At 40.7% G+C, this 115,343-nt stretch carries 104 protein-coding genes, 7 tRNA genes, 1 other RNA gene and 1 pseudogene (2 of these 113 cut by a window edge); 56 read left to right on the top strand and 57 right to left on the bottom strand.

The genetic code is table 11. From position 1 onward, the window contains the following. The 4 genes from FTV13_RS02060 to hemE form a co-directional block, all read right to left on the bottom strand. Window positions 1-1,493 carry the 5' portion of a DUF4105 domain-containing protein gene (locus tag FTV13_RS02060; protein WP_180010809.1) on the bottom strand. The gene continues 394 nt to the left of window position 1, outside the view, so 1,493 of the gene's 1,887 nt are visible here — the first part of the coding sequence; its start codon is at window positions 1,491-1,493; the stop codon falls past the left edge of the window. Window positions 1,494-1,566: 73 nt separating this feature from the next. After that, window positions 1,567-2,037, bottom strand: coding sequence for a DUF3015 family protein (locus FTV13_RS02055; RefSeq protein WP_004782788.1), 471 nt, complete (start codon window positions 2,035-2,037; stop codon window positions 1,567-1,569). 143 nt (window positions 2,038-2,180) lie between these two features. Then, window positions 2,181-2,984: a DUF817 family protein gene (locus FTV13_RS02050; protein ID WP_179992058.1), complete on the bottom strand. Its 804-nt coding sequence runs from the start codon at window positions 2,982-2,984 to the stop codon at window positions 2,181-2,183. 10 nt (window positions 2,985-2,994) lie between these two features. Further along, window positions 2,995-4,065, bottom strand: a complete 1,071-nt coding sequence (hemE, locus tag FTV13_RS02045) for a uroporphyrinogen decarboxylase (protein ID WP_179992059.1) — start codon at window positions 4,063-4,065, stop codon at window positions 2,995-2,997. A 206-nt stretch (window positions 4,066-4,271) separates the two neighbouring features. Here hemE and FTV13_RS02040 point away from each other — a divergent pair, with 206 nt between their 5' ends. From FTV13_RS02040 to FTV13_RS15675, 6 genes and pseudogenes are all read left to right on the top strand, one after another. Further along, window positions 4,272-5,489 (top strand): L,D-transpeptidase family protein, encoded by a 1,218-nt coding sequence (locus FTV13_RS02040; protein WP_179992060.1) that lies wholly within the window; start codon window positions 4,272-4,274, stop codon window positions 5,487-5,489. Window positions 5,490-5,652: 163 nt separating this feature from the next. Next, a complete protein-coding gene (locus FTV13_RS02035) occupies window positions 5,653-6,351 on the top strand; it encodes a pirin-like bicupin family protein (protein WP_180010807.1) in 699 nt (232 codons plus the stop codon). Window positions 6,352-6,657: 306 nt separating this feature from the next. Further along, entirely contained in the window at window positions 6,658-7,638 is a 981-nt protein-coding gene (locus tag FTV13_RS02030; protein WP_180010805.1) for a class I SAM-dependent methyltransferase, read from the top strand. A gap of 251 nt (window positions 7,639-7,889) precedes the next feature. Then, window positions 7,890-8,648 (top strand): hypothetical protein, encoded by a 759-nt coding sequence (locus tag FTV13_RS15685; RefSeq protein ID WP_257218395.1) that lies wholly within the window; start codon window positions 7,890-7,892, stop codon window positions 8,646-8,648. 17 nt (window positions 8,649-8,665) lie between these two features. Then, a pseudogene (locus FTV13_RS15680) lies at window positions 8,666-10,108 on the top strand (ImpA family metalloprotease); the annotation flags it as partial. Continuing rightward, window positions 10,039-10,797 (top strand): hypothetical protein, encoded by a 759-nt coding sequence (locus tag FTV13_RS15675; RefSeq protein WP_257218394.1) that lies wholly within the window; start codon window positions 10,039-10,041, stop codon window positions 10,795-10,797. The pseudogene FTV13_RS15680 and the gene FTV13_RS15675, both read left to right, overlap by 70 nt. A 104-nt stretch (window positions 10,798-10,901) precedes the next feature. On the opposite strand, the gene FTV13_RS02020 is transcribed toward FTV13_RS15675, so the two are convergent. The 8 genes from FTV13_RS02020 to FTV13_RS01985 all read right to left on the bottom strand — a co-directional run bounded on the left by FTV13_RS02020 (window position 10,902) and on the right by FTV13_RS01985 (window position 17,946). Next, complete coding sequence (locus FTV13_RS02020; protein WP_034706081.1) at window positions 10,902-11,387, bottom strand: CinA family protein; 486 nt, start codon at window positions 11,385-11,387, stop codon at window positions 10,902-10,904. Between the two features lie 476 nt (window positions 11,388-11,863). Further along, complete coding sequence (locus FTV13_RS02015; RefSeq protein ID WP_034706083.1) at window positions 11,864-12,061, bottom strand: hypothetical protein; 198 nt, start codon at window positions 12,059-12,061, stop codon at window positions 11,864-11,866. A 70-nt stretch (window positions 12,062-12,131) separates the two neighbouring features. Further along, window positions 12,132-12,359, bottom strand: coding sequence for a hypothetical protein (locus FTV13_RS02010; protein WP_004782813.1), 228 nt, complete (start codon window positions 12,357-12,359; stop codon window positions 12,132-12,134). A gap of 102 nt (window positions 12,360-12,461) precedes the next feature. Then, complete coding sequence (locus tag FTV13_RS02005) at window positions 12,462-12,677, bottom strand: cold-shock protein (protein WP_004782814.1); 216 nt, start codon at window positions 12,675-12,677, stop codon at window positions 12,462-12,464. Window positions 12,678-13,104: 427 nt separating this feature from the next. Continuing rightward, window positions 13,105-14,805 (bottom strand): NAD-dependent malic enzyme, encoded by a 1,701-nt coding sequence (locus tag FTV13_RS02000; RefSeq protein ID WP_159124414.1) that lies wholly within the window; start codon window positions 14,803-14,805, stop codon window positions 13,105-13,107. A gap of 425 nt (window positions 14,806-15,230) precedes the next feature. Continuing rightward, a tRNA-Ser gene (locus FTV13_RS01995) sits at window positions 15,231-15,321 on the bottom strand. Window positions 15,322-15,408: 87 nt separating this feature from the next. Then, complete coding sequence (locus FTV13_RS01990) at window positions 15,409-17,445, bottom strand: NADPH-dependent 2,4-dienoyl-CoA reductase (RefSeq protein WP_180010803.1); 2,037 nt, start codon at window positions 17,443-17,445, stop codon at window positions 15,409-15,411. A 147-nt stretch (window positions 17,446-17,592) separates the two neighbouring features. Further along, entirely contained in the window at window positions 17,593-17,946 is a 354-nt protein-coding gene (locus FTV13_RS01985; RefSeq protein ID WP_125278928.1) for a hypothetical protein, read from the bottom strand. A 245-nt stretch (window positions 17,947-18,191) separates the two neighbouring features. Here FTV13_RS01985 and argG point away from each other — a divergent pair, with 245 nt between their 5' ends. After that, the gene (gene argG, locus FTV13_RS01980) at window positions 18,192-19,535 is read left to right on the top strand and encodes an argininosuccinate synthase (protein ID WP_005234795.1); all 1,344 of its coding nucleotides are present in this window, start codon (window positions 18,192-18,194) and stop codon (window positions 19,533-19,535) included. Window positions 19,536-19,589: 54 nt separating this feature from the next. Here the strand turns inward: argG and FTV13_RS01975 are convergent, their stop codons facing one another. After that, the gene (locus FTV13_RS01975) at window positions 19,590-20,861 is read right to left on the bottom strand and encodes a diguanylate cyclase (protein WP_180010801.1); all 1,272 of its coding nucleotides are present in this window, start codon (window positions 20,859-20,861) and stop codon (window positions 19,590-19,592) included. A gap of 152 nt (window positions 20,862-21,013) precedes the next feature. Here FTV13_RS01975 and pyrC point away from each other — a divergent pair, with 152 nt between their 5' ends. The 12 genes from pyrC (at window position 21,014) to FTV13_RS01915 (ending at window position 30,653) form a co-directional block, all read left to right on the top strand. Continuing rightward, window positions 21,014-22,048 carry a dihydroorotase gene (gene pyrC, locus FTV13_RS01970; protein WP_180010799.1) on the top strand — a complete coding sequence of 345 codons (1,035 nt, stop codon included), beginning with the start codon at window positions 21,014-21,016 and terminating at the stop codon, window positions 22,046-22,048. After that, a complete protein-coding gene (gene rnt, locus FTV13_RS01965) occupies window positions 22,033-22,692 on the top strand; it encodes a ribonuclease T (protein WP_034704922.1) in 660 nt (219 codons plus the stop codon). The genes pyrC and rnt overlap by 16 nt, the downstream gene beginning before the upstream one ends. A 20-nt stretch (window positions 22,693-22,712) precedes the next feature. After that, window positions 22,713-22,788 (top strand) — tRNA-Glu (locus FTV13_RS01960). Between the two features lie 159 nt (window positions 22,789-22,947). Continuing rightward, window positions 22,948-23,103: a hypothetical protein gene (locus FTV13_RS01955; protein ID WP_004782839.1), complete on the top strand. Its 156-nt coding sequence runs from the start codon at window positions 22,948-22,950 to the stop codon at window positions 23,101-23,103. Window positions 23,104-23,235: 132 nt separating this feature from the next. Continuing rightward, window positions 23,236-24,666: an amino acid permease gene (locus tag FTV13_RS01950; protein ID WP_180010797.1), complete on the top strand. Its 1,431-nt coding sequence runs from the start codon at window positions 23,236-23,238 to the stop codon at window positions 24,664-24,666. A gap of 210 nt (window positions 24,667-24,876) precedes the next feature. Continuing rightward, window positions 24,877-24,952 (top strand) — tRNA-Glu (locus FTV13_RS01945). 110 nt (window positions 24,953-25,062) lie between these two features. Further along, window positions 25,063-26,475, top strand: a complete 1,413-nt coding sequence (locus FTV13_RS01940) for an amino acid permease (protein WP_163171691.1) — start codon at window positions 25,063-25,065, stop codon at window positions 26,473-26,475. Between the two features lie 84 nt (window positions 26,476-26,559). Continuing rightward, window positions 26,560-27,450, top strand: coding sequence for an alpha/beta fold hydrolase (locus FTV13_RS01935; RefSeq protein WP_159123357.1), 891 nt, complete (start codon window positions 26,560-26,562; stop codon window positions 27,448-27,450). A gap of 248 nt (window positions 27,451-27,698) precedes the next feature. Continuing rightward, a complete protein-coding gene (locus FTV13_RS01930) occupies window positions 27,699-28,610 on the top strand; it encodes an alpha/beta hydrolase (protein ID WP_180010795.1) in 912 nt (303 codons plus the stop codon). A 131-nt stretch (window positions 28,611-28,741) separates the two neighbouring features. Then, window positions 28,742-28,817 (top strand) — tRNA-Glu (locus FTV13_RS01925). 24 nt (window positions 28,818-28,841) lie between these two features. Continuing rightward, a tRNA-Glu gene (locus FTV13_RS01920) sits at window positions 28,842-28,917 on the top strand. A gap of 314 nt (window positions 28,918-29,231) precedes the next feature. Further along, window positions 29,232-30,653 carry an iron-containing redox enzyme family protein gene (locus tag FTV13_RS01915; protein ID WP_180010793.1) on the top strand — a complete coding sequence of 474 codons (1,422 nt, stop codon included), beginning with the start codon at window positions 29,232-29,234 and terminating at the stop codon, window positions 30,651-30,653. 66 nt (window positions 30,654-30,719) lie between these two features. Here FTV13_RS01915 and FTV13_RS01910 read toward each other — a convergent pair whose 3' ends face one another. The 5 genes from FTV13_RS01910 to FTV13_RS01890 all read right to left on the bottom strand — a co-directional run bounded on the left by FTV13_RS01910 (window position 30,720) and on the right by FTV13_RS01890 (window position 39,319). Beyond that, window positions 30,720-31,964, bottom strand: a complete 1,245-nt coding sequence (locus tag FTV13_RS01910) for an NADH:flavin oxidoreductase/NADH oxidase family protein (protein WP_004782846.1) — start codon at window positions 31,962-31,964, stop codon at window positions 30,720-30,722. A gap of 127 nt (window positions 31,965-32,091) precedes the next feature. Continuing rightward, window positions 32,092-33,102, bottom strand: coding sequence for an ABC transporter permease (locus tag FTV13_RS01905; RefSeq protein WP_166138250.1), 1,011 nt, complete (start codon window positions 33,100-33,102; stop codon window positions 32,092-32,094). Next, window positions 33,102-34,145, bottom strand: coding sequence for an ABC transporter permease subunit (locus FTV13_RS01900; protein ID WP_179992073.1), 1,044 nt, complete (start codon window positions 34,143-34,145; stop codon window positions 33,102-33,104). Before FTV13_RS01900 ends, FTV13_RS01905 begins: the two co-directional genes overlap by 1 nt. Before the next feature lie 22 nt (window positions 34,146-34,167). After that, window positions 34,168-36,000 (bottom strand): extracellular solute-binding protein, encoded by a 1,833-nt coding sequence (locus FTV13_RS01895; RefSeq protein WP_180010792.1) that lies wholly within the window; start codon window positions 35,998-36,000, stop codon window positions 34,168-34,170. 16 nt (window positions 36,001-36,016) lie between these two features. Continuing rightward, window positions 36,017-39,319 carry a LysM peptidoglycan-binding domain-containing protein gene (locus FTV13_RS01890; RefSeq protein WP_179992075.1) on the bottom strand — a complete coding sequence of 1,101 codons (3,303 nt, stop codon included), beginning with the start codon at window positions 39,317-39,319 and terminating at the stop codon, window positions 36,017-36,019. Window positions 39,320-39,527: 208 nt separating this feature from the next. Between FTV13_RS01890 and dnaQ the strand changes: the two genes are divergently transcribed. The 3 genes from dnaQ to nudC all read left to right on the top strand — a co-directional run bounded on the left by dnaQ (window position 39,528) and on the right by nudC (window position 43,450). After that, complete coding sequence (dnaQ, locus tag FTV13_RS01885; protein ID WP_180010790.1) at window positions 39,528-40,901, top strand: DNA polymerase III subunit epsilon; 1,374 nt, start codon at window positions 39,528-39,530, stop codon at window positions 40,899-40,901. A 126-nt stretch (window positions 40,902-41,027) separates the two neighbouring features. Beyond that, on the top strand, window positions 41,028-42,671 hold the full coding sequence (locus tag FTV13_RS01880) for a chemotaxis protein (RefSeq protein ID WP_179992077.1): 1,644 nt from the start codon (window positions 41,028-41,030) through the stop codon (window positions 42,669-42,671). Beyond that, the gene (gene nudC / locus FTV13_RS01875; RefSeq protein WP_180010788.1) at window positions 42,671-43,450 is read left to right on the top strand and encodes an NAD(+) diphosphatase; all 780 of its coding nucleotides are present in this window, start codon (window positions 42,671-42,673) and stop codon (window positions 43,448-43,450) included. Before FTV13_RS01880 ends, nudC begins: the two co-directional genes overlap by 1 nt. Before the next feature lie 69 nt (window positions 43,451-43,519). Here nudC and FTV13_RS01870 read toward each other — a convergent pair whose 3' ends face one another. The 4 genes from FTV13_RS01870 to FTV13_RS01855 form a co-directional block, all read right to left on the bottom strand. Next, window positions 43,520-44,398, bottom strand: coding sequence for an alpha/beta hydrolase (locus FTV13_RS01870; protein ID WP_179992078.1), 879 nt, complete (start codon window positions 44,396-44,398; stop codon window positions 43,520-43,522). Beyond that, a complete protein-coding gene (locus FTV13_RS01865) occupies window positions 44,388-45,080 on the bottom strand; it encodes a BON domain-containing protein (protein ID WP_159123345.1) in 693 nt (230 codons plus the stop codon). The genes FTV13_RS01870 and FTV13_RS01865 overlap by 11 nt, the downstream gene beginning before the upstream one ends. Before the next feature lie 136 nt (window positions 45,081-45,216). Next, window positions 45,217-45,630, bottom strand: a complete 414-nt coding sequence (locus tag FTV13_RS01860) for a YraN family protein (protein ID WP_159123344.1) — start codon at window positions 45,628-45,630, stop codon at window positions 45,217-45,219. 9 nt (window positions 45,631-45,639) lie between these two features. Continuing rightward, on the bottom strand, window positions 45,640-46,599 hold the full coding sequence (locus FTV13_RS01855) for a penicillin-binding protein activator (protein ID WP_166138268.1): 960 nt from the start codon (window positions 46,597-46,599) through the stop codon (window positions 45,640-45,642). A gap of 10 nt (window positions 46,600-46,609) precedes the next feature. Here FTV13_RS01855 and rsmI point away from each other — a divergent pair, with 10 nt between their 5' ends. Further along, window positions 46,610-47,452 carry a 16S rRNA (cytidine(1402)-2'-O)-methyltransferase gene (gene rsmI / locus FTV13_RS01850; RefSeq protein ID WP_179992079.1) on the top strand — a complete coding sequence of 281 codons (843 nt, stop codon included), beginning with the start codon at window positions 46,610-46,612 and terminating at the stop codon, window positions 47,450-47,452. A 68-nt stretch (window positions 47,453-47,520) separates the two neighbouring features. Here rsmI and FTV13_RS01845 read toward each other — a convergent pair whose 3' ends face one another. From FTV13_RS01845 to FTV13_RS01830, 4 genes are all read right to left on the bottom strand, one after another. Continuing rightward, window positions 47,521-47,772, bottom strand: a complete 252-nt coding sequence (locus FTV13_RS01845) for a hypothetical protein (RefSeq protein ID WP_004782870.1) — start codon at window positions 47,770-47,772, stop codon at window positions 47,521-47,523. Between the two features lie 174 nt (window positions 47,773-47,946). Continuing rightward, window positions 47,947-49,194 carry an FAD-dependent monooxygenase gene (locus FTV13_RS01840; RefSeq protein WP_179992080.1) on the bottom strand — a complete coding sequence of 416 codons (1,248 nt, stop codon included), beginning with the start codon at window positions 49,192-49,194 and terminating at the stop codon, window positions 47,947-47,949. After that, on the bottom strand, window positions 49,191-50,399 hold the full coding sequence (gene ubiH / locus FTV13_RS01835; protein WP_034703738.1) for a 2-octaprenyl-6-methoxyphenyl hydroxylase: 1,209 nt from the start codon (window positions 50,397-50,399) through the stop codon (window positions 49,191-49,193). The genes FTV13_RS01840 and ubiH overlap by 4 nt, the downstream gene beginning before the upstream one ends. 410 nt (window positions 50,400-50,809) lie before the next feature. After that, a complete protein-coding gene (locus tag FTV13_RS01830) occupies window positions 50,810-51,250 on the bottom strand; it encodes a BLUF domain-containing protein (RefSeq protein WP_004782875.1) in 441 nt (146 codons plus the stop codon). A 1,200-nt stretch (window positions 51,251-52,450) separates the two neighbouring features. On the opposite strand from FTV13_RS01830, the gene FTV13_RS01825 reads away from it, so the two are divergent. Further along, window positions 52,451-53,494, top strand: coding sequence for an acyltransferase (locus tag FTV13_RS01825; protein ID WP_257218392.1), 1,044 nt, complete (start codon window positions 52,451-52,453; stop codon window positions 53,492-53,494). 190 nt (window positions 53,495-53,684) lie between these two features. Here FTV13_RS01825 and FTV13_RS01820 read toward each other — a convergent pair whose 3' ends face one another. From FTV13_RS01820 to FTV13_RS01810, 3 genes are all read right to left on the bottom strand, one after another. Next, window positions 53,685-53,924, bottom strand: a complete 240-nt coding sequence (locus FTV13_RS01820) for a DUF378 domain-containing protein (protein ID WP_034703714.1) — start codon at window positions 53,922-53,924, stop codon at window positions 53,685-53,687. 393 nt (window positions 53,925-54,317) lie between these two features. After that, the gene (gene pepP / locus FTV13_RS01815) at window positions 54,318-55,652 is read right to left on the bottom strand and encodes a Xaa-Pro aminopeptidase (protein ID WP_180010786.1); all 1,335 of its coding nucleotides are present in this window, start codon (window positions 55,650-55,652) and stop codon (window positions 54,318-54,320) included. Window positions 55,653-55,802: 150 nt separating this feature from the next. Next, window positions 55,803-56,435 (bottom strand): UPF0149 family protein, encoded by a 633-nt coding sequence (locus FTV13_RS01810; RefSeq protein ID WP_034170482.1) that lies wholly within the window; start codon window positions 56,433-56,435, stop codon window positions 55,803-55,805. Window positions 56,436-56,500: 65 nt separating this feature from the next. Between FTV13_RS01810 and FTV13_RS01805 the strand changes: the two genes are divergently transcribed. From FTV13_RS01805 to lon, 5 genes are all read left to right on the top strand, one after another. Then, window positions 56,501-57,058 carry a hypothetical protein gene (locus FTV13_RS01805; RefSeq protein WP_004782884.1) on the top strand — a complete coding sequence of 186 codons (558 nt, stop codon included), beginning with the start codon at window positions 56,501-56,503 and terminating at the stop codon, window positions 57,056-57,058. Continuing rightward, window positions 57,055-57,342, top strand: coding sequence for a cell division protein ZapA (locus FTV13_RS01800; RefSeq protein ID WP_180010784.1), 288 nt, complete (start codon window positions 57,055-57,057; stop codon window positions 57,340-57,342). Before FTV13_RS01805 ends, FTV13_RS01800 begins: the two co-directional genes overlap by 4 nt. Before the next feature lie 97 nt (window positions 57,343-57,439). Further along, window positions 57,440-57,624: non-coding RNA, 6S RNA (gene ssrS / locus FTV13_RS01795), on the top strand. A gap of 288 nt (window positions 57,625-57,912) precedes the next feature. After that, on the top strand, window positions 57,913-58,494 hold the full coding sequence (locus FTV13_RS01790; RefSeq protein WP_180010850.1) for a 5-formyltetrahydrofolate cyclo-ligase: 582 nt from the start codon (window positions 57,913-57,915) through the stop codon (window positions 58,492-58,494). Window positions 58,495-58,641: 147 nt separating this feature from the next. Then, window positions 58,642-61,068, top strand: a complete 2,427-nt coding sequence (lon, locus tag FTV13_RS01785) for an endopeptidase La (RefSeq protein WP_034703702.1) — start codon at window positions 58,642-58,644, stop codon at window positions 61,066-61,068. Between the two features lie 65 nt (window positions 61,069-61,133). On the opposite strand, the gene FTV13_RS01780 is transcribed toward lon, so the two are convergent. Next, complete coding sequence (locus tag FTV13_RS01780; protein WP_179992084.1) at window positions 61,134-62,093, bottom strand: M28 family peptidase; 960 nt, start codon at window positions 62,091-62,093, stop codon at window positions 61,134-61,136. A 155-nt stretch (window positions 62,094-62,248) separates the two neighbouring features. On the opposite strand from FTV13_RS01780, the gene rlmH reads away from it, so the two are divergent. The 3 genes from rlmH (at window position 62,249) to FTV13_RS01765 (ending at window position 64,536) form a co-directional block, all read left to right on the top strand. After that, on the top strand, window positions 62,249-62,731 hold the full coding sequence (gene rlmH, locus FTV13_RS01775; protein WP_179992085.1) for a 23S rRNA (pseudouridine(1915)-N(3))-methyltransferase RlmH: 483 nt from the start codon (window positions 62,249-62,251) through the stop codon (window positions 62,729-62,731). A 106-nt stretch (window positions 62,732-62,837) separates the two neighbouring features. After that, entirely contained in the window at window positions 62,838-63,614 is a 777-nt protein-coding gene (locus FTV13_RS01770) for a class III extradiol ring-cleavage dioxygenase (protein ID WP_180010782.1), read from the top strand. A 139-nt stretch (window positions 63,615-63,753) separates the two neighbouring features. Continuing rightward, window positions 63,754-64,536 (top strand): META and DUF4377 domain-containing protein, encoded by a 783-nt coding sequence (locus tag FTV13_RS01765; RefSeq protein ID WP_179992086.1) that lies wholly within the window; start codon window positions 63,754-63,756, stop codon window positions 64,534-64,536. Between the two features lie 69 nt (window positions 64,537-64,605). Here the strand turns inward: FTV13_RS01765 and gdhA are convergent, their stop codons facing one another. Beyond that, window positions 64,606-65,949 carry an NADP-specific glutamate dehydrogenase gene (gene gdhA / locus FTV13_RS01760; RefSeq protein ID WP_179992087.1) on the bottom strand — a complete coding sequence of 448 codons (1,344 nt, stop codon included), beginning with the start codon at window positions 65,947-65,949 and terminating at the stop codon, window positions 64,606-64,608. A gap of 347 nt (window positions 65,950-66,296) precedes the next feature. On the opposite strand from gdhA, the gene FTV13_RS01755 reads away from it, so the two are divergent. Together FTV13_RS01755 and nth are read left to right on the top strand one after the other, a co-directional pair. Next, window positions 66,297-67,088, top strand: a complete 792-nt coding sequence (locus FTV13_RS01755) for an RnfABCDGE type electron transport complex subunit B (protein ID WP_179992088.1) — start codon at window positions 66,297-66,299, stop codon at window positions 67,086-67,088. A gap of 4 nt (window positions 67,089-67,092) precedes the next feature. Next, window positions 67,093-67,806 (top strand): endonuclease III, encoded by a 714-nt coding sequence (gene nth, locus FTV13_RS01750; protein ID WP_034703692.1) that lies wholly within the window; start codon window positions 67,093-67,095, stop codon window positions 67,804-67,806. A gap of 35 nt (window positions 67,807-67,841) precedes the next feature. Here nth and FTV13_RS01745 read toward each other — a convergent pair whose 3' ends face one another. The 4 genes from FTV13_RS01745 to FTV13_RS01730 form a co-directional block, all read right to left on the bottom strand. Continuing rightward, complete coding sequence (locus FTV13_RS01745) at window positions 67,842-68,051, bottom strand: hypothetical protein (protein WP_004782905.1); 210 nt, start codon at window positions 68,049-68,051, stop codon at window positions 67,842-67,844. An 82-nt stretch (window positions 68,052-68,133) separates the two neighbouring features. Beyond that, window positions 68,134-68,793: an adenylate kinase gene (gene adk / locus FTV13_RS01740; protein ID WP_004782907.1), complete on the bottom strand. Its 660-nt coding sequence runs from the start codon at window positions 68,791-68,793 to the stop codon at window positions 68,134-68,136. Between the two features lie 82 nt (window positions 68,794-68,875). Beyond that, a complete protein-coding gene (locus tag FTV13_RS01735) occupies window positions 68,876-70,192 on the bottom strand; it encodes a membrane protein (protein WP_034170491.1) in 1,317 nt (438 codons plus the stop codon). A gap of 65 nt (window positions 70,193-70,257) precedes the next feature. Next, window positions 70,258-70,776, bottom strand: a complete 519-nt coding sequence (locus FTV13_RS01730; RefSeq protein WP_034170492.1) for a hypothetical protein — start codon at window positions 70,774-70,776, stop codon at window positions 70,258-70,260. 234 nt (window positions 70,777-71,010) lie between these two features. On the opposite strand from FTV13_RS01730, the gene mrdA reads away from it, so the two are divergent. Continuing rightward, complete coding sequence (gene mrdA, locus FTV13_RS01725) at window positions 71,011-73,053, top strand: penicillin-binding protein 2 (protein ID WP_179992089.1); 2,043 nt, start codon at window positions 71,011-71,013, stop codon at window positions 73,051-73,053. A gap of 3 nt (window positions 73,054-73,056) precedes the next feature. Then, complete coding sequence (rsmD, locus tag FTV13_RS01720) at window positions 73,057-73,614, top strand: 16S rRNA (guanine(966)-N(2))-methyltransferase RsmD (RefSeq protein ID WP_179992090.1); 558 nt, start codon at window positions 73,057-73,059, stop codon at window positions 73,612-73,614. A 75-nt stretch (window positions 73,615-73,689) separates the two neighbouring features. Here rsmD and FTV13_RS01715 read toward each other — a convergent pair whose 3' ends face one another. Further along, the gene (locus tag FTV13_RS01715) at window positions 73,690-73,896 is read right to left on the bottom strand and encodes a hypothetical protein (protein WP_004782913.1); all 207 of its coding nucleotides are present in this window, start codon (window positions 73,894-73,896) and stop codon (window positions 73,690-73,692) included. 244 nt (window positions 73,897-74,140) lie between these two features. On the opposite strand from FTV13_RS01715, the gene FTV13_RS01710 reads away from it, so the two are divergent. From FTV13_RS01710 to FTV13_RS01700, 3 genes are all read left to right on the top strand, one after another. Beyond that, on the top strand, window positions 74,141-74,890 hold the full coding sequence (locus tag FTV13_RS01710; RefSeq protein ID WP_166136933.1) for a sulfite exporter TauE/SafE family protein: 750 nt from the start codon (window positions 74,141-74,143) through the stop codon (window positions 74,888-74,890). Between the two features lie 84 nt (window positions 74,891-74,974). Further along, window positions 74,975-75,736 (top strand): 3-oxoacyl-ACP reductase, encoded by a 762-nt coding sequence (locus tag FTV13_RS01705; protein WP_179992091.1) that lies wholly within the window; start codon window positions 74,975-74,977, stop codon window positions 75,734-75,736. A gap of 132 nt (window positions 75,737-75,868) precedes the next feature. Then, window positions 75,869-76,192 (top strand): hypothetical protein, encoded by a 324-nt coding sequence (locus FTV13_RS01700; RefSeq protein WP_125278719.1) that lies wholly within the window; start codon window positions 75,869-75,871, stop codon window positions 76,190-76,192. A gap of 64 nt (window positions 76,193-76,256) precedes the next feature. On the opposite strand, the gene FTV13_RS01695 is transcribed toward FTV13_RS01700, so the two are convergent. Further along, window positions 76,257-76,835, bottom strand: a complete 579-nt coding sequence (locus FTV13_RS01695) for a 1-acyl-sn-glycerol-3-phosphate acyltransferase (protein ID WP_125278720.1) — start codon at window positions 76,833-76,835, stop codon at window positions 76,257-76,259. Between the two features lie 308 nt (window positions 76,836-77,143). On the opposite strand from FTV13_RS01695, the gene FTV13_RS01690 reads away from it, so the two are divergent. Next, a complete protein-coding gene (locus tag FTV13_RS01690) occupies window positions 77,144-78,328 on the top strand; it encodes a hypothetical protein (protein WP_179992092.1) in 1,185 nt (394 codons plus the stop codon). A gap of 38 nt (window positions 78,329-78,366) precedes the next feature. Here the strand turns inward: FTV13_RS01690 and FTV13_RS01685 are convergent, their stop codons facing one another. After that, a complete protein-coding gene (locus FTV13_RS01685; protein WP_179992093.1) occupies window positions 78,367-79,521 on the bottom strand; it encodes a helix-turn-helix transcriptional regulator in 1,155 nt (384 codons plus the stop codon). 230 nt (window positions 79,522-79,751) lie between these two features. Here FTV13_RS01685 and FTV13_RS01680 point away from each other — a divergent pair, with 230 nt between their 5' ends. Further along, window positions 79,752-80,258 (top strand): copper resistance protein NlpE, encoded by a 507-nt coding sequence (locus FTV13_RS01680; RefSeq protein ID WP_179992094.1) that lies wholly within the window; start codon window positions 79,752-79,754, stop codon window positions 80,256-80,258. A gap of 70 nt (window positions 80,259-80,328) precedes the next feature. Here the strand turns inward: FTV13_RS01680 and FTV13_RS01675 are convergent, their stop codons facing one another. After that, window positions 80,329-82,005, bottom strand: a complete 1,677-nt coding sequence (locus FTV13_RS01675; protein ID WP_179992095.1) for a YadA C-terminal domain-containing protein — start codon at window positions 82,003-82,005, stop codon at window positions 80,329-80,331. A gap of 510 nt (window positions 82,006-82,515) precedes the next feature. Here FTV13_RS01675 and FTV13_RS01670 point away from each other — a divergent pair. Then, window positions 82,516-82,893, top strand: a complete 378-nt coding sequence (locus FTV13_RS01670) for a hypothetical protein (RefSeq protein ID WP_179992096.1) — start codon at window positions 82,516-82,518, stop codon at window positions 82,891-82,893. Window positions 82,894-83,506: 613 nt separating this feature from the next. After that, window positions 83,507-84,724 carry an integrase arm-type DNA-binding domain-containing protein gene (locus FTV13_RS01665; protein ID WP_005025080.1) on the top strand — a complete coding sequence of 406 codons (1,218 nt, stop codon included), beginning with the start codon at window positions 83,507-83,509 and terminating at the stop codon, window positions 84,722-84,724. A 17-nt stretch (window positions 84,725-84,741) separates the two neighbouring features. Here FTV13_RS01665 and FTV13_RS01660 read toward each other — a convergent pair whose 3' ends face one another. From FTV13_RS01660 to FTV13_RS01650, 3 genes are all read right to left on the bottom strand, one after another. Further along, complete coding sequence (locus tag FTV13_RS01660; RefSeq protein WP_010700110.1) at window positions 84,742-85,344, bottom strand: HAD family hydrolase; 603 nt, start codon at window positions 85,342-85,344, stop codon at window positions 84,742-84,744. A gap of 459 nt (window positions 85,345-85,803) precedes the next feature. After that, window positions 85,804-90,549 (bottom strand): AAA domain-containing protein, encoded by a 4,746-nt coding sequence (locus FTV13_RS01655; RefSeq protein ID WP_180010780.1) that lies wholly within the window; start codon window positions 90,547-90,549, stop codon window positions 85,804-85,806. A 166-nt stretch (window positions 90,550-90,715) separates the two neighbouring features. Continuing rightward, window positions 90,716-90,922 carry a helix-turn-helix transcriptional regulator gene (locus FTV13_RS01650; RefSeq protein ID WP_005025075.1) on the bottom strand — a complete coding sequence of 69 codons (207 nt, stop codon included), beginning with the start codon at window positions 90,920-90,922 and terminating at the stop codon, window positions 90,716-90,718. A 341-nt stretch (window positions 90,923-91,263) separates the two neighbouring features. Between FTV13_RS01650 and FTV13_RS01645 the strand changes: the two genes are divergently transcribed. The 4 genes from FTV13_RS01645 to FTV13_RS01630 all read left to right on the top strand — a co-directional run bounded on the left by FTV13_RS01645 (window position 91,264) and on the right by FTV13_RS01630 (window position 93,610). Beyond that, a complete protein-coding gene (locus FTV13_RS01645) occupies window positions 91,264-91,533 on the top strand; it encodes a hypothetical protein (protein ID WP_180010778.1) in 270 nt (89 codons plus the stop codon). A gap of 49 nt (window positions 91,534-91,582) precedes the next feature. After that, window positions 91,583-92,143, top strand: coding sequence for a DUF1376 domain-containing protein (locus FTV13_RS01640; RefSeq protein ID WP_180010776.1), 561 nt, complete (start codon window positions 91,583-91,585; stop codon window positions 92,141-92,143). A 9-nt stretch (window positions 92,144-92,152) separates the two neighbouring features. After that, window positions 92,153-92,896 carry an ATP-binding protein gene (locus FTV13_RS01635; protein ID WP_180010774.1) on the top strand — a complete coding sequence of 248 codons (744 nt, stop codon included), beginning with the start codon at window positions 92,153-92,155 and terminating at the stop codon, window positions 92,894-92,896. Window positions 92,897-92,995: 99 nt separating this feature from the next. Next, a complete protein-coding gene (locus tag FTV13_RS01630) occupies window positions 92,996-93,610 on the top strand; it encodes a DUF6088 family protein (RefSeq protein WP_180010772.1) in 615 nt (204 codons plus the stop codon). A 138-nt stretch (window positions 93,611-93,748) separates the two neighbouring features. On the opposite strand, the gene FTV13_RS01625 is transcribed toward FTV13_RS01630, so the two are convergent. The 3 genes from FTV13_RS01625 to FTV13_RS01615 all read right to left on the bottom strand — a co-directional run bounded on the left by FTV13_RS01625 (window position 93,749) and on the right by FTV13_RS01615 (window position 98,590). Further along, a complete protein-coding gene (locus tag FTV13_RS01625) occupies window positions 93,749-96,124 on the bottom strand; it encodes a hypothetical protein (RefSeq protein ID WP_180010770.1) in 2,376 nt (791 codons plus the stop codon). Window positions 96,125-96,130: 6 nt separating this feature from the next. Further along, window positions 96,131-96,643 carry a MobC family plasmid mobilization relaxosome protein gene (locus tag FTV13_RS01620; RefSeq protein WP_180010768.1) on the bottom strand — a complete coding sequence of 171 codons (513 nt, stop codon included), beginning with the start codon at window positions 96,641-96,643 and terminating at the stop codon, window positions 96,131-96,133. A gap of 804 nt (window positions 96,644-97,447) precedes the next feature. Further along, a complete protein-coding gene (locus FTV13_RS01615) occupies window positions 97,448-98,590 on the bottom strand; it encodes a hypothetical protein (RefSeq protein ID WP_180010766.1) in 1,143 nt (380 codons plus the stop codon). A 622-nt stretch (window positions 98,591-99,212) separates the two neighbouring features. On the opposite strand from FTV13_RS01615, the gene FTV13_RS01610 reads away from it, so the two are divergent. Further along, window positions 99,213-99,425, top strand: a complete 213-nt coding sequence (locus FTV13_RS01610) for a hypothetical protein (RefSeq protein ID WP_180010764.1) — start codon at window positions 99,213-99,215, stop codon at window positions 99,423-99,425. Window positions 99,426-99,564: 139 nt separating this feature from the next. On the opposite strand, the gene groL is transcribed toward FTV13_RS01610, so the two are convergent. The 4 genes from groL to FTV13_RS01590 form a co-directional block, all read right to left on the bottom strand. Beyond that, on the bottom strand, window positions 99,565-101,199 hold the full coding sequence (gene groL, locus FTV13_RS01605) for a chaperonin GroEL (protein ID WP_005234685.1): 1,635 nt from the start codon (window positions 101,197-101,199) through the stop codon (window positions 99,565-99,567). Between the two features lie 69 nt (window positions 101,200-101,268). Then, entirely contained in the window at window positions 101,269-101,559 is a 291-nt protein-coding gene (gene groES, locus FTV13_RS01600; protein WP_004646315.1) for a co-chaperone GroES, read from the bottom strand. Window positions 101,560-101,737: 178 nt separating this feature from the next. Then, the gene (locus FTV13_RS01595; protein ID WP_179992097.1) at window positions 101,738-102,514 is read right to left on the bottom strand and encodes a metallophosphoesterase; all 777 of its coding nucleotides are present in this window, start codon (window positions 102,512-102,514) and stop codon (window positions 101,738-101,740) included. Next, window positions 102,495-103,433, bottom strand: coding sequence for a diacylglycerol kinase family protein (locus tag FTV13_RS01590; protein WP_179992098.1), 939 nt, complete (start codon window positions 103,431-103,433; stop codon window positions 102,495-102,497). Before FTV13_RS01590 ends, FTV13_RS01595 begins: the two co-directional genes overlap by 20 nt. A gap of 414 nt (window positions 103,434-103,847) precedes the next feature. Here FTV13_RS01590 and FTV13_RS01585 point away from each other — a divergent pair, with 414 nt between their 5' ends. The 3 genes from FTV13_RS01585 to FTV13_RS01575 all read left to right on the top strand — a co-directional run bounded on the left by FTV13_RS01585 (window position 103,848) and on the right by FTV13_RS01575 (window position 107,944). Beyond that, on the top strand, window positions 103,848-105,677 hold the full coding sequence (locus tag FTV13_RS01585; protein ID WP_034706283.1) for a phosphoenolpyruvate carboxykinase (GTP): 1,830 nt from the start codon (window positions 103,848-103,850) through the stop codon (window positions 105,675-105,677). Window positions 105,678-106,032: 355 nt separating this feature from the next. Beyond that, window positions 106,033-107,385 carry an MFS transporter gene (locus tag FTV13_RS01580; protein WP_171523054.1) on the top strand — a complete coding sequence of 451 codons (1,353 nt, stop codon included), beginning with the start codon at window positions 106,033-106,035 and terminating at the stop codon, window positions 107,383-107,385. Window positions 107,386-107,521: 136 nt separating this feature from the next. Next, entirely contained in the window at window positions 107,522-107,944 is a 423-nt protein-coding gene (locus FTV13_RS01575) for a hypothetical protein (protein WP_034590028.1), read from the top strand. Window positions 107,945-107,999: 55 nt separating this feature from the next. On the opposite strand, the gene FTV13_RS01570 is transcribed toward FTV13_RS01575, so the two are convergent. Next, a complete protein-coding gene (locus FTV13_RS01570) occupies window positions 108,000-108,668 on the bottom strand; it encodes a methyltransferase (RefSeq protein WP_179992099.1) in 669 nt (222 codons plus the stop codon). 263 nt (window positions 108,669-108,931) lie between these two features. Then, window positions 108,932-109,780 (bottom strand): bifunctional methylenetetrahydrofolate dehydrogenase/methenyltetrahydrofolate cyclohydrolase FolD, encoded by an 849-nt coding sequence (gene folD / locus FTV13_RS01565; protein ID WP_004782941.1) that lies wholly within the window; start codon window positions 109,778-109,780, stop codon window positions 108,932-108,934. A 153-nt stretch (window positions 109,781-109,933) separates the two neighbouring features. Between folD and FTV13_RS01560 the strand changes: the two genes are divergently transcribed. Beyond that, window positions 109,934-110,007, top strand: a tRNA-Cys gene (locus FTV13_RS01560). Between the two features lie 11 nt (window positions 110,008-110,018). After that, a tRNA-Leu gene (locus tag FTV13_RS01555) sits at window positions 110,019-110,104 on the top strand. A 131-nt stretch (window positions 110,105-110,235) separates the two neighbouring features. Here FTV13_RS01555 and FTV13_RS01550 read toward each other — a convergent pair. The 3 genes from FTV13_RS01550 to FTV13_RS01540 all read right to left on the bottom strand — a co-directional run bounded on the left by FTV13_RS01550 (window position 110,236) and on the right by FTV13_RS01540 (window position 112,711). Continuing rightward, a complete protein-coding gene (locus FTV13_RS01550; protein WP_179992100.1) occupies window positions 110,236-111,141 on the bottom strand; it encodes a YafY family protein in 906 nt (301 codons plus the stop codon). 139 nt (window positions 111,142-111,280) lie between these two features. Further along, window positions 111,281-111,481 (bottom strand): hypothetical protein, encoded by a 201-nt coding sequence (locus FTV13_RS01545; protein WP_179992101.1) that lies wholly within the window; start codon window positions 111,479-111,481, stop codon window positions 111,281-111,283. A gap of 237 nt (window positions 111,482-111,718) precedes the next feature. Next, the gene (locus FTV13_RS01540) at window positions 111,719-112,711 is read right to left on the bottom strand and encodes an NAD(P)H-quinone oxidoreductase (RefSeq protein WP_179992102.1); all 993 of its coding nucleotides are present in this window, start codon (window positions 112,709-112,711) and stop codon (window positions 111,719-111,721) included. A 129-nt stretch (window positions 112,712-112,840) separates the two neighbouring features. Between FTV13_RS01540 and FTV13_RS01535 the strand changes: the two genes are divergently transcribed. Beyond that, a complete protein-coding gene (locus FTV13_RS01535; protein ID WP_179992103.1) occupies window positions 112,841-113,281 on the top strand; it encodes an N-acetyltransferase in 441 nt (146 codons plus the stop codon). 24 nt (window positions 113,282-113,305) lie between these two features. Then, window positions 113,306-113,656 carry a co-chaperone YbbN gene (locus FTV13_RS01530; protein ID WP_180010762.1) on the top strand — a complete coding sequence of 117 codons (351 nt, stop codon included), beginning with the start codon at window positions 113,306-113,308 and terminating at the stop codon, window positions 113,654-113,656. A 17-nt stretch (window positions 113,657-113,673) separates the two neighbouring features. On the opposite strand, the gene FTV13_RS01525 is transcribed toward FTV13_RS01530, so the two are convergent. From FTV13_RS01525 to FTV13_RS01515, 3 genes are read right to left on the bottom strand one after another with little or no spacing between them, the layout of a single operon-like run. Next, a complete protein-coding gene (locus FTV13_RS01525; RefSeq protein ID WP_179992105.1) occupies window positions 113,674-113,934 on the bottom strand; it encodes a DUF2798 domain-containing protein in 261 nt (86 codons plus the stop codon). 18 nt (window positions 113,935-113,952) lie between these two features. Further along, window positions 113,953-114,264 (bottom strand): DUF3861 domain-containing protein, encoded by a 312-nt coding sequence (locus tag FTV13_RS01520; RefSeq protein ID WP_179992106.1) that lies wholly within the window; start codon window positions 114,262-114,264, stop codon window positions 113,953-113,955. Window positions 114,265-114,273: 9 nt separating this feature from the next. After that, complete coding sequence (locus FTV13_RS01515; RefSeq protein ID WP_179992107.1) at window positions 114,274-114,789, bottom strand: PadR family transcriptional regulator; 516 nt, start codon at window positions 114,787-114,789, stop codon at window positions 114,274-114,276. Between the two features lie 162 nt (window positions 114,790-114,951). Here FTV13_RS01515 and FTV13_RS01510 point away from each other — a divergent pair, with 162 nt between their 5' ends. Then, window positions 114,952-115,343, top strand: partial view of a hypothetical protein gene (locus FTV13_RS01510; protein ID WP_179992108.1) — the 5' portion only. Its footprint extends 223 nt past the window's final position; 392 of the gene's 615 nt are visible here — the first part of the coding sequence; it begins with the start codon at window positions 114,952-114,954; the stop codon falls past the right edge of the window.

Genomic DNA, 115,343 nt, shown 5'->3' with positions numbered 1-115,343 from the left:
AGTGCTTCCTGTTTCCAGCCCAAACTAAAACCCCAAGATAACGGCGCTTTAAATGCATTGATCGGGTTATAGGAATTCACTGTAAGTAGATCCAGGTGCTCCAGCTTCACGCGGTCATCACGGTATTGCAATGCACCATCCAGGAATAATAATTGGGTTCCTGTACGCAGCCCGCCTTGCGGATCCATGAGGTCGTGATAAGCCTGACGATGACCGAGCTGCACAAAAGTCTCACCCTGTACTTGCCCAGTTTCAAGAACGATATTTCGGGCATGATGGCTTTGAACCGGATCTATTTTTGGATGCTCTGGCTGCTGACGCTGTTTGTCTATCGCCAACTGACTTCTTAGGCCCAATAATTTGCGAAAGCGCGGCTGGGCAAAAGATTCATCAACTTCTTGACGAAGAAAATCCAGATATAAATGGTCGTAGGCCATTTCCAGAATCTTGGCCTGATCTTCAGCCGGATAATTTTGCAGTATGGTTTCCATTTCAGAGGTTTCTGCATACGCTACCTGATGCGCAGTTTTTGCCAAGGATTTGCCATGTTGCCGGGCTTGAGCCAGTAATTGAGTTTCCAGTGCCGGACGGTAAATCTTTTTCCTGATCAGTCCCTGCTGTTCCACAACTTTTAAAGTTTCGACCGGAATCGCGGCGGTATCGAATTGCTGCTGCAAGTTCAGTTCAGGACGCACCAGATCAAAAAGCCCTAGTAGACGATAAGCACAGTTATCATTAATGAAATAATAAGGGAAACTTACCTGCTGCATTTCCCAGAGATGCTTCACCAGAAAACCGGTTTCTTCAGGTGTTAAATTAAGTTCATATTCCCATAAATCACGGCTTTCAAAGTCACCATATTCCTTGACTTTGCGGTAATACGGCATCAAGGAATATTCCCCCGGATATTGTCCGGTCAGCCCTTTCCAGGCAAAGGACCAGTTATCATTACTGTCAACTGTGGCAGCATAATTGACCGCATAAGAAACCAGATTCAGTTGCTGCTGGTCTTTGGGATCCAGACGCAGCAAAGTATGACCAAACATGGAGCTGGGATTACCCATATAATCGGTGGCATAAATCAGGGTCGCTTGATAAGGCTTGACTTCATTCATCCAGCGCTCAAAATCCGGGCAACTCGCTTCAGGCAATTGCTGTTCAGAAATATTCAGCTGTTGCATTAACCACTGACTACGCGCCGGAAATTCACATCGTACAGACTGATTGGGTTCTGCTGGCTCAAACAATGCCTGTATATTTTGCTCCAATTCAAGTTGCAGGTCTGTCTTGCTCTGCTTTGCCAGAAAATAGCCAGCATAGCTGACTTCACTTTTTCCTTCAGCATTGACATACATCAAACGCTGCCAGGTCGCGGTCTGGTGCAATTTTTTTTGTGTGGCTTGTTCTAGATAAGCTTGAATATCTGGAGAAATTTCGGATGCAAAACTTAGGGGACTCCACAGCAAGGCTGGGAGCAAAAAAGCATATTTCATTCAGTCAACGGTTCTTTTCAGTTTTTATTTATAAGAAAACCCTGCCAGGACAGCAGGGTTTTTACAGCGATACTTAGATATAAGCTTTTAATACTTCATCTTTAGCCATGACTGTTTGTAGAGTACTTAACACTTGTAAAGTATTCTGGTTTTCTTCTGAATAGATTTCAGAGAAATTCTGCTTAGATACAGTGAAGAAACGTGCTTTGTCTTCTGCCTTGATATTTAGCAGTTCAGCCAGTACATTCAGGCTTTCACCTTCACCTACGGCCATATCACGTGCCAATGCCTCAGCATTTTCATTGGTAAAAGTCACGACTTGAGCCGTTACTGTACCGCCCTGGCTACATCCTAAAGTACCGAAAGTAATACCCAGCCACTGGTTAGTAAACAGGACGTTTGTTGTACCTGCAAGCAGCTTAGGAATAATGCCTGACTGGCCTGCCCATACCTGGCTACCAATACCACAACCTACATCTCTATCCGCCATCGCCATACCAGAACCCGTTGCCAATACCACAGCGAGCATAATCTTTTTTAACATACTTATTCTCCGGTTATTCTCATGCATCTTTTGTTATTACGCTAATGATGTAATCTTCATTACACATTCAGGAGAGTAGCGGGAAGTCTAATTTGGCGCAATGAAAAAACTGTCTGATTTACATAAAGATAAACAGAATAGTTTTACCGGGTTTTTAGACTCCAGTTACCTTGAGAATTACGCTGTCCTAGAATCTTTAATACCAGCACCAGACTGAGCAATAAAAGTAAATACCAGGAACCGAGCTTACCCCAACCGACCATGTGCCATTTTTCTACCTGGCTTGGATATAGCCAGATCTGATAAAAGGTACTGATGTTCTCAGCCACCCAGATAATGAAAGCCAAAATCAACAGGACAGGTAACATCGGCAGCTGAAAAGCATGCTGATTCAACTGAAATCGAATTCTGGTTTTCCAGAACATCACTACACTCCAGACAAATAACAGCAAACGATAGTCGGGAATGAAGAATTTACTCATAAAGTTGATGTAGGACAGTACTGCCAAAGCCAGCATATGGCTAAAGCGCGGCAATTTTTCAAATGAAACTTGGTATAAGCGTAAGGAACGTGCAAAAAAACTGCCGACAGCCGAATACATAAAGCCGGCAAATAAAGGCACCGTCAGTATTTTAAAAATCGCAGGTTGTGGATATTGCCAGGATGCAATCGCCGGATGGGTCAGGAAAATTTCCATGACCATCGCCATGATATGGAACAAGGCAATTACTTTGGCTTCGGCCCAGGATTCCAGTTTGGTATAGAGTAATACCACCTGAATCAGTAAAGCGAAAAATAATAGATAGTCATAGCGGTAGAAACCGTAAAATAGTTCACTACCCATTGATGCGGTTTGTGCAAAAGCAAGCAGGAGCAGAATCCCAAATAAGGCAGCCGAAGCTGCCTTATAGATAAATTCAAACCCTGATTTAAAAAAGTCGATCAAGGTTTACATCCTAAAGATATTTAGCGCTGTACTCATGTACGGTATCAATAAATACTTTAGGATTGGCTGGATCCACCCACTGGGTAATGCCATGACCTAAGTTGGCTACATAACCGGTTTTTTCACCGTTGGCATAGGCATCATCCAGCATCAACTTGGTTGCTTTAGCAATCGCGTCTGGAGTGCCATATAAAGTTGCCGGATCCAGGTTGCCTTGTAGTGCGGCACGGCCTGCAACAGTCTGACGCGCAACATTGAGCGGTGTAGTCCAGTCCAGACCAAAAGCATCTGCACCGGTCGCAACCATAGGCTCCAGCCATTGACCGCCACCTTTGGTAAACAGAATCACTGGAATCTTGCGGCCATCTTTTTCACGTTGCAAACCTGCCACAATTTTCTGCATATAATTGAGTGAAAATTCAATATATTCACGATGAGCAAGTGCCCCGCCCCAGCTATCAAAGATCTGTACTGCCTGAGCACCGGCATCAATCTGGGCATTCAGATATTCAGTCACAGCATCTGCTAAACGTTCTAATAAAGCATGCAGAACCTCTGGCTGTGCATACATCATGTTTTTAGTGAAGCGGAAGTCTTTGCTCGAACCCCCTTCAACCATATATGTCGCCAAGGTCCACGGACTGCCAGAGAAGCCGATCAATGGTACTTGCCCACCCAAAGCGGAACGAATGGTCGATACTGCATTCATTACATAATCAAGGTCAGACTTGGCATTGAATTTGGGTAAATTAGCCACATCCTGTTCAGTCCGCACAGTTTTGTGGAATTTCGGACCTTCACCTGCTTCAAAATACAGACCCAGACCTAAAGCATCTGGTACAGTCAGAATGTCCGAAAATAAAATGGCCGCATCCAGCTCATAACGGCGTAAAGGCTGCAAAGTCACTTCACAGGCAAATTCAGTATTTTTGCAAAGAGAAAGGAAATCCCCTGCTTTGGCACGTGTTTCTCGATATTCTGGTAAATAACGGCCTGCCTGACGCATCATCCATACAGGGGTAGTATCTACAGGTTCACGTAACAATGCGCGCAGAAAACGATCATTTTTTAAGGTCGTCATTCACTTTCCTATCTATCTTTGATATTGCCCACATCATAACAAAATGGCTGCATTTTGAATAACTTCTCATGACTTTAAAAACCGATCATGTTAAGTGATCAAATGTGAGGAACTACACAAAAGAACTACTGCATCTCCACATTTTTTCTGTAATACTTATAGTGTTTTTTCACATAGTTAACGAAATATTTTTAAGGTTGAGTTACATGTTCGTTCGCACAATGCTCGCTGTGAGTCTAGGTTGCATTTTCGCAGGTACTGTTTTCGCTGCGTCTAATGCTGAACAACCATTAAACCCCCAAGTTGTCACTGATGTTGCGGTTCAGGATCCGATTGATCCTTTAGCGACTGAAGCTTCGGCAGCACAAGCAGAAACTCGAATTAGTGCTCAAGAACAACAAGATCTGAAGAAAGCTTCTGAAGCATTAGATGTATTACAAGATACTGAAGACCAGACTGCCAATATCGGTGCTGCTCTAACCACGACTAAAGCACCGACAAATTCTGCTGCTGCGAAAGCATCTTGGACTTTAGACGGCCTTAATAATGCAAGCTGGTATGAAGATATTGGTAAAGGCCAATTTCCGGTATATGCACGTGCGCATGTCATGTTGAATAATGCCCATGCTTCTCCAGGTGCGATTGACGGTACTAGCGGTAAAAATACCTTGAAAGCGATCGCATCTTTCCAGCAAATGAATGGCATTAAACCAACAGGTACGTTGACTCAGGAAACTTGGGATGCCCTATTGGCTAAACAGGGTTCTAAGCCTGCTTTTGTTGAATACACCATCACTGAAGAAGACCTGAAAGGTCCTTATGCCGAGTCTATTCCTTCTGACTATGCCTTACAGGCAAAAATGAAAGGTCTGTATTACACTCGCGTAACTGAAATGCTGGGTGAAAAATTCCATATGGATGAAGACTTTTTGAAAAAGTTAAATCCAAAAGCTACCTTTAAGAAAGCTGGGGAAAAGCTGATTGTTGCCAATATCCGCAATGAAGTGCCTGAAGATATTCATTTAATTGTGGCGCATAAAGGTGCTAAGCAGCTTTATCTGTTCAATAGCCGTAACCAGATGATCGCTTCTTTCCCTGCAACGATTGGCAGTTCGAGTACTCCATCGCCAACAGGAACTTATAAAGTGACTGGCGTAGCGAAAAACCCATGGTATAGCTACTCACCATCTAACTTTGTTCAAGGCAACAACAAGAAACCACTTTCTTTACCACCTGGTCCAAACGGTCCTGTAGGTAATATCTGGATCGGTTTAAGCAAAAAATCATTTGGTATTCATGGTACGCCAAATCCATCTGCAATCTCTAAAACTGCGTCACATGGTTGTATCCGTCTGACTAACTGGGATGCGAATGATTTAGGCCGTAAAGTGAAATCAGGCGTAACTGTCCGTTTCCTTGAATAATCTTTATTTAAATACCTAAGCCCGCTTACGAGTGGGCTTTTTTATACCTGCTTTCTCTTATATCGTTGCAAAAATGCAATGATCTGTCGCCTGTTTATAATTTTTTAAGAATTAAAACAACGTTATGATGATCTCAAGTTAAAAATTAAAGTGAGATAAATTCATGAAAGCTTTTCTACATCCAAGTGAAAATCGTGGTCATGTAAAAATGGGCTGGCTGGAGTCTAAACACAGCTTCTCATTTGGCAACTGGTACAATCCGAACTATATGGGCGTGAGTGCATTACGCGTTATTAATGATGATCTGATTGATGCACATCAGGGCTTTGGTACCCATCCGCATGACAATATGGAAATCCTGACCTGTGTATTGAAAGGCACGATTACTCATCAGGACAGTATGGGCAATCATGGCGGTATTGCAGCAGGTGAATGGCAACTGATGAGTGCTGGAACCGGTGTACGTCATAGTGAAATGAACCAGGGCGATGAACAGGTGCATCTCCTGCAAATCTGGATCATTCCGAATGAACATGATGCTCAGCCAAATTATCAGCAAATTCGTCTGGACGCAAAAGAACAACCAAATCAATGGCATTTAATTTGTGGACCAAATGACAATGCACCCATGCACATTCGTCAAAATGCTGAAGTCAAAACAGCCGTGATCCAGCAAGGTCAAAGTCTAGATATTAAGGCTACCCAGCATATCAATTATGTACATGTGATTTCTGGCTCAGTACAAATTGCAGAATATACAGTTGAAGCTGGTGGTGCGATTGCCTTTATGGATGACGCAGAGATTAAAGCAATTGAAGATGCACAAGTGATCTGGTTTGATTTGCCAGAAGCTGCTAATTAAAACTTCTATTTATATTCAGTCTATGCCGACCCATCATTTTGATCAGTCGGCATTTTTTATAGAAAACATATAAAAATAAAAGTGATTCATTCTTTATAAGGATTTGAACTTCAATATCCCACTATACAAATTAAACCAATTCACATCAGTTTTTTACCGAACAACAGTAAATTTTGGGCGAAGATTGAGCTGATCCATTTTGATTGAATCAATATAGCGAATGGCTGTTCTGGTCATTATCTTGTATAGATTAAACAGGTGTATGCACCTTTTCATTTATTCTGAATAAACCGAAGAGCACATCTAATGAACCAGATTTTAGAAATCCAAAGCAGCCAGCAACAAGCTCTGCACTTTTTATTAGACTTTTTAAAACAGCAGCAATATCAGTTTACGGCCATTACCCCACTTTCCCATCAACGGATTCTGGATCGTAAAAGAAGCGAAAAAAATAAATATAAAACCCTACAGGATATCTTTGGCTGGAATCTGGAATTTACAATTACCGATCTTGATCCTGTTCTTTTTTCATTATTATTAGAGCATCAGCTTTTGGAAGTTCAGGATAATACATATAAAAGTCTGATCAGAGTCGCTTCACTCGAAGACGAATTATTTATTCACTCAGCCTTTCCCACCACCCAACAGGACGCTGTTTTTTTTGGTCCTGATACTTACCGTTTTGCCTATCATTTAAAGCAGTATTTATCTTGCCAGGCCAATTCTTTTAAACGGGCGGCTGAAATATGCTGTGGCACTTCTGCTGCTGCAATTCATATAGCTAAACATTTTCCAGATCATGAGGAAATCTTTGTCGCAGATCTGAATCCGAAAGCCCTTCTCTATAGCCAGATTAATATTGATTTTTCAGATTTTGATACGATTTATCCTGTGCAGAGTAATTTATTTTCTGGTCTTGAAGGCCAGTTCGATCTGATTTTTGCCAATCCTCCTTATTTAATTGATCCAGATCAACGACAATACCGTCATGGAGGCAATGAACTGAATGGCAATGAATTGTCTTTTAAGATTATCAAACAGGGTTTACAGCGACTCAGTCCAGATGGACGTCTATTTTTATATACTGGCGTCACTATTTGTCAGGACGGCAATCGCTTCTTACAGCATCTGGAGGATTTAGTGAAACAGCATCAAAATATTGACTGGTCTTATGAGGAAATTGATCCGGATATTTTTGGTGAAGAATTAGAGCAACCTGCTTATCAACATGTAGAAAGAATTGCGCTGGCCCTACTCAAGTTCGAAGTCAAAACTGATAGAACATGAATTTTCAGCTGGGATTGAGGCAATTTTTAAACTGCGGCCTAATTAAAACAAATAAAAATTAACTCAACCCGCATCACATTTAAAATTATTTTTAATAATTATTTATCATTAAAAAACATATACTTAAATTAAATATTGGTTCTATTTTATCGCCACTTACTTCTATAATTCTCATCTGATATTTACGACAACTTTAAAAATAATGTCGTCTTTTTGGTTATACCTTGGGGAAAATTGTGGAAAGAAATTATTTGAGGTTGAGAACAACCTTACTAGCCTTATCGCTATCGATGAGTCTGATTGCCTGTGGTGGAGGTGGCAGTAGCGGAACATCTTCTCCTGCAGAAACACCAGATTCTGCTGTTAATCCACCATCAACAACTAATCCATCTGATAACGAGGAATCATCCCCCTCACCTGTAGAAACACCTGATGGCAGTACACCACCTTTAAATCCACAAACGCCAACGACCACCCGGATTAATAAGGCATTGAGTACAGGTGATGCCCGACCTTTGATTCAGCAAGATTCCGCTACATTGTTAGACTGGGCCTTGCAGCTCGCCAAGCAACAACAAACATGGCAAAAGGGTTTAATTACCTCACTCTATACCAGTTCGAATGGCAAAGTTTTGCAACCTCAACTGCAATTTACGCCAACTGCTTCGATTAATCTTTATCCTTATGATTTAAGCGCAGCTTTGCCAATTGCAGTTTCAGATCAAGCCTGCGGCTGGAATTTAAGTCAGCAGGCAAATAAAGGCTGTGGTCTGGGAGTCGCATCACAAATCGGTAAAGGCCGTGCGCTGACTTTTGGCCAGAATATGCTTGGGGGAATCTCAGCGAATAGTCCTGACGTGGTAGATTTTGCACCCGTGCTCAACAATGGTTTTCGCTGGCTATTGACGGGGAAAACACAAGCACAGCCTAAACAAGAACTAAAACTTACCGTGAATGGTCTGGCACAAACCAACCTGAGCATGATAGAAAATATTTTGCCCACCATTTAGGGGTTAAAGTTACCTTTCTACAATGTAATGTACTGGATCAAACCAATACCTGCTGGAAAGATGCTGACCTGATGATTTTAGGCAGTAATATTGGCGCCAATAATTTTGAATCCAGCTTGATTCAGGAATATCTGGAGGCAGGTAAGCCAATATATTTCCAGGCAATGGGTTATAACGTCACTACACCGATGGAAAAAATCTTTTCGGCATTGAAGATTGAAACCAATAATAATTACTGGCGTGGCCAAGATACTTTACTCATGTCTTCAGGACGTTCTATCACAGATCAATGGAATAAAGTGAATGACATTGATAGTACGATCCAAATGCTGGAATATTTCAAGTCACCAAGTGCGGCACGTCTAGGTGATTTAAATGCCAATAATCCGTTGATTCAAACCATCAATAAAGCTTCTACCAATCTACAAAATTTAAATGCACAAGGCATTACTGCATTTAGCGCAAAAAATAATAATCAGATTCTAAAAGCTTTGGTGTTATTGGCAGATCTCTGGCGTCCAGGCGTGAATTACAGCGGACTGTCGAAAAATGGCGATGCTCTGACTTTTATGCGTACCTATGCCAGCGACTCCTGGACGGACTATAAACGCAAAACCACATTGGTGAATCCAAATGGTGCCGGCGATTATATGCCAGCCTCTGCACAAAACATGGCTGTCAGTGCTCAAGCCGAAACCATTACCGTGACCATTCCACAAGGCAGTGGAATTACCACAATTGGTCGTGCCAGCATTCCGGGCAAACCTGTCAGTATTGAGATTGTTGATGCTCAGGGTGCGCAGCTTTCAGTCCAGACCAGCTATTTACGTGCCTGGGGCAATCCCTTTGATGATGGCGGCTATAAACGTCCTCGCCGTCCCAATAGTTTCACCGTAAAATTAGACGCCACTCAAAGCAATGACTTTATTAGCCCGTTCGGTGGACCATTGATGTTGAATTACAGCAATGCCAAAGCAGGCTCGGTGGTGACCTTAAAAATCAAAGGCGCAGCAAAATATGCGCATTATGATTTTACTCAAACGATCACTGAAGCGGATATTAGCGAAGCCACCAGCATCCTGCAAAGTAGAAACTTCGGCTGGAACACTTTTAAATTTGTTGGTGGTGAAATTCAACAGACCAATGACTATGCTTTAAAAGCCATTGGTGATCGATCGGCACGTACCTATGTGGATCAGATTAAGGGCGTAATCTTTGACAGTAACCACATTGCTAACGGTTATAACAACATGCCGCTGGATAGCAGTACGGCACAGCGTTGTAATGAATTAGGCTGGGATTGTACCGGCACAGTTCATCGTGCCCCGTGTTCAACATTTTGTGGGCTGGATTGCGACCTGTGGCTTCCTGTGCTCAGGAAATCCATCAGATGGGTCAACTTGATACCGGTTGGGGCTGGGTGCATGAACTGGGACATAATACTGTTCAGGATGTCTTAACCATGGTATTCCCTTCTACTGAAACCGGAATAACTATTGGTTGCGTAGTGGAATGTAATAACAACATTCTGGCAGGCCTAAGCATGATGCGTAAATATCATCTATATGCTCAGGACAGTAATGGCAGCAACTTCCGCCACCCAACCTTATATGCCAATATCAAGGATACACGGAGTCTTGGTCTGTCAGGTGAGGTACAACGTGCCGCCATGGAAAAACGCTTATGGCAAGATGGCTATCATGTATCGATGCAAGCCTTCCATATCCAGATGGCCATGAACTATACCCGTTTACATCAAGGTAAATCGCGACCTGATCTTCAGGGTGTATTTGAGTTCATACGCCTACTGAATACGGCACAACGTTTATATAACCAGATCGATTTAAGTAAAGCTTCTCAAGCAGATAAGAATAAACTGGGACTAGGTGCATTTAATGCGAAAAACATGAGCCGCCCTGACCTGATTTATGTACTCAGTTCAAAAATCATGGGCTATGATCTTAAAGATTTCTATGCACTTTATGGCTTGCCTTTAACTGCAACCGCACATGCTTCAGTCGCCATGCTTAATCTGCCTACCGCACCTTTGTATTTCTATGCGCAACCAGATGGCGGTTCAAATCGCCTGGCAACAGGACAATGGCTCACCATTCCAGCAAACGGCCCTCTCCCTAACTATCCTTACTAATTGACCAATTTAATATAAAAAAATCCCGGCTTCGGCTGGGATTTTTTATAGCAGAACATTTTCATGATCCGTGTATTAGCGATCAGTGAGAACTAAATAAATAGCTATTTATTTTTCTTGTCTCGACTGCCTTCAAGGATTTCAATTAAGCTCAGATTAATATTTCTCGCCAGTTTTTTTAATTTCTCTCTCGGTTTTCCTCTGCAAAGAAAGCGGAAACTATAGAGCTCATCTTTATAAGAAATCACATAGAAAAAAGTTCCTACTGGCTTTTCTTTAGTTTCTGTCCCGCCTCTTTTTAATAGTCCTGTACAGGCAATATAAATATCAGAATAAAACATTTTCTTGGCTTTTCTGACCATTTCCTGCGTGACTTCCATAGATTCTGGAGTATATTTTTTAATAAATTCAGGTTTGATTTTTAAAATATTCTCTTTGACACCCATGTCATAACAGACCAGTCCGCCATATAAAATATCACCCGAATATTTATTTTGGGAAAATCGGTAAGCCAGGTAACCTGCTGATGCACTCTCTAGAAAAGTAATACTTAATTTTTTTTTGGCGAGTAATTTTATACATTTATTCATAGAGTAAACTCCTGACTTTATGATCATCTATAGAGTATTAAATATTCAAAAATAAAAGATTAAATACTTAGCTTCTGAATGTCCTAGCAAAACTAAAACTGAACTGCCCTTGCTCACCACCTTAAACCAGCTGTATATCCTCAGTCATTTATATGACTTAAGTTCATACCAACGAAACTCATAATAACCTTGACGGGTTTTAACTCTGATTGGCTTTCTGATTTGATGTGTATTAGATTTTTTATAGATTCATGATAGTTTTATGCCTAAAAGCATAAGTAGTAGAAGATATAAAATATAGATCACTGAAATGATGGCTAAGTCGATTTAAGTGTGAACTAAAATGTGCTTATTAATTCAGGGTTTATTTATAAGACGATGAATAGGTTTAATTAAGAAGTGAATAATTTCAAAGACAAAATCCTGGCAAGATACCAGGATTTTTTATATTCACTTTTGGTCATGTCATATGACCACTAAATAATTTTGAAAATTTTGCCGCTGATGGTGCTTTGAAAAAACATTTCAAAACTTGGGCGAATATTTTCACCTTCAACCGTAATATGCTTAACGTTAGAATCCGATTGGGTATGAACAAAATCAGGGTCAACAGTAGCCTGAATCACGTATTGAACACCGAATTGATCTTTCACATTAATATTTTGCTTAAGCATAAATAAACCTTTAGTAATGATTATAAGAGAGATCGGCTAGAAATTGGTTAGCCAATATATAATTTAAATATTAAATAACTTTATGATTTAATTTAAATAATTGATTTAAAGATGTATAAAATGTACGACCGTCTAGATTCAGGTCAACTTCGATTCCTGATTGAAGCAGTACTCTTTTACCTACTTCAATTTCCTTAAAACCTTGACGTGTATTTTGCATTTTATTCAAGGGAATCAAAGAAACAATAATTTCTGTACCATTTTTAGATTTTGCAATTAATTCATTAATTTTTAACAACTTGTATCCTATTTTTATACTTCTTCCAATCTAGAAAAAGCTTTTTAACTTTTATTTAAAACAATAAAAAAGCACTGATGCGTGCTTTTTTATTCTACAGACTTATAGCGCAGTAATATTTACAGCATTTGGGCCTTTTTGACCTTGAACTACGCTGAATTCAACTTGCTGACCTTCCATTAAGGTTTTAAAACCTGAACTAGCAATTTCACTGAAATGAGCAAAAACATCTGGACCAGATTCTTGTTGAATAAAACCGAAACCTTTAGTTTCGTTGAACCACTTTACAGTACCTTTAACAATATTTGAGTTTGACATAATAAAACCTACTAATTTTTAATAATTTTTAGTCATCTGAATGACCAGTTGTAACTTTGAAAATAATAAAGAATGGAACTTAAAATCTGGATAAAACGAAGGATTATGAATAAAACGACGATACTTAAGGAAGATTTTTTGCAACAAGACTTTTTTCTAGTTAAGGCCAGTATACAGGAAGATTTAAAATAATCAAGTTTTCTTATATATATATTTAATTACTTTATAAATATTATTTTATTATTTACAGAATTTTCATTATATTTTATTTAATTTCAACGACTTGATAAAATAAATCCATATTGCTTGAGTGAGTTAAACTTTTACATTTTAGTGTACTTTCGTTTCCTGCAAACAAAGAAGCAGAGAAATAACAATGTCATCGCTCTGCTTTACTTAATTTTAAACTGCCCTTTCCCTAATAATATTAAAAGGTCACACGCTTATATTCCCGGTATTCCGGTATCCAGAAATTCGCATCTATGGCTTTCTGCAGCACCTCAGAACCAACTTTTGGAGCGACGCCATCCTCAACCGCAGCTTGTGCAACCCTTAGAGCAATAATCTTGGAAATATGCTGAATCTGATCCAGATCTGGCAACAAATTGGCGGTTGGGTCTTGAAGTTTTGGAGAGCATTCTGCTAAGGCATTACTTGATGCCATCAGCATATTATCCGTGACTCGTGTAGCGCCTGAAGCAATCACGCCTAGTCCAATTCCCGGGAAAATATAAGAGTTATTACATTGAGAAATAGTATAAATGTGTTCCTGATAATTAACGGGTGCAAATGGGCTACCTGTAGCAATCAGGGCTTTTCCATTGGTCCATTGAATAATATCGGCTGGAACAGCTTCTACGCGAGAAGTAGGATTCGATAAAGGAAAGATGATCGGATGTTCACAATTTTCAGCCATGGTCGTGATTACTTCTTTACTAAATAATCCCGGCTGTCCAGATACCCCAATCAGTACTGTGGGTTTTGCATATTTGATGACATCCAATAGAGAAATAATCTCTTCGGCATTTCCCCATTCAGCAATATTTTCTGGTTCTTGAGCCAGTTTTCTCTGGAAATTTAATAGGTTTGGCTGGTTTTGAGTAATAAGGCCGAAGCGATCCACCATAAAAACCCGCTTACGCGCTTCAGCATCAGTCAGGCCTTCTGCCACCATTTTTGCCACAATCTGTTCAGCGATCCCACAACCGGCTGAACCTGCTCCCAAGAAAGCAATGGTCTGATCTTTTAATTGTTTGTTTGACGCATAGGAAGCCGCAATCAAACTGCCTACTGCCACAGCTGCCGTACCCTGAATATCGTCATTGAAGCAACATATTCGATCTCGATATTTTTCCAGTAAAGGCATGGCATTGTGCTGGGCAAAATCTTCAAATTGAATCAGCGCATCGGGCCATCTTTGCTGAATTGCCTGTATCACCATTTCGACAAATTCATAATATTCATCACCGGTGATACGAGGCTGACGCCATCCCATATAAATCGGATCATTCAACAACTGCTCGTTGTTCGTGCCTACATCTAAGGTAATTGGTAAGGTATAGGCCGGACTAATGCCTCCGCAGGCCGTATATAAAGCCAGCTTTCCAATCGGAATACCCATTCCGCCAATGCCTTGATCACCTAAACCAAGAATGCGCTCTCCATCCGTAATCACAATCACTTTGACATTTCTTCGATTCACGTTATGCAGGATGTGCTCAATATGATCCCGATCTGGATAGGAAATAAAAACCCCGCGATGACGGCGATAAATCTCGGAAAAATGCTGACATGCTTCTCCTACCGTTGGCGTATAGATGATCGGCATCATTTCGCTTAAGTGATTTTCAATCAAATGATAGAAAAGCGTCTCGTTGGTGTCCTGGATGTTACGTAGGTAAATATGCTTATTGATTGCATCATTGAATGAGCAGTATTGCTGATACGAACGCTGACTTTGTTCCTCAATCGATTCGATCACTTGGGGCAAAAGTCCATGTAAATTAAAATGAATACGTTCTTCTACAGAGAAAGCTGAGCCTTTATTCAGCAATGGGAGTTCAAGTAATGCAGTGCCTGCGTAGGGAATATAAAGTGGACGTTTAGGATTCAGAGGTTCAGTTGCCATTTTTAACTCGCACTTTAAAATTCGACATAAATGAAAGCCGAAAAGAACAAAAAATTATCCTACTATCGTAGTCGACTTTCAGCTGTTTCAGTCATTCAGCGAATTAATAATGAAAAATGTTCTATTTAATAAACTAATAACGGCAATAAAATAAGCTCTAAATTTTTATATCCTCTTTTTCAGATAAAAATTTAGATCATACTTTTTTAATTGAGACTTAAGCTCAATGACTGGGATTAAATTTTAGAAATTAGAGCCATATATGCATTCGTTTTTATTCATTCATTTTTTAATAAGAAAATATCTTAGAAATTAGATCAATTAGCTTGTTATCTATCTGCTTTATCTAAAAAATCAGACAATTTCCCACTCAATAAAACTTAGGCAATAAAAAACCCCGATCAATGATCGGGGTTTTCCGTATCTGGCGGAAGCGGTGAGATTCGAACTCACGGAGGGGTATAAGCCCTCGTCGGTTTTCAAGACCGGTGCATTAAACCGCTCTGCCACGCTTCCATGTGCGCAATAATACGGAGCTTTTAGGTGACTGACAAGTGAAAATTACAGTGAATCTCATCAACTGCATATAGTTTCATCAAATCCTTACAATTTTGCTGCCAATTCAGCCCCTTCACGAATTGCGCGCTTGGCATCCAGCTCAGCAGCCAGCTTTGCTCCACCAATAATATGGTAATTCGCTAAAGTCTTTTGATCCTCTGAAGGCATGACATCTTTGACTGACTCCTGACCAGCACAAACCACGACCGTATCTACACGCAGCAACTGATCATGTCCATCCACTTCAATCCACAAACCTTCGTCCGTGATCGATTTATAGTGCACACCGCGTAACATGCGTACGCCATGTTTTTTTAATTGGGCACGATGAACCCAGCCCGTGGTTTTACCTAAGCCTGCTCCTAAAGCAGTAGTTTTACGCTGTAATAGATAAATTTCACGTACAGGTGGCTCGACTTCTGCTGGCTGCAGTCCGCCTTCACTTACATAATTTGCATGCAGATCTACACCCCATTCCCGTTTCCATTCATCTACTGGTTGCGGTTGTGGCTGATGCGGTGGCTTTAATAAAAATTCTGATACATCAAAACCAATTCCTCCGGCACCAATGACAGCGACACGATCTCCTACTGGTGCGCCGCGCAATACTTCAGCATAAGACAGGACTTGAGGTGCATCACTACCGGTAATTTTCAATTCACGCGGAACAACGCCCGTAGCCACAATGACTTCATCAAAACCTTCGCGTTCCAGTTGCTCCCGATTCACTCGAGTATTTAAACGGACATCTACCCCGGTTTTTTCCAGTTGTACTTTGAAATAGCGAATGGTTTCATGGAATTCTTCTTTACCTGGAATTACTTTGGCCAGATTAAATTGCCCACCCACTTCATTAGTGGCTTCAAACAAAGTCACATCATGACCGCGGCTAGCTGCGACTGTAGCTGCGGATAAACCTGCCACTCCACCACCTACCACGGCGATGCCTTTAGGTTTTTTGGTTTTGACATAAACCAGTTCGGTTTCATAGCCGGCACGTGGATTCACCAGACAGGTAGCACGTTTATTTTTAAAGGTATGATCCAGGCAGGCCTGATTACAGGCGATACAGGTATTAATTTCATCAACTCGATTGGTTGCTGTCTTATTCACCCAAAATGCATCTGCCAATAACGGGCGTGCCATTTGCACCATATCTGCCTGACCCGATGCCAAAATTGCTTCAGCAGTTTCTGGCATATTGATCCGGTTCGATGCAATGACTGGAACAGCAACATGCTTTTTGACTTCTGCGGTGTAATCTACGAATGCAGCACGAGGAACAGAAGTGACAATCGTCGGAATACGCGCTTCATGCCAGCCAATACCAGTATTGAGTAAAGTTATTCCAGCCTTCTCTAATGCTTTAGCGACGGTAATCACTTCCTGCATAGTATTGCCATCATGCACCAGATCTAGCAAGGACAAACGGAAACAGATAATAAATCTTTCACCAATTTCAGCACGAATCGCTTTAACAATTTCCACTGCAAAACGCATGCGGTTTTCAATTTCTCCGCCCCAGCGATCAGTACGCTGATTGACATGACGGCTTAAAAACTGGTTAATCAAATACCCTTCAGAGCCCATGATTTCCACGCCGTCATAACCCGCTTTTTTAGCCAGTTTTGCAGTTTTAACATAGTCCTGAATCGTATCCAGAATCTGGTTTTCAGACATCTGACGTGGTTTAAAAGGTGAAATTGGCGATTTGATCGGACTGGCAGATACCACAAAAGGCTGATAGCCATAACGTCCGGCATGCAAAATCTGCAACAGAATCTTGGCCCCATGCTTATGCACGGCATGCGTAACCAGTCGGTGCGGTGCAATATCGCCCAAGGTATTCATGGTTCCACCAGCAGGCAATAACCAGCCTTGACGATTCGGTGAAATCCCGCCAGTAATCAGGAGACCCACACCACCTTTGGCACGTTCACCAAAATAAGCGGCCAGTTTAGGATAATTATAAAAACGATCTTCCAAGCCCGTATGCATTGATCCCATCACCACACGGTTTTTAATCGTGGTGAAACCCAGATGTAATGGTTTTAAAATATTTGCATAGCGCGTCGTTGTCATAAAATATCCCTGATTCTTATTTGGCTAAAAGCTTAAATCTTATAAATGTACTTTAACTGATTTTCAGGGGCTTTTTATGACTATCAGGTCCGCTTTCTCAGGCACAAATACCAATTGTGATATTCATGCCGTACCTGAGTGATGGATTTATTGCTGCCATTGATTTTTACTGGATTTCCATAACGCAATTACTCCGAGTACTGTACCAATAGGAAAACTGAGCAGCATAAGGATCGCCATAATTCTGGACAAGGTGCGTCCTGAACCATTGCCCTGTTTGACCTTGAGACAGGTCTGAATATTCAAAACAATCAGCACAGCTAAAAGTAGCAACACAATACCCAGACTCAGCATGGAAATCGTCGACTGCTGATATTCCAGATATAAAAATGCAACCGTACTAAAAACCAGCAAACCGGCATAGATTCCATGCACAATCGACAGGGTTTCATTTTTGGCAGCCGGTTGCAGATTAGGTAAAGGAGGAATATTCGGGCTCATGAGGGCTATCCTAAAGATGTTTTTTCTTAATGATGTTATTGAATCTTCCCAGATTTTCCTATTTTTTAAGCGTTTGTCAAAAATACGGTAATTTTATGATTATCTAAGCCTATTGAATCAAGATTTTGAAACGAGTTTTTCTTTTCTAAAGCAAACCTAAATAAAATAATGATACAATTGATGCAATATGTGTTTTTTCAGGCCACCACTTCTGGCGTGCCTATTTCATATCATTAGGATGAACAATGTCTGATAATGCAACTATCTTGCAGAATGTCCCAGTAGGCAAAAAAGTTGGTATTGCCTTTTCTGGCGGTCTAGATACTTCTGCAGCTCTTTTGTGGATGAAACAAAAAGGCGCTGAACCTTATGCTTATACAGCAAACTTGGGTCAGCCAGACGAAGACGATTACGATGCGATTCCAAAAAAAGCTGAGGCTTATGGCGCAGTAAAAGCACGTTTGATCGACTGCCGTTTACAGCTTGCATTAGAAGGTATTGCTGCAATTCAATGTGGCGCGTTCCACATTTCTACAGGTGGCGTTCCATACTTCAACACGACTCCTCTTGGCCGTGCAGTAACAGGTACCATGCTGGTAACTGCAATGAAAGAAGATGACGTGAACATCTGGGGTGACGGTTCTACTTATAAAGGTAACGACATCGAGCGTTTCTACCGCTACGGTCTGTTGACTAACCCTAACCTGAAAATCTACAAACCTTGGTTAGACCAGACTTTCATTGACGAACTAGGCGGCCGTGCAGAAATGTCACAGTTCCTGATCGACAATGGCTTTGACTACAAAATGTCAAAAGAGAAAGCTTACTCAACTGACTCAAACATGTTGGGAGCGACTCACGAAGCCAAAGATCTTGAATACCTGAATGCCGGTATCAAAATCGTTGATCCAATCATGGGCGTTGCATTCTGGAAAGAAGAAGTTGAAATCAAACCTGAAGAAGTATCGATTACTTTTGAAGAAGGTTTCCCTGTTGCAATCAATGGTCAACGTATCGAAGATCCAGTTGAGTTCATTCTTGAAGCGAACCGTATTGGTGGCCGTCATGGTCTAGGTATGTCGGATCAGATCGAAAACCGTATCATCGAAGCGAAATCTCGTGGTATCTACGAAGCTCCGGGTATGGCCCTTCTTCACATCGCTTATGAACGTCTGGTCACTGGTATTCATAACGAAGATACCATCGAACAATACCGTATCAACGGTCTTCGTTTGGGTCGTCTTCTGTACCAAGGTCGCTGGTTCGATTCTCAAGCATTGATGCTTCGTGAAACTGCACAGCGTTGGGTAGCTAAAGCTATCACTGGTACTGTGACTTTAGAACTGCGTCGTGGTAATGACTACACCATCATGAACACTGAATCTCCTAACCTCACTTATGAAGCTGAGCGTTTGACTATGGAGAAAGGTGATTCTATGTTCTCTCCAGCGGATCGTATCGGTCAGTTGACTATGCGTAACCTGGATATCACAGATACACGTGCGAAACTGGGTATCTATACAGATTCTGGCTTACTCGCAGTAGGTACAGGTTCTGCAGTACCTCAATTAAAAGACAAAAACAAATAAGTTTGTTAAAGTCAAAAAAACCGCTCATCTGAGCGGTTTTTTTATAGATTCGATTTAGACATTCACACTGTTTGGATTTGCAGTGCGGATCGACTGATAATAAATCTGATTCCGTCCTAGCTGTTTGGCCCGATACAACGCCTGATCGGCAATTCCCAACAAAGCATCCTTATCAATGAAGTATTCACCACGATAAACGGTAATGCCCAAACTGATGGTGATATGGTTAGCTACACCAGATTTCTCATGTGGAATTTCCAGACGCTCAATTGCATTAAAGATATTGGAAGCCACTGCATAGGCGCCATGCGCATCGGTTTCCGGAAGCAGCACGACAAACTCTTCACCACCATAACGGGCCACAAAGTCCATATGCCGGATCGCATTTTTAATGGTAAAGGCAATACTGGAAATGACATCGTCCCCTTTTTGATGTCCATAAAAATCGTTATAGTTTTTAAAGTGATCGACATCGATAAACAAAATCGCCAAGGCATGCTGATTACGACGGGAACGTTCAAAAAAGATATCCAGTGTTTCATCGAAAGTTCGTCGATTAGAGATTTTGGTCAGTTCATCATGCTGGCTTAAATGCAGTAATTCTGTGGTATGAATCCGCTGAATTTTCTCACTGATTCTGGCCCGCATAGTATAGAGAAAAATCATTCGCTCACGGGCAAAAAGCATATAACTAATCACACATCCCAATAGGCTACTGCCGATCAGAATCCGCCCCAAGACCAGTGCATTAAAATCGATCGATAACATGGATAACAGCCAGACCGTACAAAGTGCGGCAAACAACCCCGTGATTAACATCTGTAAAGGTTTTACTCCGGTCAGAATATACCCCAGGATGTAGATAATGGTGATGATCGCCATCGACTGATGTTGCAAGCTTACTGTTTGAATGGACATGGTCAGATAGGAGGTCGAGACTATCATCCAGAACATCAGCAGCATGGAAGCCTGCGGAAAAAAGCGTTTGATTTTAGGTAGACAGGAGAAGAAATAAAAAGCAAGTAAAGCGAGACTACCATTGATCAGCCCCAACATACAGCGCACAAAATCTTGTACGAAATATTGTGAATCGATAATCCAGTAGTCGGTCGGAACCATGACCAGCAGAAAAATAAAATAGGTCAGTACACCTGCCCAGACATATTTTTCGACATGTTTACGTGCTCGCTCCAGGTTTTTGCTCCAGAACTCCTGTTCCAGATTCTGAGGGAAAACCGAGCCTACACGCTGACTTTGCCGTGTGATTAATTCTTCTATTTTTTCTTTTTCATCTTGCAATTTTGCTAGATTGTACTTGTATTCCATTGCCAAGTATTTATGTAATTTTTTTATTAATTTTAAAATATCATACTTTTATAAATTAATTTATAGATATCCCTTATTTTGTATATATTTCTCGTTACCATTTTGGGCATAGATGCATTATCATTTGTTTTATTTCTCCGATTGAATTCGCCTTGAATACGATTACCCTTCTCCAGCCAGACGACTGGCATGCCCACCTGCGTGATGGTCTCGCTCTGCAACGCACCGTTCCTGATCTAGCCAAACAGTTTTCCCGCGCAATCTGTATGCCGAACCTTGTTCCACCGGTTAAAACTGTGGAAGAAGCATTAAGCTACCGTGAACGTATTATGGCGCATGTTCCTGAAGGTAGCGATTTTGATCCACGCATGGTGCTGTATTTCACAGATAATACCTCTCCAAGTGAAGTCAAAAAGATTAAAGATTCTGAGCATGTCAATGCTATTAAACTTTACCCTGCTGGCGCAACCACCAACTCGGATAGCGGTGTAAGCGACATTCGTAAAGTATATTCAGTCATTGAACAGCTTGAAGAGCATCAGGTGCCTTTATTGCTGCACGGTGAAGTGACGCATAATCATGTCGATATTTTTGACCGTGAAAAACGTTTCCTTGATGAAGTCTTAGCACCATTACTAAAACAGTTCCCGAAACTGAAACTGGTTCTGGAACACATTACTACCAGCGAGGCAGCTAATTTCGTACTGGAACAGGATCGTAATGTGGCTGCGACTATTACCCCCCAGCATTTACTGTTTAACCGTAATGATATGCTGGTTGGTGGGATCAAGCCGCACTTCTATTGTCTGCCAATTTTAAAACGTCAGACGCATCAGCAAACGTTGCTTGAAGTGGCAACGAGCGGTAATCCTAAATTTTTCTTAGGCACCGACAGTGCACCGCACTCAAAAAATGCCAAAGAAAATGCGTGTGGCTGCGCAGGATGCTATAGTGCTCCGACTGCAATTGAGTTATATGCTCAGGCCTTTGATCAAGTAGGTAAAATCGACCGCCTAGAAGGTTTTGCCAGCCACTTTGGTGCAGATTTCTACGGCCTCCCACGTAATACCAAAACCATTACGCTGGTCAAAGAAGATCAAGTTATTCCTGAAAGTCTAGACTACTTGGATGGTGAACAAATCGTTCCGCTATATGCAGGAAAAACCATTCAATGGAGAAAAATGTGACAAATGAAACTCTTCCAGTCATTGGTCAGCGTTTCCGTGGATTTTTGCCTGTTGTTGTCGATGTTGAAACAGCAGGCTTTAATGCACAGACTGATGCCTTGTTAGAAATTGCGGCCATTCCTATTGTTTATAATGAAGATGGCCAGTTTGTGCCCGGTGAAGCTTACCACGCACATATCAATCCTTTCGAAGGTGCCAACCTGGATCGCCGCTCTTTGGAATTTATCGGGATTGACCCGTCAAATCCGATGCGGATCGCAATGGCTGAAGATGAAAAAACCGCGTTAAAACGTATTTTTAAATCGGTCAATGAAGTGCGTCGTCAGCAAAATTGTACGCATGCCGTTTTGGTCGGTCACAATGCGCATTTTGATTTGGGCTTTGTACAGGCAGCAATTGCCCGTACCGGAACCAAAAACCAGAATCCGTTTCACAGTTTTTCTGTGTTTGATACCGTGACTTTAAGTGCGGTGATGTTTGGTCAAACGGTTCTGGCTAAATCTTGTATTCAGGCCGGTATTGAGTTTGATGGCAAAGAAGCACACTCTGCGTTATACGATACGCAAAAGACTGCGGAACTGTTTTGCTATATTTTAAACAAACTCGCACCTCACCTGCTTGACACTTTGGTGGCGGATCAATAAGATACCGCCATCTTCTAAACGTCCCTATCGTCTAGAGGCCTAGGACATCGCCCTTTCACGGCGGTAACCGGGGTTCGAATCCCCGTAGGGACGCCATCTTATTTATCCTTCTCTTCTTTCATTTTTTCAAGAAAACTCTTTTTCTTATTATTGCTTTCAATACTATTTTATAAATTCCGATTGACTGAGTTTAGTGCCCTTTCTCGTTTGCTTAGGCTATAATCAAGTTGATGTTAGGTTTTGATCAATTTTCCCATGCTAAAGAAAATCCTGCTTGTTTTACTTATTCTGGCACCTTCAGCGCTTTATATTTATGTGATCAGTCGCGATGATAAAACTGCTGAGAACCGAGCAGAAACTACGCCTGCTGAAAAAACACCGACTGAGCAATACCAGACTCCCGATCACTAGTTTTTAAGAGGCTTTGCAAATATTTATTTTTTAAATTAAAAGAAGAACTTTATGAGGAAATTCCAATTTATGTGATATTTCACATAATTAAAACTAAAATACTTTTTTTAAATCTCTCCTTTTAATTGAGCTATGCAATCTCCCTCTCCACCTTCACAGCATTCGTCTGTTGAGGGTCAAACTCCGTCGTTAAAACGTGCCATGGGCACACGTCATCTGATCATGCTTTCCCTTGGTGGCGCTATTGGTACCGGCCTGTTTATGGGTTCCGGTGAAGTGATTTCACAAGCTGGACCTTTAGGCGCAGTACTGGCCTATATTATTGGTGGCTTGATCGCCTATATGGTAATGCTCTGCCTCGGTGAACTGGCCGTACATTTACCCGTGTCTGGTTCTTTTGGTGCCTTTGCAACCCATTATATTGGGCCGGGTACAGGCTATATGGTGTCCTGGATGTACTGGCTCGGCTGGTCAGCCACCTTGGGTACCGAATTTACTGCCGCTGCGATTCTGATGCAGGAATGGTTTCCCCAAACTTCGATCTGGTTATGGACATTGATCTTTGCTGCAGGTGTACTGCTCTCCAATTTAAGCTCAACCCATACCTTTGCTGAATCAGAATTCTGGCTGTCACTGGTTAAAGTTGCGACTGTACTGATTTTCATTATTCTGGGCTTTGGCTGTATCTTTGGCTTTATTCCATTCCAAGGTTATGAATCCGCACCGCTGTTCAGCAATCTGACTGAACATGGCTGGCTGCCAAATGGTTTAATTCCGTTATTCACCACATTACTAATCGTGAACTTTGCCTTTAATGGTACCGAGATGATCGGGATCGCTGCCGGTGAAACCGAAAATCCTGAGAAAAATGTACCGAAAGCAATTCATGCAGCGGTATGGCGTCTGATGATTTTCTTTGTCGGTACCATCATCGTCATCAGTTCCTTGCTAACTTATACCGATGCCGGTCTACAGGTCGGTGGTCATGGTGGCTTAAGCAGCAGTCCGTTTGTATCCGTGTTTACCCAGATGGGTATTCCATATGCGGAAGACTTTATCCGTTTTGTGATTATTACGGCGCTGCTCTCTACTGCAAACTCTGGTCTTTATGCGGCTTCACGTATAATGTGGGCATTGTCTTCACAAAATCAGTTACCGCGACTGTTTGCTAAAGTCAGTAAATCCGGCGTACCTTATGTAGCAGTCTGGGTCACCATGATTGGCGGTTTGCCTGGTCTGCTCTCTGAACAATTTGGTGCAGATGTCATCTTTAAAAACCTGATGGGCGTGGCCGCTTTTACCATGGTGATTGTCTGGATGAGTATCTGCTGGAGCCAGTTTAATTTCCGTCGCCAATGGCTGAAGTCTGGTCATAGCGTCTCTGAACTAAAATTCCGTACACCTTGGTTCCCCTTAGTTCCCACTCTAGGTTTTGTAACTTGTACTGCAACCGGTCTGAGTATGGCAGCTGACCCTGAAATGCTCTCTGGTTTTATTGGCTGTTTATTGTTTATGGCAGCATGTTATGCAAGTTATTACTGGCTTTATCATCAAAAAGCTTAAGTTCTAAACTTTTGAACTGAAATAATTTCTTTAATAAACCCAATTCCGATTGGGTTTATTTTTTCATATCAGGTAAATCCGTTCAGAAAATAATATCTTAATAAAATAAAGTTTTTGTTTTGCCTAATGTTTAAACTGTTAAATACATTTTAGTAAAAACTCTTTTGACAAAGTCCGGCTTAGTCCTTAATATAGCCATCACCTCGCAACGTCCCTATCGTCTAGAGGCCTAGGACATCGCCCTTTCACGGCGGTAACCGGGGTTCGAATCCCCGTAGGGACGCCATTATCTGATCGCTCACGATCAAGTCTTATACATAATCCATATTAATACGTTGCAGATTTGTAGTTTTTCACTACAATAACCCGCTTCATTCTTTTATTTTTTTGACTCCTATGCACTCATCTCCGAATGATGCTACGCATCAGGGCAATTCTGCGCCTTTAAAACGCGCTATGAGTACTCGACATCTGGTCATGATTTCGCTTGGCGGCGCAATCGGAACAGGCCTATTTTTAGGTTCGGGTGAAGTCATTGCACAAACGGGGCCTGTAGGTGCCATTCTTGCTTATCTCCTTGGCGGGATCATCGCTTACATGGTTATGCTATGTCTGGGTGAACTTGCCGTTCATATGCCCGAATCTGGCTCATTTGGCGCCTATGCCAAACGCTATATTGGACCAGGGACTGGCTACACCATTACCTGGCTATACTGGCTGACCTGGTCAGTGACCTTGGGAACTGAATTTACCGCTGCAGCTTTATTAATGCAGGAATGGTTCCCGGATAGCTCCATGTGGATGTGGACACTGATTTTTGGTGCTTTCGTATTCGCACTGAATATGATTTCCACTCGCTGGTTTGCTGAATCTGAATTCTGGCTGGCACTGGTTAAAGTTGTTACTGTCGTGACCTTTATCCTGCTTGGCCTACTCGCTATCTTTGGTGTAGTAAGCTATCAAGGACAGGAAGCTGCCCCGCTATTCAGTAACCTGACAGCTCAAGGCTGGTTCCCCGAAGGTCTGTTCCCAATCTTCACCACCATGCTGATTGTAAACTTTGCTTTCTCTGGCACAGAACTGATTGGTGTGGCTGCGGGTGAAACAAAAGATCCGGCCAAAAATGTACCGAAAGCGATTAATACTGCAATTTTCCGCTTACTGATTTTCTTTGTAGGTACGATTATTGTGGTGACCTCCCTTCTTCCGCATCAGGAAGCAGGTCTGGCAGCTGAAGGTGTCAGTAGCAGCCCATTCGTGACAGTATTCCAGCATATCGGTATTCCTTATGCCGAAGATATTATCCGCTTTGTGATTATCACAGCATTGCTATCTGCTGCTAACTCAGGTCTATTTGCTGCATCCCGTATGATGTGGTCATTGTCTTACAGTAAACAGTTACCAGCGGTATTTTCACGCCTAAATGCGCGTGGTGTACCTTATATTGCAGTCATTGTCACCATGATTGGCGGTATGCCTGGTTTGCTGTCTGAACAGTTCGCACCGGAAACTATCTTCACTAACTTGCTAGGTATTGCAGCATTTACCATGGTAGTGGTCTGGATGAGCATCTGTCTCAGCATGTTCAACTTCCGCCGTGAATGGTACAAACAGGGTAAAACAGCGAAGGATCTTGATTTTGCTGCGCCATTATTCCCGATCGTACCGATTCTGGGTTTTCTGTTCTGTCTGATTACCTGTATCAGTATGGTGTTTGATCCGAGCATGCGTATCAGTTTCTTTGGCTGTCTGGTATTTATTGCACTGTGCTATGCCAGCTACTACAAGTTCTATCACAAAAATGCTTAAACATTAAAATGACCAAAAGAGCAGCTTCGGCTGCTCTTTTTTATTTATACTGAAAATGTTCTAGGCAGCCAGCGTGGTGTGTCGATGAAAATTATTTATATTCATGGCATGAACAAGCAGAAATTCAGCTCTGCCTCCCTGCGTCAACGCTGGCTCAGTCTGCTAAAACGCGGTCTGGAACAGTCACATCAACAGGCACATTTTGCTTATCTGAAACGGCATATCCGTATTCCTTTTTATGGTGACTTGCTGTCCCGTCATCATTTACATAATGTGCTAAATGCCAGCACCTTGATGCCACAAGACTGGCCTCGCTTTCCCTTCCATCAGCCAGTTAAATCCCAGCCACCCCCCCATCTCAATCAATATTCACCTGAAATTTGTGAAATTCCCGAGCTAAGGGTTGAGGATGCCATGACCTTTAACCAGAAGCTGAAGTTTATTAGCACATTAAGCCGGAATACTCTATTACGGGATTTTGTGATCTTACTGAATCATTTCCCTCGCCTGCATGATACGCTGATCAAAAAATTTCTGATTGAAACCTATTCTTATCTGGCAAATTCCACATTCATGCAGCAGGTGCATCAGCGAATTGGCCAGCAACTGCATGGCGATAAACCCTGTATCCTAATGGCTCATTCTTTAGGAAGTGTGATTGCCTATCATTATCTGCTTTTGCACCCGGAACTGAATGTACAGCGTTTTATCAGCATGGGATCACCAATGGCTTTCCGGGTCATTCAGGAACATTTGCCCCAGCCTGTTCATCGGCCAGAAGCTATTAAAGGTGACTGGATTAATTTTTATTGCAGTGATGACTTTTTAACTGCCTTTCCATTATCAGAACCGCCTTTTCAGTTTCAGCCGGCAATTATCAATCGGGAGATTCGTACTTCAATTTATCATCCGCATGATATTGATGGCTATGTCCAGCATCCGGAAGTCATCGAAGCCCTGCTAGAATTACTCTAAAAAGCATCTTAATTTACAGATTTAATTTTACTATTTCCTTTGCATTATTTTTCTGCTGAGTAAAATTCTTTATTCATACCTACTCATTTTGTGGTTTATTTATGACTCTTTTATAAATATACATATGTCTGTTAATTATTGTTTTATCAAAGATAATTTACACATTAACACCACAAAAAGCGCTGCTTTTGCTACGTTAATATTTTCTATACTGTAAATATAATTCTATCGAACTCAGTGGGGTGTCGATGAAAGTTATTTTTATTCATGGAATGAATCAGCAACATCATAGCGCTGCCTCCATCCGCCAGCGCTGGCTCCATATACTTCAAAAAGGGATGCGCAAACATCAACAAGATGCCAGATTTAGTTATTTAAAACGCCACATTCGTATTCCATTTTATGGCGATCTGCTTTCACGTTATAACGTCCGTAATATTCTAGAAGCTGGCACCCTGATGCCCCAGGAATGGCCTAGCTTTCCTTTTCGCAAGCCTGCTCAACCTCAGCTTCCCGCCCCTGTTCCACGTCCTGGTTGGCGTAGGCCCACAATTACCGATTTCGCCCAACCCAGCCCAAGTGATACCATGGATTTCAGACAGAAATTCAATTATTTTACCGCCCTCGGCAGGAATGTGGCGCTTCGGGATTTTGCCTTATTGCTCAATTATTTTCCCACTCTGCATCGCAATCTGTTGCAGAGATTTCTGATTGAAACTTATCTTTATCTCGATAATCCTGATTTCATGAGGGAAGTACATGAAAGAATTGCCCGACAACTGAGTGGTCGCAAACCTTGCATTGTCATTGCTCATTCTTTAGGAAGTGTGATTGCCTATAATCATCTCATCCAGCACCCTGAACTGAATGTACAGCGTTTTATTACTTTAGGTTCACCATTAGCTTTTCAGGTGATTCAATCCAGCTTGGCACAGCCGGTGGTACGACCTAAGGCAATTAAAGGCGACTGGATCAATTTCTACTCAACGGATGATTATCTCACCGCCATTCCGCTTACCCAACCGCCATTCAAGTTTGAACCTGAAATCATCAATCATGGCATTCGTACGCATATTCACCGTCCACATGATATTACTGGCTATTTACTGCATCCTCAGGTTGTTGAAGCCATTCTGGAATTGCTTAAAAATCCGGCCTAAATCCTGCATTTTTCAAGTATTCTGCTAATATTGTTTTAAATTTATGCACTCAAAAGAAAATTTCCAAAAAACTCTGGAAAAGCGTTTGACACCCCCCTGTTTTCACCCTAATATACGCCCACCTCTGAAACGTCCCTATCGTCTAGAGGCCTAGGACATCGCCCTTTCACGGCGGTAACCGGGGTTCGAATCCCCGTAGGGACGCCAATTTCAGAAGTAATATTTTATTAAGTCCCTATCGTCTAGAGGCCTAGGACATCGCCCTTTCACGGCGGTAACCGGGGTTCGAATCCCCGTAGGGACGCCATATTCGAGATGGTTAATTTAATTAACTTCTCATAAAAAAGCCCAAGCATGATGACTTGGGCTTTTTTATTATTTGTTTTTTTGCTTGTTCCTTCATTCCTGTTTTTAACGTTTGATCAAATTGTCTCGATTGCAATTTTATTTGTTTATAAATAATTCATTCAAAAATCTTATTCTTTTACATTTCTCTTCAACTCGTTATCCATTCATTTTCATTTACAGCAATCGCACTATAAATCCGAACAAAAAATCAACACCGGTGGTATAAGCATGCCGTTAAGGTAGAAAGCATAATATATCTGCAAGGATCAGATTATGTTCGTCAGTACAAAGTTAAGTTCGCCTGAATCATCTATTAAAAATCATAATCATCAATTTAATAACTTTAAAGATTGGGTCAACTTCTTTCAAGATCAACAGATTTCGACGGCAGTAAAGACCGAACAGGCTGAGAACTATTTAAGAGATTTAATCCAGCAAGTTGATGTGGCTGGGCTGGAATGGCTGGATCAACCCAGACATGTAGAGCAACATTTTTTGGAACAGCACCACCAAACCTGCGCAATCTTCCAGTCTTATGTAGAGCGGCGTAGACAGCAGCAAGGACGTGAATACTTCCCGACTGTGTCACATGCATTTGAGTTCCTGGCCAAAGTCGCACCTGTAAAACTGGTAGACGGCTCATGGCTGTATTCAACTGTGCAAAACTGGAATCGTCCGGAAACCAAAGACCTGATTTATATCTATCTGGAAGAACTAGGCATGGGTCATACCCGTGCCAATCATGTCACCATGTATCAGGACTTGCTGAATCATTATGAGCTGAACAGCTATGCTGAGCAACTGGATGCCAGCTATTATGAACAAGCAGCCGTGCAGCTGGCTTTGGCCTATGCGCCGCCAGAATATCTGCCGTTAGTAATTGGTTTCAATCTGGGTTATGAGCAGCTGCCCTTACACCTGTTAATTACCAATTATGAATTATCTGAACTCGGTCTTGATCCACATTATTTCAATGTACATATTACTATTGATAATGCTCACAACGGTCATGCACAAAAATCGCTGCAAGCGTATTTAGATCAGTATGCACTCGCTGAAGATCCTGTTCAGTATTTAGACCTGATTAAAAAAGGTTATGTGCTGAATGACATTGGTAAAAGTTCTACCCAGATCATCAAGCAACTGGATACCGAAAAACTGGCTTTGAAAGTGTTTCAGAACAAAGCGCTGATTGGACAATATATCCATAACCAGAAATGCCAGTTTAGTGGCAAGACCATTAATGAGTGGTTATCCGATCCGGCACAGATTAAGGACTTCTTGAAAGTCATGCTTGAAAAAGGCTGGATTGTAAAAGATGCACCTGTAGAACAAAGCCGGTTCTGGAAAATGATTGATGATCCAGATGGCAAAATGTTTGGTGTATTTAATGCGACTGAAAAACAGATTATCAAAGACTGGATTCAAGGTGAGACTTTTGCCGCTCGTCTGTCATCACGTAGCAGATCTCAAGTACATAACCAGATGGAACCGGTGTTGAACCGTATCGACCAGCAACAGATCCATCAACTGAAAAGCCGTCTGAATCGCTGTGCTGCTGCCGAACAGAAGATTGATCTGTTGATTCCTTATGTGGCACCGCATATGCATCATCAGGAAGTGGGCTTGTGGGCAACACGTCAGCTTTCTCAGTTGCTCTTCCCTTTTCAGACTCAAGCCATGACTTATTCTTAAAAAGGTCATTCATAAAAAAACAGGGCATTTTATATGCCCTGTTTTTGCTTCAATGCATTATACAAATTAAGCCGATTTACGTGAATTGATCTGACCTTTAATCACAGCTTTCACATTACCTTTTACGTAATTTAAAAATACCTTTAAAGGCGACAGTTTTGGATTTGGTCGATTACCTTTGGCAATTTCTTTAAATTGTGCGGCATACCAGATGATTTCCATAATCGCCATTTTATCGATCATTGGAATACCGGTTTTAATTTTCTCCACTGCATAACGTACATCCTGTCCAGCCACCAGACGGTTACCCAGATCAGGCTCGACCGCAAATGGACGTGCAATACCGATAAAATCACATGCGCCGCTGTCAAGGGCTGCATTCATACCCACTGCGGTACGGAAGCCCCCCGTCACCATTAAATAACAATTAACTTCCTGACGGATCTTTTCGGCAAAATCGAGGAAATAGGCTTCGCGGGCAACCGTTGATGCTTTACGTTTCTCTGCTTTTACTCCGGCCATTGCAGGTGCTTCATAGGTTCCGCCAGAAACTTCAATCATATCGATCCCGACTGCATCCATCGCCTTAAAGACATAAATCACGTCTTCTTCACTAATGCCACCGCGCTGAAAGTCTGCCGAGTTTAATTTCACTGAAATGATAAAATTCTCTGAAGTTGCTGCACGCACTGCCTTATAAGCCTCTAGCAAGAATCGGCTGCGGTTTTCAATACTGCCACCCCACTGGTCTTGGCGCTTATTGGTCAGGGGCGATAAAAACTGGCTAATTAGATAACCATGCGCCCCATGTAACTGCACGCCTTCAAATCCCGCCTTTTCGCAAATGGCAGCTGAAGTCGCAAAGCGCTGGATAATATCTAAAATTTCATCTTCACGCAGTTCACGTGGCGTACCGAAACTCATCGCCAATGCTGGACTAAAAGGTACAGCTGAAGGTGCTACGGTTTCTTTATTCAAGCCTTTTGGGCACTGACGTCCAGGATGAGATAACTGTACCAGTTGCACCATGCCATGACGTTTGCCGACATTCGCCCAAGCTTTTAACTTTTCCAGGTCACGTTCAGTTTCTACTACCACTACACCGGGTTCATTCTTGGCACGAAAATCCACCATGACATTACCCGTAATCGCACAGCCTAAACCACCTTTGGCCCAAGCCTCATACAACTTTAAATGGGCCTGATTGGGTTGGCCTGCATCATTGGCCAACGCCTCACTCATGGCACCTTTAATGATACGGTTTTTAAACTGGGTATTACGGATCTGGATGGAATCGGCCAATTGTGTCATGTACTTTCCTGAAATGTTTATCTTATTTTGTATGTGTTATAACCTAACTTGCCATAATTGACAATTCATATTGTCAAATGGATACAAATTTTATTTGTAGATATTAAATCAGTCTTAAAAAATCATTTTAAATTTTGGGATCGAAAGCATCCCGGATGGCTTCACCGATATAGATGAGTAAAGACAAGACAATGGCTAAAGTCAGAAACCCGGATAAAGCCAACCACGGCGCATTGAGATTATTTTTACCCTGCAGTAATAATTCACCTAGAGAAGCGGTTTCGGGTGGCAAACCATAACCTAAAAAGTCCAGTGCAGTTAGTGCGCTAATATTGGCAGTCAGCATAAAAGGTAGTTGTGACAGGCTGGAACCCATCACATTGGGTAAAATATGCCTGAACATGATCCGGCCATGCCCTGCACCAATACTTTTCGCTGCCCAGACATATTCCAGATTTCTGGCCCGTAAAAATTCAGCGCGCACCATCGACACCAGTGTGGTCCAGCCAAAAAATAGCATGATCACAAATAGCCAGTAAATATTCGGACTAAACACACTGACCAGAATCATGACCATAAACAGCATCGGCAGGCTGCTCCAGACCTCAAGTGCACGTTGCCCGATCAGGTCAATCCAGCCACCATAATAGCCTTGAACTGCACCGACCAGCACACCTAATCCTGCCGACAGCAAAGTCAGTGCAAAGCCAAACAGCAAGGAAATACGCAAGCCATATAGAATCCGTGCCAGCACATCCCGTCCCTGATCATCTGTTCCTAGCCAATTTTGCCTGCTTGGAGGTGAAGGTACTGGAATATCGAGTGCCAAATTGGGTGTGTCATAGCCGAAGCGGATCACCGGCCAGATTGCCCAGCCTTTGGCATTAATCAGCTGCTGTACCGCAGGATCTTGATACTCGGCTTCAGTTTCAAAGACACCCCCAAAAGTCGTTTCAGGATATGACTTTATTACTGGCAGATAATAGGAGTCCTCATACTTGATCAGTAAAGGCTTATCGTTAGCGATCAGCTCAGCACCAAGTGACAAGATAAAAATAATGACAAAGGCAATGCAGCAGGCAAATCCGGTTTTATTATTTTTAAAACGTTGCAGGCTGGCGCGTAGCATTGGTGACATTATTTCAATCCTCGCGAATCGAAATGAATCCGGGGATCAATTACCCGATACAGCACATCACTGATCAAACGCAGCACCAAGCCCAATAAGGTAAAAATAAACAAAGTTCCAAAAATGACCGGATAATCCCGCTGCAGAATCGCTTCAAATCCCAGCATGCCCAAACCATCCAGATTAAAGATGATTTCAATAAACAGGTTCCCGACAAATAAAATACCGAGCAAAGCTTCTGGCAATCCAGCGATCAACACCAGCACTGCATTGCGCAGTACATGCCGATAGAGTACTGCCCTTTCCTGTAGTCCCTTCGCTTTTGCTGCCAGTACATAGTGTTTACTGAGTTCTTCCATAAAGGAAAATTTCACCAGATAAGTCAGCCGTGCAAAACCACCTAGCACCATGGCCAGCAATGGCAAAGCCATATGCGAGAAATAATCTCGAATTTTTCCAAAGAAAGATAATTCATCAAAATTTTCCGAGCTTAACCCTTGTAAAGGAAACCATTGCAGATAGGAACCACCTGCAAAAAATACAATCAGCAAAATAGCAAAGATAAAGGCTGGAATGGCATAGCCCACAGCCAGCAGCAAAGACGTAGTTTGATCAAACAGACTGCCATGCTTTTTGGCTTTCTGGATGCCAAGAGGAATAGAGACCAGATAAATGAGCAAGGTACTCCAGAAACCTAGAGACAGTGAAACTGGCAGTTTTTCCCAGATCAGTTCAGTCACAGCTTGGCCTTTAAAAAAGCTCTGGCCCAAATCAAACTGAGCATAGCTTTTTAACATTTCCCAGAACCGTAAATGAACCGGTTGATCAAATCCATACTGAATCTTGATCTGCTCCAGCATTTCGGGCGTCAGGCCTTGCTGTCCCTGATACTGCAAGCCACCAATCGCCAAATTATTCGCATGCTGTGCCTGATAGATGGCCTGTTCCACTGGACCACCCGGCGCAAGCTGAATCACTACAAAATTGATCAGTAGAACCATCAATAATGTCGGAATCATAAGAAGCAAACGTTTGACGATATAAGTGCTCATGGCACTCCCCGAAGCTGGAAATCTAGCGATATTTTAAGTATGGTGCCACTTTTCTGGCTTTAGCTGCATCCACCCACCAGTAATCAATACCCGCAGAAAGCTTGGGCTTGATTTTAGGCTGCTGATACATATTCCAGTAAGCATACCAGTATTCACCCGTACCATAGGTCGGAATATGATAATAACCGGCTCGCAATAAACGGTCTAAAGCTCGGGTACTATAAATCAGCTGCTCACGACTTTGTGCCTGAACTACCTGATCAATCACCCGATCAATCACCGGATTTTGAATACCGGCATAATTATAATTGCCATGCTGACGTGCCGCCTCACTGCCCCAAAACTGTTTCTGTTCCTGCCCCGGTGTCAGCGATTGCGGCATGGTATCCATAATCATATCAAACTGATAATTTCTTAGTCGCTCATAATACTGAGCCGTTTCCACCATCCGAATGTGAGCCTGAATTCCTAAACGTTTCAAATGCCGTAGATAAGGCATCAGATGACGCTGCTGTTCAGCTTGATGCAACAGAAATTCAATCTGTACAGGTTGACCTTGAGCAGTCACCAGTTTCCCCTGCTGATAACGGTAACCGGCATTCAATAAAATTTGTCGCGCCTGTAATAAATTTTTGCGGTTAAACCCGGAGGCATCTGATTGCGGATAATGCCAATCCTGTAATACCGCCTGACGTTGCACCGGATGCAATTTTGATAAATTTGGCTGTAATATTTCCAGCTCCTGAGCACTCGGCTTGCTTGTAGATGCCAGTTCACTATTACTAAAAAAGCTGTTCAGACGCTGATATTCTCCATGAAACAAGGCTTTATTTAGCCATTCAAAATCATAGGCCAGAGTTAAAGCTTGCCGGAAGCGAATATCAGCAAAGGGCTGACGTCGCGTATTAAAAATCAGGCTTTGTGTAGGAATCGGATTGTGATGCTGAAAACGATAGGTTTTGATTTGGCCTTGTTGTACCGCAGGAAACCGATAATCACTTACCCAGCGGTTGACCTGTTTTTCTTCATGCAGCGTAAACTGGCCAGATTTAAATGCCTCAAACTTGATTTCCGGACTACGGTAATAGCGATACTGTATGCGATCAAAATTATAACGGCCGCGATTGGCCAGCAGGTCTTTACCCCAATAATGCGGATTACGTTTATAGGAAATACTGCGTCCTGCATCAATACGTTCAATCACATAGGGCCCAGAACCCAAGATCGGTTTCAGGTTAATGTCCTTGAAGTTGCGCTTTTGCCACTCCTGCTGAGAATAGATCGGCATTTGCGTCACAATCATCGCCATTTCCGGATTATGGCGAGATTTAAAACTAATCTTAACTTTTGAAGGTGACAGGACTTCGGTTTTTTTAATATCTGCCAGATACATCTGTAAGCCAAAATTGGACTGGGTCTGGTACAGATCAAAACTGTATTTTACATCTTTAGCCGTCACTGACTGACCATTACTGAATCTGGCCTTAGGATTTAAATGGAAAATTATATAAGCAGTCTGCTTTGGGTCGAAACTGACTTTCTCAGCCAGCAAGGGATAATAAACGCCGGGTTCATCCAGGGATTTTGACATGAGGCTGTCAAAAATATAGTTAATCCCTTCAGTGACATTGCCCTTACCATTCATGCTGTTCAGATTATTAAAACTGCCATCGGCTGCCTGAATAAGAATGCCACCTTTGGGCGCTTGCGGATTGGCATAAGGCAGAGATTTAGCCTGTGCATATTTGGGTACACTATGCAGTGCAATATAAGGCGTCGTAATGACTGCTGCCCCGCTGGAACTGATGATCCAGGGGGCAGCAAGAATCCATAAGATATGGACGGGATTAAACAATTTCACGATCCAGAAATTAGTTTGGAACCTTAATCACATCACCAATACGCAATTGAGTATTGGGTTTCAGTTCATTCATTTCTGCCAGTTCATTGGTTGCCATACCATAACGGGATGCCAGGCCGATCAAGGTATCGCCACGCTTCACCTTGTATTCAGTGACAAGTTTTGGAAGCTGAAGCGTTTGGCCCACACGTAAACCGGCACGTGGACTAAGATTGTTCAGGCTCGCCAGATCAGTAACGGGTACTCCTACACGATTGGCAATCGCAATCAGAGATTCCCCGGATTTTACCGTATAGGATTCTGTCGCCTTAGAAGATGCAGATTTTGTTGCGACTTTCACTACCGGCTCTTTTTTGGCGATCTGAATATCTTCATTAATTTTTAAACGCTGTCCAATCCGCACATTGCTATTGGTATTCAAACCATTCAAGTCTGCCAGATAACGTAATTGCAGATGATATTGGCGGGCAATCGAGCTTAAGGTTTCACCAGATTTCACGATGTGAGTATCTGATTTAACATTCTTTTCCTGAGTCTCGGTGACCACTTCCTGCACAGGTTCAGGACTGCCAGATAATTTCAGATGCTGACCCACACGCAGATTGGCACTACGAGAAATATTGTTCAGGTTGGCAATTTGATCCATCGACAGATTATATTTTGCTGCAATCCCAGTCAGCGTATCACCCGATTGAACCGTATAACTGTCAGGAACCTGACTACCAGCTGGAATCTTGATGGTTTGACCAATGCGTAAGCCGCTGTTTGCAGACAGGCCATTTAACGCAGCCAGTTCAGATACCGTCAATTTACTTTGATTGGCAATGCTGTACAGGGTTTCACCACGTTTGACCTGATAGTTTTCTGTTGGCGTATGATCAACCTTAACGTTCTCAAACTTCTGTTCGACTTTTTCGGTTTTCTTACTGCTCGCAGTCAGTTCTTCAACTTCATTAAGAGGAACATTAATCTTCTGTCCGACCATCAAACTGCTACCCGCAGTTAAACCCGGAGTTAGTGCAGCAAGTTCTGCATTCGACAATGCGTAGCGATCTGCAATCAATTTCAGATACTCACCACGTTTAACGGTATAGGACTTGGTCTGAACTTTGGCAGTTTCGGCTTTTTTACTGTCTTCAGCTTTCGCTTTGCTGGTACTTTCTTTCAGGGAAAGCTTTTGCCCCACAAATAAACCACTGGTCGTACTCAGATCATTATAATCAGCCAACTGTTTGACGCTCAGGCTGAACTGACTGGCAACACTGGTCAAAGAATCATTAGCTTGAACCACATAGCTTTCCGGTTTCTCTTTGGCTTTCGGTGCTTCCTGTACGGGCTTGGCATCATAGAGATAAATTGTCGTACCTACATACAGTGTAGAGTTTGGATCAATCTGGTTCCATTTCGCGACATCACGCCAGTTCACGCCATTTTTGGCTGCAATCAATGCCAGATTATCACCCGGTAAAACCTTATAGGTACTGCGCTTACCTTTCGGTGCCACAACCACGACTTCTGAATCAGTTTTTACATAGTTTTTGCCCTGATTGAGTCGAGCTTCAACTGAATCTGCACTGGTGTTTACAGCGACTTCTTTCGGATATGAGAATCCTTTGGTCAGCTCCTTACCCTGCTGCTCGGCAATAGACTGACTGGTCTGAATTGCAGTCAGTTTGATCTTGCCATCATAAGGGTCAACAATTTCTGTGCCTGCAGGTGCCAGTGCTTTCAGCTCTTCAATGACCTGTGCCTGTTCAGCCGCAGTTGCTACAGGTTGTAAAAGCTCATCCACGGTTTTATTAATTTCTTCTGCTGACACCACTTTCTGGATTTGCTGACGTTCAGCTGCGGTAATTGGTGGCTCGACCTGGATAGGCTTCACCGAAGCAACTGGCGTCACAGCAACTGGAATACGTGGCGCACTTGGAATAGGCAATTCACTTTTTGCAGCAAATTCAGCAAGTGCTTCAGAACCACGTGGAGTACTGACCCGTTTAGTGGTTTGTGCAGTTAGATTAGGTGTCGTGGTGGTTGACACTGCTGCTGGTGCAGTCGTAGCTGGTTTAGGTGTTGTGGTCGCAGTTGGAGCTTTAGTTGCTGTTGCAGTCTTAGCAGTCGTAGTTGCAAGCACCGGTGGAGTCTGCTTGGCAGGTACGATGGTGGTACTGGTTGATGCTGGTGCTACAGTTGGCTTTGGAGTTACTGTAGTGGTCGTTTTAGGCGAGTTACTGACAGTACCTGCCCATAAGCCGCTTGAGCTAGATTGCAATTTTTTCAGTTTTTCATCTATCGATGGACTTAAGTCAGCCGGAATCAAAATACGGCGTGGACTTTCCGGATCAATACGGTCACCACGATGTCCCGGGTTAAGCTGATACAGTTCAGCACGACTTAAACCCGTAATCGCTGCGATCTCATTTAAATTGGCTGCACCGACAGTCACTTCACGGAAGTGAGGACGGTTGGCAATCGGTGGCAAACTCACACCATAAGTACCCGGATTTTTCACAATCTGCGCAACTGCCAGGAAACGCGGCACATAGTTCATGGTTTCCTGAGGCAGTTTCAAGGACCAGTAATCGGTAGGTAAACCTGCGGCCTTATTACGGTTAATCGCCTGCTGGATACGGCCTGGACCGGCATTATAAGAGGCCAAAGCCAATTCCCACGAACCAAACTGGTTATATAAGCTACCCAAGAATTCATAAGCCGCACGGGTCGATTCCACCACATCACGACGGCCATCGTAAAGTGAGGTTTGTTTCAAACCATAAATACGGCCGGTACTCGGAATAAACTGCCATAAACCTGCCGCTGCTGCACTACTGGTCGCCGCCGGGTCATAAGAACTCTCAATAATCGGTAATAAAGCCAGTTCCGTAGGCATACCACGGCGCTCTGCTTCTTTCACCGTATAATAGAGATAACGTGATGCACGGGCACTCAGGCGGTCCAGATACGGCTGACGGGAAATAAACCAGCCACGCTGTGCATCAATACGCGGATTCCAGGTATTCAGATCCATCTTGAAACCCACGGTCATCCGTTTCCAGATATCACCATGCTTCAAAATCAGTAAACGGTCACCTTCAACCGCACGCATATCCGTTGCAGAAAGTAAATCTTCCAGCCCATCCAAACTGCTTGCATCTAGATATTGTGAGCCAACCTGCTTGCTTGACGCTTTTTGGGTCGCACTTTGTGTAGATGAACAGCCCGTCAGTCCCAAGGAAGCGAGTGCCGTTCCAAGTACAGAAAATTTTAAAAATGCTGGTAATGCGGGCTGCCACAAAATTGCGGTTGGTTTATACATAAAGAAATCCAAACAATTCGTATATAAATTTATTTTTTAGATATGCCATTGTAGTGAAGCATGTCGTGGACACAAGGCATTAATTTACCCCGATTTCACGTTAAATGTTACAAGAAATTAAAAAAACTGGTGCATCTAGACGCATCAAGCGTATTTGCGTTATACAATATCCGCTTCAGCAAGTTCTTTTTTGATCGGATTTTAATTTATGTCTCACACTATCACGCTATATGTTGATGGCGCCTGTCGCGGCAACCCGGGTTTAGGCGGTTGGGGTGCGTACATAATTACCGAACAGAAGGAACACAAAATTTGCGGTGGCGAAGATCATACCACCAATAACCGCATGGAGCTGACCGCGGCGATTGAAGGCATCCAGTTCTGTCCGAAAGATGCCAAGCTGGTCATTTATACCGATTCCAATTATGTCAAACAAGGCATTACCGAATGGATTCATGGCTGGAAAAAGAAAAACTGGAAAGACGTTAAAAATCCGGATCTATGGCAAAAACTGGATGCCACCTGCCAAGGTCGGGATATTGAATGGCACTGGGTAAAAGGCCATGCTGGACATCCTGGCAATGAAATGGCCGATCAACTGGCCAATCAGGGCGCAGATGAAACCTTAAAAAAATCCAAATCAGTGACTGCAATCACTGAAAATAAAAAAAAATCTGAACCTGACTGGCTTCTAGACGACCCTTTCGGGCTGGATCTTGTCGATAGTGAAGAAGAACTCGAAGAGAGCATGGAAATGGCTGAAGAAGAAATGGAACAGACTGAAAATTTGGAAACAACTGAAAATACCGATGAGTCCGCTTCAGTCACTTCAGATTCAACCGAACTACATCCGCAAATTGTGATTACACCGCCGACCTTAGAGCTGCATGGCCCCCGTCAATTGATTCTGGATACTGAAACCACCGGTTTCTATTATCAGGATGGTGACCGGATCATTGAGGTGGGTGCGATCGAAATGATTAACCGGAAACTTACCGGCAGCTCAATCCATATTTATATCAATCCGAAAAAACCGGTTGGCGATTCGGTGAATGTCCACGGTATCACCGACGAGTTCCTGCAAGACAAGCCGCTGTTTGAAGAAATCTCACAGGTACTGTTTGACTATCTGCAAGGTGCCGAAATTATTGCGCATAACGCGACCTTCGATATGAACTTCCTGGATATGGAGTTCAAGCGGGCAGGCTTTGTCGCGCTTTCTGAAGTTTGTGAAGTGACCGATACCCTGGCAATGGCCAAATCCAAGCATCCGGGACAGAAAAACTCCCTGGATGCCCTCGTGCGTCGTTATGAAATTCCACAGCGTGACCGTACCTTCCACGGTGCCTTGCTCGATGCGGAAATTCTGTCCGATGTTTATCTGGCCATGACCGGTGGACAAGTCTCTTTTGATATGGATGCCCTGTCACATACCGAAGAACAAGGCGGCAGTTCAGGCACTGTAAAAATTGAAATTGAATTGCCTGTGATTCTTCCATCAGATGAAGAACTTGCCGAACATGAGAAATGGGTCAAACAATTTGAAGAAAAGCATGGAACGCCTTGCCTTTTTGCCAAATAAAATCTAAATTTCAAGCAGTAATTTCGCTTTTAAAATACAGTTCTTCAGTTATAGTAATTCCAAAGAGGCCCCGTCCGATAAAGCGGGGCTCATATATAGATAATACTCAAGGAAAGGTGCAGATCCATGTCTTACCAAACCTCTATACATTTTGATCCAACAGCTTTACTGATAATAAAAAATGAGGTTGATAACTCGATCAAGTTAGTCGAATCAGCAGTAAGCACCTTGGTAGAAGATCAGACTTTACCTTTTGGCATTGACGATGCATTAAATCAGTTCGAACAATGTGCACAGGTACTGGCACTGATTGATATGCCGAATCTGGCACAAATTGCACAATATTCAGCAGAACTGATGCGCAAGATTATGGGGAATCCGGCGCAGGTCAACACTCAGGATGTGATCGCATTGAGTGAAGGCACCACCATGCTGAAACGCTATATCGAATTTATCTGCTTGCGTGAAGTGAAAATTCCACAGTTCCTGCTCGATACCCTGAACCGTCTGGAACTAGCGCTTGGTAAACCATTAACCACTGAAGGTCAGCATATTGAACCTTTGCTTGACCTGATTACCCCTGACTTCCAGTTACCCCAAGTACCAGGTCTGGAAAAATCCAAATATGTGCAACGCCTGTACAAGCTGTCTCTTAACAAACTGCTGAAACAGGAAGAAAGCGAGATGGACCTGCAAGCGATCAAACTGGTCGGTACTTATCTGGCAGGCCTTTCAGCAAATCATCCAAGCAAGCAATACTGGCATCTGGTGCATGTTGCTTTTGATAATATTGATCACCTGCTCATCAATGAACCACGTTTACGTACTTTAATCAGTATTGAACGCAACATGGCGCAGTACTTTAGTTCAGCCGACAGCTTCAAAGCCTCTCTGTCTGATCTGGCAAATGTATTAAGCTTATGTATTAGTCAGGAAGATGCAACTGCACAGCAAATCCGTAGCCAGCTGAATATTGGTGATGATCTACTGACAGATATGCAACTTCAGGTGTTCAGCCGTCACCTATATGGTCCGGACTTCGAAACCATGCATACCATTAGCGAACTGGTGACTGCGGAAATGACCCAGATCCGCAATGATATCGAATATAACTATCAGCACATGACACCTGAAAAAACTCAGGAACTCCAGACTCAGCTGAATAGCTTGGCCAATATCTTCAAGGTTCTGAATCTGAATGAAGCCTATCATGACTTAAACCGTCAGGCAGCTTCACTCAGCCAGGCAGATATTCTGAAAGATGAGTCTTTTGCCCAACAATTGATGAATGTAATTCTATCCGCGATGAACTCGATTGGTGTATTGGAGCGCCATCATACTTCGAGCCGCTTGCAGCTACGTGTGAATAACATGAATATCTCGCTGGATCGTCTGGACGAAGCACATAACGCTTTGTTGAATGAAACCAAGGCAATGATTGAATTATCTAGCCAGATTCTGACTGATTATCTGCAGGATCAAGATCTGACCAAACTCGAACCTGTACCCATCCAGTTCTGTGAAATTGGCGGTGCTATGCTGTTCCTGAATGCTGAACATGTGAAAGCTGCATTCAATACAACTGCCCTGTTCATTAAAAACCGTATTGAACAGTCGGTTGCATTAACACCAGCAGAAATTCATCATGCGCTGGATGCATTGGCTAGTGCCGATATGATGATCGACAACTTAAAGAACAAACAGCCTGTATTACAGTCTATGTTTAAGGTAGCATTAGACAGTAGTGAGAAACTGAAAATCGTTGCCTAATGTCTAAAAAATTATCACTTACTTATATTTTCCAGCAGCAACAGTTGCTGGTCGATCAACACTTTCAACTGCCTCAAGTTGAAGCTCTGGCAAGTGATTTGCTGCTGAATCCGGGTGATCAGGTGGTTGCCCGTGATCTTCTTCCAGATGAGCCGATTCCTGAAGGCTTGCAACTGGTTCCAATCCGTCAATTATTACAGTTTTGGAATGTTCAGCAATTTGAACAGGCCAGTCGTGCTGTGCAACTCTTGGAATGGCGCCGGAATCACAAGTTCTGTAGCCATTGTGGTACTCCGACTGAAGCCCATGCTGTTGAATATGCCATGGTTTGCCCAGCTTGCCATTATCGTCAGTATCCAAGGGTGCAACCTTGTGTGATTACTGTGATTACCCGCGGTGAAGATGAAATTTTGCTGGCCAAAAATGCACGTAATACCAAAAGCCAGATGTATGGTCTGATTGCCGGATTTGTCGAAGTTGGGGAAACGCTTGAAGAAGCGGTACGTCGCGAGACGCTGGAAGAAGTCGGCTTGAAAGTGAAAAATATCCAGTATTTGGCCAGTCAGCCATGGCCTTTCCCGAGTAATTTGATGATTGCCTTCAAAGCAGAATATGCTGGCGGTGAGCTGCAATTGCAGGAAGAAGAAATTAGCGATGCGAAATTCTTCAAGTTTGATCAGCTGCCTGAAATTCCATTTAAAGGCAGTATTGCCCATGCCATGATCATGCATGTGACTCAAGGTACACCGGTCGCAGATGATACCCGTAAATGGCTCTAAGGTTTTCAATTAAAAAAGCCCGGTTTTTATACCAGGCTTTTTTATGGGAATTACCACGATCACAGATCTTCACTTGAAAGCATCTTCTAGCGCCCACATCACACGCGGCTTGGTTTCAAAGAACCGGCTAAACAAACTGGACAATGAACCGATCATCGTAATATGACCCAGTTTCGGAATGGTAATCAGCTCACTATGATTGCCATGGTCTTTTAAAACCCGGTCCAGATCCTGACTGTTGAAATGACCGACAATATTGTCCCGCTCTGCCATGAACAGATAATGTTTGGTGGAGGTATTTTCCACAAAATAATATGGCATGACCTGCTGATACGGAATCGACTGGTCAAAAGCATCGGCACAGATCGGATCATCTTTATAGTCAAAATGATAAGGACCTGCCAGTCCAATAATGGCGCGGATCTGTTCCCGCTCAATCATGGCCTTTTGTGGATGGTATAGCGCTGACATGACATTAAATGCCCCGGCTGAATGCCCAATCAAGACCAGATTTTCCGTAGAAACATTTAACTGGTCTGCATGCTGCTGCAAATGATTTAGCAATAAATGCAGGTCATTAATATAAATCGGGAAAATATGTTCAGGCGCTAGATGATAATTCATCACCACCACATCATAACCTTCTTTGGCAAAGGCCTCGCCGATGAAGTGGTAATCCTTTTTATCACCATGCAGCCAGGCACCACCATGGACAAAGATAATCAGGGGGCGATGTGCTAATGGCTGATGGCTTAAAAACAGATCAAAACGTTGACGGGCTTTTAAGCCATAGGCTAACTGGGTTTCAACACTATAACCCTGTTTGGGGGTTAACCGGTTCAGCGCATAACTGCCAAAATCATAGATCCGGAAATCTTTATAACGTTGTTGGACTTCAAGGATCTGATCTGACAGCTGCGTTTTAAATTGACTGACCTTATGGAACATCGGTCGGTTCAACTGTATCAGGATCGATGGCGACTGGAGTCTGTTCAACACCCGACTGTGCATAAGATGCAGGCGCTGCAAAATTCTGGTTAGTACTATAACCAGAGCGCTGATCCACGTTGTCGATGAGCGTGACAATTTTCGTGATATTCCCCACTTGTTGCAGCACCTGATTCAGGTCATCGATTTCAGCACTGTTCAGACGTCCCATCACATACAGTACACCATCTTCAGTATGCACATGCACTTTACTGTCAGACACCACCGGTGCTTTCATAATCAAACCACGGGTATTTGCCGTCACGGCGGTATCCTGCATGATCGTAGTGTAGCTGCTCTGGTTACCCACAGTGATAAAGTTATGCACCGCTCTGACATCACTCATGGATTTGACATTATCTTCTGCCAATTGCTTGAGATGCGCATCCGGCACCTGCCCGGTCAACAGGACATTACCATGGAAGCTTTCAATATTGACCCTTGACTGTTTAAAACGTGAATCCAGTTTATAAAGATTAATTTTTGCAGTACGTACAATAGAAGAATCGATAAATACCTGTCCTAGCGTCCGAGCTCCATTTTCGGTACCTACAGGAGCCGTACCAGTACCGCTAGAAATAAAGCTGGCACAACCCGATAAACTTGCGACACACAGCATTGTTATTGCAATACGCTTAACCACTCAGCAAGACTCCTTAATTTTAATCAGTCTTATTTCAATATAATAATCTGTTTTTTCAAGGCCAGATGTTCTTCATCATACTTGAACTTTCCCATGATGCTGCAAATTTTATCTGCCGCATCAGATCTTATTTTATTCAAAGATTAATAAACTCTTGATCAAAAGTAAAAGCATTTTCAAACCAGTGCAGATCATAAGGGTATTGAGAAAAATCATGCTGTATGGTTTTTGCAAAATACCGATTAAAATCAAAACAAATCACATCAAAACGATAGTAATAATGTGCAAACTGTGGATTTTTTTGAATAAAACATACAGCCGTTTGTAGGACTTTTCGTTGCTTGGCAGAGGAAACAGATTCATAAGCCAATGCATAACCCGTTTTAGCTCGTGCTTTTACTTCGACAAAGACCAGTTCCTGCTCACGCTGCATGACCAGATCAAGTTCACCATAGCGGCTATGCCAGTTTCTGGCAATGAGCTGAAAGTCTTGTTGTTGCATCAGTTGCGCAGCTTGTTGTTCTGCCCATACACCTAATTGTTTCTGCATCGCTGACTCTTATAGTGCCTTGAGACCTTTGGCACTCTGCTGAAAACAGGATGGTGTACGTTGTATGCCCTGATCCGATACCCGAATCATTCCAGTACGACCCTGGAATTCAATATTGCGTATTTTTTTATTATTTAAATAATACTGGGTGATTTGCCAGGCATCGCCACCAAAAGCAATCAAGCGCTGATAGGACATATTCACCGGTGCCTGTTGATGAGCCTGCATCACATCAGGCCAGTTAGCAAAATAAAGTACCGGCACATCGCAGAACTTGATGCCTCGTGGCGGAACATGCTGTTCATTAATTGCATTTGCGACTGTATAAATCCGTTTATGTCCCAAACCCTGTAAGGATGCCAGCCAGTCCGCATTGCCAAGCAATAATATCCCCTGCTTGCTCTTCAGAAAAAATGGTGGCTTCTGGATCATTTCCAGTTGCAGCTCACTCTGACTAAGTAGTGACATTAGCAGAAGTTCATGTTCTGACTCACTACCCGGTTGGCGCATCACAAACAGTTGCTGAATCCCATCTTGCGCAATCTGCTTCTGTAAGGCAGCCGCATCTTCTTTTTTCGACAGGCTAAATTGCCAGATATTTGGCGCTGTAAGACTACTTTCATTCAAACTCAGTGTACGAATCTTGGGTTTAGTTTGCACCAGTTGCTCTACATCCTGACGTGCCAGAGGGCCGATCACCATTTGCGTCTTTTTACTGACATGCTGTTTGAGTAACTGAGAGATTTTTTTCTGATCTGAATTGACCCATTTCAATGGTACTTTCTGTCCGGACGCTGTATATGCACTGAGAAATCCTTGCTTGATACTCGAAGCGGCTCGCGCCAAGGGGCCGCTTTCAGGTAGAATAATCAGCACTTCTGCTTGTACGCTGCTGACGCAGGCCAGTAACCCCAAGCCCAAAATTTTATTTTGAATCTTCCATTTTTTATTATTCGATTTATTCCACATGGAGAAACCTATGAGTGCTCAGTTATTTGTTGTTGCGACTCCAATCGGGCACTTAGATGATATTAGTTATCGTGCAATTAATGTATTGAAATCGGTGAGTCTTATTGCAGCTGAGGATACACGAACTTCTGCACAATTACTTAAACACTTTAATATTCAAACACCTTTGACAGCCTGCCATGAACATAATGAAAGCAACAAGATTGATCAGTTGATTCAACGCCTGCTTAATGGTGAAGATATGGCATTAATCAGTGATGCAGGCACACCACTGATTAGCGATCCAGGATTCAAGTTTGTCCGTGCTGCCCAAGAACATAATATTCGTGTGGTTCCTGTGCCGGGCGCATGTGCTGCAATTGCCGCTTTAAGCGCAGTAGGTTTACCAAGTGACCGTTTCAGCTTTGAAGGTTTTTTGCCGTCTAAACAAAGCCAGCGGCTCTTGACTCTGGAAAAACTGAAAGATGAAACCCAGACCTTAATTTTCTATGAAGCGCCACACCGCATTTTGGAATGTGTCAAAGATCTGGCAGCGGTATTCGGTGCAGAACGTCCTGTAGGTTTTGCCCGTGAAATTACCAAGACCTTTGAAACTATCAGGAAAATGACACTGGGTGAATTAGTCGAATTTGTTGCCAATGACCATAACCAGCAAAAAGGTGAAATCGTACTGGTCATTGGCGGTTCTATCGAAGAAAAAGATCTGGATCAGGAAAAACTGGATAAATTGTTACTGCGTTTATTACAAGACCTGTCTGTCAAAGCAGCTTCACAGCTGGCTGCTGATTTGACTGGAATCAAGAAAAAAATTGCCTATCAACGTGCTTTGGAACTAACCTCTGCCAACGATTAATTTTTCTTTACCCATAAAAAACACCACAATCAATGTGGTGTTTTTTTATTCGTTAATATCAAGTGCAATTATTCTCTTGCAACGGATTCATCAGCTGGAACTTCAGTAATACGGCCACCGCTTGCCAGGAAAGCCGCAATTTCATCTTCAAGTGCCTGACGTTTTTTCTGCTTAGCAGTTACAGTTAAAGTTTCAGCTTCTAATACATCTGTATCATTCACAACTTCTTCGCTACTTGCAGCACCTTTTTCTGCTGCTTTTGCTTCATCGTCGTCGATTACAGGATCTTCTACATCATCATAATCATTTACGTCTGTCATTTTGCTCTCCCCACAAATGGCTTCGCTTTTATCTATTAAACCAAGCTTTAAATTAACTGAAATTTAGCAATCTCTTTGGTCTTCGCCTAGCCCTAATTTTCAAAAAATCGTATCTTTTTTAAACAAAATGGTTACTCTTTATAGATGTTTGTTTAAAAAATTTACATTCGGCCGCTAGGCTGAATAACGTGTATCTTTGAGTAAGCTTAAACCATTCGCCTGAGCCATAAATGCATCTTTCAGGACTGTCTGTTGCTCGACCTGTTTCAGCCCGAAATTACGTGCCCACACCACTGGGAAAAGCTCTGTAGTTTCCACCCAGCCAATCGCCGACATGCTATGCATCATCGCATCATTCTGGCCTTTACGGCGATGCTCATAACGTTTCAAGGTCTGTTCATGGGCCCACACTCCACGCGCTTTGTCATGCAGCAACACGTCACAGAGTACGGCAGCATCCAGACAGCCGATATTAACCCCTTGTCCAGCGAGCGGATGAATCACATGCGCAGCGTCACCAATCAGCGCCAAGCCATCTTGTACATACTGCTGTGCAGCACGAGCTTTGAGTGGGAATTTAGCTCGTGCTGTCGCTTCCAGCACTTCACCCAGCATATGATAGCTTTCACGGGTCAATAGTTGAGTGAAGTCAGCATCTGATAGCGCTGCATACTCATCGGCATAATCATCAGGTAATGTCCAGACTATGGATTGCCAGTGGCCTTGCTCTTCTTCTTTAAGACTCGCCATTGGCAGATAAGCCAAAGGACCAGTTTCCAGAAAAATCTGACGGGCCACATGCTGATGTGGCTGGGCTGTTCTAATTGCGCAGCTGATTCCGGCCTGTTTATAGTCCAGTACATCGATATCGATAAAGGCTTGCTCGCGCACAAAGGAGTTCGCGCCATCTGCGCCAATGACCAACTTAGTTTTGAGCTGGGTGCCATCTGCCAGATGAATGATCCAAACATCTACTCCACGTTCAACCCGGTTAACTTTGACCTGTGTGCGGTAATCTTGCACCTCTTCAAGCATCTTTTGCTGGATGGCCAGATTCAGAATACTCGGTTCCACCATTGAGCCTAGCGCCTGCTCTACAGAAGGTGTTCTTTCTGAAGAATGACCAAAGTTAATTTCACCATAGCCATTTTTATTCCAGACCTGCATTCCAGTATATGGCTGCTGGCGTGCAAGTTTTTCCCACACACCTACGGTTTTTAATAAATGAATAGTCGCCTGACTTAGAGCCAAAACCCGCGGATTGGCTACGCTTAAAGTTTTGTCTGCATCCAGAATAGGCGCAGCATCCAGAACAGTCGCTTGCACACCACCTTGAGCGAGTAATAAAGCCGTTAGACCGCCTACCAGACCGCCACCAACAATCACGACATCTAATACATCAGAACTTGGATTCAGACTCATGCTTTTAACCCCATGGCATAGTTAGCGACTAGTGGCTTGATACCAGGAATGGTATCAAAAGCAATCAGTCCGGTATTACGGATCAGTTTCAAGAATGGATTCTGGTTACTAAATCCACGTACGACTGAATCACAGAACTTAATCACTCTTTGCTGGTCATTCAAACGGGATTTTTCATAATCCTGTAATACTGCTGCATCACCTAAGTCTGCACCTTGTGACTGCTGTTCTTTCAGGTAGCGCACCAATACATGCGCATCTCGCATACACAGGTTAAAACCCTGACCCGCTACTGGATGAATTGTATGTGCAGCATTACCCATCAAGACCACGCGGCCTACAGCCTGTTTTTCTGCTAATACTTGGGACAATGGAAAACTGAAGCGCTTACCTGTTTTCTGGAATTTACCGGCACGATCGCCATAGGTTTCTTGTAAGGCGTTCAGGAAATGCTGGTCATTTTCTTCACCCAGCCATTCTCCTTCCGTTCCTTTTTTCACAGGCCAGACTACAGAACGACGATATTCACCTGGAAGTGGTAATAAGGCTAATGGGCCTAAGTGGCTAAACCGTTCAAAGCCAACATGATTATGTGGCTTAGAAGTTTGAACGGTAGTGACAATGGCGACCTGATCATAGTCATGTTCTGAAGCCCCAATACCGAGCGCTTTACGACAGAAAGAATCACGCCCATCAGCAGCAATCACCACTTTGGATTGAAGTTTCAATAAAGCATCACCACGTTGTGCTTCAAGATAAGCAAACTCAGCATCTTGAGTCAGAGAGCTGACCTGAACCCCATCAATCAGTTCAATGAGTGGTTCTTTTTTGACTTGAGTTAATAGCACACGACCTAGCCAGGCATTTTCAATCACTTGGCCAAAGCTTTCGACTTTTTCCTGTTCTGCAATTAAGCGCGCCTTACCAAAACTGCCCTGCTCAGTGATATTCACTTCAAGAATCGGCGTTGCATGTTCCTGCAAGGCATCCCAAAGCCCAAGTTCCTGATAAATCTGTACACTACGGCGTGACAAGGCACTATTACGTGCATCAAAGCTGGAATGATAGGGTGCAAGGTTTACATCATCATAATCTGGATATTTGATCGCTTCCAAAAGTTTGACTGCAATATTGGTTTTGGCCAACATCAGCGCGAGACTCAAGCCGACCATACCACCACCGACAATGATGACTTCTTGTTGCATGCTGTAATCCTTTCAATGGCGTACCTATATATAGATACTTATAATCATGATGAATTTTATATTAGCCTAAAAAATTTCTTTTTTATAATAAATTAGGTTGCGGTTTCGAAGCGAAGTCTGCTTGTGGTTAATTTATAGCTCACCTCAACGTCCTACTTAAATTTTTCAAAATACAGAAGTATCATCTGCCTGATAAAAAGCAGAAGAATTTTGGCACTGATTGTTAGGTTTAAAAGCTTGGCTTGGTATGAAATGATGAAGATGGGATCTGGATATAATTTTTTGAATTAACAATATTTATGTTTTTGAATTTATATAATATTTTTTATTTAACTTATTTAAAGTAAATACTCATTTTAAAAAATCATGCGATACGTAGCTTTAGCTTATATCGCATGATGATGTAAGGATTAACTTGCTTTCAATGTATAGGCATGGTCATTCAAACTTGCCAATATCTGTATAAATTGAGGAATGGTCTCGGCATTCAAGGTATAAGGATTGAATTCATCCAGATTATGTTCGGCAAAGAATCCAAGAATATCCTGATGGATATTGGCATATTTCATATGCCAGTCTGAGAAGAGACGGTCATTCACATCTTCAAAATACAGAACTTCACAATTTTTATGTCGAGGATCTTTCAAGATTTTTTTATAGAACAGATCTTCAATCTTGTTCCTATCTCCTTCCAGACATTGAACAAAGTAACCATTTCCATAATACAGAGCCCCAAAAATCGCATTACGTGAATTGAAATTCAACGCTTCTGTCAGAATATTGAATAGATCATTCATTGGATCTTCGCAATCATACAACTTACTAACATATAAAAGTCTTGCGTCGCTCATTGTCTACCTCAATATTTTAGATTATGTACATTACTCAATATTTTTCTGTTTAATATATATAACTGATTTTATAAAAATTTTCTATGATCAGATACAAAATAATTTATCGAATAGTAAAATAACTTGAAAAATAAAATAAATTTTTATATAAATTCAGCTACTTGCTTTTAACACGCATTTTCCAAATATTTCTATATTAAAAAGCTTCAAAATTTTGCTATTTGAGATCTGCCATCAAGTATCAGTTTTTTACTTTCTAAATGCTCATGTAATTTGAGCACCAGTTATCTTTGCCAGAACATCAGCAAGCCAGCAAAAATGTAAATCAGCGATTTGTTCTCAATCAATAGTGCAAGTGCTACGAATACGATAGCAAAGATGAAGGAACGGATTAAAGTCGCGATGTTTAATTTAGAAACGACAGTCTAAGTCGAGCTCAAGCAACTTATTAAGTATGTACTTTCTTACACCTCTCTTCTTATAATATTTTTAAAAGGTAATTGTTTTTAATTTCTAAATGATACAAAAACATGCTTATTTAATAATCAATCTTGTACTCTTTGACTTACAGCTATTCAAGTCCTTTACCCCTATTTTAGTTAAATGAATTTTCATATGATGATTACATCAGGAACAAGGAGTTCCACATAAGAATAACAATAGATAAGCACAAGGACAGTAAGGTACGACAGGAGTTATACCAAGCTAACCAATACGAAAAACCCCGGCAGGATGCCGGGGTTTTTTATTATTTAATGATTAAAAATTTGAAGATGATACTGAAGTTTCTAAACAGAAATCTTAGCAATCACTACTACCTATATCTTTCATCTACTTATAGAAAATTCCCAAATTTTGGTGTGAAGTTAATAATGTATACGTGATCTTTGAATTAATTCATCAATGGTTTCTGGAATTTCTTTTATTAAGCTGAATACTTTTACTTTTTATTAAAATTTTGAAACATATTTTAAGCCGGTTAATAAATAATAATAATTAATAAAAAATTCATTTTTTACCAGTTTCTAAACTCTAGTGAATATTTGAGTTCCCGTAAAATACGGCTACTTTTATATAAAACCAACCGTAATGATTTTAGATTAAATAATTAGTAATATTCACGGTCTTTCACTAGGTATATTTGTTAAACAAACATTGAGTATGGTAGTTTAAATTAAATACTTTAATAAAATAATAACTATGCTTTATTCAGTGCAATTTCTTAGGGGGATTGCTGCCTTAATGGTAGTTATAAGTCATACCTCCTTTAAAGGACAACAATACAGTGTTGATACACTTCAGTGGTATCACATAGGTGGTTCTGGCGTTGATTTATTTTTCATAATATCTGGCTTTATTATGTGTTATACAACATATAATAAAAAAGTTAATTTTCTAAATTTCATGAGAAACCGATTCATCCGAATCATTCCTCTTTATTGGGTTCTCAGTTTTTTTGCTTTAATTGTATTTCTGATTTCTCCAAATCTTATAAATTCATCCGGTGGTGAAACAGGAATTTTCGAATCTTTCTTTTTAATTCCGAATGGCAGTAAATTTTTAATTAATAATGGATGGACTTTAAGCTACGAATTTTATTATTATTTTATATTTTCTTTTTTCCTAATCTTTTTATTAAAAGACTTATATAAATATCTTTTTATCATTCTATATTTTTCAGTTGTTGTGGCTATAGGTTTAATACTCCAACCAAAATCTGAATTTCTGATGTTTTTAACCCATAATCTTTTGCTTGAATTCGCTTTAGGCGTTCTGGCATTTATCATTATAAAAAATACTAGTCTTTCCCGATTAATGTCTATATTTATGATTCTTGTCGGTGCTTCCCTATTAGTCTATCAAAACTTTTATAAACTACCTGATTTCATCACCTTGAGATCATTAAAAATCGGGATCCCAATGTTTTTCATTTTTGTTGGATGCGTAGCTTTAGAAGACTTAATCACAGAAACTAAATCACTAATTTTAAGATTCTTTAATCATCTTGGAGATTCATCTTACTCTTTATATTTGATTCATCCTTTTACTTTAAGCCCAGTTGCTATGGTTTTAAACAAACTCAATATATTAAACCCTTACCTATTTAGCTCTATACTTATTACCTCTTCGATCTTGGCAGGCTCTATTACGTATCTAGTTTTAGAAAAAAGGTTAATTAAATTAGGCAAAGAACCATTTAACTTCTTTAGGTATTTTTATCCGGTCGATAGAAAAAACTTATAGAGATTTTTTGATCACTTTATACGGTTTTTATCGATTTAAAATTTTATATAGGTTGACTAATTTAGAAATGGAAAACGGAGCTTAAGCTCCGTTTCTGTTAAATGTCCTTTATATCTTTTAGATTAACTAATCTGTTATAGAAATCAGTTAATTAAAAAAATATAAATGACTTCAATTAACTTTTAGTCAGTTAACGTACTACTCGAGCTTGAGACTCATGATGTACATCACGTCGACCCAATTTTGTACCAGTATAGATCAGATACAAGGCAGACAAACCAACCAATACATAGATAATTCGAGATAGTGCACTCATTTCACCAAAGATGGCAGCGACTAAATCAAAGTTAAACGCACCAACCAGCCCCCAGTTGATGCCACCAATAATCGCTAAAGCATAAGCAATCCAGTCAAGCGTATTTAGTCTCATCATTTTTCTCCTGCTCTTCTTTGAGTTTATTTAAGGAACAGGTCAAGTATGAGAACGAAATCGGAATTAATATGTTGCTTTGATGCTAAAAACTCAATTGCTGTGTTGAATTCCTGTCATCTTATAATTCTCAATTTTAACAAAGTTAATTTTATTTGAATAAGTCGCGATTAACGTAAGTAAAAGTCTTGCATGTTTCTCGATAGTATCTTTGTTCTGTCTAGCTATTGGATAACCTCTTGCCTAAGAAATTAATCCATTTTTTCTTAAAATTTTATAAATATTCATTTTAATATCAATAAATTAAAAAATTACTATCATTCACGAATACATTTTTAACTTTCTACTATATAAAAAAGCCGGTGAGATCACCGGCTTTTTTATATCTTTCATTTAAGCAGCATGGGCTTTGGCCATTAAGGCTTCAATATCTTCCACGGTTTTCACAACTTTTGCAGTTAGCACTAGTGGGCCATTTTTGGTAGCAACCACATCATCTTCAATCCGGATTCCGATACCGCGCCATTTAACATCTACAGTTTCATCATCTCGCGCAATATAAAGACCCGGCTCAACGGTCACGACCATACCTTCTTCATATGCACGCCATTCACCGTTAGCTTTATAAGTACCTACATCATGTACATCCATACCCAGCCAATGCCCTGTACCGTGCATATAGAACTGGCGGAAACTTTCAGTCTGGATAATTTCGTCAATCTCCCCCTGCATAATCCCCAGATCAAGTAAACCTTGAACCAGAATGCGAACCGCCACATTATGCGGCTCTTTATAAGAATTCCCGATTTGAACAGCATTGATCGCAGCAATCTGTGCATCCAGTACGACATTATATAAAGCTTTTTGTTCCGGACTGAATTTACCATTCACCGGGAAAGTACGGGTAATGTCCGAAGCATAAAACTGATATTCACAGGCAGCATCAATCAGAACCAGATCACCATCTTTCAGTTCTTTGTCATTCTCTACATAATGCAGAATACAGGCATTTTCACCGCCACCAACAATACTGTTGTACGATGGTACACAGCCATTTTTACCAAAGACATAATTTAATTCTGCTTCTAAAGCATATTCCATCATGCCTGGACGAACTTTCTGCATAGCCAGTGTATGGGCTTCTGCAGAAATATCCGATGCAAGCTGCATCAGTTCAATTTCATTTTCATCTTTATGCAGACGCATTTCATCAACGATACGATCCAGCTGCATGATCTGTGCCGGTGCAGAAGTACCACGGCGGCTTTCACCACTGGCTGTTGCGATCCATTTGGCTACACGTGCATCAAATTCGGCATTGTGCCCAATCCGGTAGAAAAGCTTGTCTTTGTTCTGAAGCTTGGTGAGGATTTCCTCATCCAGTAGATCAATCGCATAAGCTTCGTCTGCTTCATAATCATCAACGGCGCCATCTACTCCGGCACGGTAGCCGTTCCAGATTTCCATTTCACGATCACGTTCACGGCAGAACAGACTATAGGTATAGCCTTCTTCTTCAGTATCGAAAGTTTCAATTACTGCAACTGCTTCAGGCTCAGCAAATCCGGTCAGGTAAAAGAAACTGCTGTCCGCGCGGTATTTATAATCTGCATCACGGTTACGCAGGGCAACCGGGCTGGTGGCAATAATCGCGATACTACGTAATCCCATTTCCCCTGCGAGGATGTCACGACGTTCCTGAAAATCGGCTTGAGTCAGTTTCTTCATTACACCTTACTTCTTATCAATTGCTACTGTTATTTAAAATTTGGTCCTGAAAACAGGTCAGATTAATTTACTATCATCATGAGAAGGATCAGCAAAAAATATGCCGGTTTTCAGAACCGTTTTTTAATTTGTGTCTAGAACCACTTGAACTTAACTCGGACGTTTCGGCGAGAAAATTTCAACTACAGATTGCGCTTCAGTCGCAGAAGCTGGAGCTGGTGCTTTTTGCGTGAATTTCTGCAATAAAGGTGTTTCTTCAACCTCTACTTTTTTACGACCGACGGACAGACTTACCGGAATCAGACGAACAAACTCATACAGCTCCTGATAGCTTTCTTCGCCTTCGGCATCGTCATCAGAATCTTCAAACTCGACTGCTGCAACATCTTGTAAATGTTCAATCAGTTCCATTTCATCATTACGGATATGACCTGAGGCCAAGCCAAAACCAAGCACTACGCCTGCACACCAGTCAGCCAATGCCTGAACGCGTTCAGCCAAGCTATGCTCATCATCTGGTAGTAATGGCAGATAATCCAGTTCATCTTCAGACAGCGCATGAAATATGTCTTCTGCCTCACCCGTTAACAATTCTAATGCTTCAGGATTCAGTTCAGGGACATCTAGCGTTTCTAGAATCTGTACCCATTCATCACTTGAAGGTGCCTGAGTGACACAGACAATTCCGGTAAGCAAACCATGCAGTTCGCTTGGGCTAGAAATTTCTTCAATTGAAGAAAAATTGCGGTACCATTCTGACCAACCTGAAATATCGTCTTGCATTCGTTTATCCAATCTCTATACTGCTTTATATATTACCTTTGTTTGCAACACTGTGCGACCTCGATATGTTAGAAGAATTACAGCGTCTACAAGTGCATATTGGCGTTTTAAAAACGCGACTTGCACAACTTGAAAGTGAGAATACCAGTTTACGTGAGAAGCAAGAGGCTTCAAGCGTGCAACATGAAACTCAAATTGAACAAAAAAATAGCTTTATTGCGCAAAAACAACAAGAAATCCAGAACCTCAATCAGCAACTGACAGAATCACGTAACCAGTTTCAGCATTTAAACCAGGATGCTACAGCACTGGCAGATCGTTATAGCCGTCTGGAAAAAAGTTGTACTGATCTAAAGAACCGTTTTCAGGAAATTCTGGCTGAACGCAATGAGTTACGCGTGCTGAAAGAAAAGTTATTGCTGGAACAGCGTCATGCCCAGCAGGAAATTCAGCGGCTGAATCAGGAATCTGAACGTCTTACCCAGAAAAATGAAAATGCCAAAGCTAAAGTTGAAGCCATTATTCAACGTCTGGCGATTTTGGGAACAGCCCAAGATCAAAATGCACAGGAAATTCAGCAATTGGCCCATCCTACTGAAGTGACTGAGGAAGCTTCATCATGAGTGAACAAATCGCAATCGACTTAAAGGTATTGGGTCATAGTTTCCGTCTGGCCTCCACTGCGGATCAGCAGGATGAACTACAACGTGCAGCGCAATTACTCAATGAAAAATACGATGAATTTCGCCGTAAAGCACCTCGTATGGAACCAAGTAAACTGATCATTATGGTGGCACTGGAACTGATGCAGGAAGTATTGACGATGAATAAATCCCTGCAACAATATGCACACTGCGAACGTTTGTTACAAACTATTTTGCAAGAAGTTGAAGAACTAACTGAATAATCGAGTTTTTTGTTTAAACTTCGGTCGTTCGACTAAACTGTTTACAGTTCACGAACAGCATAGAGTTGCCACATCAACATTATCGTTTATACTTAGTCTAACTCTGAGATGTTCGCCAGCGGGTCAGATTCCCCTGAGCCGATATTTAAATCTTAGGATTGAGTTCTGCATATTTAGAGTGTATGCCCATCCGGTATGGGAAACCCAGCAAGTATGCGTCTCGTCCACCTTGAACTTTAGGGTTCAAGGGTAATGACATGCAGCGGCATCCTCGGAGTGCTTCTATTTTTCTCAAAATATTTCATCATTTATCTTCTTTTCTAATTCTTAAATTTATTGCATTTTTCCTGGTTTAGTGTCCTATACCCGTACCTTTTTTCGTCTTTTAAAAAATTGACTAGTCTAAACATAGATCGATTAACTCATCATAAATGTTTCATTATTTTTAAAATTTAATCAAAAATTCATACAGATGCCTATAATACTCGTTATGTTGCTACCCTCTATTTAAGTTATGGCATTTTATTAATCTAATGCCTTAAAATCCTGAAGACCATATTTATGACGACGATGAATCTTTCCGAACTTCGCAAACAGCTACGTAAACAGCGCCGTCAACTCTCTCGTTTTACCCAGAAACAGACTCAACAACGTATCCTGAATATGATTCGGACTTTGCCAGAATTTCATGCAAGCAAATCTGTGGGGGTTTATCTGGATGCTTTCGGTGAGGTTCGGACTCAGGCACTGATTGAATACTGCTTTAAGCACCATAAACGGGTTTATCTCCCCAATATTTGCAATATGAACCAGCAACTCACTTGGGTAGAAATCAGCCAGAATCAATATCGTTCCCAGCGTTTTGCTCATCATCGGTTGGGAATGCGTGAACCCATGGCTACACGTGGTCTGCATGTCTCAAAACTAGATCTTTTAGTTATGCCACTATTAGCCTGTGATCAATATGGCACCCGAATTGGTATGGGTGGTGGCTATTATGATCGTACGCTGGCAACACCACCGCACCGTCCTTTTCGTCTGGGGTTAGCACATGACTTTCAGCTGATCCCACAGCCTTTAACCCGAGAAGTTTGGGACCAGCCTCTAGATGCCCTGCTTACGCCTACACTTTTACAACGTTTTAAGCGTTAAACAATGTATTTCCAAATACATAAGTACTTTAAAATCACATAATTAGTCATTTTTTATACAATTTAGTCGCTATAGCCCTTGTAATTTTTAAATTACCCATCACTATTAAAAACATGGCAACACCGTTGTCACTCATTAGGAGTGCCCATGTCTGAAATTATTATGAATCAAGAAACCTTAGAGCCTCAGGTTCCAAGTGTATTACCACTTTTGGCGCTACGTGATGTGGTGGTGTACCCACACATGCAAATTGCGCTATTTGTCGGTCGTGAAAAATCGATCAATGCAGTTGATGTGGCTCGTAACAGTGACAATCTAGTATTTGTAGTTGCGCAAAAAGATTCGCTTACAGAAGAAATTGATCACGACAACTTATATCAATACGGTACTGTCGCGAAGATTGTGCAAGTTGTGAATCACGAAAATGATGAAAATTGTATTAAAGTCCTGATTGAGGGACTGTATCGTGCCAAGCTCAAAACCATCATTGATGAAAATGAGTATTTGACTGCTGAGCATGAACTTAGCCCAATGACTGTGTCAGTCGATGAAACAACTCAAGCTACGCGCTTGCAGGAGCTGCGTGCCCTGTTCGCTCAGTATGCTGAAGCAAAACTTCGTAATGCTCGTGAGCTGATTGCAGCTGCGAATAAAATCGAAGACTTGTTGCAACTGTTATTCTTCGTAGCGACCCGTGTTCCTTTGAATATCGAAGTGAAACAGAAATTCCTGGAATATGACGAGTTCGATGCACATTTAACTGAGTTGATGACTTATCTACTGCAACAGTCTGAAGAACAGCAGATCGAACAGACTTTGCATGACTCTGTTAAACGCCAGATGGAAAAAAACCAGCGCGAATACTTCCTGAATGAAAAAATGAAAGTCATTCAGCGCGAGCTTTCCGATATGAATGGCGGTGCAGAAGATGACGTTGCGGAAATCGAAAAACGTCTGGCTGAAGCTGATCTGCCTGAGCATGTGCGTAAGAAAGCGGAATCTGAGTTCCGTAAACTCAAAGCGATGCAACCAGCCTCTAGCGAAGCTGCGGTAGTTCGCAACTATCTGGAAGTCATTCTAGATACGCCATGGAACAAAGCCAGCAAAGTTAGCATTAACCTGAATAAAGCTCAGGAAATCCTGGATGCCGATCACTATGGTCTGGACGATGTCAAAGACCGTATTGTGGAATATCTGGCGGTTCAGTCTCGCGTGAAAAAATTACGCGGTCCAATCCTGTGTCTGGTTGGTCCTCCAGGTGTAGGTAAAACTTCCTTGGGTGAATCGATTGCCAAAGCGACTGGCCGTGAGTTTGTCCGTATGGCCCTAGGTGGTGTACGTGACGAAGCAGAAATTCGTGGTCACCGTCGTACCTACATTGGTGCGATGCCAGGTAAGATCGTGCAGTCATTAACCAAAGTTGGCGTGAAAAACCCGCTGTTCTTGCTCGATGAGATTGACAAGATGGCTCAAGACTACCGCGGTGATCCAGCTTCTGCGATGCTTGAAGTACTTGATCCATCACAGAACAACAAGTTCAATGATCACTATCTTGATTTGGACCTTGACCTGTCAGAAGTGATGTTCATCTGTACTGCCAACAGCATGAATATTCCTGAAGCCCTCTTGGACCGTATGGAAGTGATTCGTCTGCCTGGCTATACCGAAGAAGAGAAAGTTAACATTGCTGACCGTTACCTTGTTCCTAAAGCAATCAAGAACAATGGTTTACGTGCTAAAGAGTTGACTGTGCATGAAGAAGCGATTCGTGACATCGTGCGTCGTTATACTCGTGAAGCCGGTGTTCGTAACCTTGAACGTGAAGTGTCTAAAATTGCACGTAAGGTAGTGAAAGAAGCAGTTAGCAAGAAAGCTAAAAATCTTCAGGTTGAAGTGAATGCGGGTAATCTTCCAGATTACTTAGGTCCACACAAATTTGACTACGGTATGGCGGAAGAAGAGGCTCAAATCGGCCGTGTAAATGGCTTGGCTTGGACTTCAGTGGGTGGTGAGTTACTGACTATTGAAGTTGCAGCAGTACCTGGTAAAGGTAAATTCATTACCACCGGTTCACTTGGTGATGTAATGAAAGAATCGATTACCGCTGCCATGACTGTCGTTCGTACCCGTGCGGCTGAGCTAGGTATCGAAGCGTCTCGCTTTGAAGAAACTGATGTGCACGTGCATTTACCAGAAGGTGCGACTCCGAAAGATGGTCCATCTGCAGGTTTGGCACTGACCACTGCTCTAGTTTCTGCATTCACCGGTATTGCGATTCGTCCAGATATTGCGATGACAGGTGAAACCAGCTTAAGTGGCCGTGCAATGCGTATCGGTGGCCTGAAAGAGAAACTGCTTGCTGCGCACCGTGGTGGCATTAAACTGGTGTTCATTCCACAGGAAAACGTTCGTGACCTTGCGGAAATTCCTGAAAATGTAAAAGAAGGCTTAGAAATCAAAGCTGTGAAATCGATTGATGAGATTTTACCTCTGGCTTTGATCGATATGCCGAAAGCACTGGTGAAACCACCAATTGTGAAAGCAAGTGAAGAAGCTAAAGCTGCACGTCATTAAGACCTAAAGGCTTTGAAAAACACCCTGCTCTGGCAGGGTGTTTTTGTATTTAGGCGAGGTTAATTTTAAAGACGAATCACCATATCGACCAAGCCATTCACGACCTGAGCCATCTTGGTCAGATCCAGTTTATCTAAGGTATCCTGCTCGGTATTGTAGTAAGGATTACGATAATGCGCTGTGTCTGTAATCAGCATAGTTGAATAGTTAAACTTGGCATAATTCAGATAACCAGAAAAATTCATGTCCTGAGCGAATGCCGGACTGACAAAACGCTGACAGTCCAGACGCTTGAAACGTTGCATGGACGCACAGTAATCTCCTGTCAAACCGGCCGATGCCAAATGTCCAATCGCAGCAATAAAGTTTCCATGTCGGGGATAGATCCATTTCAATCCTGTCGGATAGGTCTGCACCAGATTTTCATCATAATAACCAATAGAATCCAGAATAATGACACCTTTCACTTTTTGTTTCTGGGCCTTTAATGCTTTGGCATGTAGATAGCTTCCCATATGTTCAGTCTTGAAATAGGGTGGCTCCTCCAGTGTATAGAAAGCAAACTCGATATTATGTTTGAGTTTTGACTTTTGTAAGGCCAATAATCGAGCTGTTTCCAGTACCCCTGCTACACCGGAAGCATTGTTATCTGCTCCATACAGATCACTAAAGACATCATAATGCGCACCAATAACCAGTTTGGTTTTGGCTTTAGCATTAAGCTGACATACCACATTTCTATAGCTTAGGCTATTTACGATATAATTTTGGAACTGACATGGGATGCCAAGCAGACGCATCTGTTCTTTGAGCCATGCTGAGACCCGGTTTAATTCACTGGTATTTTTAAAATTCCGGTATTCGTCCACACTGATAATCTGTTTGATAAACAGTTCCAGATATTCTGGCTGTGCCTGTTTGGAGGAAAAATTTGCAGGCGCAGCAAAGCTCATGCCTGAACTGGTTAAACCGAGAATAATTAGTAGAAAAGTACAATATCTTTTAATAATGAAACTGGTCCGCATTTCTTATTATCCATTCCTTTATTATCAAGCGGATACTTGAATCATGGATATTAAAGCAACATTAAATTCATGATTTCAATTTCAATTTGTTTCCCTAGCTCAACTTCGTGTTGTTTGATCGTTATAATGAAGTATCTAATTATTGATCCAGTTCTATGAAAATCCGTATCTTGACCATCGGCCAGAAAATGCCGGCTTGGGTGTTGACAGGCTTTGAAGACTATTTCAAACGTATCCAGCCTTTTGTACAGACTCAGGTGGTTGAATTGCCCATGGCGAAACGGGGCAAAAACGATTCTGAAGCCGATATTATGAAATACCGGAATATTGAAGGTGACAGTATTTTAAATGCCTTAAAACAGAATGAAGTCCTGATTGCACTAGAAGTCGGTGGCCGTGAGTTTAGTACGGAAAAACTGGCTGAAACCATGAAAGGCTGGATGCTGGAAGGTCATGATATTGCCTTGGCGATTGGTGGGCCAGATGGCCATTCTGAAGCAGTCCGAAAAGCAGCAGCCTGGCATTGGTCCCTGTCTAAACTCACCTTGCCACATCCGCTAGTCCGTGTAATGCTGATTGAACAACTGTATCGCGCCATGAGCATCAACCATAATCATCCTTATCACCGTGCAGGCTGATCTGTTGATGCGTTCTGATTATGCAACGTTTTGTTGAACAATTCCCCCTGCCTTTGCTTCTCTTTTTATTGCATGATTAAAACATTGAATTAATGTGGTTTGACTTATGAACTTACAGACTTTGCCCGGCTTATTTATTTCTCATGGTTCCCCTATGCTCGCGCTCAATCCTGAGCAGGTTGGCCCGGCATTGCACCGTTTAAGCCTGAATCTGCCACGTCCAACTGCCATTATTGTTATGTCGGCACATTGGGAAAGTGAAGCTCTGGAAGTCAATACAGGTATTCGTCCTGAAACCTGGCATGACTTCCGTGGCTTTCCACCTGAGTTATATGAGTTACGCTACCCTGCTCCCGGCAATCCAGAGCTGGCTGAGCAAGTCTTGGGCTTATTGGCCAATGCCGGGTTCTCTGCACATGCCAACAGCACCCGTCCACGTGATCATGGCGTCTGGATGCCGCTCTTACATATGTATCCAGAAGCAGACATCCCGGTGGTTGAAATTTCTTTACCAATGTCGATGAGTGCAGAAAAGATTTACAAGATTGGCCAGACGTTGGCGCCACTTCGTGAGCAGCAGGTTTTTCTGATCGGGTCAGGCAGTATTACCCATAATTTGCGTGAATTGTCCTGGCAGGGAAATAGCGATGAAGTTCCGGAATGGGCATCGACCTTCCGCAACTATGTGGCCAATAAATTAACCCATAGCGATTTTGATGCTGTGCTGGACTGGCAATCCATTCCTCAACTGAAACGCAACCATCCAACGCTGGAACACTTTGCGCCGCTATTCTTTGCCATGGGCACCGGCAACCGTTTCAGTATCGTGCATAGCAGTTTTACGATGGGCGCTTTGGGAATGGATATTTACCGTTTTGACTGACAGTAAACTTCAACCATTTAACATCCGACTTTTTAATTTGGATACATTTTGTTAGCAAAAGCTACGTTTTGTATCCATATTTTTTGTTAATCTCTTGATTATAATCACGTTGAAACTTTAGCACATAGAATATAAACCAATGAAATTCAGTATTTTTGCGCTTGCCCTATTCCCTTTGGCTTTAACTGCATGTCAATCTTCTCATCTTCCTGCCGCTTCAGGAGATACAGCTATTTCTACTCTATCCACCACATTAAAAACGCCTACACAAATTTTACCCGCTTATACTTGGGAATTTGATCGTGGGCTGCAACGCCCGATTGTTCTGAGCTTTGATCAGCAAGGCAGACTGAGTGTAGCTTCTGGCTGTAATGGCCTTGGCACGAGCTGGACTGTTAAAGATAATACCCTGAGTACTGGTGACATGATGGGTACCATGATGGCGTGTGATGCACCATTAATGGAACAGGAACGTTTTATCAGCCAGCTTCTGCAAAAGCGTGATATTCCGTTTAGTCTGGATCTAAGTGATGCCAATCAGCCAAAACTGAGTATTACTACAGCTGATGGTCAAAAATATGTCTTTACCGGAAAAATGACACCGGAAACCAAATACCAAGGTCAGGCAGAAACCATTTTCCTGGAAGTTTCGCCACAGACTAAAGCCTGTACGGGTGTAGCTCAGCAAACCTGCTTACAGGTGAAAGAAATCAAATATGATGAAAAAGGTTTAAAGACTCAAGTAGATAAAGACTGGACTTTATTTTACGATCAGATTGAAGGTTTTCAGCATACACCGAATGAGCGTCAGATTATTCGGGTAAAACGTTATGAAATCAAAAATCCGGCAGCTGACCAGTCTAAATATGCCTATATATTCGACATGGCTGTAGAGCGTGAAACAGTCAAAGGCACTCTTTAAAGATAAAATCTGAACATAAAAAAACCGAGGCATTCACCTCGGTTTTTTTAAGCTTAAACTAAGTCAGACTTAGAATACGCCTTGAGAAAGCATTGCATCAGCAACTTTTACGAAGCCAGCGATGTTTGCGCCGTCTACATAGTTTACAATACCGTCTTCTTTAGTACCGTATTTCACACAGTTGCGGTGAATTTCTTTCATGATCGCATGCAGACGTTCGTCAACTTCTTCGAAAGTCCAGCCTAAACGCAATGCGTTTTGAGACATTTCAAGACCAGAAGTTGCTACACCACCGGCGTTAGATGCTTTACCTGGAGCATAAAGGATTTTCGCTTCAACGAATTTCTCAACTGCTTCAAGTGTAGAAGGCATGTTCGCGCCTTCAGCAACACAAATTACGCCGTTTGCAAGAAGCGCTGCTGCATCATTCGCATCAAGTTCGTTTTGAGTCGCACATGGAAGCGCGATATCACATTTGATACCCCAAGGACGTTGACCTTCAAGGTATTCAAAACCGTGTTTAGATGCAAATTCAGAGATACGGCCACGTTTAATGTTTTTCAGTTCCATCACTTCAGCAAGAAGCTCTTCAGTGAAACCGTCTTTAACGTGAACAGTACCCGCAGAGTCAGATAGAGAAACAACTTTAGCACCCAGGAACATTGCTTTTTCAGCAGCGTACTGGGCAACGTTACCAGAACCAGAGATTGTTACCACTTTATCTTTGAAGCTTTCGCCACGAGTTTTCAGCATCTCTTCAGCGAAATACACTGTACCGTAACCAGTTGCTTCTGGACGAGCCAGAGAACCACCGAAAGTCAGGCCTTTACCAGTGAATACACATGAAGTGTCATTGCTGAGTTTTTTCATCATACCAGCCATGTAACCAACTTCACGGCCACCCACACCGATATCACCCGCTGGGATATCTGTATTAGAACCAAGATGACGATAAAGCTCGATGATTAACGCTTGGCAGAAACGCATGATTTCGCCTTCTGATTTGCCTTTAGGGTCAAAATCAGAACCGCCTTTACCACCACCCATAGGCAATGTAGTCAGGGCATTTTTGAAAGTTTGCTCGAAACCGAGGAATTTCAAAATAGAAAGGTTCACTGACGGGTGGAAACGCATACCACCTTTGAATGGACCAATCGCTGAGTTGTACTGTACGCGGAACGCACGGTTAACCTGTGTTTGACCTTGGTCATCTACCCAAGCAACACGGAACTGGATCGCACGCTCAGGTTCAACTAGACGTTCTAGTAAACCATGTGCTGCGTATTGTGGATTCTTTTCAATGAATGGCCACAAACTGGTCATCACTTCTTCTACAGCTTGAAGAAATTCGGGTTGATGTGCATCACGTGATTTTACGTAATCTAGGAACTCATTAAGTGTGTTGTATTTCAACGCTTAATCCTCAGCAGAAAATGGATCAAAATTGGTCAAATTTACAATCAATGTTAAATTTTGGCGCAAAATATTAAATATCTTTTGTAACTAATCTACAATACTTTTTTGAAAAATAGTTTAAATTTAATTTGATAACAATTATTTATATTGATTATGAATATTTTTTCTGTGTGCTTAAATGCCAATTGAATCAATGCTTAATTGTTAATTTATGCCTGATAATAATGCACAAAGTGACCTTTAATCGTGCATAACTTAGTTCCTTAAAAACATGTTAAAATTGTTAAATTGACATATTTTGTTTCATTCACTCTAAGGCTCAGCCCGAGCAGCCTAGGTTATTCATGAATTCGCAGATCTCTCTAGTCCAGTCTATTGATGCTTTATTGCCCCAAACCCAGTGCGGTTTATGTGGTCATCGTGATGGCTGCTTGCCCTATGCTCAATCCATTGCTGAGGGCGAAGATGCCAATAAATGTGTACCGGGTGGACAGCCCGTCGCTGATGCTCTGGCAACATTGTTAAATCGTTCTAAACTGCCCGCTGAAGAAAGTGTCTGGCCCATTCAGACGGATGGTCGTCCTCAGCGCATGAAAGCCATCATTCGTGAAGATGAATGTATTGGTTGTACCAAATGCATCAGTGCCTGTCCGGTCGATGCGATTATTGGCTCAGGTAAATTAATGCATACTGTGCTCACTGACTTGTGTACCGGCTGTGAACTCTGCATTTCGCCTTGCCCGGTAGACTGTATTGATCTGGTCGAAGACCTTCAGCCTTTGCCAAACGAAACTCAGCGTATTGCTGAACAGGATGACTTGCGCAAACGTTACTACGCGCATATTCAACGCGAAGAAAAACGTCGCATCGACCGTAAGGGACCTGTCGTTCGTGCCGAGATTAATACTACCCTATTTGCCCAGTTCTCTGCTCAGGTCGATCAGGTTCCAGCCATTGAAATCGTGAAAAAACCAGCAGATGAAGTGGTTACACTTGATGCCAAAACCACGATTGAACTTGCAAAATTACGTACACAAATCAAAAAGTTAGAAAAACAGCTTTCGGTCCGTGAGGATGCACGCAAACGTCTGCAACTTGAAGAACTGATGCAGCAATTACAGGCTTTACAGGGATAAGATCATGACTACAGTAACAGCCAAGCCTGTAAAAAACATGACTAAAAAACAGATTCAGACTTTCTTTGAGCGCCTGCGTGAGCAGCGTCCGAATCCAAAAACTGAATTGAATTATTCCAGTCCATTTGAATTACTGGTTGCAGTGACCCTGTCTGCCCAAGCTACGGATGTGAGCGTCAATAAAGCCACCGATAAACTGTTTCCGGTCGCCAATACACCGGAAGCGATTTATGCACTCGGCGTGGATGGGCTGAAGGAATATATCAAAACGATTGGCCTGTATAACTCCAAAGCTGTGAACGTCATTAAAGCCTGTGAAATGCTCATCAAGAAGCATAACAGCGTAGTACCGGACAATCGTGCAGATCTGGAAGCTTTACCGGGTGTAGGACGCAAAACAGCGAATGTGGTGCTAAATACCGCCTTTGGCCAACCGACCATGGCTGTGGATACGCATATCTTTCGTGTTGGTAACCGTACCGGGTTGGCGGTGGGTAAAAACGTGCTTGAGGTCGAGCATCGTCTGGTCAAAGTGATTCCAAAAGAATTTATTATTGATTCACATCACTGGCTGATTTTACATGGCCGCTATTGCTGCATCGCACGTAAACCGAAGTGTCATGAATGTGTGGTCGCCGATGTCTGCAATTGGCCCGACCGTTTTGAATTTGGCGCAGGTCGCGCAATTCCGGTGAAAAATATTGAAGCTGAACGCTAGGTTCAGCTTTTTAATTTAAGTACTCGAAAAGTTTTTTATTTTTTATTTTGCTCAGCCTGTTCTTGCTTGCGCTTTTGCTCAAGCTCGGCCTGTAATTTGGGATGCAGCTGACGCTCAGGCACCTTACCCACATTCTCAGCACGTTCTTCCTGACGTACTTTTTTCAGCATCTTGAAGCTGACATAGAACAGCGCAAACAGTACTGCCAGAAATACAATCATCAATCCCAATACAGCAAATTTCACAGCAGATCCTTTTGAACAATACAATAAAAAGAGCCCTAATATGACTTAGGGCTCTTTGAAAGTCAAAATGATCGGAAACCGATTATTTTGCTTGATCCAGAATCGCGAAAAGATCTTTTTGAACTTCTTCGATTGGACGTAGACCGTTTAACTTGTCATAAGTCGGTGCATTTTCGCCTGAAGCTGCACGGCCTTGATAGAAGCCAACCAGCTGTTCAGTTTCAGTGTGGTATGAACCTAAACGGCGACGAATAGTTTCTTCCTGGTCATCTGGACGTTGTACCAGATCTTCACCAGTTTCATCATCTTTACCTTCCACTTTTGGCGGGTTGTAAACGATGTGATAAACGCGACCAGACGCCGGGTGTTGACGACGACCAGATAGACGTTGAACGATTTCTTCATCCGGCACATCAATTTCAATCACATGATCAATTGCAATGCCTTCTTTTTCCAGCGCTTCAGCTTGAGGAATCGTACGTGGGAAACCATCAAAGATGCAGCCATTTGCACAGTCAGGTTGTGCAATACGCTCTTTGACCAGACCAATGATCAATTCATCAGAAACCAAACCGCCATTGTCCATGACGCTTTTAGCTTGTAGACCTAATTCAGTTCCTTCACGAATTGCAGCACGGAGCATATCACCGGTTGAAATTTGTGGGATATTGTAGCGCTTACAGATCAACTGAGCTTGTGTACCTTTACCTGCTCCAGGTGGTCCGAGTAAGATAATGCGCATATATAAACATCCTCATTTTTTAACTATGTATAAGATACCCAGCTTCACACGACCAAAACGTGTGCTGCTCTTTGGCATCTAATTATAAGAAAGCCACAAACAAATGGATTAAACCCGCAACAAAACCGGTAACTCCCCCCAGGACAATCAAGATCCATTCATCTTCCTGAAAAGCAGGACGTAATAGATTCTGAAACTCGTTAGGCGTCAAATCACGTATGCGGTCTCTAAACATTTGATAGATCTTCTGTGCACGGCTCGCATTAAACGCAGGGTCGCTTACAGGCACCATCGTAATTTCAATCGAGCGATCGATCAAGTCTGTCTTGAGTTTTGCATACTCTTTTGGTCCTAAAGACAACTGTAAAGAGGTCCGAACCAGCGGTGTTTCCATAATTTCGTTAATATGACGTTTGACAATACGGCGGGTTTTATCTTTTTTACCACCATACATCATTTCTGTCATGATCGATTTTAGCGTAATCAGATCTTCTGTGACCACACTTGCAAATACGTCAGAGACTTCCTCCTGACGTTTCATAAATGCGCCTTGTATGTTATAGGTGCCAATTCTTGGAATCACCGGCTTGATCCAAGGGAATCTATGATCGGCTGTACGCTTAAAGAATTGCGGGTATTTAATATAATGCGGTTCTACCGGATTAAACACCATCCAGATCGCAATCCAGTTAGTCAGGAAGCCCCAGATAGCAGCCCAGAACGGTACGGTCCAGTGCCATGGCACCACAAACCAGACCACCATCTGGAACAGGCCAAAGAACATCCCGATCAGGGCACTGATATGCCAGATAAAGTTGATTTCTTTCTGTCCGACTTTCAGGAACATGCGCACCATTAAACGACGATCGCCTTCCATTTGACTGACCACCATGTCGCGCATATCGACCAGTGACTCGACGTTCATGGTCAGTTCAGTCACCAATTCTTTTAATACCTGTGGCAGCTGTTTATGGGCTTGGGCATAAATACGGCGCTTGATTGAATAAGGCAAGTTTTCCCATAACACCGCATTTCGGTCCATCATGACTTCATCAATCAGATGTTCCAGTTCAAAACCGACCTGTTCCCCGATAATACGTGCCATATCATCCGGATCCATTGCCTGCAAGAACTCTTGGATAGAACCCAATTTAGACAAGGTATTATCCGTGATAATTCCTGAGATTCTTCCAGCTTTACGTGGCACAATACCTTGCCAGCCAACAGGAACAGGCCCGACATGAAAACCCCAAAAATTAATTGGATAAAACACCATTTTTAGCGCCATCCACACGTGAGCCCATGTTACGAATGCGGTCACCGGGATAATGCTGAGCACTGCCCAAAAATCTGGGCGATTCAAGAAGGCTTGCCACAATTCATTGACGTACTCAAGCATGCATAAATTCCATATTTAATTTTTTGTTCACAGAATACAGGTATTAATAAAGTTGAATATTTTGTCTATAAACCGATACTTAAAGTATAGGAGAATTGTAGTCTGGGTTCAGTTTTGGCTACAACGCGACCATTACTGTCCTGTAATTTCTCCCCCGCCCCAATACCGATACTAAAACTGCTGATCCGTTCTGAACTAAGCAAAACATACGCCAGATCAATGCCCCCACCTAAACGGCTTTCGTATTTGCCATCAACCTGTTTGCTATCGATATGACCGGCATAAGCCCCTACATAATAACCATTTTTGTCCTTGCCGGTGAGGTGTGCAGGATAACGAAAGCCAACTTGTGCTCCAACTGTACGATCATCGTTGAGAAAAGCACCACCTTTCACATAAGCAATCCCATAAGGATTCACCCATTCAGTGTTTAGATGGATAAGTTTCTGGGTAAAACCGACCCCAACATTAAATGCTTTAGGCTCACGATCCTCAGTTCTGTTTGTCGTATTATTCACTTGATCATGTGCATATACCCCATTTGCAAAGAATGCAAATGCCAACAAAGGGTAAACTTTGTTCATTCCTTCACCATCTTCCTTAATTATAGTTTTTGGTAGAGTCCTATTTTTATTTAATTTTGACTTTATCAGAATTATTAAAACTCTTGTACACAGCACTTTACAATTTTCATGTCTGCAAAGTCAAAGTTTAAACACAGGAATTGCTATAGCCAGTTTTCCATTATCAAATCCCGTACAGTTGCGCTAGAATACTCCACTTTGATTCCTTTCCCTCTGGCCTTAAGTCGATCGCGTATGAAGCAGCACTTTCCTTTAAAAAATGCACAACAAGAAAAGCGCATCTATAGCAGTCGGGTCTGGATCTCTGTCGGTATTGTGGTTTTCTTTATGCTGCTGCTGGTCAGCCGCTATGCCTATTTGCAAATTTTTAATTTTGAAACCTTCTCTACGGCTTCTGACCAGAACCGTATTCGTCTGCAGCCTTTAGCGCCAGCACGCGGTTATATTTACGATCGTAACGGTATTTTACTTGCCGATAATTATCCTGTTTTCACAGCTACCTTAAGCCGCGCCGATGTGCAGGATATTGATGATACGCTGAAACGTCTTACACCTATTCTGGAATTAACCGAAGAAGATATTGAACGTTTTCAGGCACGCATCAAGACGGCGCGTAAAACTGAGCGTGTGTCAATCAAGCTGAATCTGAATGAAAATGATATTGCCCGTTTTAGTGAGGTGAAATATCTATTTCCGGGCGTCAATATTGAAACGCAGATGACCCGTTATTATCCGCATGGTGAACTCTTCGCGCATGTGATTGGTTATGTTGGCCGTATTAATGACAAAGAACTCAAAGAAATTGATAAGGACCTCTATGCCGGATCTAACCTGATCGGGAAAATCGGGGTAGAAAAATACTATGAAGATTTATTACATGGTGTGCCGGGTAATGAATCTGTTGAGGCTGATGCTTTCGGTAATGTTCTGCGTCACTTAGGCCGTAAAGAGCCGGTACGCGGTAATGATCTGTATTTATCACTGGATTATGGTCTACAAACCATTGCCACTGAACAACTGGCCGGTCGTCGTGGTGCTATTGTCGCGATTGACCCACGTACAGGTGAAATTCTGGCGCTGGTTTCCAGTCCAAGTTTTAACCCTAATTTATTTGTCACCGGGATTAGTAGCAAAGACTATTCAGGCCTTCGTGACAGTTTGGATCAGCCACTCTATAACCGTGCTGTTCAAGGGGCCTATCCTCCAGGTTCGACCATTAAACCGATGTTTGGCCTGGGTGGCCTTCATTATGGCCTGGTCGATTGGGATACAGCAATTTCCGATCCCGGCTATTTCACACTTCCGGGCGATTCGCATAAATTCCGCGACTGGAAAAAGTCAGGACACGGCGTAGTCAACTTGCATAAATCGCAAGTGGTCTCGTGCGATACCTTCTTCTACATTTTGTCGTTCCGTATGGGCATTGAAAAAATGAACACATGGATGCGCCAGTTTGGCTTTGGCGAAAAAACTGGTGTCGATTTACCAAGTGAAAGCTCAGGACTTTACCCAAGTCCGGAATGGAAAATGCGTACCCGTAAATCCAAATGGTCACGTGGTGAAACCATCTCGGTGAGTATTGGTCAGGGTGCCTTTACCGCCACACCATTACAGCTCGCCATGGCAACTGCTATTACAGCAAATCAAGGCTCACATGTTACGCCTCACGTACTGCGTGAAAGTAAAGGTGCCAAACCTTTCACCGTACATAATGCCCCTAATGGTAAAATCGACTTTAATGGTCAACCAGATGACTGGATCAAAATGCGTGATGCGATGATCGATGTGGTTCAGTCAGGGACAGGTCGCGGAATCCGCACGCCGATGTATCAAATCGCAGGTAAAACCGGTACGGCACAGGTAAAAAGTATTGCCCAAGGTAAGCGCTATAATGAAGCCCTGCTGACTGAACGCCAGCTGGATCATGGTCTATTTGTTGGTTTTGCACCTGCTGAAGCCCCTGAAATTGCAGTAGTCGTTGTCTGGGAAAATGGCCGACATGGGGGTTCTGCTGCGCAACTGGCTAAACCGTTATTTGACTACTGGTTACTGTCTCGCGATAAAAATCCGATTCACCCTGCCGGCCATCAAATTAGTGGCGGTCTCATGACAGCAGGTATTAAACCGGGCGAATTGCCAAGTGGACCAAACCTGTTAAGTGCAGACCCGAATGCTACCCCAACTCAAGAAGGCAGTCAGGCGACCCATGCACAGCCAAACAATCCGCAACCTGCAACTTCTCGCTCTGCTCCTGCAGCCAATGACGATCAGGAATAATTCATGAAAAACCAACTTAGAATTATTGGTGGTGACTGGAAACGCCGTCAATTGGCTTTTGCCAGTATCGAAGGATTACGTCCCACACCTGATCGTGTGCGTGAAACTTTATTTAACTGGCTAATGTGGGATGTCCAGAATACCTGTGTCTTGGATCTGTGTACCGGTTCAGGCGCTTTATCCTTTGAAGCTTTATCACGTGGTGCAGCTTCAGTGGTGATGATTGAGCCGGATCGTACTCAGGCACAATTCCTCACCCAAAATCTGGAATTACTCAAAGTCACCAAAGCACGTGCGCAACTCAAAATTGCGACAGCACAACAAGCATTAACCAGCCTGAAACAGCAGTTTGATCTGGTCTTTCTAGACCCACCGTATAGTCTGGACCTATGGGAAACTTTGGCCACTCAAGCTGATCCACTGATCAAAGAAGATGGTTTTATCTATGTAGAAGCCGATCGTGAACTGAGTACATTGAAGTTACCAAGTTCATGGCGTTTAGTTAAAAATACCAAAGCCGGTACAGTACGCGCAGGGCTGTATCAGAAAAAAGCGGCTTAAGACCTACTTATATTAAATACTTAAATAAAAAAGGATTCCTTAAAGGAATCCTTTTTCATAAATGGAAGGTAACGATTAACGATTACGACGCCAATCCCGATCGCCTCTGTCACGTTTCCAGTCACGATGATCTTTATGTTTTTTCCAGTCCTTATCACCACGATCCCGATCATAATGTCCATTACGATCATGATGACCGCGATAACCTTCATCCCAAGGATCAACCACACAGCCTGTTAGCGCTACTGCCAATACAGATGACAGTAATATCATTTTTTTCATTTTCATCACCTCTATACCGCACTCAATTAGTATCAAGTGATTTCATGAAGAGTACGCGGAGCCATTGTTGCACTCTTGTATGATTTTGTTCATTTTCCATACTTAATTAAAGGATTTGTCTCGGATTTAATAAAAATCATTTATGCATATTTACACTTAGATTCGCATAAATACAGCTAAGGATCTGCTTGGTTTTTCTAGCCATATTTTGAATACTACAAACTTTTCCAATATCCTGATTTTTATGACCTGGCTACTCTTTATTCTTGGTGCAATTATCGCAGGATTTGTACAGGGACTTACCGGTTTTGCTTTTGCATTAATTGCCATGTCATTCTGGGTATGGGGATTAAGTCCTCAACTTGCTGCGCCCTTAGTGGTTTTTGCCTCGGTGTGGAGTCACCTCATTTCATTATCCAATGAACCTAGACTTCCTCATCTGCACCGAACCTTATATCTACCTTATTTAATTGCTGGTCTGATCGGTGTCCCACTCGGCACCTGGTTACTGAATATCGTTGAGGCGAGTACTTTTCGTATTTTGCTTGGTATATTTCTCGTGATCTGGTGTCCACTGATGTTGCTTAATCCACAGGTTAAATTGATTCAGCATTCAGGCAAAACTGCGGACGTAGGCATTGGTTTGATCGGTGGTATTTTAGGAGGTTTAGGGGGATTCTGCGGTTCTGTGCCATCTGCCTGGCTGATGCTGAAACAACTACCGAAAGAACAGCAGCGCTATATATTGCGTCATTTTAATTTTGCCATACAGGTGTTTACCTTGGCCGCCTATTTACTGCAAGGCACCTTAAATCAGACTCACCTTCCCTATATGGCGGTACTCATTCTAGCTGTAAGTATTCCCGCTATTTTAGGCGCACGTCTGTTTCATCAAATTTCAGAATTACGTTTTAAACAGATTGTCTTAGGCTTGCTCTTCAGCTCGGGCTGCTTTCTCCTGATCAAAGAAGGCATTGACTCATTTGCGCGATAGAGCAGCTCTAAAACCTTACATCACTTTGCTTTCAGCCCTATTGCTGTTATGTTAGCCCGAATGATTCTCAGGCGGATATAAGCAATGCAAATTCGTGATCAAATTATCCTTGTGACTGGTGGTGCTCGTGGATTGGGACTAGCCATTACCCAGCTCCTGATTCAGGAAGGTGCACGTGTGGTAGTAAATTACCATAGCAGCAAAACCCAAGCTGAAGCTTTGCAAAATCAGTATCCTGATCAGATCTTTGCCTGTCAGGCAGATGTAACACAAGCTGATCAGGTACAAGCTTTATTCACTGCCAGCAAGGCCCATTTTGGAGAAGCCATCCATTCCGTTATTAATAATGCGCTGGTGCAGTTTGAGTTTAATGGTGATGAGCGACCTAAAGTTGAAGATCTGACTTGGGAAAGCATGGCCCGTCAGTTTAGTGGAGCAGTTCAAGCCTGTTTAAATACGACGCAAGCTGCATTAGAAGATATGAAACAGGCACATTTTGGTCGTATCGTGAATATTGGGACTAACCTGGTTCAAAACCCTGTCGTTCCTTATCATGATTATACGACTGGGAAAGCGGCGCTATTGGCCTTTACCCGAACTACTGCGCAAGACCTGGGTCAGTATGGGATTAACGTGAACATGCTTTCAGGCGGATTACTGCAAACTACAGATGCAAGTAAAGCAACGCCTGACTTTGTCTTTGACCTGATTGCTCAATCCACTCCTTTACGTCGCGTGATTACACCTGAAGAATTTGCGTCTGCTATTCTGATGTTCCTGTCACCTTATTCACGTGCAGTGACAGGTCAAAACTTGATTGTCGATGGCGGACTGGTTAAAGGTTAAAGATCGCCAAGGAAGAATGAGATTCTGAATTTTATTCTTCTATTTTTTGACCAGTTGTTGAATAAAACTACTTTTGCATAGCGCATTTACTTCTACAATAGTGCGCTCCCCATCAAAGTTCATCTATTTTCTATGAAACTCCTAACGGCATTGCTCAGTAGCATGTTACTGGCAGGTTGTATGTCCAATGATCTTAAAAAGTCAGAACAGCTTCTGCGAAACTTCAATTGTGCCAAGATTGATACAGCGCAAATGCCACACAGTAGTATGACGGATTATTATCAACACATGCTATACAGCAGCAAAACCAAGGTCGAATCTTATATTGAGCAATATCATCAAGGAGAAGAGCTTTTTGACCTGCCTTTATATGAAGTGGTAGAACAGCAATACAATCTTTATAAAGATGCCTGCCAGAATCTGGGGGGAATTTTATCTGAAGAGAATCAAAATTAAATTCGGTATTTATATATCGTACAGAAAAGCAGAGTCCATCCCTCTGCTTTTATTTTTCCTGAAATTAAAAATAGCGTTGATCAATACTGAATTTTTCAGGAAATTTAGGTTCAATATTGGCATAGAACGTCATGATCTCAGCCATATCCTGTTCATAATTTCCTGTTGGATAAATGATTTTACCTACGCCCGCTTCTTTTTTTGCATAATCCATATAAGCCAGCGCAATTGGCACACCCGCATTGATCGCCACATGATAAAAACCAGTTTTCCATTGTTCCTGACGGGCGCGTGTGCCTTCCGGCGTAACCAGCATGACTAGTTTAGGATGCTCTTTAAATAGACCTGTCATGACCTGAACCATGCTTGGACGTGGCTCACCCGGTTGTTTGGGACGACGGTCAATACCAATTCCACCCATTGCACGTACAAAAGGCCCAAATGGAAATTTCATATAGCTGTCTTTAATGGTCAGACGCACATTCACTTTTAATGCCTTTAAGGCCAAACGTGCATATAGTGCATCCCAGTTACTGGTATGTGGCGCTGCAATCATCACACATTGATCAAGGTCTTCGGGCCATTGGTCATCGGTTTTCCAGCCCATTAAATTTAAAGTTTTCTCAGCTAAATTTTCAAACACAGCTACATCACAATCATTATCAAAATTTCGCCACAGTCTAACAATGCAGCAGAATATAGATAGTGCATCCTGATCAATAAAACATCAATTAATATATATTTGTATTTTTAAGCTTTAGGAAGAATTTCAATTTATTGTTATTTGAATATTTCTTCTTTCACTACCTATTGCAAGCTCACTCTTTTAAGCAAATAGTGAGTTCAATTTATTTTACTGATTTATATATTTTTCCATCCTAATTTTAGGATATGTCGATTTTAGCTTTCTTTCTATACTTCGCTGACATAATAAATTTCAGGAAGATTTTCATGAAAAAGACTTTAATTTGTCTTGCCTTAGCGGGGTTACTTACAGCATGTGGCGGTTCAGATAATGATCGTACAGAGGGTTCATCACCTGTTCCACCTACAGCTCCGGTCGGGACCGAAACTGGTGTACTGACAGATGGAATTATCTCAGGGGTAACATATATCACCAGCAGCGGTGCGGAAGGGGTTACTAATGAAAAAGGTGAATTTAAATTTAATGATGGAGAAAAGGTTAAATTCCTGATTGGTGACGTACAACTAGGTCAAGAAATTGAAGCGAAAGAACGTGTTACTCCGTTAGATTTAGCACAAACTGAAAATGCACGTACCAATCTGATGGTGCTTTTACAGTCTTTAGATACAGATAGTAATCATGACAATGGGATTAGCATCAGTACTGAAGCTGCTAATGCCCTTCTTAATAAAAGTTTAGATTTTTCTAAGGCCCCTACAGCATTTGCTACAGACGTGGTATCAACAGGCGTAGTTACCACAGAAAAATTGATTACACCTGAAAAAGCTGCAGAAAACTTCCAGTCAACTTTCTATAAAGATATTGCCGGTACTTGGGAAATTGGCCGTAATGCAAACAGCGCTGTTCTAATCCATATTTTAGAAGATGGCCGTTATGCCTTAGGTCAAGCAGAAGCTGCTGATGGTGATGGAACGCCTGGCATTGAAACTGGAGAGTTAAACTGGAATGCAACTACCAGTGTAATTTCACCGCGTATTATTCAAGACAGTAATGGTGAATGGGGACTCTCACATCCTGCAGAAGGCAAACCTTATACGTTAAACTATGATGGAATGACCTTAATTCTGACAGAACCGGGGATCAATACCGAATACCGTTTAAGCCGCGTCAAACAGTCTGCTAATGGTCTGGTAGGTGCATGGAGATTTAGTGACACCCATTTATTTGCCTTCTTTGACACAAACTATTATTTCTTCCTGGACACTGAAGGCGGAGATGATTGTGGCTGGCCTGGTATTGAATATGGCAAATTTATCCTCTCAGGTAATACACTTACGACCACTGAAGTTTTATTCGATACCAATGAATGTGGCGGATTACAAGACAGTTCCGATGGCAGCAAGACCATTGCAAACATCAATGTATCGGCTGAAACTCTGATCTTGCATCCACAAGGTGAAGGTCCTGTAACATTACAGCGCGTTAGATAATGAGCACTGCCTACCTAAAGAATTATCTTTAGGTAGGTTTAATTAATATGTTCAAAATGAATCGTACATCCCATCAATAAGTGCATCAGCTCAATTTGTGAAGTGCAGTCAGTTTTTTCATAAATATTCTTAAAATAAGTGCGTACTGAACTTAAAGTGATCCCACATTTCACTGCAATTTCTTCTAATTTATAGCCATTGATTAAAAGTTCACACAAATCAAATTCACGTTTTGACAGTTGATATGCTTGCTGCAAATAAGCTCTAGATAATGAATAATGCCGGTTTTTGTCTGTCATAAATACAGCAATCTGATGCTGAGCTTCAGAAAATTGCTGCATTTTTCTCAACCTTTTAAAAGGCACAACAGTGAGCATCAATTGCTGTCCTTTAGAATCCTGCAAAGCCAAGACCCCGCCTATTTCACTCGACATACTGGTATCTTCCAGCAAAGCACTCGATAGCAATCTTTCCAGACGTTCCTGATCACCTACCGGTGTTTTCAGCCGGTTATGCATATCCATTTCCAGACATGTTGAAGCTTCAATCATGCTTTGTGCTAGTGGATTTGAATAAGATAACTTGAGATCCTGATCCAGCAAAATAATACCGATTTTTAAACAGTCTAATACGGTATATAAGCTGATATTGTCTTGTTGTACCAAACTGATTTGCCGATGAATCTGTAAAGAGCGACGCAAATGTATGCCGATCCGTTTGAGAAAATTCAGTTCAGCTGCTTCAAAACCTTGAGTGTGCGGAGCACGATGTAGTCCCATGACTGCCCAGCGATAATTTCCTCTGTCCAGTAATACTCCCGCCATATATCCTATCCCTGTAGGCTTAAGGCATTTTTCATAAAAGATATACTGTTCTGTTCCAGGTTGATCTGCATAATGACGGCAGTCCTGATTAAGTGCCTCCCCCATATCAATTTCATTCCATAAAGGCATATGCAGCTTCATGTCAATGACCCGAATCCGTTCATCCTGATAAGCAGCCAGACTTTCTTCCGGGATATTGTAAGTATAAACAAAGTCATAGGCGGGATTGAATTGATCAAGACCGGTAAAAATTGCACTATGACTCTGGGTATATTGCACAATATCCTGAATGACCTCTAGCCATAAAGCAGGCAATAAAGCAGCATCATATATTTTCGCGATGATATTATTTTCCTGTTCTGCTTTCATGACCGCTCTTATTAATAATTATTTTTATCAAATCATAACCTTAAGGTTTATAAAATAAAACTAAAGAAAACCTATCGCTTATTTTGTATTTTAATTATCTTCGTTTCTCATCTACATATATTTAATCCGTTTCACTTAACGAATCAATTTTTAACAAGATCTCTCTGTATATTGATAGCTCATACTTTTAATGTAAATCCTAATACAGAAGAACAAGAGGATGATCTTCAATGAAAAAAATATTATGGCCTGCTTTATTGGTAGTAACAGTTACTAGTTTAAGTGCATGTTCTAAACAGAATGACCGCGATATGGCCAGTGCAGATACTCAATCTAATACCACAAATGCTCCTGTTACTACAGAGACTACAAATAGTCAAAGCAATATGAGTACTGAGATGAGCAGTAATGCTACTGTCAACTCAAACTGGGCAGGCGAATATGAGGGTGTTTTCCCGTGTGCTGACTGCGAAGGGATTAAAGTTGAACTAGATCTTAATCCTGACAAAACTTATGAATTGAGTGAGGAATATTTAGGTAAAACTGGAAATAATGAAACTGAGACCAAAGGTAGCTTCACTTTCGATTCTCAACAACCTTCTATTATCGTCCTAGATGGAAAAGCTGAAAACCGGAAGTTTTATGTAGGTGATAATTTCGTTGAAGCTCGTGATATAGAAACAGGTAAGGAAATACAGAGTAATCTGAATTATAAATTAGTTAAAAAATCACCTTAATCATTTTCTAACTTAATAAAAAATCCCCGCAAATGCGGGGATTTTTTATTTCAACTATGTTGAGGGTAAATTATTTACCGCCAAACACATATGAAACACCTACACGGCCACCAACTTCGTTACCGCCAGCGAAACCAAGAGCAGCACTTAGAGAAGTACGGCCATCAGCGAATACGCTTGCAACACCTAAAGCACCGGCAGTTTCACCTTCATAGTGACCTACACCACCGAATACTGCGAATTGACCAGCACCGATGTTAGGAATTTGTTGTTGAGCAGCTAAAGCAATTGCAACACCACGGTAAGCAGTTTGCTCTACGTCATCAATACGGCTGTTCAAACGAGCTGCTGTAGAATTGAATTGAGTTAAACGAGAATCAACTTCCACTAGAGCAGCATCAACTTTAGCATCAACAGCTTTAGAAGTTTCTTCTAAGTAGCCTTTCACAGAAGTTTTTGAACCAGTAGCAGCGTCAACAAAAGCGATGTCACCAGTGGTTTCAATACCAGCTGCAGTTACTGTAGTTTGCGCTGTAACTTTACCATCTGTAGTATTTGTAGCTTGTAAACCGTAAGTTTTATTACCTGCTTCATCTACTGCAATAATGCCAGTTTTTACATCCTTAGTTGATGTAGATACTGGAGCATTAGAAGTTACTGTATATTTATTACCACTTGTATCATTTGCAACTAATGGGTCTGTACTAGAAATTTTGATTTCACCAGCATTTGGGGCTTTAGAAACAGACTCACCATAGGTAACGTTTAGATTTGATACTAAACCAGTATTTACTGTAGTAGTACGATCGCCACCAGTTGTTTCATCAGCTGTACCTTTACCTACTTTAGTTAAGTTAGCATCACTAGTATCGCCAGTGTAAGCAGTCAAAGTATTATCAGTTGCTTTGAAATATTTACCATTAAATTCAACTACACGATTACCATCTTTATCATCGTAAGCATTTAGTACTGCTGTTGGTGCAGTTGTAGTAGTGCCTGTAACTGAAGTTGTAGTTACTGTACCTTTCTCAAGATCAACCACTCCACCTTTCGCCACATCCAAGACAGCTAAACCATTGCCTGTAACACCAGCTACAGCAGTATTGGCATCAGCTTCAGTTTTAATTGTTGCAAGAGTACCTTGAACATTTTTTCCAGCTAAAGTGAAATCGTATTTAGCTTTACCAGCTGTATCACGATCTTCTTCAGTAATGTTACCAATTTGAACATCTTTTTTAACTGAAACTACATCAGTTGCAGTAGTTGCTGGTGATGTTTCACCTGTAAAAGTGATTTTCTCATCAACTAGACCATTATTACCATGCCAGTCAGTATTTACTAACTGACCTTCAAGAGTATAAGTTCCGGCTGTTGTTGTTGTGGTGGTGGTGGTTGATCCACCAAAAGACCAATAATTATTTTGGTCTACATTACCATCAAAGCTTAAACCACCTGTTGTAGTACCACCTGTTGTAGATGGAGTTGATTCTGTAATTTGGACTTGACCAGCAGACACTACGATTGTGTAATCTTTTGTTTCACCTGTAAATGCTGTTAGCTTATTGCCTTCAAGCTTATACCAACCATTTTGAACAACCCCATTGCTGTCATTAGCATCTTCTACTTTAACAAGAACATCACCTTCAGCATTTGCGTATTTTACTACATCTGCTTGGTTCACTGCTGCTAGCGCACCAAAACTTACTGCTGCTAATGCAGCTGCCAATAAGGTTTTTTGAAATTTCATATAAATTTCCTTCAATTTTTATAAAAAGACTGGCCTACCCTAGGATCATGTAAACCAGCAAAACTGTTACGAATGCGTGGTTAAAAGGGAATTACGCCATTCATACCCCACCGCCACCGCGGTCCTGAGGCAATAATATACAAAACATAACAAATTTATCAATCAAAATTTGATTTATTTTTTAAATATTAATTTATCTATTATGTTTAATATTAATTTATATGTATAACTTTATGTTTTTATTGCATATATAATTGGATTATAATCATCAACTAAAAGTTTATGTTGTTAGAATTATTTACTAATATTTGAATTAAGCTGAGCTAAATAAATTTGATTTAAGAAATAAAGAAAATTCATTACAAATAATTACAACAAGTTATCTTAAATAAAGTTGTTACAATTGAAATATTTTCGAAGTTTTCTTAAAATTAGGCTCTGAAACATTGTAGTATTTAAAATACTTTTTAAGGCTAGGCTTAAAAGTATAGGAATAGATAGAAGGAATTTATGAGCAGCCAAAAAGAAAAAAATCTATTTGCTGAACGGCTGAAAAGTGCTTTAACAAATGCAAGACATCCTATAAGTCCTACTTATTTATCAAAAGAATTTAATTATCGTTATGACGGTCCAGCTATTTCAGTACAGTCAGCAAATAACTGGTTGTTAGGAAAGGCAATTCCTAGCCAAGATAAATTGGCAATACTCGCAATTTGGCTTAATGTTTCCAACCAATGGTTAAGATTTGGAGACCATGATTTTAATCCTGCCCCTCAAGTTTCAGAACATGATACTGAAGATTTGGATTATTATTTAAAGTTTCGCTCTTTAAAAAATACCCAGAAAGATATTATTAAAAAGTTGATTGATGAATTTAATCAATTGTAATCTTTTGAGTGAAGTAAGCTAATAGCTTTCTATGTTCATATTCACTTTTCTTTAAACGATCTTCATACTCTCTTAATTTTCGGTATAAAGATTTTAATTCATCCTTACTCACCAATACAAGTTTAGATTGATCATCTGAATTCTCACCCTCATTTATAACTGTATTGCTCATATTGCCATATATATCAATTATATTTTGATCAAATAATAAATCAAAACTTTACAAAAACCAAGCCTAAAAATATTACAAAAGTAAACATTTTTCATTTATTTAAAAAAAATTGAATACTTCATCAATCATTTATGACTATAAGTCAACTTAAGTCTCAAATTCTACTATATTTTTCATGAAAATCTCACTTTTATTTTATTTAAAATTAAAAAAATCCCCGCAAAAGCGGGGATTTTTTGAGCATATAATCGGGTAATGAATTACATCATGCTTCACAACCATGTCCGCATGTATAACCTTGCATTACTACGATACTTAACCAATTGTTTTTAATAATGTTCCGGAATTACCACGCGTCACCTTAGTACACGTGACATTACGAAAATCTGTGAGTAACCTTGTGAGTAACACAAACAGTTAAAAGGTCTTACTCACATCCTCATGTTAAATGATTTTCAAATCAAGCAATTAAAAGCCAAAGATAAAATGTATCGTGTTGCAGACCATTTTGGGCTATGCATTGAAGTAAGAACATCAGGAAGAAAATTCTGGCGTTACCGCTACCGTTATTTAAACATCCCCAAAATGTTAACGATTGGTGCCTACCCAGAGATTAGCTTATCTTACGCTCGTGATAAGACACGTGAGTATCGTAGTCTTTTAGCTCAAAATCTCGACCCTGTAACAGAGCAAAAGAAAGCGCTTGATTCCGCATTGGATGCAATACAGCATACTTTTAAAAGTATCTCGAATGAATATTTAGAAAAGTACAAGGACACTCACTCACAAGAATGGTATGAAAACAGGCTGAGATACTTTAAAAAAGATATCTATCCCGTCATTGGCAATAAACCAATCAAAGAAGTGAATTCAAATGATATTCGAGTGATTTTGGATAATACTATTACACGAATTCGCAAAAGCAAAAGAGGTACTGGTGAAGTTAAAGCAATCTATGTAAGACAAATCTGTGCTGAAGTCATGCAATACGCAATTATCACACTGAAGATAATCAATGATCCTACAATTGCGCTACGCAGCTATATCAGACGTCCTCCTGTTAATCACGCTACCCCTTTAGAAGAAAAAGATAAGAAAGTGATTCTGGCTTTGATCAATCAATATGGTGGAACTACTGGCACACAGAATGCTTTAAGGACTGCCTTATACAGTATGCTACGTACGATAGAAATACGCAGGGCTAAAAAGTCTTTTGTTAATCTAAAAGATGCGACCTTAACTATTCCTCGTGTATCAAATGCACAAATTAAGGATGGTAAAAGGAATATGAAGAAGAATAGGACGCATGTTGTACCTTTATCTACACAAATGCTAGAAATTATAAAAGAGCAGTTACAGCTTTACCCTGACAGTATTTACTTATTCCCTGGGGATGATGGCATATCAATGTTGGGGAAAAATACACTCAATGAAGCACTCGTTAACATGGGTCTAGGCCATATTACCATGCATGACTTCCGTGCAACTGCATCCACCTATTTAAACGAACAGAATTACAGTAAGGACTGGATTGAATTACAGTTAGCCCATGTAGATGGTGACATGTCCCGAGCTTCTTACAACCATGCAAGTTGGTTAAAAGATCGAAGACAGATGATGCAGCATTTAGCTGATACTATTGATCATTGGCATGAATGACATCAAAAATAATACTGTTAGATTAAATCACCCATGACATCTAACAGTCTTTGGTTTTTATGACGTTCAATGAGCCTTGCCTTCATCCCTAAGGAAATAGGTGTTTCAACATCCAAAATGGGATGATCTCCAATAAAGAGCATTTCTGGAAAATCACAGCCAAAATGTGCCTGAATCACCTTATAAATTTGATGTTCAGGCTTTATGGCTCCAACCTCATAACTAAATACAACAGCATCAAGAAAATCAGGGAGTAGTTTTCTAAGTTGTTCACCATAAGGCATCGCCAAGTTGGAACAAAGCGCAATTTTAAAACCTCTTTCTTTTAAAATTTGCAGCGTAGGCATTGTATCTTCATACAGTTGAATTGTGCTTAATTCAAGCTGAAGATCATTGTTGATCTCCCTCAAAAGTTGCCCTGGTAGTTCTACTCCGAACTTCATCGCTAATTGTGCAACATCAACAGGATTTGACATGATGATCTTTGCATCTTGTGCACTTGGTTTTCTACCATTAGCTTTTAGCCACTTCATCAACTTACGATATGGGGATCGGCTCTCACCAATTTTGACAAGTGTCCCAAAAGCATCAATCACAATAACTTTAGGAAAGTGATTCATCATTCTTACTATGGATAAATATTTTATATTGAGTTTAGCCCAGTAAAGACGAAGAGAGTTTGTAAAATTAAATAAAGTTGCGTTGAATAGCCATCTATCCAAATAAGCAGAAGTGCAGCAGGAATTGATACAGTTAGTCCATGTAGATGGAGATATATCACGAGCACCTTATAACCACGCAAGCTGGTTAAATGACGGAAGAGAGATGATGCAGCATTTAGCTGATACTATTGATAGTTGGTAAAAAAAATAGTTAATTATTTGTTCTAGCTCAAATCTGAGCTAGAACAAATAGAATAAGATCAAACAATACCATCAATAAAAAGCTTTAAAATATTTTTTTCAATCGTGAGCAGTCCTGTAAAGCAGTTGATGGCAACTACCCTATTATAAACAATGATAAGAACTTTGATTTTCCTACTCATTAACTTAATAAAATAAGGGTATTACCCTTATAAACTAATTCAATATAAAAAGATCTTGCTGAACTTTTTGAATTACATTCTCTTCAGGTTCTTTATTTACCCAAACTCTTTGCTCTACATCTTGAATTAAACTACTAGCATGATTCGTAGGTTTAATACTCATTGCATTGAGTTTCTCAATCAAAGACTGAACCATATTTTCACGTTCAATTGACCAACTCGATGCAAAGCATCTCCAGAATGTCCATCCTGCACGCTCTAAAGCACGTTGACGAATCATGTCATCATGCCATTGTTCTGGCCCATGATAGCTATCACCATCACATTCAACAGCCAAACGCTGATCACCATCTGACTCAACGACTAAATCGATTCGATAGCTTCCAACCTTAACCTGTGGAGTAACTGTGTAACCCATTTCATGGAGTGTCGTAAATACAGATTTTTCAAACTCCGATTCACACAAGTCTAATTTTGCTTCAAATGATGCTTTTTGATCTTCTTGCAAATCATAAAAATGATTGAGTAAATTCAGCCTTAGATCTTTTGGAGATATATGATCACGATTCACGGAGTGGACAAGATACATCCGTTCACGAGCACGGCTTGCAGCCACGTTGAATCTCTGTTCATGATCGGATCGACTCAAAGCATGACAATTCTGAGGATCTGCTACCATGGATAAGAAAATAATATCTCTTTCTGCACCCTGAAATGCTGAAGCATCCCCACACGCAAATTGAACTTGGGTAAGAGTACCTGCACCAAATTCATTCAAAGCTTCTGATTGAATGAACTCAGCCTGCGCCGGTCCCAACAATGAGATCACACCGATTGATCTATTCGTGTATCGTTCATCTTTAAGAAGAAGTTTCATTTCCTCAATAATTGCTTTCGCTTCTATTCGATTAATATGTTTGCTATTTTTAGATTCTCTATACCCCTGCGGTGTATAAATTGCGACTAAAGCTGGACTTAACTGCTCAGATTTCTTCGATAGTCGCATTGGCTTAATACGGTTACCATAAAAGTTTTTATTACTATAACTAATGATTGCAGGATGACAGCGGAAATGCTCTAGAAGCATCACGCTTGACTCATAGATAGAAGAAGCCATGTCGTATAAAGACATATCTGGTGTTAAATATGCAGCATGTGGCTGACCATGTAGATAACGATTCCTTAATACATCAATTTGAGCACTTGCTAGGCCGACATTACTCGGAGAAACCTGCTTATTATCCCCCACAACTAATAACTTTTTAGCACGCATTAAAACGGGTAATACGTCAATTGATGATTGTGATGCCTCATCCACAATCACTAAGTCAAAGAGACCTAATTCAGCAGGCATAGATTCAGATACCTGAAGATGTGACATGACCCAGCAAGGAATAGCTGCTGTTGCCTCTTTAAGGGCTACTTGAGCATCTTTTCTATAACGTGGAGCATTCTTACCTGTCCCTTTTCCATAGTGTTGTACAGCAATTTTATAACGCTGTAATGCAACTAAAATTTTGTCTGAGGCATTTTCCTTTAATGCCAGCCATGTCTTGTTTGCTGCCAATTGAGCGTAATTTTGAGATAGATTCTTCTCGTGAATACGACGGCGCTCATACAAATTTTCAATTTGACTTGTATTACTGATGGCCATTACAAAAATCTCAAGACGTTTCCATTCCCAAGCCTCTAGCAATGTATTGCGTAATACAGGATCTTCAATTTCTTCAGCGTACGGAACTTCCAGAATATGTTTACTAAGAATCAAAGCATTTGTTTTACTCAATCTAATACTGGCGGATTTAACTCTTTCAAAATCTTCAGTTAGATCTTTTAAATGTGATAATTTTTTTAATAGATCAGCATACTCTCCAAGTTCACTTTCATGTAATGAATCGGAATCAATCAGAGATACAATTTTCTTTAACTGATTTGATATTTTATTACCAAACTCTGATAAATAAAGGATTTGATCAGCCAGTTGTTGTTGATAGACTTCTAAATTAAATATTTTTAACTTCTGCCCTAACAATTGAATCAAGTCATCAATATTTTTAGGTAATCCGTAGAAATCAAAAGATTTAGCTCTCTTAAAAACTTTTAAATAATTCGCATTAAATTGATCCAAATATTTATTTTTTAAATCTAGGCATTTTTGGGTTCTACTGATGAGCTGCGTGAACTCTTTTAATATTTCATCGATATTACGATTATTTAACTCAATTAAAGGAATGTCTAATTGTGCGGCAATACTATTCCACTTGCTCATAAAGATATTAAGAGTCTGCTTTCTATCAAGATATTCTTTAAGTCTTTTCCATTCATCTGATGTATCAGGATATTTTCCAGAAACTTTAATTGACTTAAAAAGGTCTTGTAATTCAGCAGTACCAAAATGATACCAATTAAATGGCTTACCTGTATCAACAGCACGTTGAACAGCTTGATATTCTTTTGAGTTTGGTTGTATCTCAAAATTCAGCTCTATGGGATCAATTAGTAGCGTTTTCCTGTATTCCAATAAAGGCTGAACCTCTTGAATAAGGTTACTATAGATCTCAAGTTCCATAGCCTTATCTTCTGAATTTATCTTTTTGAAATAGCTCAATAACCATGGTTCTGCATGATCAAGAACAAGGTTTAGATCTTCTAGATAAATCTTTAACCAATCTCTTAGCTCATTAATTTCTGATTCAGAAATAGTTTCCTTGAAATTATGTAGGTCATTTTGCTTTAAAAATTCCTCAATCTCATCTTTTTCTTTTAAGAACTCACTTAATTTCTTCAGACTCGCCGAATCTAACAGCTTTTCAGGAGCTGGCAGAGGACCATAATTTATGTATGGTAAATCTGTACCGATTTTCTTCCTTGAGTCTCTCAATTGAATCAACTCAATCTGGGAAAAAGGAAACTGGTCTTTTTCCTCCAAAGTTAATTGGTCGGTAAACCATTCGCAGGATGCTCTACTTTCTAATACCGTTTTCACGATATCCATAGGTAATTTTTTATTACCATCTACTTCAATATTCTGATAATGCTTTTCTGCAAAGTTATATATTTCTCGATCAATCAAAGCCATTTCATGATGGTTATGATCTATTTGATGTTTTAGAACTTCGATCGTTTTTCGAACTTCTGCAACATTCATTTGGGTAATTTTTTGCACAATCAAATCGATTGAAGATTCAAGCTGATTTTTACTTTCTTTGCTTGAACCAATGCGACTGACTACCAAAGGCTTTAATTCATCAGGAATCTTTTCATGTACTGTTTTAAGGACATGTGACTGCTGTGCAGTTACCAGTACTTTTTTACCATTCGCCAAATAGTGACAGATAATATTGGCAATACTATGTGTTTTACCTGTACCTGGTGGACCTTGCACCACTACACCACTGCTGGTTAGCAGATTCTGGACAATAGTAATTTGTTCTTTGTTATAAGGCAGCGGGAAATAAAGCTCTTCAACTTTTGATCCGAAGCCCTCAGTACCAGAACGCCCTCTAAAACTATAAGTCTCTTTTTGATTAATATCGCTTTTTAATTCTGTCACTAACGATAAAGGTTGTTCAGGTATAGCCACTGAAGGGTCATTAAGTTTAGTTTTTAATAACTCAATGTCATCACTTAAAATAGAATTCCTTTTAGGACGACTAAACAGTACCGATGTTAATGTCACTGTTAAGTTCTTAGATGGTATCGCTCTATTCTCTGCCTCAACAATTGTTCCTCTTGAGAAGATATTAGCAACAAAGGCTTCGACTAGATCTGAATATGTTTCTCCTTCAAATAATGCTAGTGAACGCCCATTATCTAAGTTTTCTTTTAAAGCTAATTTCACTTGCCCTGAAGTGGGTATATCATCCTCTAATAAAATGGCATCCATTTCGATATTGGCACGTGTATCTTTAGCACCTACACGTATTAATCCATTTTTTTCTATTTCCATTTCTAAAGGAATAGTAATTAAAGGATATGAATAAGATTTTTGAGTAGTAGGAAGTACCCAATCAACTAAACCAAAACCTGCAACAATTTCCTCACCATCGCCTGTTCCACCTAGGTTAATTGCAGTATTCCAAGAGAATAATTTGTCATAAACAATAATGGATTTTTTAATCTCATCATTGTCTTGTTTCCAAAGTTCCCAATTATTTCGATAATTTTCAAATTCTTTAAACAACTTCTGAATTATGCCAATTTTAGTGATCAAATCATTTGCCACTAAAAAGTAAGCTAATCGCAAGTGATCAACTCGCTTAAAAGATACTAGCTTATTTAAACTAGCATAATTAAAAGTCGGTACTTTTTCAGTTTCAACATGGATGTGCAAAGACAGTTGTTTAGATGGTATAGGCATCGATTGAAGTTGTAAGCGTTCAATTTCAAACCACCAATCACTATCATTCAGAATCTTTAAACCACGAAGTTTTTTAAGATCATAGGAATAAAATCTATTACCATTAATTTCATATTGAATTTTTTGAGTATCCTCAGCTTGATGAGATACATAGTCCAATAATTGGATCAGCCTATTCTTAGCAAAATTACTGATTTCATGTTCATGCTGCATAATCAAATTTTCTACTTTCTTAGGTACTTCTATTTCGGATATGGAAGAAATTATTGACCATCTAAAATTTTCATCTTTGAAAAAATATTCTTGATTTTTATCAAGGAAGGAATTTACCTCCTTCTTTTCAACACCAAGAATTTTAGCAATTTCCCTTCCCGTTAAATTAGGTTGAGTATGCAGAATATTTGCAATTACATCCTTCATGCTAAAAATACTTCCTGATGATCTAACAGTTACAATAAATCATATATCAAAACTTCTAATCCCCACTTAATTATTTAGTATGGATACTAATGAGCAATTCATTTGAGGTAGATCAGAAAATTAACAACTATATTTAATATGAATCTTAATAATATAAATAAAAAAATTACTCATATTTTATATAAATCAATAACTCTCCCACTTCTACTTCTAAAGCAGTACAAATCTTATCAATCGTCTCAAAATCTATACGAACGGACTCGTCGTTATACAGTTTATAAAGCGTACTTTTATTAATACCTGTCTCTTTTACAAGATCTGCAACACGCATTTTTCTTTCAGCTAACAATACAGCCAAGTTCGACTTAATCATACTTTTTCCTAGTTAAATAGTAAAAAATACTTGAAATCCCGTAAAATTATGATAATTTACGTCTAAGGAATAAATTTTCCTACTTTCCTAGTACTTTTTATGAGGTTGATTATGCCATAGCTGCAGATAATTCCCCATATATTTTACGAAGAACAAAAAATTCAGGCCTGTCCAAACAACTTATACCTCTCTCGCCAAAGTGAACCATAAGTCGTGCAAACAAGCCTGAGATACCACCAAGACGTAAATCATGAGGTACTTACCAATGATAAAGAAAATAAAATCTAAACGAAATCCCTATTTCCTTGTACTGCCTAATTCTGGCTGTCAGGAGATTCACCATGTTTGATAAATCAGTATTTGATGGTGTCGTCGTATGTGAAGCTGCCGATGCAATGGCAAATCATATTATCACTGAGTTTGAAATCCCTCGTTTAGATCGTTTGGCTACTAAGCTCAAAGTAAATAGCTGCTTCAATGATCATCAAGCCCTTCGTCTTTGGGCTGATCGTTTATGTGAAAACTATCTCATTACCAATGATTTCACCGTCTACGACTTAGAAGATCTCATACAAACGGCTCGTATACTTTTTTTAAAAATATTTTCTTAATTCTCTTCTGGGGCATGTTTGAAATGCCCCTACCTTTTGTAGGTTCAAAATGAATACTGACGCAACAATTTGGATGCCACTGTATATTGGTGATCTTCAAGCGAAATTTACTCGACTTTCGAGCGAACAAGTGGGTGCTACCCTTTTTCTCATGATGGACTTTTGGAAGAATGGTCCTATACCAAGTGAACCCAACATTTTGATGAGTGTGACCAAACTAACGAGTCCTAAAACCAAGAGCCTAATAACTACATTAAAAATCCTGAATCTTTTTGAAGAAGTAGATGGATTTATTCAATCTAACTACATCACTACATTAAAGGAACAAGCTATTCTCAATCAGAAGATGAAATCTGAACGTGGGAAATTAGCAGCACAAGCTCGTTGGAATAAAAGCTCAAGTAATGCTGATGCATCAGATTCGGAATGCTCTAGCAATGCACAAGCATCACTTAAAGAATGCCCTTCACCTTCACCTTCACCTTCACCTTCACCTTCATCTTCATCTTCATCTTCATCTTCATCTTCATCTTCATCTTCATCTTCATCTTCATTTCAAAGGCAGGATGACAAAAATGAAGAAAAACCAATTAATCGAAAATGGATTTAGGAGTAGATGATGAATATAGCTATTGATCTATTAAAAACTCCTAATGAAGTTTTAACTACCTTGTGCTCCAAACATGGTTACCCATTAATAAAAGTTGGTAATCATCAGTTATGCAAAGTCTGTGCGAAAGAAAATCTTGAACAAACGAATAAACAACATCAGGAAGAGTTACAGCAAAAGCTGTTACATCACCGTATTCATAGCTCAGGGTTAAATCAACGTTATTTGGAATGTGGTTTTTCTAATTATAGTGTTAGTACTACTGAACAGCAGCAAGTTGTCGAATGCTGTCAGAATTTCACACAGCAATTATTAAACGGATCGAAATCCAACCTTATCCTTTATGGCACACCAGGTACTGGAAAAACTCACCTAGGATCAGCGATCATTCGCAATGTTATCTATAAAACCAAAATGTCATCTCGTTATATAACGAGTGCTCAGATAGCAAAAATCATTATGAATTCATGGAGTATTGAAGACCAATCTGAAGAGCAATGGATTCAATTTTTTGCTGATTTTGATTTACTCGTCTTAGATGAATATGGGCTACATGATCGTCATTCAGCTCGTTTAGAACTTGTTCATAAAGTGCTATACAAACGCTATGACATGATGAGGCCAACTATGATTATCTCTAATTTCACTCTTGAAAATCTAGAACGAGATCTTGATGTACGACTCTGGTCACGATTACATGAAAATCAATTAATCACTGTGCCTTGTTATTGGTCAGATCACAGGATGAAATAGTTGAAAAAGCCTTGGCACTGCCAAGGCTAAAGCATAGTTTGTGTGGTGACTCCCTCATGGTTGTAACCACCTTTTTGATAGCTTTTTGGGGCTTAAGATATGCTTAGTATTGCAAAAGCAGTTCAAGAACGAGTGAAAAAATTTCACCTTGGCCATGTCTTTTCTGTGGACGAGTTTAAACAGCTTGGAAGGACTGAGGTCGTTTATCAGGAGCTCCATCGTTTAAAAAAGCAGGGCGTGATTAATCGCATTCAGCATGGTGTTTATTATAAACCTGAACCAAACCATATGTTAAAGGGGCGATACCTGAGCCCTGATGTTTATGAAGTGGTCAAAGTGATTGCTAAAAAAAATGGTGAACTCATCCAGGTGCATGGGGGTGTGGCCGCAAATCGTCTTAAACTAAGCACTCAAGTTCCAGTGATGGATGTGTTTTATACATCAGGTTACTCTCGTGAATTTAAGATTGGCGGCACTCAGGTAAGATTGCTGCATACTAAAAACAGCAAATTTTTCCAACATCCATTTAACAGCCGCGTAGGAATGGCCATATCAGCATTACTCTTTTTTGGAAAAGAGATTGTTGATTTAAATATGGTTAAAAAGCTTGAAAAGACGCTTACATCTGAAGAGTGGATATTACTTTATCAGTCCTCTTTGCCGGCGTGGTTGCATAAGTTACTGGATGAGCAAAAGACAAATTTCTACTTTTAAGCCACCCAATTTAAATTAAAACCTTAGCCTGTTAAGGCTAAGGGCTGTCTTGTCACTCAAGATACTTAGACTATATCTGTAACTCAGACTGTAAGATCAAATGCATGACCTGTAGGATGTCTCATCCTAGTAATTGAATCATTGGCTTAACCAAGATTCAGATTCATTAGACTTATCACTTTGTTGCCTCCTATCTAATGTCTGATGCATTGAATTTAATCTTATAGGTTCTGTGGCACTTGAATCAGGCTCTTCAGTGATTTGTAGGATTCTATCTTCTAGCTTCTTAATCGAGGTTTGAATCATTTCATCTACGTGAAAATAATTTGGTGTTCTTTCTACATCTGGATGGCTTAATTCAAGCATTTCTGTATAGCACTTAACTGTTTTTATAAAGCCATCCATATTTTGGTAATCTTCTGGTCGTATATACTGAATCTGATCAACCATATCTTTGACGCATTTCTGAATTGCTCTAGAATAATCAATACTTAATCCTTTTTTTGCATATGCACCATAAGGCTCTTTCTGTATTTCCTGAAGGAGCTTTCTCATATCTCTATCTGCCTGAGATGCCAATTCGATTGATTCAGAAAGATGTGCTCTTTCATTACTCTCATATATCTTTCGAATATAGTAATCTAAGCTATGCTCAGGAAATTTGTAACGTTTAATTAAACGACTCGTAGTTTGTAAGTTTGAATCAACTCGCCTAATGTGACTTTCATACCTTCCAAATCCTTCAATATTACTGCTAATGAGGTTACGTCTGGCACTTCGCTGTTTTGCAAAGCTGACCAATCGACTGAGTCCAAAGCTTTGAGGTTCTGTAGATGGGGTTCCAAACATACTGCGACTTGCCGATCGATCGACTTTATTAGCTCTGGATGATTCAAATAATCCTTTAAGAGTTTGAATAATGTTGGCTCCAAGTCTCTTAAAAAAATTGTCAGATCTGGTACTGGTAATTCCTTTTTTAGCTCCTGCTCGTAAGTGTTGATCGTTATGTTTTTGTACTTCAATTCGGTTTCTAATAGTAAGATTTTCTCTTCCAATACGCTCTGATAATGCTTCTGTTTTTCTACAGTCTTCTTCAAGCTGTCTTCGGTACTCAAATGCAGCTTTTGTTGATTTTTCAACTGCTCTATCTGTGCTTGCAAATGATTGACGTACTCTTGACTCAATTGTCCTAGTTCGGTCATGAGCATGATTTATCTCCATAGGATAATGAGTAAAAGTAAAACGATGAGAATCAATGAAAGTCCAATGAATGTCCTTGATAATTTCATTTGTTCTACGATATGACTGTTGCCAGTTTGAATGAGACTCATTTTGTCCTCCCATGTCCTGTTTTGCTTGAGGTGATTGGCTTCGATCTTGTTGATTAACTTCTGGTGTTTGTTGATTAAGCTTTCGAGTTCTTGGTTCTTCTGCTGTTGAATCTCTATTGTTTCTTGGTTCTGTGAGTTGATTGCATTCATTTCGCTGAGCTGAGAATTCAGTTGTTTGATATTCACTTCTTGTGCATAAACTGTTTTCTTGGCTTCGATCAAACTGTTGAATTGCTGATTCATCAGATGCTCGTACTGCACTACGATCTGGGTAATGTTGGCTGTTGTATTGTTCACGTTTTGCTCTAACACGTCCAATTTGGTCAAGGCATTGATTTGCTTTGTCTCGATCTCGTTCCAAATCTTCTGCAACTTGTTGTAGTGTTCTTTGAGAGCTTGCTGCTCTATCTCTATCTTGGAGATAAGTTCTGATCGAAAAATTTTCATGGTAAAAGTCTGCCTTTAAACGGTCTGTGCCTTCTTCTGTTTCTAGGGATATATAGTTCTTACCCGCTCGCTTTATTGTCCCAATCTCACGTAAAGATTGAATAAGTGAAGCTCGATCTGTGATAACGCCATTCACTATGCGGTGATGAACAAATTTATCGATCAGTTGGATACGGTGTTCTTTAGGTTTCTCTTTTAAATCTGCTCGGAGCGCTGCTGCATTTTGCAAATAGATATGATCAGGAAGCTTTGAATCCTGACTTCGTGTAGGGTCATCTGGACGAGCCCAGTTATTTTGATAGTTAAAATAATCCCTAAGTGGATCGAAATAGTGTCGATGACCTGGTGGCGCAATATTTAAAGATTTACCTGAAGTCAGTTCTATCCGTGGCACGAGAACATGAACATGTTTTGCACCATTGTCCTCAACATGCATAACAGCCGTCATGTGATATTGGTGCGGTGCTAAACCTACGAATGCATGTTGTTCAAAGACATCTAATACCTCGGATATATCCTTATCAGATAATTTATCCTCCTCAGCCCATGCAATGACGACAGACGTATATTTGTACTTATGTGGTGAGCTTTGAGCTAAAGCCGCAAAGGTGCTTGGGTCACCTCGTAAAACTTGTACACCTGCTCTAGGACGATTTAGATGGTCTTTATCATCAATCAGATAACGGGCAGCAAGGGCTGGATCCCCGACACCATTAGCAAGGAACTTGATATACATTATGTACTAATCCCTTCCTGTTGTTGCACGTGCTATAGCTCGTTGCTTAGCTCTTTCAACTGCTTTATCAGATCTAAAGATGGGCGGTAATGGCTCAAGATGTTGATGGAGTTCTTGTTGTATTTCGCATAGTATTTTTAGACATATGCCAAAGGAGAACTTTTCTATATCTGCTTGTTTACTCAAACATAAACGATTGAGTGATTTTGCTATTTGATTGATATTATTTCCAATTCTACCAAGCTCCCTTAATAGTTCTGGATCTACCTTAAGCGCTGAAGGCTGTATGAACTTTTCTCTACGCCGGTGTCTGCACTTAATTTCCACCTTTTCAGGCTCATCTGTGATTTCTACATGTTTTAAAACAGTATGCTGTTTACTCATAAATTCACGGGCTATCAGTAAATGAATAAAATCAGTAAAAATCATATTTTCACGTATTAGCAGCTGATCTAATTGCTGAGCTTGTTCAGCTAAAAACCTTAGTCTTTTGACAATATTTCGCTTGCCATTTGGCATTGATTCACCATTTGCATCGTGTGGGTTCCTGGGGTCTTAGGGTTCTCCCTAACAAGCCCTTCCTGTTGCGTACCAGAAATAATTGCGTAGCAGTTATTTTTGTAGCTACAGGTAGGCTTGCTTAATGACGCCCCATTCCAATTAGGCATCCACCTAACCAACTGCAGCCTAGCAAAGAGAAAAATTTGATGATTCGTTTGATGTGTATTTGGAAATTTTTAGCTAAATATTTTTTTAATCTTTGAATTGTTAGCTTAGTTTAGTTTAGTTTCGGTCTTCAATAACTTAAAACTTAGATTTCACCAACTATGTTCAAGTACCTCTACGAAAATTCTTTGGAAGATAAGGCAATTTAGATTTGAATAAGTTAGGTATCTGTACTTTTGGAGTTACATTCCGAATGTCATATAACAGTTATTACGTTAAATAAAAGATTTAATAAGTATTTAGATAATTTATATTTGGTTGTTTTTTGATCTAAAAAAGTGGTTTTTTAGGGAATAGTGTCCATTTTTAAAAAGGTATATTTATTTCACTTAGTTCACTTAAGTTAAAGGAAAGACCATGACACAAAAAGCTAATGACCAACGATCTGTAGTGAAGAATCCTAACAATGTTCAACACACACAGAATCAGATTAATCACACCAATCAATTAAACCCTAATCATAAACCTACTAAATCGAAATAAGGACGAAGACCATGAGTACAGCAGGTTGGCCAAGCACTACAGGTAATCCATCAGGTGGTGGACGCGACAATAATCCGCCCAAAGGTAAGTAATTTTTAATTACTTAAAACTTGTTCAGCCATTAGGTGGCTGAGCAAGTTTTTGTAAATCAGTCGGCCATTGGTTTGGCAGTGAATTAGAACTTTTATTTTTATAAAAATTAGAAAAAAACTCCCAGAACTCATAATAGATTCCATGCATAAAGGCTGTATCTTTAGGTCTAGACTCACAGTCATTTTGGAAAAATCTATAAATAATCCATAGTGAAAATAAACAGTCACCAGACTCATACTCAGCTTCTGTATTTAGCAAAATATTTATTGTTTCTTGAGCAATCTCTTTAGAAGCAGCAGTTTGAATATCATTTCGATCGACTTTGTCTGAAAGTAACCAAAGGAAATCGGTATAACTAATAGGAAAGCCTTCGTTAGCTTTTTTTATAAAGTGCTCTTTTTTTTCCGTATGATTCAGTAAATAGTCTGAAAGGTTTAAACCATGACAAGTAAAAGGTTTTTCATCATCTAGTTTTATTGCAGCAAATGTTGCTATTAGAGTTAACAAGCTACGACTTGGATTAGTCCATATAGCTTTATGATTGCTAATGTTATAAACCTTCCCATCTTTCCATTGATATTTTTTAGGATTTAATTTTTTTTGAAATAGCCAGCCCAAACATATTGGCTCAATATCCTTAAAGAGAGAACGGTGAGTTAATAGATCTAAATGAGAAAGAATAGAATAAAGACTTAAGCTAAATACTGTTTTTGAAAAGATATCGGAATCATTAAGGCTAATAGCTTCTTTCCAAAAATCATCTAAAGTTTGATCTTTAATTTTTAAGGAACCTAAATTAGTCAAAAAATTCTTTAACTTATTAAAGTTATACTCATTTAAATCGTTAATAAGATTATCAACTAACTGGATATGATTCCAAAACAATGAGAACTCAACTTTGATAGGAAATCGAATGATTCTAAAGAATTCAGTAAAACTGCCCTCCTTTTCAGATATCTTTTCCATATCACTATGCAATATTCTTAAATTATTGAATAATTTATCAGTAGTCTTTAATACAGCGTTCTTTTGATTTTTGGTTAACTCACTAAAGTCAATATTCCCTAAATGTGCAATTCTTTTGGTTTCATTTCTTATGAGAGCTGCTTGACGTTTATCTATGTTTAGAATGATATGGTCTAGAAAAGTTTGGATTAGCGTCATTTAACTATCTACTCTATTAGGTCAGTCTTAGTTTATTGAATATAAAATTCTGTAAGATCAAAATAAACTCGCTAGGCTTTTTGAATGATTTTCCATGTTCCATGATTAGTGAATGAAAACTGTTACAACTTTATGTAACTTCTTTTGACCCTAAAGCATGATAAAAATCATCAGAAAATTTTTATTTAACACAAGTTGAATATTTACCACTACAAAAGCATTTCGATTTTCATTCTTAACGCAGTACTTTAAGTACAAAATATAGTAATTAAATCAAGATAATAGAAAGTTAAGTACGCAATTTCGTACTTAACAACATAACGTATTAAATCCAAATAAAGAATTATATATTAAGCTTTCTACTCTTATTTTTAGTAATAAACCATTTTTTTGATGTTTTGCACAAATACCGTTTTTCAAAACTTAACCCTGCTATTTTTATCTAAGTGACATATTTCAAATGATGAACTCATAAAGAAATTATGTGCATTAAAAACCTTAAAAATTATCATATAGGATTTGAAATGCTTGATTTAGCTTTATTTTTTCTAGATTACTTTAATCTATCTCTCAAATATCGTTTGTTTTCTGCTGTTGTTCAATAAGCTTGGGAGAGAATGATATGGGAATTACACTAGATCTCACCAATACTGAAAGACGAGTTTCTACAGCAGAATTTGCTTTGCGTATGAATATCAGTGAGAAGGAACTCTATCAACGTATTAAAGATGGGCGTATACAAGCACCTATCAAGGATGGTCGTAAAAATTTTTGGCTGAATAGTTATGTACTTGCATGTATCACAAGCACGGAAATGTATATTAATGCCCTTTAAGAGCAATAAAATAAAAAAGGTCGCTAAAATAGCGACCTTTTTTACAACAAATTATTTTGTGAGTAACACAGTGAGTAACTTATAAAAATATAATTAATAAATCTATAAATTACAAAGCATTACTCACAGTATGGGCAGATTACATCATACCGCCCATTCCACCCATGCCGCCCATATCAGGCATCGCTGGTTTTTCTTCTGGGATTTCAGTAATCATACATTCAGTTGTCAACATCAAGCCAGCAACAGAAGCTGCATGCTCAAGTGCAGAACGAGTTACTTTCGCAGGGTCAAGAATACCCATTTCCAGCATGTCGCCATATTCACCTGTCGCAGCGTTATAACCATAGTTACCTTCACCGTTCTTCACAGCATTGATCACAACAGATGGCTCATCACCAGCATTGGCTACGATTTGACGAAGAGGAGCTTCGATTGCACGACGAAGAATGTTGATACCTACGTTTTGGTCATCGTTAGCACCAGTCAGACCATCAAGTGCAGATGCAGCACGTACCAGTGCAACACCACCACCCGCAACAACACCTTCTTCAACTGCAGCACGAGTTGCATGAAGTGCGTCGTCTACACGGTCTTTCTTTTCTTTCATTTCAACTTCAGTTGCAGCACCGATTTTGATAACTGCTACACCGCCTGCCAATTTAGCAACGCGTTCTTGAAGTTTTTCTTTGTCGTATTCAGAAGTAGATTCTTCGATTTGTGCACGGATTTGCTGAACACGCTCAGAAATCTGATTTGCATCACCAGCACCATCAACAATCACTGTATTTTCTTTAGATACAGTCACTTTGTGTGCAGTACCTAAGTGTTCAAGTGAAGTTTGATCTAACTGCATACCGATTTCTTCAGAAATCACAGTACCGCCAGTCAGGATCGCGATATCTTGAAGCATTGCTTTACGACGGTCACCGAAGCCAGGTGCTTTAACCGCACATACTTTGATAATGCCGCGCATGTTATTTACTACAAGTGTAGCCAACGCTTCGCCTTCAACATCTTCAGCGATGATAAGAAGAGGCTTACCAGTTTTCGCAACAGCTTCCAAAACAGTGATCAATTCACGGATGTTGCTAATTTTCTTGTCAACCAACAGGATGTATGGGTTTTCAAGTTCAGCAGTCAACGTGTCTTGTTTGTTTGCAAAGTATGGAGAAATATAACCGCGGTCAAACTGCATACCTTCTACAACATCAAGCGAATCTTCGAAGCCTGAACCTTCCTCAACAGTGATTACGCCTTCTTTGCCTACTTTTTCCATTGCTTGTGCAATCAGAGAACCCACAGTGGTGTCAGAGTTTGCAGAGATCGAACCGACTTGCTCAATCGCTTTAGAATCAGAAGCTGGTTTTGCAGTTTGTTTAATATTTTCAACAACAGTTTTAACTGCAAGGTCGATACCACGTTTCAGATCCATTGGGTTCATACCCGCAGTTACTGACTTGATCCCTTCGTTCAGGATTGCTTGAGCCAATACAGTTGCAGTTGTTGTACCGTCACCTGCGATATCATTGGTTTTTGAAGAAACTTCACGAACCAGTTGCGCACCCATGTTTTCGAATTTGTCTTTCAGGGTAATTTCTTTCGCAACAGATACACCATCTTTAGTAATGTGCGGTGCACCGAAAGAACGGTCGATTACAACGTTACGGCCTTTAGGACCTAAAGTCACTTTCACCGCATCTGCAAGGATGTTCACACCAGCGATCATTTTTGAACGAGCTGAATCACCAAATTTTACGTCTTTAGCTGACATATTTGACTCCGAATATTGTTGTATCTTTACAAAATCTGAATTGGAATGAGTAAAACGATCTGGCGCAGATTAAGCTTCTAATACTGCCAGAATGTCAGACTCTTTCATGATTAAAAGTTCTTCGCCGTTTACTTTTACAGTTGTACCTGCATAAGTACCGAACAATACTTTGTCGCCAACTTTTACGTCTAACGCGCGTACGCCATTGTCAGTGATTTGACCATTACCAACTGCAATGATTTCACCTTGTGCAGGTTTTTCAGCAGCAGAACCTGGAAGTAAGATGCCCCCAGCTGTTTTTGTTTCTTCTTCAACACGACGAATAACAACGCGGTCATGTAATGGACGAATGTTGCTCATAAATAACTCCATCAGACTAAGTCTTTTTTAGATCACCGATGACGACTTATTTATTCCATTGGTCATCATCAAAATTTTTTGATGTCCTTTTTATGGAGATGGAATAAAACGCTTCAAGGGCAAAAATGAAAAAAAATTGGTTTTTTTTTAATTTTTTGATGGATTGCGTATTTTTTGTCTATTTATTTATGGGATCAGGCTGTGGAACAAAGGTTTTTAACTGTTCATCAAAACAATATTGCGTAATTTTTCCTGTTGCATCAATTGCATTAAAGCTATTCGGCTGATTCTTATGGAGCCGATGTGACGCAGAAGTCCCGGCATGTACATCATAAACCGGATGATTTCCTCCCAATTCGAATATACGGTTCAAATCATAGACTGCGGTACGATGCAAATGCCCATGCAATACAGCAAACAGCCCATGCTGCGACCAGGACTCCAATGCAATTTTGGCCATCAGGGGAATATCCTTAAAACCCTGCCTATTCTGAAATGGCACATAAAAAGGTTGATGACTGACAATAATCTTGATTTTGGAATCAGGTGCCTGCTGTAGTTTCAGGTCAATCCTTTGAATCTGTTCGAGTGATAAATGCCCTTTAGTATGATATCGACGTCTAATCGAATTTACCCCAATCAGATAAAAATGTTCGGTTTCTAAAACAGGCTCGAGTTCACCGAAAAATAATTGATAACGGGTAAATGGAGTAAATAATCGATTCCATAAATGATAAAGCGGAATATCATGATTCCCCGGGATCACCAGATAAGGCGTATTCAACTGATCCAGAAACCGTTTACAAGCAAAGAACTGCCCCAAACGTGCTCGCTGGGTGAGATCGCCGCTGACTACCACCGCTTCCAATGCATGATCCCGACAAAATTGTTGGATGGCTTCCAAACATTCAGGCCTTTCTGTACCAAAATGCAGATCAGAGAGATGCAGAATCATGCGGCACCATTACACTTAAACTATTTTTTAAAACTGAAATATTTAACGGTGGTGTCATTTCTACCGTTTCCCCATCTATGGCAACCATTAATTTTTTGCGTTTAGACTCAATTCGCACCTGATCTGCAGCAAAACTATAGACATCGGAGGCTTGATCAATCTTGCCCCGGATTAACTGATATACCAGCTTGAATAACGTCAGCTTGTCACTTTTAGAGACCACAACCCCAGCCACCTTCCCTTGCTCAGCAGCTTGGGCAATCCGCATTTTCATGTCTACTAACTGTAGTGGATTATTGCCAAAGAAAATCAGTGGAGTTTTGACCGGATATTTCTTCTGATCTACCCAGATTTCCAGTTTTAATTCTTTACGGTCACGAATCAACACATCGAGTGCTGAGGTATAGGCATGTAAAGGGAAACGGCCAAATATGCGATTATAGTCTTCACGTTTTTTAATAAATAAGGGATATAAGCCCAGACTAGCATTGTTCAGGTAGATTTCCTGATTAATACGCGCTACATGGATACATTTGGTTTGACCCGTTGCAATGACTTGTGCGGCTTCAACCAAATCTAAGGGAATATCCAGCAATCTTGCCGCATAGTTAAAAGTACCTAGAGGCAATATTCCGACTGGAATATCAGTTTCAAGCAGGTGTTTGGCGACTGAATTGAGCGTTCCATCTCCTCCTGCTGCCACGATCACACCATGATCTGGCGATTGTTGATGCCGTTGCAGCACTTCAGCAATGACTTTTTTGAACTGTTCTGGATCGTTGATTTCAAAAGCTTTAGTCTCAAAATCATGCGCTGCAAAAATATCTAGTAATTGCTCATATTTTTCTTGTTGGTCGAATAGACGGAAACCAGAATTATGATTATAAATAATGGATAAGGGTTTAGATTGATTAGACATTTTTTACACAGATTGATGCACACCTATTGGCATTTTGTCCAATTCATAAACAATTAATAGTTGCTTTATGTAAAATTCGAATGGCGACCATTTATTTAATCAATAACAAATATAACTGAACAATTTTATTTAAAGGTTTGATTTAAATAAAAATAATTAAAATAAATACCACACATAAAGCTAATAAATACATATTTAAGATTTTGAATTTATTTATATCTTATTGTTTTATATAAATTTAAACAGAAAATAGCATAATATTCCAAATAAAATCCAGCACTTCTTTAGTCTTATTTTTTTGATGATTTTATGCTTTAATACAGCCACTTTTTTTCATATTTCATCTGGCCAGTATTTTATTGACCAGATTGTACTTTGTACAAAATTTTGTACACATTTGAGATAGGCCTCACCATGACCCAAGTGAACGCACCAGAATTCGTTCGTCACCCTAAGCTTATTGCATGGGTGGAAGAAATTGCTAAATTAACAAAACCAGCAAAAATTGAATGGTGTGACGGTAGCGCAGAAGAATATCAACGTTATATCGACTTGATGATCGCTAACGGCACAATGCAAGCGCTTAACCAAGAGAAACATCCTGGTTCTTATCTTGCAAATTCTGATCCTTCTGACGTTGCTCGTGTTGAAGACCGTACTTTTATCTGTTCTGCAAATAAAGAAGACGCTGGCGCGACCAATAACTGGGAAGATCCAGCAGTTATGCGCGAAAAATTGAATGGTCTGTTTGACGGTTCAATGAAAGGTCGTACCCTGTATGTGGTTCCATTCTCTATGGGTCCTTTGGGTTCACACATTGCGCACATCGGTATCGAATTAACTGACTCTCCTTATGTGGCAGTCAGCATGTCTAAAATGGCTCGTATGGGTAAAGCTGTTTATGACGTTCTAGGTACAGATGGCGAATTTGTCCCTTGCGTACACACTGTGGGTGCACCACTTGAAGAAGGTCAAAAAGATGTTGCTTGGCCTTGCAACAAAGAAAAATACATCGTGCACTACCCAGAAACTCGTGAAATCTGGTCATTTGGTTCTGGTTACGGCGGTAACGCATTGTTAGGTAAAAAATGCCTGGCTTTACGTATTGCATCTTATATGGGTCGTCAACAAGGCTGGTTAGCTGAACATATGCTAATCCTTGGCGTGACTAGCCCTAAAGGCGAAAAACACTACATCGCAGCTGCATTCCCATCTGCTTGTGGTAAAACAAACTTCGCGATGCTGATTCCACCAGCAGGTTATGAAGGTTGGAAAATTGAAACTGTAGGTGACGATATTGCCTGGATCAAACCAGGTGAAGATGGTCGCTTATATGCAATCAACCCTGAAGCTGGTTTCTTCGGTGTAGCTCCTGGTACAAATACCAAAACGAATCCGAACTGTATGGCAACGCTTCATAAAGACGTAATCTATACAAACGTTGCTGTGACTGACAACGGTGAAGTTTGGTGGGAAGGTCTGACTAAAGAAGCACCTGCGAATCTGACTAACTGGAAAGGTCAACCACACACTGGCGAAGAAAAAGCGGCTCATCCGAACGCTCGTTTCACAGTTTCTGCTGGTCAATGCCCTTCTATCGATGCGGATTGGGAAAATCCAGCAGGTGTTCCAATTTCTGCGTTCATCTTCGGTGGTCGCCGTGCAGACACAGTGCCTCTGATTTCAGAAGCATTTGACTGGGTTGATGGTGTTTATAAAGCTGCAACCATGGGTTCTGAAACAACTGCTGCTGCTGTTGGTCAACAAGGTATCGTTCGTCGCGACCCATTTGCGATGCTTCCATTTGCTGGCTACAACATGGCTGACTACTTCACTCACTGGTTAGAAATGGGTGAGAAAGTTGGCGAGAAAGCTGCTGCTGCTGGTAACAAGCTTCCTGGTATCTACAACGTGAACTGGTTCCGTCGTGATGCTGAAGGTAACTTCGTATGGCCTGGTTTCGGTCAAAACATGCGTGTTCTTGAGTGGATCATCGATCGTTGTGAAGGTCGTGCTGATGCTGTTGAAACTCCAATCGGCCGTGTACCTACTTACGAACAGCTAAACTGGACTGGTTCTGATTTCACTAAAGAACAATTTGACCTGGTAACTTCTCAAGACAAAGATCAATGGATCAAAGAACTTGAAAGCCACACTGAATTGTTCAACAAATTGGGTGATCGTCTGCCAGAAGCGTTGAAAAAACGCCAAGCTGAACTTCTTGAAGCGGTTAAATCTGCTTAATTGCTGATTTAATTTTAAAAAGGTCGCGTAAGCGGCCTTTTTTATTACCTTAAGATAAGGTTAAAGCCAATTTTTTAATCTATTTTACATCTAAATAAAAACTACCTTTACCATTCATTAATCCCCTTAAAGAACAGCATTTAACCAGTTAATCCAATATAAAAATCAAGCAATTAATCTAAACAAATGGTAAATTTATGTTTTATAAAAATATTTGAAAATTCCACTATTTATTAAGACTAAAGTCCTATAAAAAGAGAAAACTTGGAGGCGTATAAGTATATGAAATCTCCTCACTTTCTCTCTCACTAAAACATAACTTTTTAGATTTTATAGCAATGAAAATTTAAAAAAGATGTGTTTTACAGCATTCCTTTGGAGCAATGTTGTGAATCAGCCACTTCCTGAAGCTGCTACACCGCAGCTTGATCGTAAAACACGGGTTAAATCTATTCTCGGTGGTTCTGCAGGTAACCTGGTCGAATGGTACGACTGGTATGTTTATGCAGCCTTTACCTTATATTTCGCTTCACAGTTCTTCCCTGATGGCGACAATACCGTCAAACTTCTTCAGGCTGCTGCTGTATTCGCACTTGGTTTCTTGATGCGTCCGATTGGCGCATGGATTATGGGGATTTACGCTGACCGTAAGGGTCGTAAAGCCGGTTTAACACTTTCTGTATCTTTGATGTGTGTCGGTTCCCTGATTATTGCCTGTGCACCCACCTATGATTCAGTGGGCATGCTCGCCCCTGCGCTGCTGTTATTTGCTCGTTTATTACAAGGTTTGAGTGTAGGTGGTGAATACGGTTCAAGTGCCACTTACTTGACTGAAATGGCAGGTAAAAATCATCGTGGTTTCTACTCAAGCTTCCAGTATGTGACCCTGATCTCAGGTCAACTATTGGCACTCTGTGTCTTGATCTTCCTACAACGCACTTTGACTGAAGCACAACTCACTGAATGGGGCTGGCGTATTCCCTTCTTGATTGGTGCATTCTTAGCGATTGTGGTGTTCTGGATCCGTCGCGGTCTGGTAGAAACACAATCTTCAAAACAGGCTGTTGAACAGGCGAAAAAAGGTGGCCCTAAATCCGGTGCCTTAGCTTTATTCACTAAATATCCTAAACAGGCATTTACCGTGATCATGCTAACTGCAGGTGGTACTTTAGCTTTCAATACTTTCACTACTTATTTGCAGAAATATCTGGTGAACACCTCAGGATTTGAAAAAACCACAGCGACTGAAATCACGACTCTTGCGATCTTTGTATTCATGCTCTTGCAACCTGTGATTGGTGCACTTTCTGACAAGATCGGCCGTAAGCCAATCATGATTGCCTTTGGTGTGCTTGGTGTACTATTTACCATTCCTATCTTTAATGGCTTAGGCTCAACTACCAACCCAACTACAGCATTCATGTTATGTATGAGCGGTATGGTAATTGTAACTGGTTATACAGCGATTAACGCAGTGGTAAAAGCTGAGCTATTCCCTGCCCATATCCGTGCCTTAGGCGTAGCTTTGCCTTATGCGATTGCCAATACACTATTTGGGGGTACAGCAGAACTGGTGGCTTTAAGCTTTAAAAATGCCGGCCATGAAAACTACTTCTTCTATTACATTACTTTTATGATTGGCCTGTCGCTGCTCACTTATGTCTTTATGAAAGACACTAAAAAGCACAGCATGATTACTGATGACTAAGTAACTGTATTGCTTTAGGAGCTTTCCGGATGGAAACATTCGGAAAGCTTTTTTATTGGAATTTTATGTTTACTGCCATTCCGCTATTTCGTTGCTATGGCATACTTGTCTGATAAAAATACGGGAAATCATCATGATGAAAAAAACAGTTTTTTTACTCGGCTTAACTATCGGCACTTTAGGCCTGACAGCATGTCAGACGGCACCTCAACAATTTAACGGTCAGACCGGTTATGAAATTCTGGAACGTTCAGAAAATTCCGCAACCTTAAGCTATACATTAGCAGGACGACCAAGTCAGGATGAAAACAGGTTACAGGCTGCTTGCAGACAAGTTCTTGGAACCTCTAAAAGTTATAATATCCAGATTATTAATAGTCAGGAAATAGTTAACCCAACTCCTGAACAGGTTCAGTATGGCCGTCAACTCGGGGATAGCCGCACCCAAATCAGTTTGAGTAATACACCTGATTTATATAACAGTGAAAATCCGGGTGCCCGAGAGGCATTAGAAGCTCGCCCTACCACTGTACGTGTGATTCGCTATACCTGCTCATAAAACAGAGCATAAAAAAGGGCTTGATGCCCTTTTTTTCTTTTTCAATTCTTGGATGTTATTTAGTTCGATAGAAGCTGACATTACGGAATTCTGGTGATTCATCCAGATCTGGCCAGGTAGTCGCACTACGTTCATCCAGTTTGAGATATTGCGGATGACTAAAATTTTTCACCCGACTATCTGCGACCCAGACTTCTGGTGCAAATCTCAGGAATTCATCCAGGAAGAAACGGTTACACTGATCATAAAGCACATCTGCCGCTAGCAGTATATCCACCTGTTCTGCTTTATAGAGATCATCCAGATATTCCAGCTCAACATCATTTAACTCAGCATTGGCACGACAGGCATTCAGACTGACCTGATCGATATCACAACAGATCACACGTTTGGCTCCTGCCATTTTCGCTGCAATAGCAACAACACCTGATCCTGCACCAAAATCTAGTACCACTTTGTCTTTGACATGATGCGGTTCAGCCAGCAACCACTGTGCCATGGCCAATCCTGATGCCCAGCAGAAGATCCAGTACGGCGTATCATTCCAGATACGACGAATCACTTCATCATCTAGTTTGTCTGTCGGAAAGACTGGTGGAATCAGCCAGAGTGAAATCGGTGTTTCTGGTAGCTGCTGTGCCATCAGTTCACAATTAGGAATAACTTGGTGTAAGGCTTGAAGTAAATGCTCAGGGGCTTTAGGAAATTGGAAAGTACAGCTCATGAAGAAAGCCTTGATGCGAAAATATCTTTATTGGAATTTATACATTAATCGGATACATGACCACGTCATTCGCAGCTGTTCGAGGCAGACTGAAATCTAATTCGTCCTGTTTTTGCGACACATCAACCACGCAAAAGAAATATGACGAGTTCTGCGAATGACAAATGGTTTTGGTTACTTTTGCCGAAACAAAAGTAACGAATGAGCTTCTTACATCTATAGTCACAACGATACAACTCCGCCGTAACTAATTAAAATTTCAATTAACCCAAAGCCTTCTCAGCAGCTTCTACAGTTTGACGAATCAGCGTAGTGATTGTCATAGGACCTACACCACCCGGAACTGGGGTATAAGCAGAAGCAACTTCTTCAATACCGACTAATTGAATATCACCCACACCACCGCCATCACGTGGGTGGAAACCAGCATCAACAACCACTGCACCTGGTTTAATCCAGTCTTTCTGGATCAGTTCAGCTTTACCCACCGCACCCACGATAATGTCAGCTTGTTTTACAAATTCTGGAAGGTTTTGAGTACGTGAATGGCAAATAGTCACTGTAGCATTCGCTTCAAGCAACATTGCTGCCATTGGTTTACCTAGAATCGCAGAACGACCAACCACTACCGCATGTTTACCTGCGATTTCAATATTGTTTTCTTTCAGGATAGTCATGATACCTGCAGGAGTAGCAGAACCATAAGCTGCTTCACCCATCGCCATACGACCATAGCCCAGACAAGTCACACCATCGACGTCTTTTTCAAGCGAGATAGCATCAAAACAAGCACGTTCATCAATTTGCGCAGGTACTGGGTGTTGTAAAAGAATACCGTGAACATCCGGATTTGCATTCAGTTTTTCAATTTCAGCCAGCAATTCTTCAGTAGTCGTTTCTTTTGGAAGCTCAACTTTTAGTGAATCCATACCAACACGGCGGCAAGCATTGCCTTTCATACGAACATAAGTTGCAGATGCGCCATCGTCACCCACTAAAATAGTCGCAAGAATTGGAGTACGACCTGATTTTGCTTTCAGCGCTTCTACGCGAGTTAACAAGTCAGCTTCAATTTGCTTCGCCAATGCACGACCGTCTAAAACTAATGCCACGGCACTTCTCCCAAGTGTTGATATGAATCAATTTTGCACATTCTACATGATAATTCTGAATATTTTCCGCCATATGCTGTTTTTATGCGCATACAAATGAATATCCTATTGTTTTTTTTTCAGAGCTTGATAATATACGCATCAACAAGACGCGGCGGGGTGGCAGAGTGGTCATGCAGCGGACTGCAACTCCGTGGACGCCGGTTCGATTCCGACCTCCGCCTCCAATCTTGTTAAAGCCCGAGTGGTGAAATCGGTAGACACAGGGGATTTAAAATCCCCCGCCCACAAAGCGTGCCAGTTCGAGTCTGGCCTCGGGCACCATTCTTCTACTACTGAAGATGGTGCAAATAAAGAACCCAGCTAAAGCTGGTTTTTTTATGCCTGTAATTTGCTAAATCTAATTCTCAATAGAATTCTATAAGCATTCGCCAACCTGCTCTGCTTTCAAAATATTATCCAGCAGAGCGTAAATAACCTTCCAGATCCTGTTCCAGTTTTTCCTGAAAATGAATCGGCTCAATGATCTTTACATACGGTAGCCAGTAACGTACCAGTGGCAATAACTGCATTTCATGACGAATCTGACAACTAATTAACAATTCTCCAGACTCTGATTCCTGTTCGATCTGCTGTTCCGGAAATAAACGGCGCTCTTTAAAAAATACCGTGACTTCAGGTTGCACCTTCATCAAAACCTGCTGTTTTTGCTGACCAAACCAGATGCTGTCTTCATCTGCCAGCATTTTCAGAACTTCAGGATCATGCTCAAAGCTTTCATTTTCAAAAACCAGTTTGACTTCCTGCAACTGACTTAAACGATAAGTTTTGAGTTCAGCTTCAGTGACACCAGCCAGATACCAGATGCCATGATGATGAATCAATCGGTATGGCTGGATGATCCGTGTTTGTTCGGAATATTGCAGCTCAATCTGCTGCCGTTTATAGATCGCCCCTGCAAGCAGCTTGAAATGCTCGGCAAACTGTTTGGCATCTTCAAAATAATAACCTTTTGCCGAAAATACCTGATTTGCCCGCTCATCCAGCAATTCACGAATAAAAGACATATCCAGTGCCGGATACAGCTCACTGATTCCGGACAACTGTGCAAAATTCTGGATATCCTGCAACTTGAAACGCCCTAAATATGAAGGCTCAAGATAATAGCGTTTGGTATTTTGATCCTGTATGAGCGGTAAATACGCATTCAGACGAACAAAATCACGTTCAATAGTACGGGTGCTGACCTGAAATTCTCGTGCCAGCTCCTGTACACTTAACTGATGCCCTATATTAAGTTTGGTTAAAATATTTGCCAAACGGTCTGCGAGGCGCTCATGCGTTGACGCATTGCCCTTCATAAATACCCTCTTCGTGCCGCTTGTGCAGCACAATGATTCATCTGCTTAGAATTTTTAAATTATGGGAAAATTATACAGCCAAATAAAAACGAGATTAGAGTTATTCACTTCAACTTAAGGCTAATAGGCAAGGTGTTTTTTAAGCTTTTTTACGACGTTTGTAGTGAGGTTTCGGTGCTGAGTGGCTCAGCCGTTCCATATAGCGTTCCAGATGCAACATGGCTTGATACAGCTTGTGTAGATCGGAACGAAGTAACTGATTACGGATAATCGCTTTATGCAAACGCTTCAATGCACGAAAGCCATGTTCATGCGTATAAGGGGTGGACACTATCTTCATAATATACTTCCTTTTAATACGTGACATTTCATCTAATACCAAACAATTTAGTCAGATTATATTTAAGCGCTAATTTACTCCTCAGTTTTGACAGGTTGTGTCGAACAATCGACACTTTTTACCGTTTTTTAAAATTTATATCCCTATTTCAAGCAATTAATTTAAATTAGTTATCGTTTTTTATGCAAAATAAAAGCCAACAAAAGTTGGCTTTTAGTATTTCTATCACAAGAATAATTAGATGATTTCCACCACAATCTTACCGATATGTTCACCCGTATCCATCGTTGCATGCGCATCCTGAATCTGGTCAAATTTGAAGGTTTTATAGATCATCGGTAAACATTCACCTTTTGCCCAGAGTGGTGCCACATGCTCTTTCAGGCCTTGGGCAATTTCAGCTTTCTCAGCCGTATTGCGTGCACGCATGGTAGAACCAGTAATGGTCAAACGTTTCATCATGATTTGACCCAATTTTACATCCTTAGCTTTAGCGCCGCCCAGGAATGCGATATACACCAAACGACCATCACGACGCAGCAGATTCAGATTTTTCTCTAGGTACGGCGCACCCACCATATCCAGAATCACATCTACACCGGCATTATCCGTAGCTTCATTGATAACCTGTTCAAAGTCTTGGGTCTTGTAATTGATTCCTGTCGTCAGATGTGAAATTGCCTGGATTTTTTCATCACTACCTACTGTCGCAAAGGTTTTGATGCCTAATGATTTGCACAGCATTAAGGCTGTGGTTCCAATCCCGCTAGTTCCGCCATGAATCAGTACAGTCTCTCCTGCCTTAGCCTTACCCATCTGGAACACATTTGCCCAAACAGTGAAAAAGGTTTCCGGAATCGCCGCAGCCTGTACAAAACTCACACCTTCAGGAATGTTTAAAGTCTGGCTTTCAGGCACGACGCAATATTCTGCATAACCACCGCCATTGGTCAGACCACAGACTTTGTCACCTACTTTAAACTGGCTTACTTCACTCCCGACTGCAACAACTTCACCGGCAACTTCCAGACCCGGTACAGGAGTCACGCCCTTAGGCATTGGATACAAGCCCTGACGCTGCAAGATATCCGGACGGTTAATCCCGAAAGCATGTACCTTAACCAGCACTTCGTCTGCTTTAGGTTCAGGGATGGCAACCGTTTCATAAGCGAGTTTCTCTACACCACCCGGTTCTGTAATGATGACTTGTTGCATGCTTTGTTGCGTCATGGATTCTTTCCCTAATATTCACGTTTCATATTTTTCGAACTTATTTGAACATAGAAATGCTATGGATTGAAGCAGCATGGACTTATGTATAATCAGCTGCCTATTTAGTAAATTGATATAAGACCACTGATGACAATAATTACAAAAGCGAAAACCGAGGATATCGACGCTATTCTTGAAATCTGGTTCCAGGCTTCTTTAAAGGCGCATGATTTTATTCCTGCTAGTTATTGGGAAAATCAGCTACTTCCAATGCGAGATGTATATTTACCCTTAGCAGAAAACTATGTCCTTAAAGAAAATCATACGGTACTTGGCTTTGTTTCATTATTAAAATCAGAAAATGTATTAGCTGCACTTTTCATTGATCCTGAGCAGCAAGGTGCTGGCTATGGTCGCCGTTTAGTTGACTTCTTAAAACAGCAATGTAATCAGCTGCATTTAAATGTCTATGCTGCAAATACATCAGCAGTTCATTTTTACCAAAAGCAGGGTTTTAAGATGATCAATCAAGGAATCGATGAGAATACCGGTCAGGCTGAACTCACTATGAGCTGGTTTAAATCTTAATTTTGAAATGATGAGAGCAAATTCATGTCAGCAGTCATCCCCTACAATGAAGATAATTACAGTGACTTCGAATGGTTTGAAGGCTTTGCTGTGATCCGTTTCTATGCTGACTGGTGCAAGCCCTGCGTACAGAATTTTTCAGTTTTTGAGGAACTGGCAACACAATATGCTGGGCATGATCCAGAAATTAAGTTCGGTAAAATCAATGTCGATCAATCACCGATTCTGACCTTACGCTATAACGTCTATGGCCTGCCTACTACTCTTATCTTTAAAAATGGGCAGATCATTCAACGCATTGCTGGTGTGAAAAGCCTGACTGAAATGAAATCTATTTTGTCTCAAGTTCTGAATAAGTCATCCGATTCCGACTGATTCGAATAAGCAATTTCTTATTTAGCAGATTGATCTGACATCTGCACAAACTGCATCAGAAATTTGCGTACCAGCGGCAATACAAGCAGAATCAGTGGAAATGCCACCAGCCATGACAGCCCCCAAGCATGTAACCATAGCGAGATAAACGCATCGCTCCAACCTTTATTCAGCAGCATATTAAAGCAGGAAATCGCACCGCTCATAATGCCGGAAAGGATTAAGGGCATTAACCAGTTCAGATGTTTTGAGTGAAATTTTGGGAGATTCTTTTTCATAAATGACCTTTAGAATACTTACTGTTCTTCACTTTGGGCTTTCACTGTCTGTTTTAAGGATTTCATAAACTGGGCAAATTGCGGCAGGAATTCCTTGAAGAGTGGCAACTCTTTATTTTCCAGCATGACTTCACTAAACAGTTTTAAGCCGATAACAAATGCTTTGGTACTTTCCTCATCTAGCAACTGACTGGCTTGAAGTTTTTCCAGTATTTTAAAGATGTCATCGTGATTACCCACCTGAAACTGTAGCGCTTCACTATAGGTTGATGGATTACCTTGAGCATCAGCCAGATGTTGAACAGTCACTTCATAGAGATGTTGTTTCATACCCTGCTCCTACAGTTGACGGATATTAATTGCAGCCTGTTCAATCTGGGCAGCAATATCACTGATCTGCTCTGGACGAAGTTCATTTTGCAGTTTGAATCGTAGTGAAGCTTTCAGGCTTTCCATTGAATTATGGATATCGATATAGCGCTCATCTTCTTGAATGCGGCGACGGGTTTCAAAACGGCTAAGAACTCTTTGTAGAGTTTCCTGATTATCTTTCAGATGCTCACGACCTTTATCAGTAATGTGATATTGCTTACGTTCATCCACACTCATGATCACTTGGGTATATTGCTGTTCTTCAAGATAGTTAATTGTTGGGCAGATCGTACCTGTACTCGGCTTATAGTTACCTCCAACCAGCGCAGCTACATCTTTAATAATGTCATAGCTAAACTTGGGCGCTTGAGCAATAAAATGCAGCACGAGCAGTTTCATTTCACCTGCTTCAAAGAGCCGTCTACGAGGTTTTGGAGAGTTTTTTCGCTCTTCTTTTAATGCAGAATCAGAAGTTCTAGACATACAAAAGATATATCTTAAATTTAATTAAGATACATCTTACCATGATTTACTATGATTTTATTCATTAATTAATACGACGATTTATGACGTAGTAATTTTACAAGTATAAGATTTTTAGAAAAATTCTCGTTATACTGCTAAAAAAATATTCTGGTGATTCAAATGATTGCCAAACTCTTATTAATTCTCAGTTCGCTTTTACTGTCAATTTTAATTTTTATGATCAGCCATGAAGATAGCTGGCTAAATTGGCTAAGTATATCTGTACCAATGACTATAGATTATGTATTAGAAAATCATCGAATTATTTGTTCACATCAGCTATATGAAAACAAAAATATATTATCGTTTATCACTTATGGCTTAATTTTTATAGCTTGTATAGGTATCGGTAAAATTTCAATTTCTTTAGGCAAAACAGGCGCTACAGATAGTATTTCAATCAATTCCATTAACATTATAGAACCAGCTAATGAATATTTTTTACCTATATATTTAAGCTATATTCTTGTAGCTATCAGCATAAGTACTCTAAAAGCTTTCTTAATTATTTT

The sequence above is a fragment of the Acinetobacter sp. YH12235 genome (assembly GCF_013417705.1).
In the GTDB taxonomy this organism is placed as follows: Bacteria; Pseudomonadota; Gammaproteobacteria; order Pseudomonadales; family Moraxellaceae; genus Acinetobacter.
This window is presented reverse-complemented; position numbering and strand designations above follow the sequence as displayed.

Excerpts from the sequence above, each read along its gene's own strand:
- FTV13_RS01580 (WP_171523054.1), top strand. The coding sequence starts at position 106,033 with ATGTGTTTTACAGCATTCCTTTGGAGCAATGTTGTGAATCAGCCACTT.
- rsmD (WP_179992090.1), top strand. The coding sequence starts at position 73,057 with ATGAAAAACCAACTTAGAATTATTGGTGGTGACTGGAAACGCCGTCAA.
- rsmI (WP_179992079.1), top strand. The coding sequence starts at position 46,610 with ATGAGTGCTCAGTTATTTGTTGTTGCGACTCCAATCGGGCACTTAGAT.
- hemE (WP_179992059.1), bottom strand. The coding sequence starts at position 4,065 with ATGACGACCTTAAAAAATGATCGTTTTCTGCGCGCATTGTTACGTGAA.
- FTV13_RS01975 (WP_180010801.1), bottom strand. The coding sequence starts at position 20,861 with ATGGAATACAAGTACAATCTAGCAAAATTGCAAGATGAAAAAGAAAAA.
- FTV13_RS01825 (WP_257218392.1), top strand. The coding sequence starts at position 52,451 with ATGCTTTATTCAGTGCAATTTCTTAGGGGGATTGCTGCCTTAATGGTA.
- FTV13_RS01595 (WP_179992097.1), bottom strand. The coding sequence starts at position 102,514 with ATGATTCTGCATCTCTCTGATCTGCATTTTGGTACAGAAAGGCCTGAA.
- FTV13_RS01710 (WP_166136933.1), top strand. The coding sequence starts at position 74,141 with ATGACCTGGCTACTCTTTATTCTTGGTGCAATTATCGCAGGATTTGTA.
- FTV13_RS01705 (WP_179992091.1), top strand. The coding sequence starts at position 74,975 with ATGCAAATTCGTGATCAAATTATCCTTGTGACTGGTGGTGCTCGTGGA.
- FTV13_RS01675 (WP_179992095.1), bottom strand. The coding sequence starts at position 82,005 with ATGAAATTTCAAAAAACCTTATTGGCAGCTGCATTAGCAGCAGTAAGT.
- FTV13_RS01670 (WP_179992096.1), top strand. The coding sequence starts at position 82,516 with ATGAGCAGCCAAAAAGAAAAAAATCTATTTGCTGAACGGCTGAAAAGT.
- FTV13_RS01855 (WP_166138268.1), bottom strand. The coding sequence starts at position 46,599 with ATGTGGAATAAATCGAATAATAAAAAATGGAAGATTCAAAATAAAATT.
- FTV13_RS01900 (WP_179992073.1), bottom strand. The coding sequence starts at position 34,145 with ATGAGCACTTATATCGTCAAACGTTTGCTTCTTATGATTCCGACATTA.
- FTV13_RS01665 (WP_005025080.1), top strand. The coding sequence starts at position 83,507 with ATGTTAAATGATTTTCAAATCAAGCAATTAAAAGCCAAAGATAAAATG.
- FTV13_RS01525 (WP_179992105.1), bottom strand. The coding sequence starts at position 113,934 with ATGAAAAAGAATCTCCCAAAATTTCACTCAAAACATCTGAACTGGTTA.
- groL (WP_005234685.1), bottom strand. The coding sequence starts at position 101,199 with ATGTCAGCTAAAGACGTAAAATTTGGTGATTCAGCTCGTTCAAAAATG.
- FTV13_RS02000 (WP_159124414.1), bottom strand. The coding sequence starts at position 14,805 with ATGGCAACTGAACCTCTGAATCCTAAACGTCCACTTTATATTCCCTAC.
- FTV13_RS01765 (WP_179992086.1), top strand. The coding sequence starts at position 63,754 with ATGAAATTCAGTATTTTTGCGCTTGCCCTATTCCCTTTGGCTTTAACT.
- FTV13_RS15675 (WP_257218394.1), top strand. The coding sequence starts at position 10,039 with ATGGGTCAACTTGATACCGGTTGGGGCTGGGTGCATGAACTGGGACAT.
- FTV13_RS01630 (WP_180010772.1), top strand. The coding sequence starts at position 92,996 with ATGCTTAGTATTGCAAAAGCAGTTCAAGAACGAGTGAAAAAATTTCAC.
- FTV13_RS01990 (WP_180010803.1), bottom strand. The coding sequence starts at position 17,445 with ATGACAACGACGCGCTATGCAAATATTTTAAAACCATTACATCTGGGT.
- adk (WP_004782907.1), bottom strand. The coding sequence starts at position 68,793 with ATGCGCATTATCTTACTCGGACCACCTGGAGCAGGTAAAGGTACACAA.
- FTV13_RS01935 (WP_159123357.1), top strand. The coding sequence starts at position 26,560 with ATGAAAATTATTTATATTCATGGCATGAACAAGCAGAAATTCAGCTCT.
- FTV13_RS01655 (WP_180010780.1), bottom strand. The coding sequence starts at position 90,549 with ATGAAGGATGTAATTGCAAATATTCTGCATACTCAACCTAATTTAACG.
- FTV13_RS01635 (WP_180010774.1), top strand. The coding sequence starts at position 92,153 with ATGAATATAGCTATTGATCTATTAAAAACTCCTAATGAAGTTTTAACT.
- rnt (WP_034704922.1), top strand. The coding sequence starts at position 22,033 with ATGGAGAAAAATGTGACAAATGAAACTCTTCCAGTCATTGGTCAGCGT.
- FTV13_RS01530 (WP_180010762.1), top strand. The coding sequence starts at position 113,306 with ATGTCAGCAGTCATCCCCTACAATGAAGATAATTACAGTGACTTCGAA.
- FTV13_RS01890 (WP_179992075.1), bottom strand. The coding sequence starts at position 39,319 with ATGTATAAACCAACCGCAATTTTGTGGCAGCCCGCATTACCAGCATTT.
- FTV13_RS01575 (WP_034590028.1), top strand. The coding sequence starts at position 107,522 with ATGAAAAAAACAGTTTTTTTACTCGGCTTAACTATCGGCACTTTAGGC.
- FTV13_RS01625 (WP_180010770.1), bottom strand. The coding sequence starts at position 96,124 with ATGTATATCAAGTTCCTTGCTAATGGTGTCGGGGATCCAGCCCTTGCT.
- FTV13_RS01645 (WP_180010778.1), top strand. The coding sequence starts at position 91,264 with ATGTTTGATAAATCAGTATTTGATGGTGTCGTCGTATGTGAAGCTGCC.
- FTV13_RS02035 (WP_180010807.1), top strand. The coding sequence starts at position 5,653 with ATGAAAGCTTTTCTACATCCAAGTGAAAATCGTGGTCATGTAAAAATG.
- FTV13_RS01685 (WP_179992093.1), bottom strand. The coding sequence starts at position 79,521 with ATGAAAGCAGAACAGGAAAATAATATCATCGCGAAAATATATGATGCT.
- FTV13_RS01535 (WP_179992103.1), top strand. The coding sequence starts at position 112,841 with ATGACAATAATTACAAAAGCGAAAACCGAGGATATCGACGCTATTCTT.
- FTV13_RS01985 (WP_125278928.1), bottom strand. The coding sequence starts at position 17,946 with ATGAGCCCGAATATTCCTCCTTTACCTAATCTGCAACCGGCTGCCAAA.
- FTV13_RS01930 (WP_180010795.1), top strand. The coding sequence starts at position 27,699 with ATGAAAGTTATTTTTATTCATGGAATGAATCAGCAACATCATAGCGCT.
- FTV13_RS01520 (WP_179992106.1), bottom strand. The coding sequence starts at position 114,264 with ATGAAACAACATCTCTATGAAGTGACTGTTCAACATCTGGCTGATGCT.
- FTV13_RS01615 (WP_180010766.1), bottom strand. The coding sequence starts at position 98,590 with ATGACGCTAATCCAAACTTTTCTAGACCATATCATTCTAAACATAGAT.
- ubiH (WP_034703738.1), bottom strand. The coding sequence starts at position 50,399 with ATGCAACAAGAAGTCATCATTGTCGGTGGTGGTATGGTCGGCTTGAGT.
- FTV13_RS01955 (WP_004782839.1), top strand. The coding sequence starts at position 22,948 with ATGCTAAAGAAAATCCTGCTTGTTTTACTTATTCTGGCACCTTCAGCG.
- FTV13_RS01800 (WP_180010784.1), top strand. The coding sequence starts at position 57,055 with ATGAGTGAACAAATCGCAATCGACTTAAAGGTATTGGGTCATAGTTTC.
- FTV13_RS01780 (WP_179992084.1), bottom strand. The coding sequence starts at position 62,093 with ATGCGGACCAGTTTCATTATTAAAAGATATTGTACTTTTCTACTAATT.
- FTV13_RS01790 (WP_180010850.1), top strand. The coding sequence starts at position 57,913 with ATGAATCTTTCCGAACTTCGCAAACAGCTACGTAAACAGCGCCGTCAA.
- pepP (WP_180010786.1), bottom strand. The coding sequence starts at position 55,652 with ATGAAGAAACTGACTCAAGCCGATTTTCAGGAACGTCGTGACATCCTC.
- FTV13_RS01910 (WP_004782846.1), bottom strand. The coding sequence starts at position 31,964 with ATGACACAATTGGCCGATTCCATCCAGATCCGTAATACCCAGTTTAAA.
- FTV13_RS02015 (WP_034706083.1), bottom strand. The coding sequence starts at position 12,061 with ATGCTTAAGCAAAATATTAATGTGAAAGATCAATTCGGTGTTCAATAC.
- FTV13_RS01610 (WP_180010764.1), top strand. The coding sequence starts at position 99,213 with ATGGGAATTACACTAGATCTCACCAATACTGAAAGACGAGTTTCTACA.
- FTV13_RS02020 (WP_034706081.1), bottom strand. The coding sequence starts at position 11,387 with ATGAATAAATGTATAAAATTACTCGCCAAAAAAAAATTAAGTATTACT.
- FTV13_RS01950 (WP_180010797.1), top strand. The coding sequence starts at position 23,236 with ATGCAATCTCCCTCTCCACCTTCACAGCATTCGTCTGTTGAGGGTCAA.
- FTV13_RS01805 (WP_004782884.1), top strand. The coding sequence starts at position 56,501 with ATGTTAGAAGAATTACAGCGTCTACAAGTGCATATTGGCGTTTTAAAA.
- FTV13_RS01515 (WP_179992107.1), bottom strand. The coding sequence starts at position 114,789 with ATGTCTAGAACTTCTGATTCTGCATTAAAAGAAGAGCGAAAAAACTCT.
- FTV13_RS01820 (WP_034703714.1), bottom strand. The coding sequence starts at position 53,924 with ATGAGACTAAATACGCTTGACTGGATTGCTTATGCTTTAGCGATTATT.
- FTV13_RS01660 (WP_010700110.1), bottom strand. The coding sequence starts at position 85,344 with ATGAATCACTTTCCTAAAGTTATTGTGATTGATGCTTTTGGGACACTT.
- FTV13_RS01770 (WP_180010782.1), top strand. The coding sequence starts at position 62,838 with ATGAACTTACAGACTTTGCCCGGCTTATTTATTTCTCATGGTTCCCCT.
- FTV13_RS01845 (WP_004782870.1), bottom strand. The coding sequence starts at position 47,772 with ATGACAGACGTAAATGATTATGATGATGTAGAAGATCCTGTAATCGAC.
- FTV13_RS02030 (WP_180010805.1), top strand. The coding sequence starts at position 6,658 with ATGAACCAGATTTTAGAAATCCAAAGCAGCCAGCAACAAGCTCTGCAC.
- FTV13_RS01810 (WP_034170482.1), bottom strand. The coding sequence starts at position 56,435 with ATGCAAGACGATATTTCAGGTTGGTCAGAATGGTACCGCAATTTTTCT.
- FTV13_RS01755 (WP_179992088.1), top strand. The coding sequence starts at position 66,297 with ATGAATTCGCAGATCTCTCTAGTCCAGTCTATTGATGCTTTATTGCCC.
- nudC (WP_180010788.1), top strand. The coding sequence starts at position 42,671 with ATGTCTAAAAAATTATCACTTACTTATATTTTCCAGCAGCAACAGTTG.
- FTV13_RS01700 (WP_125278719.1), top strand. The coding sequence starts at position 75,869 with ATGAAACTCCTAACGGCATTGCTCAGTAGCATGTTACTGGCAGGTTGT.
- FTV13_RS02055 (WP_004782788.1), bottom strand. The coding sequence starts at position 2,037 with ATGTTAAAAAAGATTATGCTCGCTGTGGTATTGGCAACGGGTTCTGGT.
- FTV13_RS01545 (WP_179992101.1), bottom strand. The coding sequence starts at position 111,481 with ATGAAGATAGTGTCCACCCCTTATACGCATGAACATGGCTTTCGTGCA.
- FTV13_RS01715 (WP_004782913.1), bottom strand. The coding sequence starts at position 73,896 with ATGAAAAAAATGATATTACTGTCATCTGTATTGGCAGTAGCGCTAACA.
- FTV13_RS01735 (WP_034170491.1), bottom strand. The coding sequence starts at position 70,192 with ATGCTTGAGTACGTCAATGAATTGTGGCAAGCCTTCTTGAATCGCCCA.
- FTV13_RS01690 (WP_179992092.1), top strand. The coding sequence starts at position 77,144 with ATGAAAAAGACTTTAATTTGTCTTGCCTTAGCGGGGTTACTTACAGCA.
- FTV13_RS01915 (WP_180010793.1), top strand. The coding sequence starts at position 29,232 with ATGTTCGTCAGTACAAAGTTAAGTTCGCCTGAATCATCTATTAAAAAT.
- FTV13_RS01570 (WP_179992099.1), bottom strand. The coding sequence starts at position 108,668 with ATGAGCTGTACTTTCCAATTTCCTAAAGCCCCTGAGCATTTACTTCAA.
- mrdA (WP_179992089.1), top strand. The coding sequence starts at position 71,011 with ATGAAGCAGCACTTTCCTTTAAAAAATGCACAACAAGAAAAGCGCATC.
- argG (WP_005234795.1), top strand. The coding sequence starts at position 18,192 with ATGTCTGATAATGCAACTATCTTGCAGAATGTCCCAGTAGGCAAAAAA.
- FTV13_RS01550 (WP_179992100.1), bottom strand. The coding sequence starts at position 111,141 with ATGAAGGGCAATGCGTCAACGCATGAGCGCCTCGCAGACCGTTTGGCA.
- dnaQ (WP_180010790.1), top strand. The coding sequence starts at position 39,528 with ATGTCTCACACTATCACGCTATATGTTGATGGCGCCTGTCGCGGCAAC.
- FTV13_RS01680 (WP_179992094.1), top strand. The coding sequence starts at position 79,752 with ATGAAAAAAATATTATGGCCTGCTTTATTGGTAGTAACAGTTACTAGT.
- groES (WP_004646315.1), bottom strand. The coding sequence starts at position 101,559 with ATGAGCAACATTCGTCCATTACATGACCGCGTTGTTATTCGTCGTGTT.
- FTV13_RS01585 (WP_034706283.1), top strand. The coding sequence starts at position 103,848 with ATGACCCAAGTGAACGCACCAGAATTCGTTCGTCACCCTAAGCTTATT.
- FTV13_RS01730 (WP_034170492.1), bottom strand. The coding sequence starts at position 70,776 with ATGAACAAAGTTTACCCTTTGTTGGCATTTGCATTCTTTGCAAATGGG.
- FTV13_RS01840 (WP_179992080.1), bottom strand. The coding sequence starts at position 49,194 with ATGAGTCTGAATCCAAGTTCTGATGTATTAGATGTCGTGATTGTTGGT.
- FTV13_RS01830 (WP_004782875.1), bottom strand. The coding sequence starts at position 51,250 with ATGAGCGACGCAAGACTTTTATATGTTAGTAAGTTGTATGATTGCGAA.
- lon (WP_034703702.1), top strand. The coding sequence starts at position 58,642 with ATGTCTGAAATTATTATGAATCAAGAAACCTTAGAGCCTCAGGTTCCA.
- FTV13_RS02005 (WP_004782814.1), bottom strand. The coding sequence starts at position 12,677 with ATGTCAAACTCAAATATTGTTAAAGGTACTGTAAAGTGGTTCAACGAA.
- FTV13_RS02040 (WP_179992060.1), top strand. The coding sequence starts at position 4,272 with ATGTTCGTTCGCACAATGCTCGCTGTGAGTCTAGGTTGCATTTTCGCA.
- FTV13_RS01870 (WP_179992078.1), bottom strand. The coding sequence starts at position 44,398 with ATGTTCCATAAGGTCAGTCAATTTAAAACGCAGCTGTCAGATCAGATC.
- FTV13_RS01860 (WP_159123344.1), bottom strand. The coding sequence starts at position 45,630 with ATGCAGAAACAATTAGGTGTATGGGCAGAACAACAAGCTGCGCAACTG.
- FTV13_RS01620 (WP_180010768.1), bottom strand. The coding sequence starts at position 96,643 with ATGCCAAATGGCAAGCGAAATATTGTCAAAAGACTAAGGTTTTTAGCT.
- FTV13_RS01940 (WP_163171691.1), top strand. The coding sequence starts at position 25,063 with ATGCACTCATCTCCGAATGATGCTACGCATCAGGGCAATTCTGCGCCT.
- FTV13_RS01540 (WP_179992102.1), bottom strand. The coding sequence starts at position 112,711 with ATGACGCAACAAAGCATGCAACAAGTCATCATTACAGAACCGGGTGGT.
- FTV13_RS01880 (WP_179992077.1), top strand. The coding sequence starts at position 41,028 with ATGTCTTACCAAACCTCTATACATTTTGATCCAACAGCTTTACTGATA.
- FTV13_RS01905 (WP_166138250.1), bottom strand. The coding sequence starts at position 33,102 with ATGTCACCAATGCTACGCGCCAGCCTGCAACGTTTTAAAAATAATAAA.
- FTV13_RS01640 (WP_180010776.1), top strand. The coding sequence starts at position 91,583 with ATGAATACTGACGCAACAATTTGGATGCCACTGTATATTGGTGATCTT.
- FTV13_RS01650 (WP_005025075.1), bottom strand. The coding sequence starts at position 90,922 with ATGATTAAGTCGAACTTGGCTGTATTGTTAGCTGAAAGAAAAATGCGT.
- nth (WP_034703692.1), top strand. The coding sequence starts at position 67,093 with ATGACTACAGTAACAGCCAAGCCTGTAAAAAACATGACTAAAAAACAG.
- FTV13_RS01590 (WP_179992098.1), bottom strand. The coding sequence starts at position 103,433 with ATGTCTAATCAATCTAAACCCTTATCCATTATTTATAATCATAATTCT.
- rlmH (WP_179992085.1), top strand. The coding sequence starts at position 62,249 with ATGAAAATCCGTATCTTGACCATCGGCCAGAAAATGCCGGCTTGGGTG.